Here is a 109,146-nt window from a genome sequence, read left to right as displayed (position 1 = left end):
GACAGCTGACCCTTCCCGCCCACCGCCCGCACCCACCCAGCCCGACGGAGGCCTCGATGCAGCAGCTCAACGACCGCGTGTTCACCGAGACGAAAGTGCGCGGGTGCAACCCCAGCTTCGTGGTCACCTCGGCCGGCCCCGTCGTCATCGACACGCCCCAGCTCCCGACCCGGGCGGTCGAGATGCGCCGGTTCGTGGAGACGTTCGGCGAGGTCCAGTACCTGATCAACACCGAACACCACGTCGACCACATCTTCGGCAACTACTACTTCCGCGGCGCCGGCGCGGTGGTCAACCACAAGGGCCTCTACGACAACTTCATGACCGTGTACCCGGAGCTCGACCCCTTCGAGTACGCGCGCGAGGCCCTGGCCACCGACGACCCCGATGGCGTCGCGCTGTTCCCCGACCGCGACGAGTACTACGAGGACCCGAACAAGGGGCAGATCGTCTTCACCGGTGACCTGTCGCTACGCGTCGGGCAGCACGACTTCCACCTGCTGCACACGCCCGGGCACACGCCCGGCCAGCTCGCGGTGTACGTGCCGCAGGAGCGGATGGTCTTCACCGGCGACAGCGTCTTCTGCGAGTGTCAGACCTGGCTGATGACCAGCGACGTCGACCAGTGGCTGGCGTCGCTGGAGATCATCCGCTCGCTCGACGTCGACACCGTCGTGCCTGGCCATGGGCCGGTCACCGACCTGTCCTACGTGGACAAGCAGCGCGCGGCCTTGCTCAGCTGGAAGGCCGCCGTCGCCGAGGCGGTCGCTGCCGGCTGGACCAAGGAGGAGACCCAAGCGCGGGTCAAGTTCCCCACGCTCGGCCCGGTCGACATCGGCCAGGAGTACATGCTCGAGTACGTCGAGACGTTGAACGCCGGCTCACTGTTCGACAAGTTCGCGGCGCGCCGAGCGGCACCGGTTCCTCCCCGCAGCAGCTGAGCGCCGACACCATGTGGAGGCCGCGCCGCGGCGAGAAGACGAGCGCCGCAGGCGTGATGGGCACGTTCACCGCCTCCGAGGCGCCCTCCGAGGCTCGGGTGTTCGTGGCCTGGGGAGGCGAGGCGGTCTTCGTGTGGCCGGTTCGGCCGGTTGGTGACGTGCAGAGCAGCCGTCGTCCTCGGTGATGGGCGCTGGCCTGGCTGCCGCCGAGGCAGTGGTCCGAGGATGGGGCAGCTCGGCGCGGTGGGCGTCGGGCCGATCCCGAGTCGAGCAGGCCCCCGGGTCAGCCGTTCACCCGGGCGTCGGCCACGACGGCGAACCACCGGGTCACGTTGGGCGCGGACTCCAGACCCTCCAGCACTGTGCGCTTGTCGAGGAACGCAGGATCGTCATGCCAGGCCATCCAGTCCTCGCGGCTGTTCCAGGTGCCGACGATCACCCGCGACAGGGGGTCGTCCTCGGGAGTCAGCAACTGGCCGGAGACCCAGCCCGGCATGCGTTGTGCGGACTCGAAGCGTTCGCGCATCGCTGCGTCCCACTCCTCCTGACCCCCAGGCCGCAGCTTGCTGGTGGTGAGCACGGTCATCATCGCCTGCTCCCTCGCCGAAGGACCCGCTCCTACCGACTCTTCCGTGTCCGTGGGCCAGTCAGTGGAAACCCGGACACCACGGATCACCCACCGTCCCCGGGTAGCTGCGGGCCTCCGCCGAGGATCGTCGCCGCGCTGAGTTCGGAGGACCACGTCGCAGGCGTGGCTCCCCCCATCACGGGTTGGCCCTACCCGCGCTCTGGCGACAGGTGGTCAACGGCCGGAGCGATACGCATCCCGGCGGTGCGCGACATCGACGACGGTCACCGTGTGACTGTCGTCGTCGATGCGATAGACGACCCGGTAGGTGCCGCGGCGCGCGCTGTGCCGGTCCTCCAGCGGGGGACGGAGCTGCTTGCCGACCCGCTGCGGGCTGTCCAGCAGTGGGCCGGTGATGAACTCGTACGCGGCCGCGGCGACCGCCTCCGGCAGGTACTCGGCGAGCTGGCGGCGGGCGGTCGGCGTGATCGCCAGGACGTAGGGCGCCGGCTGCCCAGTCACCTGCCGGAGCCGAGGCGGCGGCGCATGGCCGCGTCCAGCTCCTCACGCGTCTCGACCTCGCCGCGGGCCAGCTCGGCATCCGAGGTGTGCAGTCGCCGCATCGTGTCGGCATCGGCCAGGATCTCGATCGTCTCCTCCAGGGACTCGAGGTCCTCCGTCGCCACCAGGACGGCCGACGGCTTGCCGTGGACTGTCACGTAGACCCGCTCGTGCTGGCCACTGACCCGGGCCACCAGGGCAGACAGGTGCGCCTTGGCGTCTGCCAGCGACAGCGTCGTCATGGTCACAAGTATGACCAGATAGCCGTGCATCGTCCAGGTGAGCCCATCACGAGCCCCCGAGGCAAGGAGGCCGTCCGATCATCAGCGCTCAATGGTCGGTCAGGCGGCTGTCGTGTGGTGCCACCATGGTGGCCTGACAACGGTGTTCATGGTCGTCCGCAGGAGTCCGCCGACGACGATGTCGCCTCCTGACCTGCGCAAATGAACTCCGGCGTACCGCCCCGGACCCCCCTCAGCCGCCCTGGCAGTGTGGGGGTCAGGGGTTCGAGTCCCCTCAGCTCCACCCCGATGACCAGGCCGTTCTCCTTCGGGAGAGCGGCCTGAGTTGTCTCTGGTCGCAGTTGTGGTTGCAGTTTGCCCACCCTCACCTGGCAGCAGGAGGGTGCTCATCCGGTCCGCCGCCTCCCGAGCCAGGGCCGGCATGACGTGGCTGTAGATGTCCATCGTCGTGCGCATCTGGCTGTGGCCGAGCAGCTCCATGACCACCCGCGGGTGGACGTTCTCGCTCAGCAGCAGGGTGGCGGCGGTGTGCCGGCCGTCGTGCAGGCGGACGTGCCGGACGCCGGCGGACTGGAGCAGACGGCTCCACTCGTCGTAGTCGCTCTTCTTGTCGATCGGCCGGCCGTTGGGCTGGGCGAAGACGAGGTCCTCGTCGTGCCACTCGGAGCCGACCGGCATCCGCTCGCCGAGCTGCGCGGCCCTGTGCCGGTGCAGCTCGGCGACCAGGGGCAGCGGCAGCGCCAGGGTGCGGTGGCTGCGCTTGCTCTCGGGCCCTCTCAGATCAGTCCACCGCCCCGGACGCGGTGGAGGCTGCGCCGCACCGTCAGCGTGTTGTTCAGCAGGTCGACGTCCTCCCACTGCAGCGCAAGGGCCTCGGACTGGCGCAGGCGAGGGCGAGGGCGATTGTCCAACGGGCGGAGTTGCGGACGTGCGCCGCTGCCTCCAGGACTGCGCGGGCCTACTCCAGCTCGAGGGCGGTGGCGATGTCGCTCGCACGCTGCGGAGGAGGGTCGACGAACGCGGCGACGTTGCGGGGGACGTGGCCGCGCTGGACCGCGACGGTGAGGGCCCGGGACAGGATCCGGTGGTGGCGCAGCACGGAGGCGGGGGAGTGGCCGGCGTCGAGCAGGGCCGTGTAGAGCTGGTCGAGGTGCTCGGGGCGTAACCGGTCCATCCGGTGACGTCCGATGCCGGGCATGAGGTGCTGGCGGACGGCGGACTCGTGGCTCTTCAGGGTCCGCTGGCGTACACGGCGGGCCGCGATGGTGGTGAGCCAGTGCTCGAGCCACCTGCCCCGTGATCTTGCTGTTCTGCAGTCGGAGCGCCAAGCAGGTGGTGGCTCGGGTACAGGCGGTCGCGGGCGCGAGCGCAGGCCCGGGGGCGCTGCGCATGTCTTCCGAGGCGGCCTCAGGGCGACCGCTGGGCGGCAGGGCTTCATCCGCTCGGGGACGGAACCTCGCTGGGCGAGTACGTTGCTAGCTGCGCCGCACCAGCGGCCTCTGACAGGTCATGCAGTTGGCCTAGTGGATCACGAGCCACCCGCCACGGGCGACTCACTCCGGGGTCGAGGGCCTTCGTCGACCAGCCGGACCTGACAGAGCGGACCGCGATGAGCCCCGACGATCAGCGGCCGCCCGAGCCCCTGGACGTCCATGACGCCTTCGCTCAACTCGGCTGGCTGTCCTTCAGCGACACCTCCCTGGAGGGGATGCTGGAGAAGATCGCCGCCCTGGCCAAGCTGGTCATCCCCGGCGTCGCGGAGGCCTCGGTCAGCCTGGTGGTCAACGACAAGGCCACCACCGCCGCCTTCACCGGCAAGCTGGCGCTCGACCTCGAGGAGTCCCAGTACGGTCGTGGCTACGGCCCGTGCCTGGAAGCGGCGGTCGGTGAGGAGATCCGAGAGATCACCGACGCCCGCGAGGAGAGGCGCTGGCCCGACTACGCCCAGGTGTGCGTCGAGCACGGCTCGCTGAGCTCCATGTCGGTCCCCGTACCGGTACGGCAGGCCGTCCACGGTGCACTGAACCTCTACGCGGTCGAGGCCGACGCCTTCGACGACGAGGCCAGAGACGTCGCCCGAGCGTTCGCCTCCTACGTCGCCGTGGCGGTGCACAACATGCACCTCTACGAGAGCACCCGTGAGCTCGCCCAGAACCTGGACCGGGCCATGCAGACGCGGGCCGTCATCGAACAGGCCAAGGGCATCCTGATGAGCCAGCGGCGCTGCAACGCGGCAGAGGCCTTCCAGTTGCTCGCGGCCGCCTCGCAGCGGTCCAACCGCAAGCTCCGCGACATCGCCCAAGCCGTTGTCGACGGTGTGAGTCACACCCCGGGCAGCGAGGCCTAGTCAGCGGCGACGACGTCCTGGGTCCGTCCCCGAACAGGGCGGCTCCCAGGCGCCGCCCGCGATGGCGACGTGCCCGTCGTCCTCCGGCTCATGGGTCCGCGGAGCCGGCATGGCTCCCTCGTTCTCCGGCTGGTCCTGTCGCTCGCGTCGGAGGCAGCGCGCCGCGTCGGCGCCGACCGCCCCGGGTGTTCGAAAGGCGGCCCCGCCACCCCCCGGTCTGGAGTGGCGGGGCCTGACCGCGGCACGCCCCCCGGGTGGCCGCCGCGGCTGTCTGGGGTGCGAGCAGACGTCATTGGGCTCGCTGGTGGACCGCCTGGTCAGCGGATCGCGGGGACCGGGATCGGACGAGCGGCAGTTCGCCGGTGAGGACCAGGTGCTCGGCGATCTGGCGGACCTTGACGTTCCTGCTCATGGACACCGTAGCGAGGGCTTGGAAGGCCTGCTCGGGGGTCAGCTTGTGGCGCTCGATCAGGATGCCCTTGGCCTGCTCGATGACCGCTCGGGACTCGAGCGCGATCTGGAGGTTGTCGGCCGTCTCCCGGGCCTTGCGGTACGCCTGGACGGTGCCGGCGGCGACCGCCGCGTAGGGGGCGAACCCGGTGGCCACCGCTCGGCTGGCCTCGTCGAAGGCGTCCGGCCTCCGGGCGTAGACGTTCAGCGATCCCGCGACCTGCTCCTCCCCGGCGAGGACCAACGGCACGGCCAGCAGACTGAGGACGCCGTGTTCGGCGACGTACCGGGCGTAGTCCGGCCACCGGCTGTCCACGCGGGTGTCGCCGATCTCGACCAGGACGCCGTCGCGGGCGGTGTGCAGGCACGGCCCGTCCCCGCGGCGGTACTGGGCCTCGTCGAGGCCGAGGGCCAGCGGCCCGGTGTCGACGACTGTTCTCGGCTCGTCCTTGATCAGCAGCGTGACCGATGCCTCCGGGTCACCGGGCATGACCCTCTTGGTGAGGTCGGCCATCGATTGCAGCAGGCTCTCCATGGAGAGTTCCCGCAAGGACCGCTGGCCCAGGTGCTCCAGCGCCTCGGCCGCTTCGATGGATCGTTGCTTCTCGCTGCGGGCCACCGCGGGCCTCCGGTCCGATCGATACCGGGGCGCGACCTCGGCGGCGAACCCCACGGTGGGCTCCGCATCTGCGCTACGCCGCTGCCTGACGCAACATCGGCGCCCGACACCGGGCGCCGATGGAGAGCCTATCCGACTGCCTGGTCCGCCGGTCCTCGTAGGTGGCGGAGACGTGTTCCACACCGGCGAACTGCCCAGCAGTTCCGCCTGGCACGAGGACCCGGGGTGACCGGTCTCGCAGGACACCCGGGAGCGTCCACGCCGGCGGATCACGCCGACCTCGGCGATCACGGCGGGGACGAACAGCACGATGGACCGGGCGACCGGCATGGACGGCAGCCTGCCAAGTGATCGATATCATCGGCCTATGACGATGACAGCGCCCGCTCGCGAGCCCTCGTCCGCGGTCAGCGAGACGGCGGCACTGTCGGCTGCCGCGTGCGTGTTCCGCAGCCTGGGTGACGCGACGCGGCTGGCGATCCTGCGGCACCTGTCGCTGGGCGAGCACAAGGTCGTCGACCTGACCGCTCACCTGGGTCTGGCGCAGTCCACCGTGTCGGCCCACCTCGCCTGCCTACGGGACTGCGGCCTGGTGTCCTCGCGGCCGCAGGGGAGGGCGTCCATCTGGTCGCTGGCCCATCCCGCCGAGCTGCTCGACGTCCTGGCCGCCGCCGAGCGGCTGCTCGCGGCCACCGGCGACGCGGTCGAGCTGTGCCCCACCTACGGAGAGGCGGCGAACCGGTGACCACCGTGCACGCGCGCCCGGAGCCCACCGCGGCCGCCCGGGCACGGCTGGGCCGCCGCGCCCAGTGGCTGGCCGGCGCCAGCGTCGCCTACAACGTGGTCGAGGCCGCGGTCGCCGTCACCGCGGGTCTGGTCGCCGGGTCGGTCGCGCTGGTCGGGTTCGGGCTGGACTCCGTCGTCGAGGTCTCCAGTGGGCTGATCATCCTGTGGCAGTTCCGGCACCGGATGCCCGAGTCGCGCGAGCGGCAGGCGCTACGGCTGATGGCCCTGGCCTTCTTCGCCCTGGCCGCCTACGTGACAGCCGAGTCGGTGCGCGCGCTGTTCTCCGCCGGCGAGCCGGAGTCCTCGCCGGTCGGCATCGGACTGGCGGTCGCCTCACTGGTGATCATGCCGTTCCTGTCCTGGGCGCAGCGCCGCACCGGCCGGGCGCTGGGCTCGGCGACGGTCGTTGCCGATTCCACCCAGACGCTGTTGTGCACCTACCTGTCGGCGGTGCTGCTCGTCGGGCTCGTGCTCAACGCCACCCTCGGCTGGGGCTGGGCCGACCCGGTCGCCGGCCTGGTCATCGCCGGGATCGCGTTCCGCGAGGGTGTCGAGGCCTGGCGCGGCGACGGCTGCTGCGTCCCGGCCCAACCCGGCGAGGATGCCGTCCACCACCGCTGTGGCTGCGAAGAGGGCTGCACCGACGACTGCTGCGGACCCAAGCCGGCGACGGTCATCAGCGTGCAGCCGACCCGCCGGGAACCGGACCGCTGAGCAGCCGCGGGTTCGCCGGGTCGCACGCGAACCACATGGCCGTCCATGGCCCCGCGTGAGCGGGCTGCTGTCGCGCCGACGGAGCCCCGGCCGAGGATCCGGCGGGTGTGCATTCCGATCGCCCACCGGTCGTGCCAGTGTGCGGGGATGGGCCGCCACACGAGTCCTGACGCGCCCGGACCTTCCGGTGACGAGCGTTCACGGACGGACGCCGAGGCCGCACCCGCCGACCGGCGGGGGCAGCCCTCGGCGCACGCGACCGGTGACGCCGTCCGTCAGGACCTGTCTCAGCGGCTGTCCGACCTCGCGCGGGAGATGCAGCACCAGACCGACGCCACGGCGGTCATGGAGCTGATCGTCTCGGCGGTTGCGGGCACGATCCCGGGAGCCGAGGAGGCCAGCATCAGCCTGGTGCAGGGACGCCGGCGGGTGATGTCGGCCGCGGCCACCGGCGAGTGGGCGCGGCGGTTCGACGACCTGCAGCAGGAGGTCGGGCAGGGTCCGTGCCTGGACGCCATGTACGAGCAGGTCACCGTGCGCGTCGACGACCTGGCCACCGATCCGCGCTGGCCGGAGCTGGCCCGCCGGGCGACGGCGGAGCTCGACGTGGCCAGCATGCTGTGCTTCCAGCTGTTCGTGCACGAGAGCGACCTCGGGGCGCTGAACCTGATGGCTCGCCAGCCGGCGGCGTTCACCGACGAGTCCGAGCGGATCGGGCTGCTGTTCGCCAGCCACGCCGCGATCGCGGTCGCCGATGCCCAGGATCTCAACCACATCACCACCGCCCTGGCCAGCCGCGACGTCATCGGTCAGGCCAAGGGCATCCTGATGGAGCGCTACAAGATCACAGCGGACATGGCATTCGCCCTGCTGGCGAAGACCAGCCAGGACACCAACCGCAAGCTCGCCGAGGTCGCCGAACAGCTCACGGAGACCGGCGCCCTCGGGAAATGACGCCCGAGCACTGCGGCTGTGTGCGGGAACGCGAGCCGCGCCGTCGCGCCGGGCTGATGCCGTTGGAGCGCGCTGCGGCGCCTGTCGGCTGGATCGCATCCCGCGCGCGAGAGGACCTGCGCCGGCTATCGGCTCTGCGCCCGGGCCCGTGGTCGCGGAACGTCCGTCGGCCCTCGTCCGGGGCGGTTCTCCGCCGTTCGCTGCCGTTCCGCATGCCTTCCTGCGTATGGCGTGTGGTCTGAGGCCGCCTCCTGGGACACCTGGCCATCCCCTACCACGTGGGGACTCCTCAGGTTCCTCGCCATGTGGGGACAGCCCCAGCCGACGTCGGTCACCCCCTCCGCGGCCAGCCGGGCGCGCATGCCCGCGGCCCGTGCGACGCCGGCGAGGTCCAGCTCGGCCGTGGCGTGCTCCCGCAGCGCGTCGGCGTGGATGAGGTCGACCGTGGTCAGCGCGGCCTTGTTCAGCCGGGCCGCCGTGGCCTCGTGCAGGACGGCAGCGCGCCAACGCAGGCGCGGCAGGTTCCGCGCATCACCTGTCCTGGCCGACGGGCGGTGCGGTGTCCCGCAGCGGCCCGCTCACGGCCTGTGCGGCTCAGGGTCCGTGGGGTCGCTGTCACGAGAACGGTCGCGGTCCGCTGCGGCCGCCGCTCGGTCCCGGCTGTCCTGCTCGCGGTCGGCGCGGGCGGCCTCACGGTCCTCCCGCGCCGCGATCCGGTCCCGCTCCGCCGCGAGACGGTCGGCTACGTCGGCCGCTCGGTCGGCCGCGGCCCGCGCCCGGTCGTCCTCGGCCCATCCTCGGTAGCTCGCCTCGACCTCGACGTCGATGGCCCGCTGCTGCTCGGCCTCCTCGGGCGAACCCCCGCCGGCCGAGGTGGCCACCCGCCGCGCCTGTGCGGCACCGCGCTCGGCGGCGGCGGCCTCCCGGTGCTCGGCGGCCACGGCCCGCTCTCCGGCCCGCTGGTCACGCTCGGCGGCCACCTCGTCGCGCTGCTGCGCAGCCTGCTCGCGTTCCAGAGCCGCCTCGTCCCGCCGGCGAGCGGCCCGCTCGCGACGCCGGGCCGCATCGTCCAGCGCCCGGCCGGCGGCGATCCGCCGCTGCTCGACACTCGCCACGTCCGTGGGATCGGGCGTGGTGCCCACCGGCCAGCGATCGGCTCGCAGACGCTCGTGCTCGACGGCCTGCAACGCCGCCGCGGCCTCGCTCAGCAGCCCCCGCGCATCCTCGAGGCGGCCCTCCTGCAGCGCCCGTTCGGCCAGGGCGAGGTGCGTGGCGGCGACGCCGCTCTCGGTTGCGGCCACCGCCTCGGCGCCCCGGCTCAGTCCCTCCTGGAGCCGCCGGATGCTCTGCCGAAGGCGCTCGGCGGCCTGCGCGGCGCGACGGCGCTGCTGCTCCCGGCGTGCCTGCTCGCCGTCCACGCGCTCGTCGGCGGCCCGTTCCTCGGACCCGTCCATCCGCCGAGCGTTCTCCCGACGGAGGCCGCGGACAAGAGCCGGTGCCGACGCTCGAACCGGTCGATTTGCTGCCCACATCACGACGCGCCACGGAACACAGGTGTCCTGGAGCCGCCCTCTGGGACGCGTTCGGGCTCCCGCCGACGGCGGTGCGCGTTCGGGGCGGGAACGGAGGGGACGGATGGGCACCCCCTCCGCGTTACTCGGTGCAGTGGCGCTGAGCCGGCTCCCCGTCGGCGGGGTCGGGCCGAGCATCCACGGCGAGCCGGGCCCGCGGGTTGTCCGTGGTCCGCAGTGCTTCGCGGACCACGGTGACCCCGGCAGGTCCGCTGCCTCGACGTCACCCATCAGGAAGGGCCCGCCCAGGTCGGTGGGGGTCGACTCGGGCAGGTCCGGGGACAGCTCGTCGTCGGGCGGGGCGCCCTTCCACTCGAGGAGCAGCAGCGACGCGTCGTCGCTGGTCCGTCCGTGCCGGGCAGCCATCAGCGCGTGCGGGCCGACATCCATCGCCTCGTAGGCGAGACGTAGCACACGGTCGAGGACACGATGCGCCGCACGGCCGACAAGCTGCCCCACCCCGAGGGAGGCCGCGAGCGGGCAGCGGAACTGTCCGAGAGCTGCGACCGGCATCTGCGCCGGGCCGAGCTGGTGGGGTCGGGTGGCGGTCGGCCCGCGGGCTGACGTCATCTCCACGGGGTCTGTACTCGGGGCCGTGGCTCACCCGCCGGCAGCACCGGTGCCGGCGACGCCAGCTGCTCGTGCTCGCGCTGCGGAGCGCCTCGCGGGAGAACGAGGATCGCGACCGGGTCGAGGTCGTCCTCTGCTCATGCGGGGACGTCCGCGACGGCACGGGACCGTGGCGCGGCGGGTACGCCGCGGTGCGGACGGAACTCTGACAACACGGGTCCGGCCGGTCCGACGGGATGGGGGACACGAGCCCACCCGGGGGTCGAGCAGGGACTCGACGCTCATCCGGATGAGGCACATGGGCCATTCGACGTGGGCACAGCGACCGCCGCCGGCGCCGGGGCCCGGGGTGGTCGCGGTGTGGCACGGCCAACCGGGCACCGCCGCCGAGCTGACCGGCATGCGGCGTCGGCTGCGCGCGGCGCTGGCCGACGGCGGGCTGCCCGCCGGGGCCGATGACGGCGAGCGGCTGCTGCTCGCGGTCGAGGAACTGGCCTCCAACGGCCTGCGGCACGGCCGGCCACCGGTGCGGGTCACCATCACCGCGGCCGGTTCCGGCTGGCTGCTGGAGGTCAGGGACACCGCGACCGCGCGGCCGCCGACCCCGGCGATCGGCCGCGACGCCGCCCTCGGTGGCATGGGACTGCACCTGGTGGCCCGGTTCAGCCGCGCGCACGGCTGGGCCGTCGACGGGGACCGGAAGATCGTGTGGGCCCACATCGCCTACCGGCCGCCCGTCCCACCGCCGCCGCAGCAGCGCATCCAGGCGGCCACCGCGCGGGCCCGCGACCTGGTCGTCGGCCTGGCCGTGACCGAGGCCCGGATCGGGGCGACCCTGCAGCGGCTGGCGGCGGACGCCGCCGTCCAGGGCAGGCACGGGCGTGCCCACGTCTACCGCGCCGTCGCGGAGCGCGCGCACAGGGACGCCGAGCAGGCGCGCCGGATGAGCCTCACCGCGCCCCCGACGTCCGGGGGAGGGCGCCGGCCCGGCTCATCCCCGGGCCCGGTGCTGGGTCCGGTCGACCGGGTCGGGAGCAGTGAGCCCCTCCATCGAACGCCCCGCTGATGCGGACCGTTCGGCTCTGACCGCTGCGCGCCGCTGGTCGGGCACGTCGAGGTCGGCGCCGACCCGGTCGAGGTGGGTGCCGTCGACGTCGACCTGTGGCGCGGTGTGGGTCTCGAACCGGCGCCGGCCACCGTCGTGGTGTCGGCCGACTGCGGTCAGCGGTGGTCGTCGGTCGTGGCGAAGACCCGGGCCCACGGCGCGGATGCGCACGGGGTGGGTGTCGGCAGGCCGGCGGCGACTCCGGACGCGGTGGACGCTGCGCCGCACCGTCAGGGTGCCGCTGAGCAGGTCGATGTCGTTCCACTGGTCCGATGGCGCGGAGGTCGTCGCACTCGTCTGGTCGTGTCCCGTTCAGGACCGGCCTCTCTCGCGAGGCGGCACGCGCCCTCGGCCGGGTGGCCGAGGGCGCGTCGAGCACTCAGCCGAGGGTCGGGACCACGGTGGAGGGGTCGCCGTCGGCGGCGGCGGCCAGGGCCGGCACGGCCTCGTCCAGCAGGTAGGGCAGCGACAGCGGGCTGCCGAAGCCGAGTGCGGCGGACACATCGCCGGAGTAGCTGCCGAGCAGGACCGTGCGGCCCTGGGTCACCACGTCGAGGCTGGAGAACAGCGTGTCCGCATCGGCGTCTGCTTGGTCGTACCCGTTCACCGCCAGCACGTCTGCGTTCAGCAGGTCCAGCCGCTCCTGGCTGAGGTCGGTGCTGGCGTCGGGGACGGTGAAGCCGAGATCGGTGAAGAACTGGGTGCGCAGGTCGTCCTTGCCGAGCAGGTAGTGGCCTGAGCCGACGCCGGTCAGGTCCACGGCGATCGAGCGGCCGGCGAGATCGGGGTTCTCGTCGACCGCCTGCCGGAACCGGCCTTCGACGTCGTCGACGAGCTGCTGCGCCTCCTCCTCACGGCCGAGCGCCTGACCGATGAGGAGGGTCTGCTCCTGCCACGGGGTGGCACCGTCGGCGTACTCGTCGGTCTGCGCGAGCGTCGGCGCGATGCCGGACAGCTGGTCGTAGACGGTCTGGTCCATGAAGGAGTACACGCCCACGATCAGGTCGGGCTCCAAGGCGGCGACCGCCTCGAGGTTGATCTCCTGGCCTCCCACGGTCGGGATGTCCTCCGCCGGGAGCAGCTCCTGCGCCCAGGGACGGGTCGTGGCGTCGTACTCACCCAGGTTCTCCCGCTCGCCGACCGGGGTCACGCCCAGGGCCAGCACGAAATCCTGGTCGTTGAAGCCGACGGTGACCACGCGCTGTGGCTCCGTGGGGATCTCGGTGGTGCCGTACTTGTTCTCGATGGTGACCGGGAAGGCGTCCGACGAGGAGGACGGTTCCGCGACGGGGGCGGAGCCGTCGTCCTCCGAGCCGCAGGCGGTCAGCGCTCCGGACAGGGCCAGGACGGCGAGGGGAGCGGCGAGACGGGACGGGCGCAGCGGGCCCGATCTCTTCGGCATCAGGCGAGGTTAGCCTGCCCTAACCACATGCCGGCCTGGTACCTCTCGATCGCTCGAGCGCGAGGCGCGGGATCGCGCCAACCGACCTGGAGAGCGACGGCTGCTGACGGCGCCGGGACCAGGGCGTCGTCGCGGCGGTCCGTCGTGCGCGGGCAGCTACGTCGGCGCCGGCTGGCTGCGAGCAAGCCTTCCTGCTGCGAGACGGGGGGAGGCGACCCGGTGTCGCGGCACGGAGGCGGTGATCAACTCGGCGTCGTCAGACTGAGCCGATGACGCGGACGACCTCGCGGGTCCAGACGCTGGGTGGACCGGCGCTGTTCGTCCTGCTGTGGAGCACCGGTTTCGTCGGCGCCAAGTACGGGCTGCCCTACGCCGAGCCCTTCACCTTCCTGAGCCTGCGCCTCGGCGTCGCCGCCGCCCTGCTCGGCGTCCTCGCCGTCGCACTGCGCTCGGCCGGCATGGCCTCCCGCTCGCAGTACGGCCGCGCCTCGGTCGCCGGGCTGCTGCTGCACGGCGGATACCTGGGCGGCGTCTTCTACGGCATCTCGCTGGGTGTGCCCGCGGGGGTGTCGGCGGTGGTCGTCAGCCTGCAACCGGTGCTCACCGCCGTCCTCGCCGCGCGGGTGCTCGGCGAGCGGCCCACGGCGCGCCAGTGGCTCGGACTGGCGCTCGGCGTCGCGGGCGTCGTGCTGGTCGTCGGCCCGGGCACCGCCGACGCCGGCTCGGCCGAGCCGTTCCCGGTGGCCGGTCTCGTCGCGTGCCTCGTGGCACTCGCCTCGGGAACGCTGGGCACCGTCTACCAGAAGCGGCACGGTGATCGCATCCCGCTGGTCTGGGGGACGGCGGTGCAGTACGCGGCGGCCGCGGCCGTGCTGCTGACGGTTGCGGTGGCGACCGAGGACATGTCGATCCGGTGGACCGGGGACTTCGTCGCGGCGTTCGTCTGGCTGGTGCTGGTCCTGTCGATCGGCGCCGTCCTGCTGCTGCTCCTGCTCCTCCGCCGAGGCACGGCCGCGGGCGTCTCCAGCCTCTACTACCTCGTGCCGGTGGCCACCGCCGTCGAGGCGTACCTGCTCTTCGGCGAGCGGGTCGGCGGGCTGTCGCTGGTGGGGATCGGGGTCACCGCTCTGGGCGTCGCGCTGGTGGTGGCACCGCCACGGGGTCGTGACGCGTGACCCACCGGATCAGCACGTCACCACCGGGTGGCGCGTCGAGCGCCGCGAGCACTGCGGCGTGCCGTGACCGCGTCCTCGCGACCGGAGGGGGCTGGTCCGACATCCGGCAGGGGCAGGCCGAGACACGCCGGAGCTGTCTTGACGGCCCGCTGTGGCCCGCATCACTGTCATGCGGGGAGGGTGGAGCCGACGCGAGCGGCCACCCGGAGCCGGGTGAACCGATCAACGCGGCGGGACGACCGGGATCGGCCCGCCGCCGGACGGCATGAGCGGGACCGGCAGACCGCAGACCTCTCGTTCGGCTGAGCCGCTCCCCGCGTCGATGAGGAGGGGGTCTTGCAGTGGCAGTCAACGCAGCACCCGACGCCGGTACGAAGACCGCACGGGAGGGCGACGAGTTCCTCGCCGACCTGAGTGACCCGACCGCCGGGCGGGTGGCCATGGCGAGGGAGCTCGCCTCGGAGAACGTGCGGATGATCGCCGATCCCGCGCCGCTCGGTCTCGGCTGCTTCGCGCTGACGACGTTCCTGCTGAGCCTGTTCAACGCAGGTCTGCTGCCGGCGGCCGGCGAGCCGATCGTCTTCGGCGTCGCACTCGCCTACGGGGGCGCGATCCAGGTGCTCGCCGGCATGTGGGAGTTCCGGAAGGGCAATGTCTTCGGCGCGACCGCGTTCACCTCCTACGGCGCCTTCTGGCTGTCGTTCTGGGCGTTCGTCACCTTCTACGCGGCCGACATCCCCGATGCCGCTGACCGGGCGACCGTGGTGGGCTGGTACCTCATCGGCTGGGGCATCTTCACGGTGATCATGTGGGTCGCCTCCCTGCGCACCACCGCGGTGCTGGCCCTGCTCTTCACGCTCCTCGCCGCGACGTTCTTCGTGCTGGGTGTCGGGGACGTGGCGCAGAACGAGGCCCTGGTCACGCTGGGCGGCTATCTGGGCCTCGTGACCGCTGCCGTCGCCTGGTACGCCTGCCTCGCGGGGGTCAGCGCGTCCACCTTCGGACGCACGGTGCTGCCCAACCCGCCGCTGTACAAGCTGTGACCCGGTCCGTCGGTCGTCCGACCGACGGACCGCCGGTGGTGCGGTCCTGGCCTGGTGCAGTCGACCCGGTCCCACGTCCCGCGTGGCGGCGCACGGCCGTGCCCTCGGCTCCACCCCGTCGGCCAGGACGTCCTGCGGCGGGGAAGCGCCCCGAGTCGTCTCCGGTGCGGCGCGCGGGTCAGCCCGCGTGCGCGCGGCCCTGGTCGCGACGGTGCGGCGCGCGGGTCAGCCCGCGTGCGCGCGGCCCTGGTCGCGACGGTGCTCCTGGTGGTGCACCCACAGCACCAGGCAGCGCAGCGCGGCGTAGCCCTCGGGGGAGGCGTAGCCCTGCTCGAAGCGAGCGGCCTCGACCAGCTCGTCGCTGTCGACGCTCCCGCCGGCGGCGAAGCGGTCGAGCACCTCGCCGGACAGCGACGTGCTGCGGAACAGCCGCGCGATGCCCATCGCCACGGAGTCGGACACGGTGAGGCTGAACGGCGGGTGCTTCATCGCCGCGCGTCGGTCGAGCAGCTGGGCGACCTCGCTGTGGACCTGCGCTTCCGTGGCGGGCACCCCGCGGGCGGTGATCTTCACGGTCGTCTCCTCGCTGGGTCGGTGTTCCGATCAGGAGATCGGCCGTGGACCGCCGGTGGTCAACCCGAGCCGGCGCGGCCCCTCCCCCCGAGGGGGAGGGGTCGTTGCGGTCAGGGCAGCCGCATCGGCACCACGGGGCCGGGGGCGTGCGCCTGCGGCGGGACGCCGGAGCCGCCGACGCCCCGCGGGTCGGCGTCCTCACCGCGGTCGAGCACGTAGCAGGCGGCGATGTCACCGGCGCGGTGCTCGATGATGCGCGTGATGACCTCGTCGATCGTCTCGCGGATGCAGTAGCAGCTGCCGTCGGTCGTGATCACGACGGTGTCCGACCCGGCCTCGACCCGCTCGATGTGGTCGGGGTCCAGGCGGCACTTCTCGCCGGTGCGGCGGGTGAGGCCGATCATCGCGGTCCTCCGGCTGGGCGGGGCATCGGGCCCCGGCGGCTCCCTCGGGAATGAGGTGCCGGTTCCTTCGACCGCTCGGCCCCCCCGGTTGAGCCCGCGCCGCACGGTCCGCCCCGTCGGGGTGAGCGCCCCCCGGCGTCCTCGTGACCTGTCGGCCGACGCCGAGGCCGTGGCTCCTCCCCCCGGGTGAGGCCCGGACACCGTGCTCAAGCCGGCCCGGGCCTGCGCCGATCACCCGGTCAGGTGACGCCCGGCCCCGCGGCCCGGCGTCGGTCGAGCGGGAACAGGAGGAGACGTCGTGTCCGAGCAGTCCGTGCTCGTCGTCGAGGACACCGAGGAGATCAGGGAGCTGGTCTGCACGGTCCTGCGCCGGGCGGGGATGGACGTCCGCGCGGTGGGGTCCGGCGCCGAGGCACTGGCCGAGGTGCGGCGCGCGGCCCCCGACGTCGTCGTCCTGGACCTGGGCCTCCCGGACGCCGACGGGACCGAGGTGTGCCGGCAGATCCGCGCCGAGAGCGAGTGCTACGTCCTCATGCTGACCGCGCGCGCCGAGGAGGTCGACCTGCTCATCGGGCTGGCCGTCGGTGCCGACGGGTACATGGCCAAGCCCTTCTCGCCGCGCGAGCTGGTCGCCCGCGTGCAGGCGATGCTCCGCCGTCCGCGCGTCCCCGCCCAGCGTCCCGCGCCGGTCGCGGAGTCCGTCCTCCGCCTCGCCGAGCTCGAGGTCGACGAGGACAGCCGCGAGGTACGGGTGGACGGCGTGGTCGTCGACCTGACCCGCACCGAGTTCGACCTGCTCGCCGCGCTGGCCTCGCGCCCGGGCCGGGTGCTGCAGCGCGAGACGCTGCTGCGCGAGGTCTGGCAGACCGACTGGGAGGGCAGCGTGCGCCTGGTCGAGGCGCACATGTCCAACCTGCGCCGCAAGCTGCAGGCCGCGGGGCTCTCGTCGCCGTTGATCCGCACCGTGCGCGGCATCGGCTACCGCCTCGTCGCCTGAGGAGGGGCCCGTCCTCCCCGCCCCTGGACGGGGCCGCGGACGTGCGGTCAGCCGCGCGCGACGCTGTGCAGCTCGTCGACGAGCTCGTGGGCGAGGACCCCGCGGCGGGCGCCCCTCGCGATGGCCCGGCAGACCGCGGCGACCTCCGGGCGGCCCAGCTGGGCGCTGGTGCCGGCGAGCGCGGTCGAGGCCCGGGCGAGCGCCGCGGCGTCCCCGGCCCGGGCGCCGTCGGCGATGGCGCTCAGCCGGCCGGGCAGCGCGCGGGCGTACACCTGCCGCAGCCGGTCCACGAGCTCGGCGTCGACGTCCGCACCGGAGGCGTCCCCGGCGGCAGGGGCCTGCGGTCCGGGCGCCCGGCGGGCGAGCAGGCCGACCAGCAGACGGGCGTCCACCGGCCGGGGCAGGCAGGCCAGGGCGCCGGCCTCGAGTGCGGCGACCCGGTCCGGGGCCCCGGCAGCGGCGGTCACGGCGAGCAGGTGGGCCCGGCAGCCGACCAGCCGGAGCCGGCGCAGCAGGGCCGGCGCCTCGCCCGGCGGATCGTCCAGGTCGACGACGACCAGGTCCAGGTCCAGGCGCCGGGCCAGGCCGAGCGCCTCCGGGGTGCCGGACGACTCCTGCACGTCCCACCCGGCCAGGTGGAGCAGTGCGGCGAGCGGAGCGCGCCCGGCTGCGTGGGCGCCGACGACGAGGGCGGTCGGGACGGCGCTCACGACTCGTCCTCCTCGTCGTCCGTCGGGATCGGAGTGACCCGCGACGGGACCGATCCTGACCGCCCGACCGCAGGGCACCCGCCCGCCGACCGCAAGAACTGCGCAATGTGGAGGACCCCCTCGCCCCCACCGCTCGCGAGCTCGCGGCGGGACCCTGCAGGGGGGCCGCGGACCTCAGCGAGGGAGCGTGAGGGTGAACGTGGTGCCCTGGCCCTCGGCGCTGGCGACCTCGAGGGTGCCGTCGTGCGCGGCGGCGATGGCCCGCGTGATGGCCAGCCCCAGTCCGACACCCGGCACCGCGTGCCGACGGGCGGTCGAGGCGCGGAAGAAGCGCGCGAACAGCCGGCCCTGCTCGCCGACGGGGATCCCGATGCCGGTGTCGCTGACCGCCAGCCGGGCGACCGGCACCGCGTCGCCCTGCGGGGCGTCGGCGACCGCGCCGTCCATCGTCCGCCAGGCCGGCCGCAGCGCCAGGGTGACCCGGCCGCCGGCCGGGGTGAACTTGACCGCGTTGGAGACCAGGTTGTCGCAGGCCTGTCCCAGCCGGACGGCGTCGCCGTGCACCACCAGGCCGCCGTCGGGCACGTCGACGGCGACCTCGACACCGGTCGCCGCGGCGGTCACCCGTACGGTCTCCTCCGCCGCCCGGACCACACCCGCCAGGTCGACGTCCTCCGGCTGCAGGCTGAACCGGCCGGCGTCCACCTGCGCGGTGAACAGCAGGTCGCCGACCAGGCGCAGCAGCCGCTGGGCGTTGCGCTCGACGGTGCCCAGGTGCGCCCGCGACTCCTCGCCGAGCTCCGGGTCGTCGAGGACGAGCTCCAGGTAGCCGAGGATCGAGGTCAGCGGCGTGCGCAGCTCGTGGCTGACCAGGCTCACGAACTGGTCCTTCATGCGCTCGGTCGCCCGGGCCTCGGTCATGTCGGTGCCGACGAAGTTCCACCCGGCGTGCACGCCGCGGTCGTCGGTGCGCGGGGTGACCGCCACCGAGACGGTGAGCTCGGTGCCGTCGGCGGCGACGTAGGTCCAGTCCCGGACGTCGCTGCCCCGCTCCTGCGCGGTGCGCACCAGGGCGGCCAGGCCGCCGCCGGCGTCCTCGAGCTCCTCGGGCAGGTGGAACTCGGTGATCGACCGGCGGCGGACGACGTCGGCGCGGGGGAGGCCCAGCATCCGCTCGGCGCCGGGGTTCCACACCCGGATCACGCCGTCCACGTCGGTGCCGATGATCGACTGCTCGGTGACCGCGTCGATGACGCTGGTCATCGTCTCCGCGCGCGCCTGCAGCATCCGGGTGGCGACCTCCAGCTCCTCGTGGCGGTGCTGCATCTGCGCCCGCAGCACGGCGTTCTCCGCGCGCAGCCGGGCCAGCTCCTCGGCCGGCGCGGGCTCGAGGACGGTCACGCGGTCCCCCCGGAGGTCAGCGCACGCACCCGCGCGACCAGCCCGGTCGCGCCCGGCACGGGGACGTCGAGGACGGCGAGGCCGCGGGTCGGCACGGGTCGGGCTCCCTCGCTCGGGCGGTGTCGTCCCGGTGGACGTCGGCGCCCCCGAGGGCGGACTGCAGCGCACCCGCCGGGCCTCACCCCAACGGGGGACCCCGCCGCGAACGGTAGCGCGCCCCGCCGGGGAGGACCCGGCGGGGCGCGCTACAGGGTGGAACGGCCTCCCTGCGGCGGCAGGGAGGCCCGTGTTCAGCTGCGCGTCTGGCTCTGCACCGTCTGGCGGGACTCCTGGGCCTGGCCCTGGACGTCCTGCGCGGCGGACTGGCCCTCCTGCTTGACGGTCTGGGCGGCGTCCTGCGCGGTGGACCTGACCTCCTGGACCGCCTGCTGGGCGGCGGGCTGGAGCTCCTCGCGGATCTCCTGCGCGGCCTCCTTCGCCGGCTGCAGCAGCGTGTCCTTGTGCTCGCGCACCGCGGACTCGGCCTGCTGGGCCAGCTCGCGCTCCCGCTCCGAGGCCGGCAGGAGGCTGGAGACCAGCCAGCCGACGCCGAAGGCGATGAGGCCCGCGGCCAGCGGGTTGCCCTGGGCCTGGCGGACGATGGTGTCCGGGGCCTGCTGCACCGCGTGCGCGGCCTGCTGTGCGGCACCCTGCACGGACTCGGCGGCGCCCTGCGCCCGGTCCTGCACCGTGCCCGCGGCGTTCTGCGTGCGGTGCTGGGCCGCGGCGCGGGTGTCGTGGGCGCTGCCCATGACCCGCTCCCTGGCGCGGGTGAACCGCCCCTTGGCCGCGCTGACCCGGCGGTCCATCACGCGGGAGGGGTTCACCTTCTCGTTGAGCGCGTCGACGTCGTAGCTCAGCTCGCGCTGGGTCTGCTCGATCTGCCGGCGGATGGCTTCGGGGTCGTTGCTCGTGGTCATGTTCCGTACTCCGATGTCTGAGAGGGCCGGGGGCCGCGGGTCAGTTGGGCTTCAGAGCGTTGGGGACGTCGGACAGCGTGTCCACCGTGCGCTCGGGCTTGGGGTTCACCTGCTGCAGCTTCTTCTTGCCCGCGGAGAAGGCGACCGCGCCGATGACGCCCCACAGGATCGCGACGATGAGCGCGGCCAGGCCGGCGTCCATCACGTTCTCCAGCGCCCACCACAGGGCGTTGGAGAGGAAGAGCAGGGTCAGGAACCCGGCGACCGCGGCGGCGGCCATCATGCCCGCGCCCTTGCCCGCCTTCTTGGCCTCGGCCTGGACCTCGGCCTTGGCGAGGGCCACCTCCTGCCGCATCAGCGTGGAGAGGTCCTTGGCCAGCTCGCCGAACAGCTGCCCGACCGAGGTGCCCTCGACGTCGGGCCGGCCCTCGGCCGTCGTCGGCGTCCCCACGGCGCCGCTGTGCGCGCCGTACGCCTCGTCGGGCGAGACGGCGTAGTTGCCCTGGGCGTACGGGTCCTGGCCCGGCGTGGAACCGACCGGCGTCGCGCCGGAGTAGGGAGAGCTCATGTGGGTCAGACCCCCTGATCGGGACGGCGGGTCGGGTCGTCCCAGCCGGCCGGGGTGGTCGGCGGGACGGCGGCGCCCGCGGGCGGGACGGTGCCGTACGGCGGCGGCGGGACGGGCGTGCCGGTGGTCCCGGCGCCGGTGGTGGTCTCGTAGGACGTCGTCTCGGCGTAGCCGGAGTAGGCCGGCGCCGGGTCGACGTAGTTCGTCTGCGTGTAGCTGGTGCGGTACTGCTGCGTGCCGCTCGCGGACGAGTCGTCGCTGTGCGCGGCCTTCACGCCACTGGTGAGACGGCCGGCCAGCACACCGGCGAGCGCGGCGCCGACCAGGAAGGCGCCGGGCCTGCGGCGGGCGAAGGCGCGGACGTCCTCGAGCAGGTCGGCCGGCTCGCGGTTCTGCAGCCGGTCGGCGAACTGCTCGACGTAGCCCGAGGCCTGCTGGAGCAGGTCGCGCGCCGGGCCGGGGGCACCCTGGCTGCTGCCGTCGGCCAGGCCGCGCAGCTCCTGGGCGAGCGAGGACAGCCCGGAGGCGGCCTTCTGCTGCTGGGCCACGGTCTGCTGGCGCAGCTGCTGGCGGCCCTGGTGCAGCAGGTCCTGCGCCTGCCGCTGGGTCTCGTGGGCGACCTCCCTGGCCTGGTCGGCAGCGGTCGAGGCGACCTGGCTGCCGGCCTGGGCGGCGGTCTGGCCCACGTTGCGGGCCTCGTCCTTCGCCACGTCACTCGTCGACGGGGAGCCCGTCGAGGTGGTCGTGGTCGTCGTGGTCGTGCTGGCCGTGGTGGCCCCGCTGGTCGCACCCGAACCGGTGGAGGGCGGGGGCGGGAACGGGGCATCGATCGAGTGAGTCATCGTTCCTCCTCGGCGAACGTCATGGTCAGCCGAGCCGATACCCGTCAAACGATCACCCACACATGGCCTGACGACGGCCGCCACGATCCGTGCGGGGGTCGCGGACTAAGGTGAGCCTCACCTATCCGTGCTCGACCCGAGGGAGCTCCGCCATGGCCGACAAGGCCCCGCGCCGCCCGCGCACGCCCCGGCTGGCCACCGTGCTCCGGACCTCGCGACCGACCCCCCACCTCGTCCGCGTGGTGCTCGGCGGGGAGGGCCTCGCCGGGTTCGCGCCCGAGTACTCCGACGCCTACGTCAAGCTGGTGCTCCCGCCGGCCGGCGCGCCCTACGCCGCGCCGTTCGACATGGACGCCGTCCAGCGCGAGCACCCGCGCGAGCTGTGGCCGTGCCTGCGCACCTACACCGTGCGGGCCTGGGACCAGACCGCCGGCGAGCTCGTCCTCGACGTCGTCGTCCACGGGGACGAGGGGCTGGCCGGCCCCTGGGCCGTCGCCGCCCGGCCGGGCGACCGGGTGCAGCTGCTCGGCCCCGGCGGCGCCTACGCGCCCAGCGGGGACGTCGACTGGCACCTGCTGGCCGGCGACGAGACCGCCCTGCCGGCGATCGCCGCCTCGCTCGAACGGCTGCCCGCGGGCGCGACGGCCCGGGTGTTCGTCGAGGTGGCCGAGGCCGCCGAGGAGCAGCCGTTGCCGCTGCCGGCCGGTGCGGAGCTGACCTGGGTGCACCGCACCGGGCTGCCGGGGGAGGCGCTGGTCGCCGCCGTCCGCGGGGCCGCGCTGCCCGCCGGCTCGGTGCACGCCTTCGTGCACGGCGAGGCCGGGTTCGTGCGCGAGCTGCGCCGCTACCTGCGGGTGGAGCGCGCGGTGCCCCGTGAGCAGCTCTCGGCGTCGGGCTACTGGCGCCTGGGCCGCACCGACGAGGGCTGGCGGGCCGAGAAGGCGGAGTGGAACGCCGCGGTGGAGGCCGACGAGCAGTCGGTCGGCCAGGTCGCCTGAGGCTCCCGCCGACGATCAGGTGAGCTGGTCGTCCGGGGTCCTGGCTCGGCCACCGGTGGTCAGGCGGGACCCGCGACGGTGATCCCGGCTGGTCACCGGAGCGGCCCGCCTGCGGGGTCCCGCCGCGAGCCTGGGAACGGCGGAGGGCAGGCGGGTCCTCCTACAGGTCGTCGGTGGCGAAGGTGTCGCACTGCGCGGGGTCGCCGGTCTCGTAGCCGGTGCGGAACCAGCGCTGCCGCTGCTCGGAGGTGCCGTGGCTGAAGGCGTCCTGGTCGACCGTGCCGCTGCCCAGGTTCTGCTGGATGAAGTCGTCGCCGATGCGGGCCGCGGCGTCCAGCGCCCGGTCCACGTCGTCCTGGGTGATCTCCGCGATCAACGGCTCGCCCGACTCGTCCGGCACGGTCTCCGCGTGGTTGGCCCACGTGCCCGCGTAGCAGTCGGCCTGCAGCTCCAGGCGCACGGTCCCGCTGGTCGGGCCGGTCTCGCCCGGGGTGACCTGCTGGTTGGTCCCGAGCAGGTTCTGCACGTGGTGGGCGTACTCGTGGGCGATCACGTAGGCGTTGACGAACAGCCCACCCTGGGCGCCGAACTGCTGCTGCAGCGTGTCGAAGAACGACAGGTCGATGTAGACGAGCTGGTCGGCCGGGCAGTAGAAGGGGCCGGAGCCGCTGGTCGCCCCGCCGCAGGAGGTCTGCACCGAGCCGTTGAAGAAGACGGTGTCGGTCGGCCGGTAGTCCGGGCCGAGCACGCCGGACCAGTAGTCCTGGATCGACTCGATGTCGGCCACGACGGCGCAGTCCACCGACTCGTTGGCGTCGGCGCCGGTCCGGCACTGCTGCTCGAGCTGGGTGTTGTCCGCGGTCTGCCCCTCACCGAGGCCGCCGAGCTGGCCACCGAGCTGGCTCAGCGCCGCGCCGGTCCCGCCGCCACCGCCACCGCCGAGGACCTGGAACAGCACGAGCACGAGGACGCCGACCAGGCCCAGCCCGCCACCGCCGACCGCGAGGCCGCGCCCGCCGCCGAAGCCGCCGCCCCGGCGGTCCTGCACGCCCGACGGATCGAGGTCCGCTCCCTCGCTGTACCTCATGGCTGGGCACCCTCCCGGTCGTGTGGCACGCCGAGCCGGTGCCATCCGGAGCGGCGGTGCCCCCGACGGGGTCGGGTCATGCGCGCTCGGCGGCCTCCCCGCCGACCGGCGTGCGGCTGGGCTGCTCGGCCGGCTGGTCGCGCAGGAACAGGTACCAGTAGGACGTCGCGACGAAGACCACCGCGCCGACCAGGTTGCCCGCGCCCGCCAGCAGCCAGTTGAGCAGCACGTCGCCCCAGCCGATGTCCGGGATGCCGGCCCAGATCGCCGCCGGCAGGAAGAACATGTTGGCCACCACGTGGTCGAAGCCCATGGCGACGAACGCCATGATCGGCAGGAAGACGGCGAGCACCTTGCCCGAGACCGAGGACGCCGCCAGGGACATCCACACCCCCAGGCAGACCAGCCAGTTGCAGCCGAGGCCGCGCAGGAACACCTGCCACGGGGACTCGTGCAGCGCCTTGGCCTCGGCGATCGAGGCCAGCCGGTCGTGCGTGAGAGCTGCGCTGCCCGAGGCCCCCGGCGTCCCGATCACCCCGGTCTGGACGGCGAGGAAGTAGGCCACGAACAGCGCGCCGAGCAGGTTGCCGACCAGCACCAGCGTGAGGTTCTTCCCGACGTCGCCCAGGGTCAGTCGTCCGTGCATGGCGCCCAGCGGGACCAGCATCATGTTGCCGGTGGCCAGGTCGGAGCCGGCGATGAGCACGAGGATCAGGCCGAGGGTGAAGGCCGCGCCCATGAAGAGCGTGGGCAGGGTGCCCCACGTGGCCGGGTCCAGGCCCGAGGAGACGGTGATGGCCACCAGCGCGCCGAAGGCGATGTAGGCACCACCGAGGAAGGCGCTCACGAGCACGCGGTCCCAGGTGCGGTGGATCTTCTTCGCCCCGGTCTCACTGGCGACCTGGGCCATCTCGGGGGGTTGGCGGTCGGACATCAGCGCCTCCGCACGGCTTCGGACCTCAGGGGCCGAACCGTACGACTCCGGCCCGGATCCGGCACCCGGATGCGGGCCGGGCCACCGTCCGACCGGGACGATCTAGGGTCGGCCGACACACCTCCGACACCGGGAGAGCACATGGCGGTCTCCAACCGCGTCCGCGCCGCACTGACGACGACGGTGCTGGCGACCGCGGCCACCGGCTTCCTCGCCGCCTGCGGCACGGACGAGGAGGAGCAGGAGCAGGTCGCCTACTGCACGAACGAGGACGGCGAGATCGTCGACGACGACTACTGCGACGACGACTACCGCGGCCCCGGCGCGGGGCTGTTCTTCCTCTACCTCGGCGGCTTCCGCCCGGGCCTGCCGGTCGGCACCGTGCTGCCCCGCGGCGGCACCCGGATCGACCCGCGCGACACCGCGGCCCGGCAGCGCGCCGGCCTGCCCTCGACCGGCCGGGTCGCCGCGGGCACGCGGGTCACCGGCGGCATCGGCTCGGGGGTGGGCGGCAGCGACTCCGGCAGCCGGGCCGGCACCGGCGCGGGCAGCTGAGCATCGGCGGGAGTCCGAGGGGAGCGAGGGCGTGAGGCGCGTCGAGGCGGGGGTGGTGCGTCCCGGCTGGGAGGCCGAGGTCGAGGCCCAGGGACTGGTCTACAACCGCACCGAGCTGCCCGGCGGCGAGGTGCGCAGCTACTGGCGCGAGGGGCCGTTCTACGACTTCACGATGGCGGAGGTCGAGCGGCTCGAGGGCTGGGTCGCCCAGCTGTTCGAGATGTGCGTGGCCGCCGGCGACCACGTCATCGAGCACGACCTGTTCGACCGGATGGGCATCCCGCCGATCGCGCGCCCGGAGATCCGGCGCACCTGGGAGGCCGAGCCGCCGAGCGTCTACGGGCGCTTCGACCTGCGCTACGACGGGCAGGGCCCACCCAGGCTGCTGGAGTTCAACGCCGACACCCCGACCGGCCTGGTCGAGTCCGCCGTCACCCAGTGGAACTGGCACCTGTTCACCGGGCAGGGCCGCGACCAGTGGAACGCCCTGCACGACAAGCTCGTCGCCGCGTGGCAGCGCAACCTGCTGCGCTGGGAGCGGCGGACCGGCGTCCGCCCGCGGGTGCACCTGGCCTGGACGTCGGAGGAGCGCTCCGGCGAGGACCGGATGACCGTCGCCTACCTGATGGACACCGTCGTGCAGGCCGGTTACGAGGCGATCGAGCTCGTCGTCGAGGACATCGCGCTCGACGACGGGGACGGTCGGTTCTACGACCCGCAGGGCCGCCATCTCGACGTCGTCTTCAAGCTCTACCCCTGGGAGTGGCTGATCGAGGACGAGTTCGGCCCCGCCGTGCTCGCCGACGCCGCCCGCCCGGGCGGCACGACCTGGGTGGAACCGGCCTACAAGATGCTGTGGAGCACCAAGGCGCTGCTGCCCGTGCTGTGGCAGCTGTTCGGCAGCGACCCGGCGCTGTCGCCGCTGCTGCTGCCGGCCTACTTCGCCGACGAGGTGCCGTCCTCCTGGCGGACGTACGTGCGCAAGCCGCTGTGGGGCCGGGAGGGTGCCAACGTGCAGATCGTGCGCGACGGGCAGGTGGCCGTGGAGCTGCCCGGCCGGTACGGCACCGAGGGCTGGGTCGTGCAGGAGTTCGCGCCGCTGCCGGACTTCGCCGGCGTCGACGGTCCGCACCACCCGGTGCTCGGCGCCTGGGTGGTCGACGGCGAGCCGGCCGGGCTGGGCATCCGCGAGAGCGACGGGCTGGTCACCGACAACCTGAGCTTCTTCGTGCCGCACACCATCGACTTCAGCGCTCCCTAGGGCGTGTCCGGCCATCAGGTTGGTGCCAGGCGACTGATGGGTGGGTGGCCGCCGAGTGCGCTGTGGCGGCGCTGAGTGTTGTAGTGCTCGATCCACGGAGCAAGGGCGGCGGCGCGCTGGTCGTTGCTGGTGAAGGCCTGCCGGTAGGCCCACTCGGTGGCCAGGGTGCGGTTGAGGCGTTCGACCTTGCCGTTCTGCCACGGGCAGTGCGGCTTGATGAACTTCTGCCGAGCTCCCAGCTGGGCACAGGCGGCCTTGATCGAGTGCTGGTAGGCCCAGGCGTTGTCGGTCATCACCCGGTCGATGTGGGGAATGCCGTGGGTCGCGAAGTAGGCCGCGGCGCGGGTGAGGAACGCCGCGCAGGTGGCGCCCTTCTCGTCGGTGAGGATCTCGGAGTAGGCCAGCCGGGAGTGGTCGTCGACGAGGGAGTGCACGTAGTCGTAGCCGACCTTGACCGTGCGGTCCCGAGTCTGTTCGCGGGCGGGGCGGCCGTGGGCGCGCCAGCCGCCGCCGTGGGGGATGCGGGCCAGCTTCTTGACGTCCATGTGCACCAGCTCCCCGGGCCGGGACCGCTCGTAGCGGACTGCGGTGGTCTTCGAGGCCCGGATGACCTGGCCGGTCATCGGGTCCAGCGCGGCCAGCCGTGGCAGCCCCCGGCGGGCCAGGACGCGGGAGACGGTGCGGGCCGGCACGCCGAGCTCGGCGCCGATCCACGCCGGGCCCCGGCGCTGCCGGCCACGGAGCTCGACGATGCGGTCCTCCACCTCGACCGGAGTGCGCCGCGGGCTGGTGTGGGGGCGGCTGGACCGGTCGGCCAACCCGGCCTCTCCCTCGGCTTGGAAGCGGGTGACCCAGGTCCGCACACACTTGCGGGAGATCCCCATCGCCGCGGCGATGTGCGCCGGACGCCAACCGGCCCGGTGCCGGGCAACGATCAACAGCCGGCCATGCACAGTCGTGCGGGCATTAGCGTGGGACACGAGAACCTCCGAGCAGGGAGTGGGCCTTCGACAAGCCACACCCCACTCGGAGGTTCTCCTTCGTTCAAGCCCGGTCCGCCGTCACCAACGTCCTGGCCGGGTACACCTAGGGCGTGTCCGACGAACCCGCAGCGGAGCATCCACCTGGCCGCCGCTCCCATCGGCACGGGTCCGTCGGACTCGCCCTGCCGGGCGCCGGTGGCCGCCCTACGGTCGGCGCATGCCGTTGCAGGGTGAGTACGAACCGAGTACCGAGGCCTGGGTGCGCGAGCAGGTCGAGCGCTACGAGGCCACCGGGGGCCGGGAGGCCAACACGCTGCGGGACACCGGGATCCCGATCGCCATCTTCTGGACCCGCGGTGCGAAGACCGGGAAGGTCCGCAAGAACGGCCTGATGCGGGTCGAGCACGAGGGCGCCTACGCGATGGTCGGCTCGCAGGGTGGCGCACCGAAGGACCCGGCGTGGGTGGCCAACCTGCGCGCCCACCCCGACCAGGTCACCGTGCAGGACGGGCCCGAGCCGTGGGACGGCGTGGCCCGCGAGGTGACCGGCGAGGAGAAGCGGCAGTGGTGGGAGCGGGCCGTCGCGGTCTACCCCGAGTACGAGCGGTACCAGCAGCGCACCGACCGGGAGATCCCGGTGTTCGTCGTCGAGCGGGCCGACCCCGTCAATCCGGCATAGGCAAGGCTGCCCTAAGTTGATCCCGGCGTCGGAGGGACCGGCGCCGGGAGGAGGGCGGCTGTGCGCACGACGGTGTGGGGCGCGGTCCCGTTGGTCACAGGGCTGGTGCTCGCCGGCTGCGGCTCGGCGGACGAGGGGACGACGGCGTCGGCGCCGTCCACCGCGGCCCGGGAGGTGCGCACGGTCGAGCACGCTGCGGGCACCACGGAGATCACCGGCATCCCGGAGCGGGTCGTCGTCCTCGACACCGGTGAGCTCGACGCGGTGCTGGCGCTGGGCGTCACCCCGGTCGGCGCCGTGCGCACCGGGGTCAGCGACGAGCTGCCGGGCTACATCGAGGACGCCGGGGTCGATCCGGCCGCCATAGCGAACGTCGGCACGATCGCCGAGCCGGCCCTCGAGCAGATCGCCGCGCTGGAGCCCGACCTCATCCTGTCCAACGCCGTCCGGCACGCCGACGTCTACGACCAGCTCTCGGCGATCGCGCCGACCGTCTACGCCGAGGCGATCGGTGAGACGTGGGAGGACAACCTGCGGCTGGCCGGGGAGGCGCTCGGCCGGTCGGAGCAGGCGGAGGAGCTGCTCGCCGGGTACGCGGAGCGCGCCGCCGAGGTGGGCGCCCTCTACGGCGACCCGGGGACGACCGAGGTGAGCGTGGTGCGCTTCCTCGACGGGTCGGCGGTCCGCCTCTACGGGAAGGGCTCGTTCATCGGCGACGTCCTCGGCGACGTGGGCTTCGCCCGGCCGGAGGTGCAGCGCACGGCCGAGACCTTCGTCGAGGTCAGCCCGGAGCAGATCGACCAGGCCGACGGGGACCTCCTCTTCCACGCCTCCTACGGCGACGAGGGTCGGACCGCGGCGGGGGAGACCACCTCCGGCGGGCTGTGGCAGGGGCTGACCGCGGTCCAGCAGCGCCGGGCGTTCGAGGTCAGCGACGACCGCTGGTTCCTGGCGATCGGCCCGCTCGGCGCCGGGCTGGTGCTCGACGACCTGGAGCGGTTCGCGCAGCAGCTGGAGAGCTGAGCCGCGGTCAGCTGGGGAGCCGCCGCGCCAGCGACGCCGCCAGGTCGTCGTCGCCCCGGGCACGGGCGCCCAGCAGCCCCCAGCCGAGGTCGGCGACCGCCCGGGCGCGGGTCGTCCAGGCCGTCGCGGCCGGGCCGGGGAACAGCTCGGCACGGGCGGCGGCGGCCACCTCGCCCTGCTGCACCAGCGCCTCGCGCAGCCGGTCGTCGGCGGGGCCGCCCGGCGCGGCCGCGACCGCGGCGCGGGCGGCCTCGGTGGTGGCGCGGACGGCGCCGGGCAGCCGCCGGCTGGCCGCCCGGGGCAGCAGCGAGAGCCCGACGACGAGGGCGAGGACGACGCCGACCCCGGTCTCGGCCAGCCGCTCGACCACCAGGGCGGCGCCGGAGCGGCCGGGTGCGCCGATGTGCACCAGCAGCAGCACCAGCGGCGTGATGCAGGTGACCGCCAGCACGTACTGGTGGGCGATGAGCAGCTCGACGGCCAGCTGCAGCACCGCGACGAGCAGCACCTCCACGCCCACCGGGAGGTCCGCCCACACCAGCGCCCCGGCGACCAGCACGCCCAGCGCGGTGCCGACCGCGCGCTGCAGCGCTCGCACCCGGGTCGCCCGCGCGTCGGTGCCCAGTTGGACGCTCACCGCGGTGCTCGCCGCCCAGTAGGGGCTCGACAGGCCCAGCGCCGCGGCGGAGAGGCCGGCCGCCGCCGTCCCGGTGCCGGTCCGCAGCGCGGTCGCCGTCCGGGGGGCGTGCCACCAGCGGGTCCCGGGGGCGCCGGTGACCGGAGGCAGGGCGACGTCCGGTCCGACGACCGGCAGTGCCCGCAGGAACCGCTGCTCGACGCCGTCCAGGCGGTCCCGCAGGCTGCCGTCGCCCCGCCGGCTGCCGGTGCGGACGGCGACGTCGGCCACCCGCACCGTGTGCGCGACCGCAGCGGGCAGCGGCGCCCTCTGCCCGCCGCGCTCGACGGCCGTGACCGCGGCGTCGGCGGCGTCCAGCGCCCGCCGCTCGGGGCCGGTCGGGTCCCACAGCCACGGCAGCAGGCAGCCGGCCCAGGCCAGCGTCGCCCCGGCCGCGGCGGCCAGCGCGTGGGCGCCCAGGTCGGCTGGGCCGGTGCCCAGCGCGCTCGACCCGCCGGCGACCAGCACGAGGCCCAGCGGGCCGGGCGGGCCGATCCGCCAGTGCAGCGTGGCCGCGGCGGCCGCGGCGGCCAGCGCGCCGCACAGCAGCGCGAGGACGACCGGGTGCCCGCCGGCCAGCGCCCCGAGCGTGCTCGCCACGGTCAGCGCGACGCCGACGCCCGCCACGACGACGGCCCGGCGCCGGTACGGCAGCGCGTGCCCGTAGACGGAGGTGAAGGCCGCCAGCGCCGCCGCCGAGCCGAGGTCGGCCCGGCCCAGTGCGACGCCGCAGGCCAGCGGCAGGGCCGTGCACACCGCCGCGGTGACCCCGCGCCGGCCGCCGGTCCGCCACAGCGCCGAGAGCGCGGGCAGCGGTGGGCCGAGCAGCGGGGTCAACCGGGGGGCCGCGGGCACGACCCCCATCCTCTCCGCCGTCGAGAGCGCGACCTCGCGGGCCTGGACGCCGCGGGTCGTCGGCGAGGAGCATGCCCGGCACGACCACCGACCGGCTGCTGCACGCCGCCCTGCTCCTCAAGGGACTCGACGGCGCGGTGGAGCTGCTCGCGGGCGTCGCCCTCGCGCTGGTGGGCCCCCGGGAGCTCGGGGAGCTGACCCAAAGGGTGGTCGCGCACCACCTGCTGGGCAGCCCCCGCGGCGCCCTCGCCGAGCGGTTCACGGCGGGGGAGGCGGCGCTGAGCGGGGGCGACCGCACGTTCGCCGTCGTCTACCTGACCCTCCACGGCCTGGTGAAGCTGGGCCTGGTCGTGGCCCTGCTGCGCGAGCTGCGGCCCGCGTACCCGGTGGCGATCGGCGTCCTCGCGGTCTTCGTCGGCTACGAGGCGTACCGGGCGGTCCGGACCGGGTCCTCGGCGCTCTGGGCCGCCGCGGCGCTCGACCTCGCGATCACCGTGCTCGTGGTGCGCGAGTACCGCCGGCTCACGGCAGGGCGGCGGCCGCCTGCGGGATCGCGGCGGCGACCTCGTCGGGGAACGTCGTGAACGGGGTGGCGGTCACCGTCCGCTTCCCGCCGCGGCCCGTCCAGGCCCACGTGCCGACCACCTGCCCGCGGTGGACGACGGTCGGCCGGAAGACGCCGTTGCCACCGGGCACGATCCGGTCGGCGAACTCGGGCGGGACGGCGCAGCTGCGGTCGGCGTAGCCGAGGACGAACTCGTCGAAGCCGGGCAGCAGGAACAGCCCGGCGGCCTCGGCCCGGTGCGCGGCCAGCAGGTCGGCCGTCTCCGGCGCCAGCAGGTGCTCGCGGCCGTCGACCTCCACGGCGGCCAGCTCGTCGCGGACGGCGGCCACCCCGGCGCGCACGTCGCCGAGCGGCAGCCCGGCCCAGCGCGCCAGGTCGGCGACCGTGGCCGGGCCGTGGCCGCGGAAGTAGCGCAGCGCGAGCTCGGCCAGGCCGGCGTCCCGGTCCAGCCGCCGCGGCGCGGTCACCCACTCGTCGAGCAGCACGAACGCCTGGTCGCCGCCCGCCATCGGCCCCAGGCAGAGCGTGCCGGTCTGCGCGAGGTACCAGAGCAGGTGGTAACCGCGCTGCCCGGTGACGTCGACCCCGCCGTCGGTCAGGACGGCCAGCAGCTCCTTGCGGCCGCAGCGCCGGCCGCCGGCCAGCGCCGCGGTCACCCGCTCGCGGGCCCGCTCGGTGTCGGCCTCGGTGAGGCCGAGCACGGCCCGGCGCCTGGCCGCTCCCGCCAGCACCCGCGGACCGCACAGCTCCAGCAGCCAGTGCAGGTCCTCGGCCGGCACGAGGTGCAGGGTGCTGCGCATCGGCCAGGAGCGGACCACCTCCCCGGCGTCCAGCGCCGCCTCCACCCCGGCCCGCGTGCGCGCCGCCGTCCGCAGGGCCACCGAGGTCAGCGCTCCCGGCAGGTCCTGTCCCTGCACGCAGGTGAGCAGCCGGACCGCCTCGGTCGCCGTGGCCGGGGGCGGCCCGGCGACCCGCTGGGCCACCAGCCGGAGCAGCGCCAGGTCGCGGGACGGCGTCATGTCCGGGGAGCCTGGCAGGGCGGTGTGACATCCAGCAGCTCATCCGCTGCGTCGCGGGACGAGTGGCCCGCAGCGCCCGTTCCGGGACCGGCGCCGTCCACCCGCAGGCTGCACCCTGCCGCCAGCGAAACGGTACAGATCCGGCCGCCGGCCGGGGGTGGGTGCGGGCCCGGAATGGGTACGGCGCGCCGCGACCCGAACCCGGACGAGGACGATCCATGCTCCAGCTCCTGCACCACCCTGGCCGCGCACCCATCGGGACGGTGCCCGCGTGAGCCGGCTCTCCGGACGCCGCGTCGTCGTCACCGGCGGCGCGCGGGACATCGGCGCCGCGATCGTCCGCGGCTTCGTCAGCGAGGGCGCCACCGTGGCCGTGCTGGACCCGCGCGTCGAGGAGGCGGTGCAGCTGGCCGACGAGGTCGGCGGGCGTGCCTACCGGGTCGACCTGTCCGACGTCACCGACACGAGGGAGGCGATCGAGAAGGCGATCGCCGGGCTCGGCGGGATCGACGTCCTGGTGAACTACGCCGGCGAGCAGCGCTTCGCGCCGTTGCTCGAGATGGACCCCGCGGAGCTGGGCGACCCCTTCGCCATGCCGGCCCAGTCGATGCTCATCGCCATCCAGGCCGCGGCCTGCGCCATGATCGCCTTCCGGGCACCCGGCGAGGACTGCCCCGGCAAGGTGATCAACGTGGCCAGCGCCGGGGGCACCGCTGCAGGCGGGCAGGCCCACTACGCGGCGTCCAAGGCGGCGGTGATGGGGCTCACCCGGGCCGCTGCGCACGAACTGGGCCCGCACGGCATCACCGTCAACTGCCTGTGCCCGGGCTACGTGGTCCAGCACAGCGATCCGGGTGCGCACAGCCGCCCCGAGGTCGCGACCTGGTCCGCGCTCTCCCCACTCGGCCGGCTCGGCGAGCCCAGCGACGTCGCCCGCGCCGCGGTGTTCCTGGCCTCCAGCGATGCGGACTACCTGACCGGTGACGCGCTGAACGTCGCCGGTGGCATGGTCCTGCACTGACACACTCCGCGCGTGCAGGCAGGGGACTGGGACGCGCGCTACGCCGCGCAGCAGCAGTGGTCGGCCGAGCCCAACGCGCTGGTGGCCGAGCTGGTCGGGGACCTGCCGCCCGGCGCGGCGGTCGACCTGGCGGCGGGGGAGGGGCGGCACGCGGTGTGGCTGGCCGGGCTCGGCTGGCGGGTGACCGCGGTCGACTTCTCCGCCACCGGGCTGGCCCGGGGTCGCGGCCGGCCCGGTGCCGACCGCGTCACCTGGGTGACCGCCGACGTGCTGGAGTGGGACGCGCCACCGGAGTCGCTGGACCTCGTGCTCGTCGCCTACCTGCACCTGCCGGAGGCGCAGACCACCACCCTGCTGCGCCGCGCGGTCGGCTGGCTGCGGCCGGGCGGGCGACTGCTCGTCCTCGGCCACGACGTCGACAACGTCGCCCACGGCGTCGGCGGACCGCAGGACCCGGCGATCCTCCACAGCGTCCGGCGGCTCGCGCCGGTGGCCGAGCTGCTCGACGTCGACCGGCTGGAGCAGGTGCGCCGGCAGACACCGGCGGGCACCGCGCTGGACACCCTGCTGCTGGGCCGTCGCCCCCGTGCCGGCACCGGGTCGGCCCCGTCCGGAGGCTCGCCGCGAGCGCGCGAGCGGTGAGGAGGACGGGGTCCTCCCACCGGCGGTAGCGTCCGGCCGGTGATGGGGATGGGTGGGGCCGGCGGCCCGGACGCGCAGCGGCGCCGGCGGCTCGTCGCCGCGGTCGTGGTGCTCGCGCTGCTGCTCACCGCCGCGGCCACGGTGCTGTCGATCGTGCTGGGCTGAGGAGGCGGGTCGTGGACGCCGGGATCGAGGACTGGTTCGCCGCGGCGGGCCCGCGCGAGGCCGAGCTGCGCGCCACCGATGCGCTCGTCGTGGCCGCCGCGCCGGGCATCGACCGGCAGCTGGTGCCGGCGGGGTCGGGGCAGGTGCTCGGCTACGGGCTGATGCCCTACCGGCCGCGCTCGGCGCGGGAGACGACGACGTGGCCGCTGATCGCCCTCGCGGCGCAGAAGCGGCACCTGTCGCTCTACGTCTGCGCCGTCGTCGACGGGGCCTACCTGGCCGAGGCCCGCGCCGACCGGCTGGGCCGGGTCTCCTGCGGGAGGAGCTGCATCCGCTTCTCCTCGCTCGACCGGGTGGACCGGGACGAGCTGACCGCGCTGCTGCAGGACGCCGTCGCCGCGACGGAGGCCGGCGCCAACGCCTACTCCTCGGGCTGATCGGCCCGCCGCCGGGCCGGGGGACCGGCGCGTGCCGCGCCGGTGAGGTGCGTGGCGAACCAGTCACGGGCGAGCTCGGCGGCCGCGCGCAGCGTGCCGGGCTCCTCGAACAGGTGCGAGGCACCAGGGACGACGGCCAGCCGGTTGGTGCACCGCAGCCGGGCCTGCGCCTCCCGGTTGAGCTCGAGCACCTGCGTGTCGTGGCCGCCCACGATGAGCAGCGTCGGCGCCCGCACCTCGGCCAGCGCCGGGCCGGCCAGGTCGGGGCGCCCGCCGCGGCTGACCACGGCCCGCACGGCGTCGTCCCGCGCCGCCGCCACCAGGGCCGCCGCGGCGCCGGTGCTCGCGCCGAAGAAGCCCAGCGGCAGGCCGGCGCAGGACGGTTCGGCCGTCGCCCAGCGGGACACCGCGGCCAGCCGCCCGGCCAGCAGCTCGACGTCGAAGACCGGGCCGCGGGCGGTCTCCTCGGCCGGGGTGAGCAGGTCGACCAGCAGCGTGGCCATCCCCGCGCAGTGCAGCACCTCGGCGACGGCGCGGTTGCGGGGGCTGTGCCGGCCGCTGCCGCTGCCGTGGGCGAAGACGACCAGCCCGACGGCGTGCTCGGGGACGGCCAGGTGCCCGGGCAGCCCGTCGGGGCCGGCGTCGGCGACCACGTCCTCGTCCCGCGGGGTGGGGACCCCCGCCGCGGGTGCTGGGGCCGGCCGGCGCAGCAGCGCGAGGACCTCCTCCTCGTCGGTCGCCCGGAAGTCGGCGTAGGCCTGCCCGACCGCGGCGAAGCGCTGGGGGCTCTCCAGGCACACCACCTCGTCCACGGTCGGCGCGATGTCGGCCAGGGCGCGCGGCGAGCCGACCGGGACGGCCAGCACCACGCGCGCCGCACCGTGCGCCCGGACCACCTCGCAGGCGGCCCGGGCGGTCGCGCCGGTCGCGATGCCGTCGTCCACCACCACCGCCGTCCGGCCCTCGAGGGACAGCCGTGCCCGGTCGCCGCGCAGCTGCCGGGCCCGCCGCTCGAGTTCGGCGCGCTCGCGCCGCTCGACGTCGGCGAGGGTCGCCTCGTCGACGCGGGCGGCGTCCAGGACGTCCTCGTTGAGGACGACCACGCCGTCCTCACCGACGGCGCCCATCGCCAGTTCCGGGCGCCGCGGCAGGCCGAGCTTGCGGACGAGGACGACGTCCAGCGGGGCGCCCAGCGCGCGGGCGACCTCGGCGGCCACCGGCACCCCGCCCCGGGGCAGCCCGAGCACGACGACGTCCCGCCCGGCGAGGGGCGCCATCCGGCGCCCCAGCTGCCGACCCGCGTCCCTGCGGTCCTGGAACGGCACCCGAGCCTCCTCGCGTCGGACCCCATGCTCACCCTCGTCCCGTCCGATCGCGATCCGCAACCCTGGGTTGCGGGGTGACCTTGGTCCCTGGTGTGGGCCCCGTCCACCGTTCACCGTTGACGCCGGTGCCGATGGCGCCCACTGGACCTGATCCCCCGCGCACGGAGGCGCCCCCGCATGACGCTGACCGACGACCCCGCCGTCGAGCAGGCCGTGGCCCGACTCGCCGACGAGTTCCGGACGCGGTTGCGTCCGCAGGTCATCGGCACCGTGGTCCGCACCTGCCGTCAGGACCTCAGCGGGGTGCCCGCCACGGCGCTGCCCGAGCTCGTCGAACGGCTGGCCCGGGAGCGTCTGCAGTCCGTCGCCTGACGGAGGACCCCCTGCTCGCAGGCCTGGGGCGGCGCCCTGCAGGCGGCCGGCGAAACCGGTTGCCAGCGCCCGGACGATGACCGGGTGGGCTCAGTCGACGTGATAGGGGTGCGGCACACCCTCCCTGATGGCCGGGTGCTGCTCGACGGCGTCTCCTTCCGGATCGGTGACGGAGCCCGTGCCGCGCTGGTCGGCGAGAACGGGGCCGGCAAGACGACGCTGCTGCGGATCGTCGCCGGCGACCTGGTCCCCGAGGCCGGGACGGTGGCCCGCAGCGGCGGCCTCGGCGTGATGCGCCAGTTCATCGGCTCGGTCCGCGACGACACGACGGTCCAGCGGTTCCTCGTCGACCTCGCGCCGCCGGCCGTGCGTGCTGCGTGGGACGCGGTCGAGGCCGCCGAGCTCACCCTGATGGAGACCGACGACGACGCGGCGCAGCTGACCTACGCCGACGCGCTCGCGCAGTGGGGCGACGCCGGCGGCTACGACGCCGAGGTCACCTGGGACACCGTCACCGTCGCCGCGCTCGGCGTCCCGTACGACCGGTGCAAGTACCGCGAGCTCTCGACCCTCTCCGGCGGGGAGCAGAAGCGGCTGGCGCTGGAGGTGCTGCTGCGCGGTCCGGACCAGGTGCTGCTGCTCGACGAGCCGGACAACTACCTCGACGTCCCCGGCAAGCGCTGGCTCGAGGAGCGGCTGCGGGAGACCCGCAAGACGGTGCTGTTCGTCAGCCACGACCGGGAGCTGCTGGCGCGCGTCGCCGACCGGGTGGTCACCGTCGAGGGCGGGACGGCGTGGGTGCACGGGGGTGGGTTCGGCGACTACGCGCAGGCGCGGACCGCCCGGCACGAGCGGATGGCCGAGCTGCGCCGGCGCTGGGACGAGGAGCACGCGCGGTTGGTCGAGCTGGTGCGCACGCTGCAGCAGCAGGCGGCCAACTCGCCGGACATGGCCTCCCGGTACCGGGCCGCGCAGACCCGCCTGGCCAGGTTCGAGGCGGAGGGGCCACCCCCGGAGCGGCCGCCGGAGCAGCAGGTCGCGATGCGGCTGCGCGGCGGGCGCACCGGCGTGCGCGCGGTCATGGCCGAGCAGCTGGAGCTCACCGGCCTGATGCGGCCGTTCGACCTCGAGGTCTGGTACGGCGACCGGGTCGCCGTCCTGGGGGCCAACGGCGCGGGCAAGTCGCACTTCCTGCGGCTGCTGGCCGGCCAGGACGTCGCGCACACCGGCGCGTGGCGGCTCGGCGCCCGCGTCGTCCCCGGGGTCTTCGCGCAGACCCACGCGCACCCGGACTGGCTCGACCGGACCCTGGTCGACCTGCTGTGGCACGGGGAGCCGGGCCGGCCGGGTGTCGACCGCGGCCGGGCGATGGCCGCGCTGCGCCGCTACGGGCTGGCGGCGTCGGGCGACCAGACGTTCGGCACCCTCTCCGGCGGGCAGCAGGCGCGCTTCCAGGTGCTGCTGCTGGAGCTGTCCGGCGCCACGCTGCTGCTGCTCGACGAGCCGACCGACAACCTCGACGTGCTGTCGGCCGAGTCGCTGGAGGAGGCGCTCGCCGCGTTCGAGGGCACGGTGCTCGCCGTCACCCACGACCGCTGGTTCGCCCGCTCCTTCGACCGCTTCCTGGTCTTCGGCGCCGACGGCCGGGTGTACGAGTCGGCCGAGCCGGTGTTCGACGAGACGCGGGTGCGGCGCGCCCGGTGAGGAGGCCCACCGGTCGCCCGTGTGTGAGGGTGCTCACGCGGTCGACCTCGGCGGAGGGCTGGGGCCGCAACACGCCGTCGAGGCCAGGAGGTGTCCCGTGGAGGCTGACGAGATCCGTGCGGTGATGGAGGACCCCGTCGCGCGCCGGCTGCTGGCGTCGGCGAACCCCGCCCGGCTCGCCTACGTCGCGCGGGACGGGACGCCGCGCGTCGTCCCGGTCGGCTTCTCCTGGAACGGCGTGGCGATCGTCATCGGCACGGTGCCCGGGTCCGCGAAGGTCGCCGCCCTGCAGGCCCGTCCCGCCGTGGCGCTGACGATCGACACCAGCCCACCGACCTGGCCACCCAACGTGCTGCTGGTGCGCGGCACGGCCGAGGTCTCGCTGGTGGACGGCGTCTTCCCCGAGTACGTCGAGGGCGCCCGGAAGGTGACGCCGGCGGAGGAGTTCCCGCGGTGGGAGGCGGGCGTGCACGCGCTGTACGACCAGATGGTCCGGATCGACGTCACGCCGACGTGGGCGAGGGTCCACGACTTCGAGACCCGGATCCCCCAGGCGGTCGAGGAACTCGCGAGGAGCAAGTTCGGCGGGTCCTGACCGCCCTCCGTCGACGGCCGGGACACCACCGATGGTCCGTCAGGCCACCTTGACAGTCAGGCTGGCCTGACGGACGCTGGGGCATGGCCGACATCGACGCCCTCGACCGTGAGCACACGCTCGCCACCGCCGTCCGGCGCTTCGACGAGCTGCGCGGGCGGGACTCGCTGGCCGACCCCGACGACCCGGGGGGTCCCCGTCCGCTGAGCCGGGCCGAGGCGCTGGAGCTGCTGGCCCTCGGCGAGGTGATCGCCCGGAAGGCCGGCCAGGGGCGGCAGCTGACGGTCCGGACGGCGCGGGGCACCGGTGCCTCGTGGGCGGAGATCGGTCGGTCCCTGGGGACCACCCGCCAGTCGGCGTGGGAGGCGCACCGTCGCTGGATCGACGGGCAGGCCGCCCAGCACGGCGCCGTCGGCGAGATCGGCTTCGACGAGGAGGACGCCGCGGTCGCCCGGGCCCTGGCCGGCGACCGGCCGCGCTGACCTCCGGTCCGGCCGACCCGTCCGGCGCCGAGTCGATCACGGGGTGGGGGTGCCGCCGATGTCGTCGAGCTCCTCGAGCTCCCGCGGGCCGAGCACGAGCATCCCGGCGGCCAGGTTCTCCTCGAGGTGGGCCACCGACGAGGTGCCCGGGATGAGCAGCAGGTTGGGGCTGCGGGCCAGCAGCCAGGCCAGCGCGACCTGCATCGGGGAGGCCTCCAGCCGCCGGGCCACCGTCTCCAGCGCCGCGGACTGCAGCGGCGTGAAGCCGCCCAGCGGGAAGAACGGCACGTAGGGGATGCCCTCGCGGGCCAGCGCGTCGACCATCGGGTCGTCGTGCCGGTGCACCAGGTTGTAGTGGTTCTGCACGCACACGACCGGAGCGATCGACCGGGCCTCGGCCAGCTGCTGCGACGTCACGTTGCTGACCCCGAGGTGCCGGACCAGCCCCTCCTCCCGCAGCGCGGCGAGCGCCTCGAACGGCTCGGCCAGCGACCGCTCGACCGGCTCGGAGAAGCCGGGCATGCGCAGGTTCACGACGTCCAGCACCTCCACGCCCAGGTTGCGCAGGTTGTCCTCGACCGCCCGGCGCAGCTGCTCGGGGGCCAGCGCCTCGGGCCACTCGCCGGCCGGCGTCCGCTCGGCGCCGACCTTCGTGACCATGGTCAGGTCCTCGGGGTAGGGGTGCAGCGCCTCGCGGATGATCTCGTTGGTCACGTGCGGGCCGTAGTAGTCGCTGGTGTCGATGTGGTCGACACCGAGCTCCACCGCCCGGCGCAGGACGGCGACGGCGGCGGCGCGGTCGGCCGGCGGACCCATGACGTGCGGGCCGGCCAACTGCATCGCGCCGTAGCCGATCCGGTTGACCGACCGGTCGCCGAGGGAGAACCGGCCGGAGCGTTCCGCGGTGGGGGTCGGGGTCGTCATGACCGGGCCCTACCCCGGTCGTCGGACGGTCAGGCGGCGGCGCGGCACTCCGCGGGGACGGCGTCCGCCCCGGCCGTCGTCGGCACCCGGTCGCGCCGGTCGGCCGCCCGCACGACGACGGCGATCCCGGCGCCGGCCAGCGCCAGGGCCGCGCCCACCCAGATCGGGGCGGTGTAGCCCAGGCCCCCCGACAGCACCGCCGCGCCGAGCGCGGCGCCCAGGGCGTTGGCCACGTTGAACGCGCCCTGGTTGGCCGCGGAGACCAGGCTGCCGCCGCGCACCCGCGCGGCCTCGATGACGCCGTTCAGCACCACCGGCCCCAGCCCGAACGCGAGCGCGCCGAACAGCACCAGCAGCACGACGGCGGCGATGGGGGTGCGGGCCACGAGGGCGAACACGGCCAGGACGACGGCGGTGGCCAGCAGGCCGACCGTGACGAGGGAGAAGCCGTAGCGGTCGCCCAGCCGGCCGCCGACGAGCGTGCCCACGGTGGTGCCGACGCCGAAGAGCGCCAGCACCGGCGTCACCCACCCCACGGGCAGGCCGCCCAGCTCCGTGAGGATCGGGCTGACGTAGCTGTAGACGGCGAACAGCGCGGAGAAGCCGACCATCGTCAGGCCCAGCACCAGCCACACCTGACCGCGGCGGAAGGCGGCCAGCTCGGTGCGCAGGTCGCCGGGCTCGCCCAGCTCGGCCGGCATCCAGGCCAGCAGCCCGGCGATGGTGACCAGGCCGATGACGGCGATGGCGGCGAACACCAGCCGCCAGCTGGTCTGCTGCGCGACGAACGTGCCCAGCGGGACGCCGACGACGTTGGCCACGGTCAGCCCGCTGATCATCAGCGAGATCGCGCTGGTGGCCCGCTCGGGCGCGACCACCCGGCGGGCGGCGACCGCGCCGACGCCGAAGAAGGAGCCGTGCGCCAGGGCGGTGAGCACCCGGGCGGCGGCGAGCGTCTCGTAGGTGGGCGCCACCGCCGACAGCGCGTTGCCGACGACGAACAGCACCATGAGGCCGACGAGGGTCTGCCGCGGCGGGAAGCGCACGCCGAGCGCGGTCAGGGTGGGCGCACCCACCACGACGCCGATGGCGTAGGCGGAGATCAGCAGGCCGACCGACGGGACCGAGACCCCGAGTCCCTCGGCCATCTCGGGCAGCATGCCCATCACGACGAACTCGGTGGTGCCGATGCCGAAGGCGCCGATGGCGAGGGTGAGCAGGGCGCGGGGCACGGGGCGGCTCCAGGACGGTGCGGTATCCGGTGGGGCTCGGACTGCGTCGTCCTGCCGAGGTGTTCCCTCCCGACCCTGCCAGGGTCCTTGGTCCCGCGTCCTGCTGTGGCGGGGTGCGACCGGTCACAGGCCGGTCAGGTGGCCTCCCGATGCGCGACGGGGGCCGGCCGCGGGAGGCCGGTCCCCGTCGCGTCGGGTCAGGGCCTGAGCAGCACCTTGACCGCGCCGTCCCGCTTCTCGCGGAAGTCCGCATAGGCCTGCGGCGCCTGCTCCAGCGGCACGTGGTGGGTGGCGAAGTCGTCGACGCCCAGCGGGTCGCCCTCGGTGAGGATCGGCAGGATGTCGGGCACCCACCGCCAGACGTTGGCCTGGCCCATGCGCAGCTGGATCTGCTTGTCGAACATCCGCATGAGGGGCACGGGGTCGGTCGCCCCGCCGTAGACCCCCGACAGCGAGATCGTCCCGCCGCGGCGGACCGCGTCGATGGCGGTGTTGAAGGCGGCCAGCCGGTCGATGCCGACCACCTGCATGACCTTCTCCATGACCGCGTCCGGCACGACCGCGGTCGCCTTCTGGGCGATGCTCGCCAGCGGGGAGCCGTGCGCCTCCATGCCGACGGCGTCGATCACCGCGTCAGCGCCGCGGCCGGCGGTCGCGTCCTGGATCTGCTGCACGACGTCGTCCTTGTCCGTCGAGCGGATGACGTGCGTGCCGCGGGCGGTGGCCCGCGCGAGCCGCTCCGGGACGACGTCGGAGGCGTAGACGTCCTCGATGCCCAGGTGGTGGGCGATGCGGGTGCACATGTCACCGATCGGGCCGAGGCCCAGGACCAGCAGCGTGCCGCCGGGCGGCGTCGCCGCGTACTGCACCGCCTGCCAGGCGGTCGGCAGCACGTCGGAGAGGTAGACGAACCGGTCGTCGGGCAGCCCCTCGGGGACCTTGATCGGCAGCGTGTTGCCGAAGGGCACCCGCAGGTACTCCGCCTGGCCGCCGGGCACCTGGCCGTAGAGCTTGGTGTAGCCGAACAGCGAGGCGCCGAAGCCCTGCTCGCGGTTCTGCGTCGTCTCGCACTGGGACTGCAGGCCCTGCGAGCACATCCAGCAGGTGCCGCAGGAGATGTTGAAAGGGACGACGACCCGGTCGCCGGGCTTGACCGCGGTGACCTCGGGGCCGACCTCGCGGACGACGCCCATGGGCTCGTGGCCCATCACGTCGCCGACCGTCATGAACGGCGCCATGACCTCGATCAGGTGGAGGTCGGACCCGCAGATGCCGCTCGAGGTGACCTCGACGACGACGTCGGTGGGGTCCTTGATCGTGGGGTCCGGGACGGTGTCCACCCGGACGTCGGCTCGGCCGTGCCAGGTCACTGCGCGCATGGGAGTGGGCTCCTCAGGGAGGCGTCGACGGGTCTCGGACAAGGGCCTTCTGCCCCGACGTGATGTCGATCGCGCCCCCGCGTGCCACGCCGCGGCGTGTCGCTCACATGTCGTCAGAGGGACTCGACGCAACGTCGACGGTCAACCGTGCACGTCCGTGATCCCGCCCACCGATCCGGGCCCTATTCCCCGCCGCGAAAGTCACGATTTGGTCACGACGTGTTTACATGGCTTCCGTCCGCTTCCCCCGGACCCCGCACGACGACCCTGTCCCCTCCGGAAGCCAGGTGCATGAGCCAGCTCCACCACGACCGTCCCGTCGACCAGGGCGAGACGGCCCCACACCACGTCCCGACGCGCCGCATGGGGGATGCGCGACCGTCGGACACCACCCCCGAGGAGCTCCGGCTCACCGAGGTCCCCGACCTCGCCGACCTCACCCAGCAGGCCGAGGCCGTCGCCCGCGCCGGCATCGAGGACGTCCGCCCGGCCTCCGCCGCTCCGGTCGTGACCGGCGGACGACGGGGCCGCCTCCGCACCCGCGGGATCCCGTCGCCGGCCCGCCGCCCGGCCGCCTACCTGGCCGCCGCGCTCGTCGGGGTCAGCGGCCTGGGCCTGTTCGCCGCCGGCGACCGCGCCGCGGAGAGGACCGACGTGGCCGAGAGCTCCTCGGTCAGCGTCGCCGAGGAGCTGGGGCTGGACGGAGGGTCGCAGCCCGCGGTCCCCGAGGCCGACGCCGCCGCCCGGCTCGGTGAGCTCACCGCCAGCCGCACCGCGCGGCAGGCCGAGCAGGCCGCCGCCGCCCAGGCGCAGGCGGAGGCCGACCGGCTCGCCGCCGCGGCGATCGCGGAGGCCGCCCGCCCCGAGGCGGTGCTGCCCGTCGACGGCGGTCGGCTGACCAGCGGCTTCGGGTCCCGGTGGGGCAGGGCGCACGCCGGCATCGACCTCGCCGCGCCCATGCGCACGCCGGAGAAGGCCGCGATGGACGGCGTCGTGCTCGAGGCCGGCCCGGCCAGCGGCTACGGCCTGGCGGTCTTCGTCCAGCACGCCAACGGCGACGTCACCGCCTACGGCCACATGGACGAGATCCTCGTCTCGGCCGGCCAGGTCGTCCGCGCGGGCGACACCATCGCGCTGCTCGGCAACCGCGGCCAGTCCACCGGCCCGCACCTGCACTTCGAGGTGCGCCGCGGCGGCCTCAACGGCGAGAAGGTCGACCCGGTGCCCTACCTGCGGGAGCGCGGCGTCCAGCTCTGAGGAAGGACCCCCTGCCCTCCGCCACTCGCAGGAGGACCCCGTCCTCCCGACCCTCGCAACCCCGGGACGGGGCCAGGGTCCCTGCAGGGAGCCGTTCCCGTCCGTCACCGAGGCCGTGCGGGACACTCGACCGTGCGGGACGCGACGGCGGGGGAGGCCGGTTGATGGGGCACGGGCACGGGCACGGGCAGGGCGCCCCCACGGGCACCGCCTCGGCCGCGTACCGCCGCCGGCTGACCGTCGTCCTCGGCCTCACCGTCGCGATGGTCGCCGCGGAGATCGTCGGCGCGGTGGTCTCCGGGTCGCTGGCCCTGCTCGCCGACGCCGGACACATGGCCACCGACGCCCTGGGCCTCGGCCTGGCGCTCGGGGCGGTCTCGCTGGCCCAGCGTCCCGCCCGCGGACGGCGCACCTTCGGCTGGCAGCGCGCGGAGATCCTCGGCGCCGTCGCCAACGGCCTGCTGCTGGTGGCCGTCGCCGGCTACGTCGTCGTGGAGGCGGTCCGCCGGATCGAGGACCCGCCCGAGATCGACTCCGGCGTGGTGCTCGCCGTCGCCGCGGTGGGCCTGGCCGTCAACCTCGCCGGCCTGGCGCTGCTGCATTCGGGCCGCTCGGCGTCCCTCGCCGTCCGCGGTGCCCACCTCGAGGTGCTCGGCGACGCGCTGGGCTCGGTCGCCGTCCTCGTCGCCGCCGTCGTCGTCGCGACCGCCGGGTGGACGCCGGCCGACACGGTCGCCTCCCTGCTCATCGCCGCTCTGGTGCTGCCGCGGGCGTGGTCGCTGCTGCGCGAGGCCGTCGACGTGCTGCTGGAAGCGGCGCCGCGCGGGGTGGACCTCGACGACGTGCGGGCACACGTCCTCAGGGTGGACGGCGTCGTCGGCGTCCACGACCTGCACGCCTGGACGATCACCTCGGGCCTGCCGGTGCTCTCCGCGCACGTCGTCGTGAGCGACGAGGCGCTGGCCGACGGCCACGGCGGGCGGGTGCTCGACGCGCTCTGCGCCTGCCTGGGGGACCACTTCGACGTCGAGCACTGCACCTTCCAGCTGGAGGCCGAGGCGCACGCCGGCCACGAGGCGCCGGTCCACGAGTGAAGCTGGAGGACCCCCTGTCCCCCGCCACTCGCAGGCTCGCGGCGGGACCCCGCAGGGGGCCGCGGCGGTGCCCTGGACGGGGCCGTTCCACCACGTCGCCTGGTGGGACAGTGGGGTGGCAAGTGGACGGCACGGCAGGAGGCAGCGGTGGACCACGGTCATCACCCGGGCATGTGGGTGCCCGCGGAGCCGCCGACGTGGGGGCGGATGTTCCTGCCGCACCTCGACGGCTGGTCGTGGTTGGCGGTGCTGAGCCTGCTCGGGCTCGTCGGCTACCTGGTCGCGGTCGTGCTGCTGCGCCGCACGGGCGTGACCTGGCCGTGGTGGCGGACGGCGTCCTGGGTGGCCGGCTGTGCCGCGCTGTTCGCGGTGACCGGCACCTGGCTCAACGGTTACGGCATGGTGCTGTTCAGCGTGCACATGGCCCAGCACATGGTGCTGTCGATGGTGGTGCCGATCCTGCTGCTGGTCGGTGCCCCGGTGACCCTCGCGCTGCGGACCCTGCCGCGCGGCAAGCGGCTGGCCGGCGTCCCGCGGGCGCTGCTGCTCGACGCGCTGCACAGCCGGGTCGCCCGCGTGCTGTCGCACCCGGCGTTCACGCTGCCGCTGTTCCTGGCCAGCCTCTACGCGGTCTACTTCACGCCGCTGTTCGACGCGCTCATGGCCAACCCGGTGGGCCACCAGTTCATGCTGGCCCACTTCACGGTGACCGGGCTGCTGTTCTTCGGCCCGATCCTGGCCCAGGACCCCTGGCCCCGGACGGCGGGCCACGGCGGCCGGATCGTCGAGCTGCTGCTCCCGATGCCGTTCCACGCCTTCTTCGGCGTCGCGATCCTGATGGCCGGCTCGCTGGTGGTGGAGACCTTCGCCGACCCGCCGGCCGGCTGGGGCGTCGACCCGCTGGCGGACCAGCAGACCGCCGGGAGCATCGCCTGGTCCTTCGGCGAGATCCCGACGGTCTTCGTCCTGGCGGTCGTGCTGTTCGCCTGGATGGGCTCCGAGCAGCGGAAGGCCCGCCGCCTCGACCGGGTCGCCGAGCGCACCCAGGACGCCGAGCTCGCCGCCTACAACGAGCGCCTCAAGGCCCTCGCCGCGCGCGGACGCTGAGGTCGACCCCGGCGTCCACCGCAGCGGCGCCCGGGGCGGTGGGTGCCTGCGACCATGTCCGCGTGCCGGTATCCCTGGTGTTCACCGCGGACACGCACGTCCCGAAGCGGGCGCGTGACCTCCCTCCTGCGCTGTGGGCCGCGATCGACGCGGCGGACGTCGTCGTGCACGCCGGCGACTGGGTGGACGTCGCGCTGCTCGACCGGTTCGAGGAGCGCGCCTCCCGGCTGGTCGCCGTCCACGGCAACAACGACCACGGCCCGCTGCGCGAGCGGCTGCCCGAGGTGGCCCGCGCCGAGGTCGGCGGCATCCGGCTGGCCGTCGTCCACGAGACCGGCGACAGACGAGGCCGCGAGGCCCGCTGTGCCGCCCGCTTCCCCGATGCCGACCTGCTGGTGTTCGGGCACAGCCACATCCCCTGGGACACCACCGCCGGCACCGGTCTGCGGCTGGTGAACCCCGGCTCGCCCACCGACCGGCGCCGGCAGCCGCACGGCACCTTCGTCACCGCGGTGGCCGACGACGGCGTGCTGCGCGACGTGACCTTCCACCCGGTCGTGAGGTGACGGCGGCCACCGGCGGCAGCACGGGAGGCACGGCGCGCTGGCGCCACCTCGGGGTCAGCCTGGTCGGGCTGGTCGCCGCGTGCGCGGTCCAGAACGGGCTGCCGTTCCTCACCGTCGCCCTCCGCGCGGAGGGGCTCTCCCTCGCCGCGATCGGCCTGCTGGTCAGCGCGCCCGCGGCGGGCCTGGTGCTGAGCCTGCTCGCCTGGGGCGCGGCGGCCGACCGGTACGGCGAGCGGGTGGTGCTCAGCGCCGGGCTCGGCGTCGCCGCGGCCGCCATGACCGGCGCCGCCCTGGCCGACACCGCGGTCGCCACGGGGCTGTGGCTGCTGCTCGCCGGTGCCGGCAGCGCCTCGGTGCACGCGGCCAGCGGGCGGCTGGTGCTCGGCTGGTTCCCCGCCTCGCAGCGCGGTCTGGCCATGGGGGTGCGCCAGGCCGGCCAGCCGATCGGCGTGGGGCTGGCGGCCTTCGCGTTGCCGCGGCTGGCCGAGGACGGCCCGGGGACGGCGTTCGCCGCGCTCGCCGCCGGCTGCGCGGTCACCGCCGTCCCCGTCGGGGTGCTGGTGCGCGACCCGGCGCGGCCCGTGCCGGCCCCGGGTGCGCCGCGGGCGGCCTCGCCCTACCGCTCGCCGGTGCTGTGGCGGGTGCACGCGGCCAGCACGCTGCTGGTCGTCCCGCAGTTCGTGGTGGCGGCCTTCAGCTTCGACTTCCTGGTGCGCGAGGCCGGCTGGTCGACCGCCGGGGCCGGCACGCTGCTCGCGGTCACCCAGCTCGGCGGGGCGGCCGCGCGGCTCGGTGCGGGCGCGTGGTCGGACCGCGCGGGCAGCCGGGTGCGACCGCTGCGCCTGGTCTCGGTCGCGGTGGCCGCCGTCGTCGGGGTGCTGGCCGTCGTCGCCGTCCTCACCCCGGACGTCCTGGCCCCGGTTGCCGTCGCCGTGGCCGTCGTCTGCGCCGCCGTCGTCACGGTGAGCCCGAACGGGATCGCGTTCACCTCCGTCGCCGAGCAGGCCGGCAGCACCTGGGCCGGGCGCGCGCTGGGCGCGCACAACACCGCGCAGAACCTCTCCGCCTCCCTGACCGTGCCGCTGGCCGCGCTGCTCGTCGACAGCGGGCCCGGCTACCCGGCGGCGTTCGCGGCCGGCGCCGTCGCGGCGGCCCTGGCGGTCGGTGTGGTGCCGGGCCGGGCGGCCGAGGCGTCTTCCGGCGGCGCCCCGCGGGCGGCCGACCCGGCTCCGAGCCGGTGAGCCCTCGCCGGCCGTGGCCCCCGGGAGCGGTCGAGCTGCTCGCCTGCCCGGTCTGCGGGGGGCCGCTGGCCGTGCGGGCCGACGACGCCGGGCTGGTCTGCCCGGCCGGGCACTCCTTCGACCGGGCGCGGCAGGGGCACGTCACGCTGCTGCCGCCCGGGCACGTCCCGCCGTCCGGCGACTCCGCGGCGATGGTCGCCGACCGGGTGGCCTTCCTCGCCGCCGGTCACTACGCCGGTGTGACCCGCGCGCTGGCGGACGCCGTCACCGTGGGGGAGGACGGCCCGCCCGGTGCGCTGCTCGACCTCGGCGGGGGCACGGGGCACCACCTGGCCGGCGTCCTCGACCGGCTGCCCGGCGCGGTCGGGGTGGTCCTGGACTCCTCGCGGTACGCCGCCCGCCGCGCGGCCGGAGCGCACCCGCGGGCCCTAGCGGTGGTGGGCGACGCCTGGGCCCGGCTGCCGGTGCGCGACGCCGCCGTCGACCGGGTGCTGGTCGTGTTCGCCCCGCGCAACGGCCCCCAGATCGCGCGGGTGCTGCGGCCGGGTGGGCGGCTGGTCGTCGTCACCCCGGCCGCCGACCACCTCGCCGAGCTGGTCGAGTCGCTGGGGCTGCTGCGGGTCGACCCCGACAAGGCCCGCCGGCTGTCGGCGACCCTCGAGCCGCACCTGCGCCCGGTCGCCGCGGCCGGGCACCGGGAGCGGCTGGAGCTGGACCGCGCGGCGGTCACGACGCTGGTCGGCATGGGCCCGCACGCGCGGCACCTGACGCCTGAGGGGCTGGCAGAGGCCGTGGCCGGGCTGCCCGAGCGGACGCCGGTCACCGTGTCGGTCGACGTGACGACCTGGACGCGGGGCGGCTGACCGGGAGGCCCGCCAGGTCACGGTTCGGCAACGGTCCCGGCGCGAGGGGGCCGCGGGGACGGCGTGCCTCTGGCCTCGGCAGGAGGCGCGTCGCGGGAACCGTCTAAGCTGCGGCCGTGACGATCGCACCGGCGCCGATCGTGAGCCGGCCGAGCCCGGTTCACCAGGCGGAGAAGGGCTCGCGGCTCTCGAACCTGCTGCGGACCACCGACCACAAGACCATCGGCCTGATGTACCTGGCCACCTCCTTCGCCTGGTTCGTCATCGGCGGCCTGATGGCGATGCTCATGCGCGGAGAACTGGCCCGGCCGGGTCTGCAGTTCCTGTCGCCCGAGCAGTACAACCAGCTGGTCACCATGCACGGCACGGTGATGCTGCTGTTCTTCGCGACGCCGCTGTTCTTCGCGTTCTCGAACCTGATCATGCCGCTGCAGATCGGCGCGCCCGACGTGGCGTTCCCGCGGCTGAACTCGTTCTCCTACTGGCTGTTCCTCTTCGGCAGCACGATCGCGGTCTCGGGCTTCTTCACCCCGGGCGGTGCCGCCGACTTCGGCTGGTACGCCTACACGCCGCTGTCCCTGGGGACCCACAGCCCCGGAGCCGGTGCCGACCTGTGGATCGCCGGCCTGGCGGTGTCCGGTCTGGGCACCATCCTCGGCGCGGTCAACTTCATCACCACGATCGCCTGCCTGCGGGCACCGGGGATGACGCTGTTCCGGATGCCGATCTTCACCTGGAACACGCTGGTCACCAGCCTGCTGGTGCTCTTCGCCTTCCCGATCCTCACCGCCGCCCTGTTCGGTCTCCTGGCCGACCGGCAGCTGGGTTCCCTGATCTACTCGGAGGAGAACGGGGGGCCGATGCTGTGGCAGCACCTGTTCTGGTTCTTCGGGCACCCCGAGGTCTACATCATCGCGCTGCCGTTCTTCGGGATCATCACCGAGGTCATCCCGGTGTTCAGCCGCAAGCCGCTGTTCGGCTACAAGGGCATGGTCTTCGCCACCATCGCCATCGGCGCCCTGTCGCTGACGGTGTGGGCGCACCACATGTACGCCACCGGTGCGGTGCTGCTGCCGTTCTTCGCGTTCCTGACCTACCTGATCGCCGTGCCGACCGGGATCAAGTTCTTCAACTGGATCGGCAGCATGTGGCGCGGGCAGCTGACCTTCGAGACGCCGATGCTGTTCGCGATCGGCTTCATGGTCACCTTCCTGCTCGGTGGCCTGACCGGTGTGTTGCTGGCCTCCCCGCCGCTGGACTGGCACGTCAACGACAGCTACTTCGTCGTGGCGCACTTCCACTACGTGGTCTTCGGGACCGTGGTGTTCGCCGCCTACGCCGGCGTCTACTTCTGGTTCCCCAAGATGTGCGGCCGGATGATGGACGAGCGCCTGGGCAAGCTGCACTTCTGGCTGACGTTCATCGGCTTCCACGGCACGTTCCTGGTGCAGCACTGGCTCGGCGGTGAGGGCATGCCGCGTCGCTACGCCAACTACCTGGCCAGCGACGGGTTCACCACGCTGAACACGGTGTCGACGGTCTTCTCGTTCATCCTCGGCGCCTCGACGATCCCGTTCTTCTACAACGTGTACAAGTCGTGGAACTACGGTCGGCTGGCGCTGCGGGACGACCCGTGGGGCCACGGGAACTCGCTGGAGTGGGCGACGTCGTCGCCGCCGCCGCGGCACAACTTCGTGGAGATCCCGAAGATCCGCTCCGAGCGGCCGGCCTTCGAGGCGCACTACCCGCACCTGCTCGACCGTCTCCAGCGCGAGGCGCACGCCGGCAAGCGGCACGAGCCCTACGCCGGCGTCAGCGAGCTGGGTGCCACCGGCGGTCGCCGGCAGGGGCCGAACGACCCCGACCCCACCTGAGGAAGGACCCCGGCCTCCCCACCCTTCGCAGGCTCGCGGCGGGACCCTGCAGGAGGGCCGCCGGGACGGGGCCGCTCTGGAGGGTCACCTGCGACGCCCCGTCGGCTCCGGCCGGCGGGGCGTCGCCGCGTCCAGGGCGGGCCCGGTGCCCGGCCCGGGCCGGTGGCAGGACGCCCCAGCGCGGTGCGGGAGGATGGCTGTCGTGCCGCTCGACCCCACCCCCCGCACGTCACCGACCGCCGTCTCCACCCCGCGGGCGCTGCTGACCGTCTCCGGAGGCGACCGGCGAGGGGTCACCGCACGGCTGTTCGCGGCCCTCGCCGCACCCGGGGGAGAGCTCCCGCCGGTCGAGGTGGTCGACATCGAGCAGGTCGTCGTCCACGGGCAGCTGGTGCTCGGCGTCGTCGTCGGGGCACTGCCCGCCGAGGGCGGGCCGGTGGAGGAGTGCCGGTTCCTCGCCGCACTCGAACGGCTCGCCGCCGAGGTCGCGGAGGCGACCGGGGTGCGGGTCCAGGTGGAGTCGGCCGCCGACGCCGGCCTCGACGCCGCCCCGGAGGGCCGCCCCCACCACGTCATCCTGCTCGGCCGCCCGGTGCCCCCGGAGGCCGTGGCCGGCGCCGCGGCGGCCATCGCCGGCATCGGCGGCAACATCGAGGCGATCCGCCGGCTGTCGGACTACCCGGTGACCAGCTTCGAGCTGACCGTCTCCGGGACGGAGGCCACCGAGCTCCGCACCGCCCTGGCCTCGGTCGCCTCGACCACCGGCGCCGACATCGCCGTCGAGCAGGTCGGCCTGGCCCGCCGCAGCAAGCGGCTGATCGTCCTGGACGTCGACTCCACGCTGGTCCGCGGCGAGGTGATCGACGAGCTCGCCGCGCGCGCCGGGCGGGCGGCCGAGGTCGCCAAGATCACCGCCGCCGCCATGAACGGGGAGCTGGACTTCGCCCAGTCGTTGCGGGCCCGCGTGGCCGCGCTCGAGGGGCTGCCCGTCGAGGTGCTCGACGAGGTCCGCGAGACGCTGGTGCTCACGCCCGGCGCGCGCACGCTCATCCGCACCCTCAAGCGGCTCGGGTTCCGCTGCGGCATCGTCAGCGGTGGCTTCACCCAGATCACCGACCCGCTGGCCGAGCAGCTCGGCCTGGACTTCGCCGCCGCCAACACCCTTGAGGTGGCCGACGGGCGGCTCACCGGCGGCCTGGTGGGGGAGATCGTCGACCGTGCCGGCAAGGCCCGCGCGCTGGTCCGCTTCGCCGACCGGTACGGCATCCCCCTGGACCAGACCGTGGCCGTCGGCGATGGCGCCAACGACCTCGACATGCTCAACGCCGCCGGGCTCGGCATCGCCTTCAACGCCAAGCCCTACGTGCGCGAGCAGGCGCACACGGCGCTCAACCAGCCCTACCTCGACGCCGTCCTGCAGGTGCTCGGGTTCACGCGGGACGAGGTCCTCGACGCGGTGTGATCCGTCGGCCTACCGGCCGACACCGCGACCACGTGCCGTCCCCGACCTGCGTCGAGCCCGGCCCGTCCCTCCTCGGGGAGGCCTCCGGCCCCACTCGTCGGAACGCCTCGCCACGGCGACACGGCGACCACGTGCCGTGGCGGGTCGCCGAGGCGTCAGGCCCGGTGGACCTGGCCCTCGAGTTCGACGCCGGCGGTGCGCAGCTGGTCGAGGGCGGCGTCCGTGGTCGCCTCGCTGACGCCCGCGGTGAGCGGCAGCAGCACCCGGGTCGCGAAGCCCTCGCCGACGGCGTCCAGCGCGGTCGCCCGCACGCAGTGGTCGGTGGCGATGCCGACGACGTCCACGGCGTCCACCCCGTGCGCGCGCAGCCAGTCGGCCAGCGGGACGCCGTCCGAGCGCCCCTCGAAGCCGGAGTAGGCCGCGGCGTACTCGCCCTTGTCGAACACCGCCTCGATGGGTCGGCGCTCCAGCCGAGGGTGCAGCTCGACGCCGTCCGTACCGACCACGCAGTGCGCCGGCCAGGTCTCCAGGTAGTCCGGCTCCTCGGCGAAGTGGCCGCCGGGGTCGACGTGGTGGTCGCGGGTGGCCACCACGTGCGCGTAGTCGGCGGCGTGCGCGCGGACGTGCTCGCTGATCGCGGCGGCGACGTCCGCACCGCCGGCGACGGCGAGGCTGCCGCCCTCGCAGAAGTCGTTCTGCACGTCCACGACGAGCAGAGCGCGGGTCATCTCGTCCTCCTCAGGCCGTCAGGGTGTCGATGGCGCAGTCCCCGCGGGACAGCGCGAACGCCTCCGCGGGCATCGCCTCGCGCGCCCGCTGGTGGTGCGCGCGGGCGGCGGCCAGCGCCTCGCGCGGCGTGGCCGGGGTGCAGAGCTCGCCGCCCCGGACCAGCTCCACGATCAGCTGCCGGTCGCCGTCCCGAGGCAGGACCGCCTCGCTGGTCACCACCTCGGCGGTCGCCGTCCCGGAGGCGTCGTGCCGGCGGACGGCGGACTTGCGGCCGCCCACCGACGGCTTGCCCAGGGACCGCTTGGCCACCGCGACGCCGTCGCGCTCCACCAGCTTGTAGACCATGCCCATCGTCGGTGCGCCGGAGCCCGTGACCAGGGCCGTCCCGACGCCGTAGCCGTCGACCGGCGCGGCCATCAGTCCGGCGATCGCGTACTCGTCGAGGTCGCTGGTGACGATGATCCGCGTGCGGGTGGCACCGAGCTCGTCGAGCAGTTCGCGGGCGTGGGCGGCGAGGGTGGGCAGGTCACCGGAGTCCAGCCGGATGGCGCCGAGCTCCGGGCCGGCGACCTCCACCGCGGTGCGGATGCCCTGGTCGACGTCGAAGGTGTCCACCAGCAGCGTCGTGCCGACGCCGAGCGTGGCGACCTGGGCGCGGAAGGCCGACTCCTCGTCGTCGTGCAGCAGGGTGAAGGCGTGGGCGCTGGTGCCGGTCGTCGGCACCCCGTACCGGCGGCCGGCCTCCAGGTTCGACGTCGAGGCGAAGCCGACCAGGTGAGCGGCGCGGGCGGCGGCGACCGCGGCCTCCTCGTGGGTGCGCCGCGAGCCCATCTCGATGCACGGCCGCTCGCAGGCGGCGGTGACCATCCGGGCCGCGGCGGAGGCGATCGCGCTGTCGTGGTTGAGCACCGAGAGCACCAGGGTCTCCAGCAGCACCCCTTCGGCGAACGGTGCGCGGACGGTGAGCACGGGGGAGCCGGGGAAGAACAGCTCGCCCTCGGCGTAGCCGTCGACGTCCCCGCTGAACCGGAACCCGGCCAGCCAGTCCAGCAGCCGGGAGTCGGTGAGCCCCTGCTCGCGGAGCGCGGCGAGGTCCTCGTCGGTGAACCGGAAGCCGGGCAGCGCCTCGAGCAACCGGCCGGTGCCGGCGAGCACCCCGTAGCGACGGCCGTGCGGCAGTCGCCGGGCGAAGACCTCGAAGACGCAGTCGCGGTCGGCGGTGCCGTCGGCGAGGGCCGCGGCGACCATGGTCAGCTCGTACCGGTCGGTGAGCAGGGCGGGACCCGTCGGCATGGCTCCGGAGCCTAGGCGGGGTCGAGCGGGGCCACCGCCCGGGCGGGTCTCCTAGAGTGGGGTCGTGGCCGGACCACTCGCGCCGACACGGACGCCGGAGGAGACCGTCGAGGAGCACGGCGACCTCGACCGACCCTGGGTCACCATCGTCTGGAACGACCCGGTGAACCTCATGACCTACGTGACCTACGTGCTGCAGGAGCTGTTCGGCTACGACGAGCCGACGGCGACCACGCTGATGCTCCAGGTGCACGAGGAGGGCCGGGCGATCGTGAGCTCCGGCCCGCGGGAGAAGATGGAGCACGACACCAGCCGGCTGCACGCCTACGGCCTGTGGGCCAGCTACCAGCAGGACTCGTGAGCGAGCTCGCGAGCTCACGCAGGGCACAGCAGGCCGGGCGCATGCGGGCGACGAGCGCCAGCGAGGAGACCGCATGAGGCCCTTCCGCCGCAAGGGCGACGAGCTGGTGGCCCGGCTCGAGCCCGCCGAGGCCCGCATCCTCGCCCTGCTCCTCGACCAGCTCGAGCAACTGCTCACCGCCGACGCCGAGGACGTCACCGGCGACCCGGTGCTCGACCGGCTGCTGCCCGCCGGCCACCGCAGCGACCCCGAGCTGGCCGCCGACTACCGCGAGCTGACCGAGTCCTCGCTGCGTGCGGGCAAGGCCGACGACCTGGCCACGGTCCGCGCCGGCCTGCCGCCGGACGGCGGGACCGTCCGCCTGGACCCCGACCAGGCGACCGCCTGGCTGCGCACCAGCAACGACCTGCGCCTGGCGCTGGGCACCCGCCTCGGCGTCCAGGAGGACACCGAGCCGCCGGAGGACCTCGGCAGCGAGGAGGGGCAGCAGCTGGCCGTCTACTACTGGCTCACCGGGCTGCAGGGGTCGCTCGTCGACGCACTCGCCGCCGGTCGCGCCGGCCGAAGGTGAGCACGACCAGCACCGCGACCAGCAGGTCGAGCACGAAGAACACCGACACCAGGCCCGGCATCCGCAGGTCCCGCGCGATCGCCCCGACGGCGCTGACGAGGACGACGAGCGAGAGCGCCCCGACCAGCAGCAGCGTCAGCAGCCGGCCGGTGACCAGCAGCACCAGGGAGATCCGGTCGGCGGTGACGTCGCTGCTGTAGTGGCCGCTGCGACGGCGCAGCCCGACCGCCCCGCGTACCAGTGCGGGCACCGCCACGACCAGCACCCCGGTGATCATCAGCAGCTCCAGGACCACGGACGGGCACCGTATCGGGCGGCCCCTGCAGGGGCCCGCCGCGAGCCCGCGAGGGGTGAGGAGGACGGGGTCCTCCTCGGTGGGGGACGGGGGGTCCTTCTAGACTGGAGGCGTGCTGCGCATCGACCGCGCGACCTACGACGCCATCGTGGCCCACGCCCGGGAGGACCACCCGGACGAGGCCTGTGGTGTCGTCGCCGGCCCCGAGGGCAGCGACCGCCCCGAGCGCTACATCCCGATGCTCAACGCCGCCCGGTCGCCCACGTTCTACGAGTTCGACTCCGGCGACCTGCTGCGGCTGTACCGCGAGATGGACGACCGGGACGAGGAGCCGGTGGTGATCTACCACTCGCACACCGCCACCGAGGCGTACCCATCGCGGACCGACATCAGCTACGCCTCGGAGCCGAACGCGCACTACGTCCTGGTGTCCACCCGCCACCACGGGGACCAGACCGGCCTGGCCGGCGACGAGGTCGAGTTCCGCAGCTTCCGCATCGTCGACGGCGTCGTCACCGAGGAGGACGTCGAGGTCGTCGAGTCCTACCTGTTCGGCCACTCGCCGACCACCGTCGTCTACGACTGACGGAGGACCCCCCTGCCACCCGCGAGCTCGCGGCGGGACCCTGCAGGAGGGCCACTCGGACCGACGCCCCCGGAATGCCCCACGTCGAGCGGGCGTTCCCCGACCAGACGCACGTCCCGCTGCGCACTCGCGCAGCAGCAACCCGAGTCCTGAGGAGAACAGCACGCCATGGCCATCGAGGTCCGGATCCCGACCATCCTGCGCACCCACACCGGCGGCAGCAAGACCGTCGAGGGCAACGGGGACACCCTGGCCGCGCTCGTCGACGACCTCGACGCCAAGCACCCGGGCCTGAAGAACCGCCTCGTCACCGAGGAGGGCAAGCTGCACCGCTTCGTGAACGTCTACGTCAACGACGAGGACGTGCGCTTCACCGGTGCGCTCGACACCCAGGTCAAGGACGGCGACTCGGTCACCATCCTCCCGGCGGTCGCCGGCGGCTGCTGAGCGCCCCTCGCTCGCAGCACCCCCGCCCGTCTCCCGGAAGAGCACCCTCCATGGCCCGCTTCGCCTCCCTCGTCGACTCGCTCGGCAACACCCCGCTCGTGGGGTTGCCGAGCCTGTCGCCGTCCCCTGACGTCCGGCTGTGGGCCAAGCTCGAGGACCACAACCCCACCGGCTCGATCAAGGACCGGGCCGCCATCTCGATGATCGAGGCGGCGGAGAAGGAGGGGAAGCTCAAGCCGGGCGACACCATCCTCGAGCCGACCAGCGGGAACACCGGCATCTCGCTGGCGATGGTGGCCCGGCAGCGGGGCTACCGGCTGATCTGCGTGATGCCGGAGAACACCTCGGTCGAGCGGCGCCAGCTGCTGGAGATGTACGGCGCGCAGATCATCAGCTCGCCGGCCGCCGGCGGCTCCAACCAGGCCGTCGCCGTCGCCAAGGGCCTGGCCGCCGAGCACGACGACTGGGTGATGCTCTACCAGTACGGCAACCCGGCCAACGCCGAGGCGCACTACACCGGCACCGGCCCGGAGATCCTCGCCGACCTGCCCTCCATCACCCACTTCGTCGCGGGGCTCGGCACGACCGGCACGCTCATGGGCGTCTCCCGCTACCTGCGCGAGAAGAAGCCCCAGGTGCGGGTCGTCGCGGCCGAACCCCGCTACGGCGAGCTGGTCTACGGGCTGCGCAACATCGACGAGGGGTTCGTCCCCGAGCTCTACGACCCGGCGCTGCTGGACTCCCGGTTCAGCGTCGGACCGCAGGACGCCGTCCGCCGCACCCGGCAGCTGGTCGAGCAGGAGGGCATCTTCGCCGGCATCTCGACCGGCGCGATCCTGCACGCCGCGCTGGGCATCGCCGACAAGGAGGTCGCGGCCGGCCGCAAGGCCGACATCGTCTTCATCGTCTGCGACGGCGGCTGGAAGTACCTGTCCACCGGTGCCTACGCGGGCACGCTGGAGGAGGCGACCTCCGCGCTCGAGGGCCAGCTGTGGGCCTGAGCGTGAGGCCGGTCTCCCGGCCCCTGCAGCTAGCCTGACCTGCGTCGTTGGCATCGCAGCAGAGGGCGGTCGAGTGAGGCTCACGGTGGTCGGCTGCTCGGGCAGTGGTCCGGGGCCGACGTCGCCCGCGTCGAGCTACCTGGTGGAGCACGACGGCTTCCGCGTGCTGCTGGACCTCGGCAACGGCGCCTTCGGCACGCTGCAGGCCCTCGCCGACCCGGCCACGGTCGATGCGCTGTACCTGTCGCACCTGCACGCCGACCACTGCCTCGACGTCGCCCCGTTCATCGTCTGGCACCGCTACTCGGGGCGCTCCCGGCGGCGGCCGGTGCCCCTCTACGCCCCGGCCGGCGCGGACCGGCGCCTGGCGGCGGCCTACTACGGGGACGGCGCTCCGCTGGAGGACGTCTTCGACTTCGCCGTCCTCACCGGCGCGCCGTTCGACCTCGGTCCCTTCCGGGTGCAGACCGTCCGCACCGCCCACCCGGTCGAGTGCCACGCCGTCCGGCTGACCGCCGGGGGCCGGTCGCTGGTCTACACCGGGGACACCGGCGCCAGCACCGCCGTCGTCGAGCTGGCCCGCAGCGCCGACGTCCTGCTGGCCGAGGCCGCGCACCCCGACGTCCCCGGCCTGCCGCCGGACCTGCACCTCACCGGCCGGGAGGCCGGCGAGCACGCCGCCGCGGCCGGCGTCGGCCGCCTGCTGCTCACCCACGTCCCGGCGTGGGTCGACCGGGCGGCGCAGCTGGCGTCGGCGCGCGCGGTCTTCCCCACGGTCGAGCTGGTCGAGCCCGGCGCCACCTACGACGTCTAGCTCGCGGCGGGACGGCGACGGACCCAGCGCCGGAACTCCAGCCGGTCCAGCCGGGGGCGCGGGTGTCACCCGCGCGACGGTGACCGCGCCCGCCGCTGTTGCCGCCCCGACCTCCGGGCGGCAGCGTGGACCGCGTGGTCGACGACGAACGGGACGGCGTCCGGCTGAGCAGCCTCGACGCCCCGCTGGGTGACGGGCTGGAGGTCACCAAGGGTGAGCTGGTCGACCACCTGGACGCGAACGCCTTCCGGCTGGTGCCCCAGCTGGCCGGCCGGCCGCTGTCGGTGAAGCGCGTGCGGCCCGGCCAGGAGCCGTTCATGCAGCGCAACGTCCCCAAGGGCGCCCCGGACTGGGTGCGCACCGTCCCCGTCTGGTCGTTCGGCGCGCACCGCGAGGTGCACCAGGTGCTCTGCGACGACCGCCGCACGCTGCTCTGGCTGGCCAACCAGCGGGCGGTCGAGTTCCACGTCCCCTTCTTCCTGGCAGGCGCCGAGGCGGAGCCGACCGGCATCGTGCTCGACCTCGACCCGCCGGAGGGGGCCGACTTCGGCGTGGTGGTGCAGGCCGCGGAGCTGGTGCGGCGCGCGCTCGCCGACGCGGGGCTCGCCGGGGCGGTGAAGACGAGCGGGTCCAAGGGCGTGCACGTCGTCGTCCCGGTGCGGGGCGTGTCGCCCGAGGACGCCGCCGCCGCGACCCGTGCCCTGGCCGCTCGCGCCGCCGCGCTCGACCCGGACCTGGCCACGACCGCCTACATCCGCGAGGACCGGCACGGCCGGGTGTTCCTCGACTCGACCCGCTCGGGCTCCTCGACGATCGTGGCCGCCTACAGCCCGCGGATCCGCCCGGGCCTGCCGGTGTCGGCGCCGGTGGCGTGGGAGGACCTGCCGTCGGTGCGGCCCGGGGACGTGACCGTCCGGACGGCGGGGGAGCGGCTGGGGGACGGCGACCCGTGGCGGGCGCTGCTGCCCGGCCCCCAGGAGCTGCCCGCCGACCTGGTCGCCGAGGGCCACACCATCCCGGTCGCCCGCGTGCAGGCCATGCACGAGGGCCGGCGCCGCGCCCGCGCCCGGCGCGCGGAGGCGGGGGACTGACGGTCCGCGGTTCCCTCCACAGCGGACGGCGCCGTCCACAGTCCGCCGGCAGCGCAGCGCACCGCCCGGGCAGGCTCCGCGCATGCCCCTCGACCCGCAGACGACGGCCTGGCTCGACCAGGAGGACGCGCACCTCGCCCGGGTGATCCGGCAGCACCGCTGGGCGGTGCAGTACGTCGGCTCCGGTGAGGAGGACGACGAGCCCTCCTTCGGCTGCACGATCGGGCTCTTCGGGCTCGGCCACCCCGGACTCATGCTGGTCGGGCCGGGCGTCGCCACCATGCACGGCGGGCTGCAGCGGGTGGCCGAGGAGGTCGCCGCCGGTCGCGACCTGGTGCCCGGCGAGCTGGTCGTGGGGGAGGACTGGGCCGGGCGGCTCTACGTCGAGGCCTCACCGAACCCGGGCGAGGTGGTGCTGGGCGCCAACCGCTCCTACCAGCGGCACCCGAGTGCTCGGTGCCGGCGTTATAGCTGGCCTGGAGCCACGCGGACGGGCAGTTCCCCTGGGAGGAGGGCTACCCGTGCGGGCCGGAGTGCCAGCCGCGCCCCGGCACCTGGCGGGCCTGAGCTCAGCCCAGGCCGAGGTCGCGACGCAGCTTGGCGACGTGCCCGGTCGCCTTGACGTTGTAGGCGGCCTTCTCGATGCGGCCCTCGGCGTCGACGACGAAGGTCGACCGGATCACGCCCACGACCTCCTTGCCGTACAGCTTCTTGGTCCCGTACGCGCCGTAGGCGGCCAGCACCTGCTTGTCCGGGTCGGAGAGCAGCGTGATCCGCAGCCCCTCCTTCTCGCGGAAGCGCAGCAGCTTCTCGGGCGGGTCGGGGGAGATGCCGATGATGTCCAGGCCCGCCTCGGCCAGGTCGCCGGCGGAGGCGGTGAAGTCGACGGCCTGCGTGGTGCAGCCCGGCGTCATGGCCGCGGGGTAGCAGTAGACGATCACCCGGCGGCCGCGGTGGCTCGCGAGCGACACCGGGTTGCCGTCGGCGTCGGGCAGCGTGAACTCCGGCGCAGGGTCACCAGGGGCCAGGCGGACGGGGGCGACGTCGGTGTCGGTCACACCCGTCATCCTGCCGCGCCCGGCCGACCACGGTGCAGAGGGTGGACGCGCGGACCCCTGCACGTGGGAGGACCCCGTCCTCCTGACCCCTCGCACGCTCGCGGCGAGCCTCTCGACCGGCCGGCCCGGGACGGGGCCGGGTGCGGTGGGAGTCAGGGGGTCCTCCCTCAGCCGGCGAGGAACGACAGCCGGACGTGCCGCTGCGGGTTGTCGGTGTTCGTGTCGACCAGGCAGATCCGCTGCCAGGTGCCCAGCTGCATCCGTCCCTCGAGCACCGGGACGCTCGCGTGCGGCGGCACGAACGCCGGCAGCACGTGGTCGCGGCCGTGTCCCGCGCTGCCGTGCCGGTGTCGCCAGCGCTCGTCCCGGGGGAGGAGGACGTCGAGCTGGGCCAGCAGGTCGTCGTCGCTGCCCGAGCCGGTCTCGATGATCGCCAGGCCCGCGGTCGCGTGCGGCACGAAGACGTGCAGGAGGCCGTCGCTCTCGGTGCGCACGAACTCGGCGCACTCGTCGGTGAGGTCGACCACCGTGGGCACGCCTCCGGTCCGGACCGTCCGCAGCTCAGATCGCATGCGGGGATCCTGCCCAGCCGGACCAGGGGACACGCAGACGCCCGCACTACTGTCGGCGGACGTGACCACGACCTCGGCGAAGCCTCGTCCCGACGGCCGGGCGGCCGACCAGCTCCGTCCCGTGACGATCACCCGCAACTGGCTCGACCACGCCGAGGGCTCGGCGCTGGTCGAGTTCGGTCGCACCCGCGTGCTCTGCGCGGCCAGCGTCACCGAGGGGGTGCCGCGCTGGCGCAAGGGCTCGGGCCTGGGGTGGGTGACCGCCGAGTACGCGATGCTGCCCCGCGCCACGCACACCCGCGGCGACCGCGAGTCGGTCAAGGGCCGCATCGGCGGGCGCACCCATGAGATCAGCCGGCTCATCGGCCGGTCGCTGCGTGCCGCGATCGACCTCGGCGCTCTCGGCGAGAACAGCATCGCCATCGACTGCGACGTCCTGCAGGCCGACGGCGGCACCCGGACCGCAGCCATCACCGGCGCCTACGTCGCCCTGGCCGACGCCGTCTCCTGGCTCGGCGAGCGGAAGAAGCTGGCGAGGAAGAACGCGATCGTGCAGTCGGTCGCGGCGGTGAGCGTCGGCGTCGTCGACGGGCAGCCGCGGCTGGACCTGGCCTACGAGGAGGACGTCCGCGCCGGCACCGACATGAACGTCGTCTGCACCGGTGACGGCAGCTTCGTCGAGGTCCAGGGCACCGCGGAGAACGGCGTCTTCGACCGCGGCACGCTCGACGCGCTGCTCGACCTGGCGGTCGGCGGGTGCGCCGAGCTGACCCGCGTCCAGACCGAGGCGCTGCAGCAGGCCCACCTCCGATGAGCGACCGCCTGCTGCTGGCCACCCGCAACCCCGGCAAGCTCGCCGAGCTGCAGCGGCTGCTGGAGAGCGCTGTCCCCGGGGTCGCCGTGGTCGGTCTGCGCGACGTCCCGGACTACCCGGAGGCCCCCGAGACCGGCGCGACGTTCGCGGAGAACGCGCTGCTCAAGGCCCGGGAGGCGGTCCGGTACACCGGGCTGCCGGCGGTCGCCGACGACTCCGGCCTGACCGTCGACGCGCTCAACGGGATGCCCGGCGTCCTCTCGGCGCGCTGGTCGGGCCGGCACGGCGACGACGCCGCGAACACCGCGCTGCTGCTCGGGCAGCTGGCCGACGTCCCCGACGAGCGGCGCGGTGGGGCGTTCGTGTGCGCGGCCGCGGTCGTCACGCCGGACGGTGCCGAGCGGGTGCTCGAGCGGTCGTGGCGCGGCCAGGTGGTCCGGGAGCCGCGGGGTACCAACGGCTTCGGCTACGACCCGGTGTTCCTGCCCGACGGGCTGGACCGCACCGCCGCCGAGCTCACGGCGGCGGAGAAGGACGCGCGCAGCCACCGCGGCCAGGCCTTCGCCGCGCTGGTGCCCCTGGTCGCTGAGCTGCTCGGCCGGTCCTGACCCGCGCCCACCCTTCGGGGGGACGAGCGCGGCGATCGGCTCCACCCGGCCGGACGGGCACCCGATCCCTGTCCTGTCACCCGCACCGAGCGGGTGCAGTCCACGAGGGGACCATGCACCGCAACCGCTGGCCCTGGCGCACCCGTGCCCGGCGCCCGTCCGCGACCGGGACGTGGCGCGGCCCGCGGTCGTCGACCCACACGGCGACCGCCGGTCTGGTCGCCGTCCTGCTGGTGCTCACCGTCTTCTCGGTGACCGCCGCCGTGACGAACGCCCGGGCCTCGGCGGACGTCGAGGAGAGCGCCGCGGTCTCCAGGTGGTCACAGCGGGCCGAGCGCTCGCTGGAGCTGCAGGAGGAGCTGGTCGACCGGCTCGCGGTCGCGCCGGACGCCGAGCTGCGCGCCGAGTACGAGGAAGCCAGCGCGGCCACCCGCAGGGCCATCGAGGCGATGGGCTCCGTTGGAGGCGATGACCACGACGACCCGGTCGAGGAGTGGCTGCGGCTGCACGCCCGGTACGAGTCCGCGGTCCGGGTGCTCCTGGCCACCGCAGCGGGGAACCGCGGCAGGGCCGAGGAGTTCGAGGACACCTACGTCGACCCGCACTTCGACGCGATCGAGGACCAGATCCAGGCGGAGGCGGAGCGGCACTGGGCCGCGGCCGACGAGGCGCTGGCGTTCGTCGGCGACGTCCAGCGGGTGCTGGTGGTCACCACACCGGTCCTGTTCGGCGTCGGGCTGGCCCTCGTCACCTGGTTCACGCTGGTCCTCACCCGCAGCCGGCGGGAGACCGTCGCGCAGGCCGAGCGCAACCGTCAGCAGGCGCTGCACGACGCGCTGACCGGCCTGCCCAACCGCACCCTGCTGCGCCAGCGTGCGGATGACGCGCTGACCGGACCCGGCGCCGACGCGGTGGGGCTCGTGCTCATCGACCTGGACCGGTTCAAGGAGATCAACGACACCCTCGGCCACGCCTACGGTGACGTCGTCCTGCAGGCGGTCGCCGACCGGCTGCGGGCCACGGTCCGCGGCAGCGACACGGTGGCCCGGCTCGGCGGCGACGAGTTCGCCATCCTGCTGCCCAGCGTCGACGACGAGGAGTCGGCACGGCAGCTGGCCGACCAGGCGCTGGTGGCGATGGAGGCGCCGATCGAGGTGGACGGCGTCTCGCTGGACGTCGACGCCAGCATCGGCATCGCGCTGTCCGGCGTGCACGGGGACGACGTCGAGTCGCTGCTGCAGAACGCCGACATCGCGATGTACTCGGCCAAGGACCGCGGTCTGGGCGTCTGCGTCTACGACGTCTCGCTCAACGACCACAGCCCCGAGCGGTTGGGCCTGCTGGGCCAGCTGCGCCGGGCGATCGACACCGGGGAGCTGGTCCTGCACTTCCAGCCGAAGGTCGCGCTGCCCGGTGCCGACGTGTGCGGTGTCGAGGCGCTGGTGCGCTGGGAGCACCCGCAGCGCGGTCTGGTGCCGCCCGGCGACTTCATCCCGCTCGCGGAGCGCACGCCGCTGATCCGGCCGCTGACCCGGTACGTGCTCGACGCCGCGCTCGAGCAGTGCGCCCGGTGGCGGGACGCCGGCCGGGTGCTGACCGTGGCGGTCAACGTCTCGGCGCGCAACCTCCTCGACGAGCACTTCGTCGAGGAGGTGCAGGAGCTGCTGGCGCGCCGGCGGGTACCGGCGTCCAGCCTGGAGCTCGAGGTCACCGAGAGCGCGATCACCGCCGACCCCGACCGGGCCCGGCGGATCCTCACCCGGCTGGCCGACTGCGGCGTCACGCTGTCCATCGACGACTTCGGCGCGGGCTACACGTCCCTGGCGCAGCTGAAGGACCTCCCGGTCCACCAGCTGAAGATCGACCGCTCGTTCGTCGCGCGGATGGCGGCCGACCCGAGCAACGCGCTCATCGTGCGGTCGGTGGTCGAGCTCGGGCACAACCTCGGTCTGACCACCGTCGCCGAGGGTGTCGAGGACGAGGCGACCTGCGACAACCTGGGCGCGATGGGCTGCGACGTGGCCCAGGGCCACTACGTGTGCCGGCCGATGGCGGCCGAGCCGCTGGAGGCCTGGTTCGACGCGACGGTCGCCGTCCGCGCCTGAACGCGGAGACGCCCGCGGCCCCGGTGCACACCGGGGCCGCGGGCGTCTCCGTGCCGGGTCAGGAGGTCGGCTCGGCCTCGGCCGCCGGCGAGGTGTCGTCCTCCGAGGACGAGTCCTGGGAGGAGTCCTGCTCGGACGAGCCCCGCGACGAGCCCGTCGGCTCGCTGCTGGTGGTGGGCTGCGCCTCCGAGGTCCGCGTCGGCGTGGCCGACCTGGTCTCGTCGCTGTCGGACGTCTCGTCCTCGTCCGACGACGTCGACTCCTCGTCGGAGCCGGTGGTCGGCGCGCTCGTCCCGGTCGCCGGCGCGGTGGTGGGGGAGGACGGCGACGACGGCTCCTCCTCCTGCTGCACGTCGGAGGACGACGACGCGTTGGTGATCGCGCCGATCGTCGTCTCCTGCGACGTCTGCGTGCCGCCGACGAGCGCGGACACCGGCTTCTGCCCGATCAGCTCGATGCCGGTGATGACGCCCATGGCCATGACGAAGACGGCGGCGGCGTAGACGGCCACCCTCGTCCACCGGGGCCGGGGACGCCGGGCCGGGGCGCGGCGCGGGTCGAGGTGCGCGGGCAGCACCTGGGTCGCGGGAGTCGCAGGGGCGGCCGGGGCCACCTTGGTGTCCGCGACCGGCGACTGGCGCCCGGTGAGCTGGCTGCGGGCGCGCCGCAGCTTCTCGTTCGTCTTCTGCAGGGAGCTGCTGTAGAGGGCGGCGCTGACGGTGCTGATCACGCTGGCCAGCGCGGCGCCGATCAGGGTGCCGGCGAGACCGAAGAAGGAGGCCACCACGGCCGAGGACACCGCGGCCAGGGCGCCGGCGGCCACCTGGGTGGCGCTCAGCTGGGCGCCCTGCGGCTTGTCCTTGTCTGTGTCCTTGTCCTCGATCTGCTCGGTTCGGTCGGTCGTCTCGGGGCGCGGGGAGGTCATGAGCTCCGACGGGGTCGATGGACGTACAGGGGGAGGGCGGCCGGGCCGGGCAGCGGTGCGCGACGGGCCTGCCTCACCAGGCTACGGGTTCCTGTCGCTGCCCGTCCGGGACCGCTCACGCTCAGCAAGCCGCTGAGCTGCGGTGATGCGATCCTGTGATCCTGCTCTCGGAACGACGCGCCCTCACCCCTCGTGCAGGCGCTGGAACGGTGGTGTGCCGGCGGCCGGACACGGTCCGCCCGCCGGTCGTCCCGAGCGGGTCGCCACGTCCCCGGGCAGGGTGGTGCCGTGCTCATCTCGGTGGACGACGGCCGTGCGCTGTACTTCGACGACGGGACACCGGTCACCGCGGCCTCCGCCATCGCGCCGCTCGGTGACGGCTGGCTGATCGCCCAGGACGACTCGACCTCCGCCGCGTGGTGGCGCGCAGGATCGGTCATCCCGGTGCGTCTCCTGCCGCCCGTGGAGGGGCACGACCGGTTCAGCGAGGCGGCCGGGACCAAGCGCCTCAAGCCCGACCTCGAGGTGGCCTGCCCCGCGGAGGTGGACGGTGAGCCGGCGGTCCTGCTGCTGGGCTCCGGGTCCACGGACCGGCGCACGCGCGGCGTGCTGGTGCGCCTGGACGACGGGCAGCCGGTCGCCGAGGCAGCGGAGCTCGCCCCGCTCTACGCCGCCGTCGTGCAGTGCCTCGGGGGCACGGCGGACCAGCTCAACCTCGAGGGCGCCGCACGACGCGGGAACACGGTGCGGTGGTTCAACCGCGGCAACCTGGCTGCCGGCGTCCGCCCGGGCAGCGTCGACGTCCCGCTGGCCGGTCTGGTCGACGCCGTCCTCGGCCGGCTGGACGCCGCGAGGGTCCCGGTCGAACGGCCGCAGGTGTACGAGCTCGGGGAGGTGGCCGGCGTCGGGCTCGCGGTCACCGATGCGATCACCCTGCCCGACGGGCGGCTGGTCCTCGGTGCCGCCGCGGAGGACACGCCCGACGCCGTCGACGACGGGCCCGTGGTGGCCTCGGCGCTGGTGCTGGTCGACGGCGACACCGTGCTGGACGTCAGCAGCATCCCGGAGGTGGACGGGCGCGTGGCCAAGGTCGAGGGGCTGGCCCTGCGCGCCGTCCGCGACGGTGCGGCGCACCTGCTGGCCGTGGTGGACGACGACGACCCCACCCGTGCGTCCACGGCACTCGAGCTCCGGGTCGCGCTCGGCCGAGGGGCCGCGACCGGTGCGGGAGGGGGGAGTCGAACCCCCACGCCCGAAGGCACCAGATCCTAAGTCTGGCGTGGCTGCCGTTACACCACTCCCGCGTGACTCCCGAGCATAGGGAGCGGGGCCAGCGGGTTCCCCGAGCCGCCCGTGCGGGTGGCCTCCGTCCGACGAGCGCGCCCCGAGCGGCGCGGTCTGGCAGGCTGTCGGCCGTGCCTCGCGACCCTCGACAGATCCAGCTGGAGATCGACGCCGCCCGTGAGTCGCTCGCGGCGACCCTGGACCAGCTGGTCTTCCGGAGCAGCCCGCAGCGACTGAAGGCGCAGGGGCAGGCCGCCGTCCAGCAGTTCCTGCAGACACCGGTGGGCATGGCAGCGGTCGGCGCGGTCGGCCTGCTCATGACCCTCGTCGTGGTCCAGAGGGTCCGTCACCGCAACGACTGACGTGCGCCACCCGCACCCCGACCCCGTGGGTCCGGGGCAGGAGTCGGTCTGGGACTACCCGCGCCCGCCCTCGGCCGAGGTGACCGGGCGGCGGGTCGTCGTCGAGCTCGGCGGCCGGGTGGTGGCGAGCACCGACCGCGCGGTGCGCGTCTGCGAGACCAGCCACCCGCCGTTCTACTACGTCCCGCGCGCGGACGTCGCCGAGGGGGTCCTGCAGCGCGCTGCCGGCAGCTCGTGGTGCGAGTGGAAGGGCGCGGCCACCTACTGGGACGCCGTCGTCGACGGACGGCGGTACCCGGGCGTGGCCTGGTCCTACGAGGACCCGGTCGAGCGCTACGGCGCCCTGCGCGGAGCGGTCGCCTTCTACCCGAGCCGGGTCGACCGCGCGGTGGTCGACGGTGAGACCGTGCGGGCGCAGGCCGGCGACTTCTACGGCGGCTGGATCACCGACGAGGTCGTCGGCCCGTTCAAGGGGGAGCCGAGGACGCTCGGCTGGTGAGTCAGCCGGCCGGCCGGGCGTTGCGCAGCAGCGGCAGGACGACGGTCTCGAACACCTCGTCGACGTAGGCCGGGTCCAGGGGCTCGCCGGTCAGCAGCCAGCGCTGGACGATCAGCGCGCTCATGGCCTCGGCCGTCACCGTCCCGCTCATGCCGGCGCGGACCTCACCGCGCGCCTCGGCCCGGGCCCACATCGCGGCGAACGCGTTGCGCCACACGGCCAGCGGGCCCTTGCGGAAGGCCTCGACCAGGGTGGGCTGGTACTGCATCGCCGGGAGCAGCGAGCGGATCGCCGCACCCGCGGGGCTCTGCACGGTCGCGACGACCAGGTCCATGAGGGCTCGCGCGTCGCTCTCCACCGAGCCGGTGTCCGGCGGGACCGCGATCGCCCGGTTGATGTCCGAGAGCGTGTCCACCACCAGGTCGTGCTTGGTGCGCCAGCGCCGGTAGATGGTCGCCTTGCCCACGCCCGCCTCCGCGGCCACGGCGTCCATCGTCAGCGCGCTGTACCCGACCTCTGCCAGGAGACGCAGGATGGCCGCCCGGATGACGCCGTCCCGGCTCGGGTCCCGGGGGCGCCCGCCCCGCGAGGAGCGCACCGGCCCGGCCTCGTGCAGAACAACCATGAGCTGACCTTAGACATTCAAGTGAGCGACGACGACGGTTCTCGGGCTGCATGTCGCCGCGTTTAGTGCCCTTGCACTAGGATGACCGACCGCGCGCCTCTCGGGTCCGGTTGCCTGCCTCGGTCATCCTCGTTCGGTGGCGAGCACCGACGGACGACTCCGGCGCCGGGAGTACTGGCACCTCCCCGGGCGGGCCACCCGGGTCCTGCTGGCGACCTCCGATGCGCACCTGCTCTCCGAGGTGGCCCGGACGGCGCGCACGCTGGGGTTGGCGGTGTCGTCGTCCCCGGACCTGCTCGACCTCGACGACGAGGACGGCGGCCGCGGCGTCGACCGGCTGTTCCGCCGGCTGGCCCGCCAGCTGACGACGGCGGAGGCCGAGGACCTGCGGGTGGCCACCGACCCGCCGGACGGCGGAGCGGCCCTGGCCGCGCGGCTGCTCACCGCCCCCACGCTCGCCGTCGAGCTGGCCCGCCGCGGGGTCACCGCGGAGATCGGCCTGCTGGCCGAGGCCGAGCTGTGGTCGGTCTACCAGCCGATCGTCCGGCTGGCCGACCGCGCCGTGGTCGCGCAGGAGGCGCTGCTGCGCGGGACGGTCGACGGCCAGGAGGTCGGCGGCGAGGACCTCTTCTTCGTCGCCGAGTCCGCCGGCTGGCTGCCCCGGCTGGACCGGATCGGCCGCGAGTCGGCGATCACCGGGGCGGCGCCCTGGCTCGGGGACGCCGACCTCTTCGTCAACTCGGACCCGGCGTCGGTGCACCGGCCGCAGGTCGACCTGGCCGGGACCGCGCAGGCGCTGGAGGACGCCGGCATCGACCCGTCCCGGCTGGTGGTCGAGGTCGGCGAGGTCTCCGCCGTCCGGGACCGCGGGCACCTGCTGTCGGTGCTCGAGCACCACCGGTCGCGGGGCTGGCGGGTCGCGCTGGACGACGTCGCGGCGGGCTGGTCGAGCCGCTCGCTGATGGCCACCGTCCGGCCGGACGTCGTCAAGCTGGGCCGGCCGCTGGTGCAGGCGCTGCCCGACGACGGCGCGCGCACCATGGTCCGCTCGGTGGTCGAGCTCGCGCACACCCTGGGCGCCCAGGTCGTGGCCGAGGGCGTGGAGACGGAGCGGATCGCCGACGAGGTGACCCGGCTCGGCGCCGACCTGGGTCAGGGCTGGCTGTTCGGCCGCCCCGTCCCCCCGCCGATGGCGCGGGTCAGTGCAGGCCCCAGCCGGTGAGCACCTGCCGGGCGTGCTCGTGCCCGAGGACCCCGTAGGACCCGGCCGGTAGCGCGAGCAGTGCGCCCGCCCGGGGGTCCAGCCCCAGCCAGCGGGCGGAGAGGATGCGCAGCACGTGCCCGTGCGCGACGAGCATGACGTCGCCGTCCTCGAGCAGCGGCCGGGCGCGGTCGAGCACCCGGTCCACCCGCACGCCGACGTCCTGCAAGGTCTCGCCGGGCGTGTCCCCGGGGATGGTGCCGTCGACCCACACCGACCAGGTGCGGCCCATCTCCTCGCTGATCTCCGCCGTCGTCCGGCCCTCGTAGCCGCCGTAGTCGAGCTCCACGAGGTCCTCGTCGGTGGCGGTGGGCGTGAGTCCGGCCAGCTCGGCGGTCCGTCGCGCCCGCAGCCGGGGGCTCACCCACACGGCGGCGAACCTGCGGTCCCCGAACTCGCCGCGCAGCCGGCGGGCCTGCTCCTCGCCCTCGGGCAGCAACGGCAGGTCGGTGACGCTGGTGTGCTGGCCGCTGAGGCTCCACTCGGTCTGCCCGTGCCGCAGCACCACGATCTCGCCCATGAGCCCTCCTAGCTGTGTGCCGGCGGTCACATCCTGGAAGAGCAACGCCCGGTGCGGGTGCTGCCGCGCTCAGAGATCCCGTGGCACCCGGCCGCGGGCCGACCCCCTGGAGCAGCATGACCACCGTCGCGCCCACCGGCACCTTCTCGATCGGCGGGGACCTGCCCGTCCACCGCCTCGGCTACGGCGCCATGCAGCTGCCCGGCCCCGGCGTGTGGGGCGAGCCGGCCGACCCGGAGAACGCCCGCCGCGTCCTGCGCGCCGCCGTCGAGCAGGGCGTGGACCTCATCGACACCGCCGACTCCTACGGCCCGGTGGTCAGCGAGCGGCTCATCGCCGAGGCGCTGCACCCGTACCCGGAGGGCCTGGTCATCGCGACCAAGGCCGGCCTGACCCGGCAGGGCCCGGGCATCTGGACCCCGGTCGGCCGTCCGGCCTACCTCAAGCAGCAGGTGGAGCTGTCGCTGCGCACGCTGAGGCTGGAGCGCATCGACCTCATCCAGCTGCACCGCATCGACGCCGAGGTGCCGCTGGCCGACCAGCTCGGTGCCTTCAAGGAGCTGCAGGACGAGGGCAAGGTCCGCCACATCGGTGTCTCCGAGGTCTCCGTGGCCGAGCTCGAGCAGGCCCGCCAGATCGTCGACGTCGTCAGCGTGCAGAACCTCTACAACCTGACCAACCGGCAGTCGCAGGACGTCCTCGACCACGCCACCGAGCACGGCATCGCCTTCATCCCGTGGTTCCCGATCGCGACCGGTGACCTGGCCGCGCCGGACAGCCCGGTCGCCGACATCGCCCGGGAGCTCGACGCCACGCCGTCCCAGGTGGCGCTGGCCTGGCTGCTGCACACGTCGCCGGTCGTCCTGCCGATCCCCGGCACCAAGTCCCTCGAGCACCTGACGGAGAACCTGGGCGCGGCCCGGTTGCGCCTCTCGGACGAGGACATGGCCCGCCTCGACGCGCTGGCCTGAGGACTTCCGCCGATCCCCGGCAGTATCCCCGCCGGCCCCGTCCAGAGGCTCGCCACGAGCTTGCGAGTGGTGAGGAGGACGGGGTCCTTCATCAGCGCCAGCGGCGCAGCGTCCCCGGGCGGACCTGCCGTCGCAGCGGCCGGTCCTCGGCGCGCCGCGCGGGTCGTGCCTGGTACGGCAGACCTGTGCGGCGCGCCGGGGACGGCGTGCGCGGTGCGGGCAGGGGGACGGCGGGACGCGGGGCGACCTCGTCCACGGGCCCGTCGAGCTCGATCCGGTCGCCGAACCCCGAGGAGCGGACCAGGTGGCGGGTGGCCGCGGGCGCGCCCACCACACGGCAGGAGCGCCCGGCGGGCACGAGCGTGTCGGAGAAGACGGCCAGCACCCGCAGTCCGGAGCAGTCGCGGAAGCAGGCCCCGGCGACGTCCACGACGACCGGCCCGCGCCCGCCGACGGCGGCGTCCTGCAGGGCCTGCGTGAGCCGCCCGGCGGCCGGGACGTCCACGTCGCCGGTCAGCCGGACGACGACCTGGTCCGGAGCGCGGACCACGGCGATCTGCAGGTGCGGCACGGGGACTCCGACCAGGGGTGCTGCACCGCCGACGGTTTCGGGCGGTCCTTCCGAACGGTAGTGCCGTGCACCCTCGGCCACAACCCAACGTGCCTGGGCGACTGCGCAGCGCGCTGGCGTGTCCCCGGCAGCCCCGCTGCGCCAGCCGGCCGGGACGCGGCACCATGGCGGCGTGGACGCCGAGGACTTCCGCCAGGTCAGGGACGCCGTCCGGCAGCTCGTGCGGGAGGTCGTCATCCCGCTCGAGGAACGCATCGAGGACGAGGACCGCATCCCCGACGAGCTGCGCGCGCAGGCCGCCGAGATGGGGCTGTTCGGCTACGCGCTCCCCGAGGAGCACGGCGGCCTGGGCGTGACCATGGCCGAGGACGTCGAGCTGGCCTTCGAGTTCGGCTACACCACCCCGGCGTTCCGCTCGCTGTTCGGCACGAACAACGGCATCGCCGGTCAGGTGATCGCGAAGTTCGGCAGCGACGAGCAGAAGAAGACGTACCTGCCGCGGCTGGCCTCGGGCGAGCTGATCGGCGCGTTCGCGCTGACCGAGGCCGAGGCCGGCTCGGACCCCGCGGGGCTGCGCACCACCGCCCGGCGGGACGGCGACGGCTGGGTGCTCAACGGGGCCAAGCGCTACATCACGAACGCACCGATCGCCGACCTGTTCGTCGTCTTCGCCCGCAGCGACCCGGCCGAGAGGGGCGGGCGGGGCATCTCCAGCTTCGTCGTCGACGCCAGGACGCCCGGGGTCACCGTCGGCCCGAAGGACCGCAAGATGGGCCAGGCCGGCGCCTGGACGGCCGAGGTCTTCCTCGACGACGCCCGCGTGCCCGCCGATGCGCTGATCGGCGAGGAGGGCCGCGGCTACGCCAAGGCGCTCACCGTGCTCTCCCGCGGCCGGCTGCACATCGCCGCGCTCTGCGTCGGGATGGCGCAGCGGGTGCTGGACGAGTCGGTGGCCTACGCCGCGACCGCGAAGCAGGGCGGCGCCCCGGTCGGCCGGTTCCAGCTGGTGCAGGCGCTCATCGCCGACACGCACGCCGAGCTGCTGGCCGGCCGGGCGATGGTCCGCGACGTCGCCGCCCGGTACGACACCGGCGAGGACACCTCGATCGGCCCGTCGTCGGCGAAGCTCTTCTGTACCGAGATGGTCGGCCGGGCCGTCGACCGCGCGGTGCAGGTGCACGGCGGCCTGGGCTACCTGCGGACGACGCCGGTCGAGCGCTTCTACCGCGACGCCCGGCTCTACCGGCTCTACGAGGGCACCAGCGAGGTGCAGCGGGTGATCATCGGCGGCGGGCTGCTGCGCGACGCCGGTATGCCACGAACCTGAGGGAGGCCCCCGCCCCGACCGCGGCCCCGTCCCGGGGCCCGCCCCGAGCGTGCGAGGGGTGGGGAGGACGGGGTCCTTCTTCAGTCGGTCCGCGGCACGTTGGCCGGGTCGTCGGCGGGGTCGCGCTCGGGGCCGCCGGCCGGGCGCAGCAGCGCGCCCGGCGCGCCCTCGCCGCGGCCGAGCGCGGCGACGAACTGCCGCAGCACCTCGTCCCCGGGGTGCTGCGGGGACCACTCCAGCAGCCGGCGGGCGCGGGAGCTGTCCAGCGCCGGCGCCTGCAGGGCGATGTCGAGCCAGCCGGGCTCGGTGGGCACCAGGTGGGCGTGGAAGGCGGCCGACAGCGCCGTCCGCAGCGCGACCGCCGGCACCGGCACCCGCACCGCGCCCAGTGCGCGGGCGAGCGAGTCGGCGTCGAAGGTCGGCTCGGCGGCGAGGTTGAACGGCCCGGGGGCGCGGCGGTCCAGCATCGCGACCAGCGCGTCGGCGACGTCGTCGGCGTGCACCACCTGCACCCGCAGCGACGGCAGGGGCAGCGGCAGCAGCCTGGCCACCGAGCCGGGCAGCAGGCGGGCGGCGCCGAACAGCAGCGGGCCGAGGAAGTAGCGGCCGATCTCGCTGCTCGCCTCCGGCTGCAGCACCAGCGTCGGGCGCACCACGGTCAGCGTCGTCCCCCCACGGGAGCCGAGCTGCTCGCGGACGACCAGTTCGGCCTGCGACTTGTCGCGGCTGTACTGGGCGCTGGGGATGCCGGTGACCGGCCAGTCCTCGGCGACCTCCCGGTCGCCGCCGCCCGGGGCGTAGGCGCCCAGCGAGGACAGGTGCACGAAGTGCTGCACGCCCGCGCCGGCCGCGGCGCGGGCCAGCCGTCGGGTGCCGTCGACGTTGACCCGGTGCAGCCGCTCGGGCTGCCGGCCCGGCTGCAGCGCCCACGCCAGGTGGACGACGGCGTCGACGCCGTCGAGGAAGCGGGTGAGCTCGTGCTCGCTGCGGGTCTCGCCGAGGTCGGCCAGGTGCCACCGGACGCCGTCGTAGGGCGCGATCGAGGGCGGCTGCCGCCGGACCAGCCCCCGCACCTCGGCCACGCCGCTGCCCGCTGCGGTGAGCCGGCGCAGCAGCGCCGTCCCCACGTTCCCGCTGGCGCCGGTGACGGCGACCCTCAGGCCCTGCAGGTGGTTGCTGGTCGGTTCAGCCATGCCCCGGCGCTACCCCCGCCGCGGCCGGTGTACCCGGGCCCGGCGCCGCGGAGTGGCGCGGGCGCAGCCCGACGGACACCAGCCCCACCGCCAGCAGCGCCCCAGCGGCGGCGAGGAAGCCGGCGCCGGTGCCCGCGACCTCCGCCAGCCGGGGCACCAGCAGGCTGCCGCCGAGGGCGCCGACCTGCAGGGCCAGCGACGACGCCGACAGCGTGGTGGCGCGCTGGCCGGCGGCCACCTGCCCGTGCAGCACCTGCTTCCACAGCGGCCAGGCCGCCGCGTTCGCCACGTGGAAGACGGCGAACAGCCCGCCCAGGGCGAGCGGTCCCGCGACCGCCACCGTCGCGACGGCGAGCGCGCCGAGCACCGCCAGCCCGGTGGTGGCGCCCGCCACCGAGCCGCGGGCCAGCCGTCGGACGGCCGGCGCCAGCAGGGCACCGAGCCCCGCCGCGGCGTAGGAGACGGCCATGACCACGCCGAAGACGGCGGCCCCCTCGGTGCGGCTGCCGGTGAGGTCGGCGACGTGCAGCGGGCCGAGCAGCTCGAGCGTGGTCAGCACGGCCCCGACGAGCAGCGAGACGGCGAGCACCCGCCGCAGCAGGCGGTCCCGCGACACCAGCCGCGCGGTGTCGCGGACGACGGCGGGCACGGCGCGGACGCCGGCGCCCAGCGCGGGAACACCCGAGCCGCGAGGCGCGCCGACGGGGACGACGAGGACGGCGACGGCCGCGACCGAGACCAGTGACAGCGCCGCGGCCAGCAGCACCGGGAGGACCAGCACCGCGTCGCCGGCGCCGTCGGCGAGCAACGGCAGCACCCCGCCGAGCACCGCACCCAGGCACAGGCCCGCCCCGTCCGCGGCGCCCGCCCGCGACAGGCCCGGGGTCACGTCGGCGTCGGCGTCCGCGGCGTGGACGGCGTCGACGTACCAGGCCTCCAGCGGTCCGGAGTCCAGCGCCCGCCCGACGCCCTTGAGCGCCCAGGCCAGGGCGAAGAGCGCAGTGCTGTCGGCGACGGCCAGGAGCAGCAGCCCGGCGGTGGTCATCAGCCCGGCGAGCACCAGGACCGGCCGGTGGCCGAGGGCGTCGGCCAGCCCGCCCGTGGGCAGCTCGAGGAGCAGGACGACGACCGAGTAGACGGCGACGACGACCCCGATGTCGGCGGGGGACAGGCCCCGGGCCGAGGCCAGCAGCACGGTCACCGGCGCGCCGAGCCCGACCGGCAGCCAGTGCAGCGCGGTCAGCCCGACGTAGCGGCGGGTGACGGAGCGGACGCCGGTCACGACGGGTGCTCCACGAGCCGGAAGACGTCGACCAGCACCTGCACCAGCGGCTGGTCGGGCTCCTCCCGCTCGGCACGCCACCGCTCCAGGACGTCGTTGAGCTCGTCGACCAGCGCCCGGGCCCCGGCCGGCGAGAGGTGCAGCGCCCAGTCGTTGAGCGAGGTCGCGTCCCGCCAGGCCTCGTCGAGCTGCTCCCGCTGCGCCGCGTGCGCGCTCAGCAGGCGGCGCTGCGTCGCCAGGTTCTGGTGGGTCAGCTCCTCGACCACCTCGCGCCCGCCGGGCCGGCCGACGACGTCCTCGGTGTTCCACCGGGTGCTGCGGTGCAGGGCGCGCCACCACCGCTCGCGGCCGGTGCCCTCGCCGGGCACCTCCTCGACCAGACCGAACCCGGCCAGCTGGCGCAGGTGGTAGCTGGTGCTGCCGCTGCTCTCGCCGAGCCGCTGCCCCAGCCTCGAGGCGGTCGAGGGCCCCTCGGCGCGCAGCAGGCCCAGCAGGGCCGCGCGCAGCGGGTGGGCGACGGCGCGCAGGACCCGCGGGTCGCGGACGTCGACGGCCGGGGTTGGCGGGGTCTGCTCGATCACCCTCCCGAGGCTAGGGATGCAGAGGTCTGTTTGCAAAGACTTCTTTGCACTCCTGGCGCGTCATCGCCGGCGACCGGGTGTCGCGATCACCGCGGAGAGTCAGTCGACGGGGGTCTCCAGCGACTCGCCGCGGCGCTCGGGCAGCGCCCAGCCGGCCAGCGCGGCGAGCACGAAGAAGGCGGCGAAGGTCGCGAACACCAGGCCGTTGCCGCCGGCGGTGAGCAGCGGCGGCACGCACAGCGGCGCGACGATCGAGGCGATCCGGCCGAAGCCGGCAGCCGCGCCGGCACCGGTCGCGCGCAGCGCGGTGGGGTAGACCTCCGGCGTCACGGCGTAGACCGCGCCCCAGGCCCCGAGGTTGAAGAAGGACAGCACCATGCCGGTGACCAGGACGGCGGTGTCGCCGGCAGCCAGCGCGAACAGCCCCGCGCCGACGGCGGAGCCCAGGAGGAACACCACCAGCGTCGGCCGGCGGCCCCACCGCTCGACGAGGACCGCCGCGGCGGCGTAGCCGGGCAGCTGGGCCAGCGTGATGAGCAGCGTGAAGCCGAACGAGCGGACCAGCGAGAAGCCCGAGGCGACCAGCAGCGTGGGCAGCCAGATGAACGCCCCGTAGTAGGCGAAGTTGATGCCGAACCAGACCGTCCACAGCGCCGCCGTCCGCCGCCGGGAGCCCGGGGCCCACAGCTCACCCGGTCGCGCGGCCGGCACCGGCCGCGCCGGGGCCGACGGCACCGGCGCCACGCCGGCCGCCGACTCGAAGCGGCGCACCGCGGCCTCGGCCTCGTCGGTCCGGCCGCGCAGCTCGAGGAAGCGCACCGACTCGGGCAGCCCGCGGCGCACCACCACCGCGTACAGGGCGGGGACGGCGCCCAGCGCCAGCGCCCACCGCCAGCCGGCGTCACTGCCCGGGACGACGAGGTAGCCGATCAGCGCCGCCAGCAGCCAGCCGACCGCCCAGAACGCCTCGAGCACCACGACGACCCGGCCGCGCACCCGGGCGGGTGCGTACTCGCTGACCAGGGTGGAGGCGACCGGCAGCTCGGCACCGAGCCCCAGGCCGATGAGGAACCGGAAGACCAGCAGCGAGGCCACCGACCAGGCGAGTGCGGCGGCGCCGGTGGCCACGCCGAAGACCAGCAGGGTGAGCGCGAAGACCTGCCGTCGGCCGATCCGGTCGGCCAGCAGCCCGCCGAGCGTGGCGCCCAGCGCCATCCCGACGAAGCCGATCGAGCCGATCCAGGACAGCTCGGTGGGGGTGAGCGACCACTGGACGGCGAGCGCGGCCATCACGAAGGAGATGAGGCCGACGTCCATCGCGTCCAGCGCCCAGCCCAGCCCGGAGCCCACGACGAGCCGGCCGTGCTCGCGGGTGAAGGGCAGCCGGTCGAGCCGCTGCGCGCGGCTGGCCGAGGTGGTGGTCGCGTCGGTGCTCACGGGCGGCCGCGTACCCCGTGCACCGCACGGTCACGCGGCGGGCGGGTCAGCCGTCGCCGTCCTGGTCGCCGCCCTCGACCTCCTCCTCGACCTCGTTGCCGGCGTCCTCGACCTCGCGCTCGACGCCGTCGTCCACGGTGTCCGAGCCGCACGCGGCGGTGGTGAACGAGGTCGCGGCGATCGCGATGCCGGCGGCGGCCAGGCGCCAGCGGCGGGTGCGGGTGGTCGTCACGGGGTCCTCCCGGGGTCGGCTGCGGTCGGGGTCCGGATGTGCCCTCGCGGGGGGCACTCCATGCGCTCGGCGGCTACGGTCGCGGTCGTGACCGGACAGCTCGCGGTCGTCGAGGCCTGGCTGCACGCGGTGGACCGCGCCGACGCCGCGGCCGCCATGGCGCGGTGCGCGCCGGACCTCGAGGTGGTCGGGCCGCGGGGCAGCGTGCGCGGTCGCGAGGTGCTGGGCCCGTGGATGGCCCGGGCGGGGTTCACCGCCCGCCCGCTGCGCTGGTTCTGCGGTGCCGGGGGTGCGGTCGTCGTCGAGCAGGAGGCCACCTGGGCCGACCCCGCGACGGGCGCCGAGCGGGGCCGGGCCGTCGTCGCGTCGGAGTTCCTCGTGGCCGACGGCGTCATCACCCGCTTCCGGCGCCACGACGACGGGCTGCCCGCCGCGCTCGCCGCCACCGGGCTGCGGGGGTCCGACGAGGTGGCCGCGCGGGGCTGACCGGGCCGGGCGGCGGGCGTCAGGTCCGGCGGCCCAGCTCGTCCGCCGCCTCGGGGTGCTCGCGCAGGTACTGGTCGTGGGCCTCGGCGACCCGGAGGTCGTTCCCCCTGGTCTCGCCGGCGACGGTCACCGCCGCGAAGGAGACGAGGCAGAGGGCCATGATGTAGAGGCCGACCGACCCCGACCACCCGGTCGACTCCAGGAGGAGCTGAGCGATCATCGGGGCGAAGGCACCGCCCAGGATCGCGCCGAGCGCGTAGCCGATGGACACGCCGGAGTAGCGGACCGCGACGGGGAACATCTCCGCGTACATGGCCGACATCGGCCCGTAGGAGAGACCCAGCCCGATGGTCAGCAGGAACAGCGCGAACCCGTACAGCCAGATGTTGCGGGAGTCGATCAGCAGGAACAGCGGGATCATCCAGACGAACACCAGGGCATAGCCGATCTGGAAGGTGCGCACCCGGCCGATCCGGTCGGAGAGGGCGCCGCCGTACATGGTGAAGACCAGCCAGCCGAACGAGGCCAGCGTGGTGGCCAGGAGCACCGACTCGCGCGGCATCCCCAGGGCGCCGGTGGCGTAGGCGATGAAGAACGCGATGAGCAGGTAACCCGCGGCGTTGTTCGCCACGAAGATCAGCGCGGTGAGGACGACCTCCTTGGTGTTGCTCCGGAAGAGGTCGCGCAGCGGTGCCGAGGACTCCTTCCTCCGCAGCCGCATCTCCTTGAAGACGGGGCTCTCCTCGACGGCGCGCCGGATGAGGTAGCCGATGACGATCAGGACGACCGAGAGGAGGAACGGGATCCGCCAGCCCCACGACTGGAACTGCTCCGGCGTCGTCACGGTGCTCAGGACCCACAGCACGCCCGTCGCGAGGATCATCCCGATCGGCACGCCGATCTGCGGGTACGCGCCGAAGAACCCACGGCGGCCGACCGGTGCGTGCTCGACGGACATCAGCGCCGCACCGCCCCACTCCCCGCCCGCCGAGAAGCCCTGCAGGACCCGCAGGAGGACGAGCAGGGCCGGCGCGGCGACGCCGATCTGCTCGTAGGTCGGGAGCAGGCCGATCAGGGCGGTCGCCGCCCCCATCAGCACGAGGGTGAAGACGAGCATCTTCTTGCGGCCCAGCCGGTCACCGAAGCGCCCTGCGACGATGGCGCCCAGGGGGCGGAACAGGAAGCTGATCCCGATGGTCGCGAGCGAGATGACCGTGGCGAGCCCGGGTGAGTCCTCGCTCACCGGTGCGAGGAACAGCGGCGCCAGCACCAGGCCGGCCGCCTGGGCGTAGATGAAGAAGTCGTACCACTCGATGGTGGTGCCGGCGAGGGTGCCTGCGAGGACCTTGCGTTCCTCGGAGCTCATCCGCTGACGGGTGTGCGGTGCGGTGTCCGTTCGAGCCGGCATCGGGACCCCAGAGGTGCGACCGGGCTGTTACTGACCGAAAGGTCAGTAATCTGACGGCGCCAAGGTATCGGAGTGTGGCGGTGGGCACAACGGTCTGCGGGTGCCCGGCCGCGGAGCGGCCTGCACCCGAGCGCGGCAGCTGCCGAACGCGTACCCGGGCACCGACGCGCACGCCCGCCTCGCCACCTTCCTCGGCGCAGCCCCCCGCTGGCAGCTGAGCACCGCAGCACCCCGGCTGTGTGGTCGACGAGGCGGTCAGTCCGTGCCGCGCCGGGCGTCACCTGGTCCGGCTCGACGGGCGCGCTCACGCGCGCCCTCACCGATCCGGGCCTCCAGCACCTCCTGCGGGAGGACGGCCTGGACGGTCGTCCCCCGCCCCAGCTCGCGGCCGTCGGCGTCGACGGCGCTGCACTCGCAGGTGAGCCGGTTCCCCCGCACCTCCACGCAGCGGGCCGTCACCCGGATGGCGTCGCCGACCCAGCTCGGACCGAGGTGCTCGACCGACACCGACCGCCCGATGCCGCCCTCGCCCGGCTGGAGGTGGCGGAGCAGCAGCTTCCGGCCGGCCTCCTCGAAGTGCTTGGCCATCGAGTAGGTCGCGTACACGGGGTGCACCGGTCCGAGCTCGTCGAACCGGACGGTCATCTCCGGCGTCACCACCACGTCCAGCTCGGCGACCTCCCCGACGGGGACGGGGATCACGCGGGCGTCCAGCGGGCCGGCCGCTCCTCCGGGGAGGCGGCGGTGCCCTCCGGTCCCCCCTCGGTGGCGAAGGGGCGCGCGGACGCAGCCAGGAGGTCCGGGAACCGCTCGGCCGGCGGCCCGGTTCGCGCTGCCCGCGGCAGCCGCTCGGTCTCGGCCAGGGCCATCGGGTCAGGCGTCGAAGTCCACGGTGACGGCGTCGGACACGGGCACCGACTGGCAGGTCAGCACGTAACCGGCCTCGACCTCCTTCGGCTCGAGGGCGTAGTTCCGCCGCATCTCCACCTCCCCGTCGGTGACCCGCGCCCGGCACGTGCCGCAGACCCCGCCCTTGCAGGCGAACGGCAGGTCCGAGCGGACCCGTTGGGCGGAGTCCAGCACGGTCTCGTCCTTGGGCAGGGCCAGCGTGGTCGACCGGCCGTCGAGGACGACGGTGACCTGGCTGCTCGGGCCCTCGACGGTCTGGTCGTCGCCGCGGACGGGCTGCGGCGGGACGTCGTCGACGTAGAAGAGCTCCTGGTGCACCCTGTCGGTCGGCACGCCCAGTGCGGCCAGGAGGTCGCGGGCGTCGCTGACCATCCCGTGCGGGCCGCACAGCCACCAGTGGTCGACGTGCTCGGCGTCGACGAACGCCTCGATCAGCGCGTGCAACCGGTCGCGGTCGAGCCGGCCGCTGGTCAGCTCGGCGTCCCGCGGCTCGCGGGACAGCACGTGCACCAGCTGCAGCCGGGTGCCGTAGCGGTCCTTCAGGTCGGCGAGCTCGTCGGCGAACATCACCGTGTTGGTGCGCCGGTTGCCGTAGAAGACGGTGACGGTCGACTGCCCGTCGCGCAGCACGCTGGCGGCCAGCGAGAGCGCGGGGGTGATGCCGGAGCCGGCGACGACGAAGACGTGGTCGGCCGGGACGGAGAGGTCGGCGGTGAAGGTGCCCGACGGCGGGAGCACCTCGATCTCGTCGCCCGGCCGCACCTCGTGCACGAGGTAGGAGGAGAAGAAGCCGCCGGGCACCTCCCGGACACCGACCCGCGGCGGCGCGCCCACCGGGGCGCAGATGGAGTAGGACCGCCGCTCGTCGCGGTCGCCGTCCACCCGGCGCAGGGTGAGGGCCTGACCGGGCCGGAACGCGTAGTCCTCCGCCAGCTCCGGGGGGACGTCGAAGGTGACGGCGACCGCGTCGTCGGTCAGCTGCTCGACGCGGGCGACCTTCAACGGGTGGAACTGCGGCCGTCGTCGCGCGGGGACTGCCGGGGCCTCGGCGGTGGTCACGGGTCAGATCTCCTTGACGTGCTCGAACGGCTCGCGGCAGCTGCGGCAGCGGCGGAGGGCCTTGCAGGCGGTCGCGCTGAACTCGCTCAGCTCCTCGGTGTCGAGCGAGCCGCACTGCGGGCAGGTGGCCGTGCGGCGGGTGGGGCCGAGCTGCAGCGGCACCGGGCCCGCGGGGCGGACGGGCGCCCTGCCCGGAGGGGCGATGCCGCCGGCGGCGAGCTTCCGCCGGCCCTCCTCGCTGATCCAGTCGGTGCTCCACGCCGGGGAGAGCACCGTGCGGACGTCGACCTGGGGGAAGCCCGCGCGGTGGAGGGCGTGCAGGAGGTCGGCGCGCATGACGCCCATCGCCGGGCAGCCGGAGTAGGTGGGCGTGATGTCGACGACCACCGTGCCGTCGTCCTCGGTCCGCACGTCCCGCAGCACGCCGAGGTCGGCGAGCGTGAGCATCGGCAGTTCGGGGTCGGTGACGGTCTCGGCGATCGCCCGGGGGCCGGTCGCGGTGGCCGGCTGGAGGGTCACGGCGCTCACCACGTCGCCGCCGGGTGCTGCCGGGCCAGCCCCTGCAGCGTGCCGAGCAGCTCGGCCAGCTCCGGGCCGTGCTCGCCGACGCGCCCGCGCGGAGCCGTGTCGGCCGGCCACCCGGGCACCCGCAGCGTCGCCCGGTCGAGCACCTGCGTCAGCACCGACGAGACCTCCTCGCGGACGTCGGCCGGGTCGACGGCGACGCCGGCCTCCGTGAGCCGCCGCTCGACGTCGGTGGCGGTGAAGACGTCGGCCAGCAGCGGCCACACGGTGTCGGCCGCCGCCTGGGCGCGGCGGTGCGACTCCGCGGTGCCGTCGCCGAGGCGGAGCACCCAGCGGGCGGCGTGGTCGCGGTGGTAGGCCAGCTCGTTGACGCCCTTGGCAGCGATCGCGGCGAGCACGGGGTCGCGGGAACCGCGGAGGCGGGTGAAGACGGCCAGCCGGACGGTGGCGGCCACGAGGAGCCGGACCATCGTCCGGGCGAAGTCGCCGTTGGGGGCCTCGACCAGACCGGAGTTGCGGAACTCGTCGGGGTCCCGGAAGTAGGCGAGCGCGTCCTCGTCGGGGATGCTCTCCGTGGCCTTCCCCCGGGACCGGCCGAGCACGCCCACCGAGCCGGCACGAGCGAGCAGCAGCCGGGCCTGGCCGAGCAGGTCCAGCGCCACGTTGGCGATCGCCACCTCCTCCTCGAGCTCCGGCGCGGCGGTGATCCACTGGGTCAGCCGCTGGGCGAGCACCAGCGCGTCGTCGCCGAGCACCAGGCAGTACTCGCCGAGGTCGGCGGGGTCGATGCCGTCGGGGACGGTGGTGTCGACACCGGCGAGGGGCTCGTCGAACCCGGTGCCGAACGCCCAGTGACCCTCGCCGCCGTGCGCGTGGTCCAGGGCCTCGTACACGGTCTCCTCGTGCGCCATGCCAACCGTTCCTTTCGCGGGTGAGCGCCCAGCCGTCGGCCCGCCTCCAGGGCCCCGCCGCGAGGAACGAGCGGTGGGGAGGAGGCGGGTCCTTCACATGTGGGGGACGTCCTCGGGGATCTCGTAGAACGTGGGGTGGCGGTAGACCTTGTCGCCGCTCGGGGCGAACAGCGGGTCCTTCTCGTCGGGGCTCGAGGCGGTGATGTCGGCGGCCTTGACCACCCAGATGCTCACGCCCTCGTTGCGCCGGGTGTAGACGTCGCGGGCGGCGTGCACCGCCATCTCGTCGTCCGGCGCGTGCAGCGACCCGACGTGCACGTGGTTGAGCCCGCGCTTCCCGCGCACGAACACCTCGTACAGGGGCCAGTCGCGCCGGCTGGCGGCGGGCCGGGGCTCGACGGGGATCTCGGCGCCGGTGGGGACCGCGCCGTGCCCGCCTTCGCTGGTGAGGCTCATGCCGCGCTCCCGGCGTGCTCCTCGGCCGGTCGGCCGCCGTCGTGCTTGCGTGCGTAGGCCGTCGCCGCCTCGGTGACCCAGGCGTTGTCGTCGCGCGCGGCGCGGCGGCGGGCGATCCGCTCGTCGTTGGCCGGGCCGTGGCCGCTGATGACGCGCTTGAACTCGTCCCAGTCGATCGCGCCGAAGCGCCAGTGGCCGCTCTGCTCGTCCCAGGTCAGGTCCGGGTCGGGCAGCGTGACCCCGAGGAACTCCGCCTGCGGGACGCTCATGTCCACGAAGCGCTGGCGGAGCTCGTCGTTGCTGTGCCGCTTGATCCCCCAGGCCATCGACTGCGCCGAGTTCGGGCTGTCGTCGTCCGGCGGGCCGAACATCATCAGCGAGGGCCACCACCAGCGGTCGACGGCGTCCTGCACCATCGCCCGCTGCTCGTCGGTGCCGCGCATCATCGTCATCAGCAGCTCGTAGCCCTGCCGCTGGTGGAAGGACTCCTCCTTGCAGATGCGGATCATCGCCCGGGCGTAGGGCCCGTAGGAGGAGCGGCACAGCGGCACCTGGTTGCAGATCGCCGCGCCGTCGACCAGCCAGCCGATGACGCCGACGTCGGCGTAGCTGAGCGTCGGGTAGTTGAAGATCGAGCTGTACTTCTGCTTGCGCTCGATGAGCTTGTCGGTGAGGTCGGCCCGGTCGGCACCGAGCGTCTCGGCGGCGGAGTACAGGTACAGGCCGTGGCCGGCCTCGTCCTGCACCTTGGCCAGCAGGATCGCCTTGCGCCGCAGGCTCGGCGCGGACAGCAGCCAGTCGCCCTCCGGCTGCATCCCGATGATCTCGGAGTGCGCGTGCTGGGCGACCTGCCGGATGAGCGTCTTGCGGTAGCCCTCGGGCATCCAGTCGCGCGGCTCGATGCGGTGGTCGGCGGCGATCGTGGCGTCGAACTGCCGCTGCAGCGCGGCCTCGTCAGGAGCGGGCCGTTCCAAGGTGGGTGCCGACATCTCGTTCCCTCGGGTGCGACGGCGAACGGTCATTTACTGACCGCTTGGTCGGTAATGAGTCTGCACGACGTGCTCCCGCCGCACAAGCCCGCCGGGCGAGTTCTTCCGGGGGGCTTGACAGGGCCTCCGGGGGGGAGTTGATTACCTGACCATCCGGTCGGTATTTGGCGCCTCGCGCTCCGCCGACCGTCCGGCGACGACGCTGCACGACGGAGGCACCGGCCATGACGGCTACGACGAGCGAGAGCAGCCGGCACCTCGGGGCGCCCCCCGACGAGACGCTCCTCGACCCGGCGGAGCGCCTGTCCGTCGACGAGCTCCGTGCCCTCCAGCTGGATCGTCTGCGGTGGACGCTGCGGCACGCCTACGACGACGTGCCGCACTACCGGCAGGCCTTCGACGCCGCGGGCGTGCACCCCGACGACTGCAGGGAGCTCGCCGACCTGGCGAGGTTCCCCACGACCAGCAAGGCCGACCTGCGGGACAACTACCCGTTCGGGATGTTCGCCGTCCCGCAGGACCAGGTCCGGCGGGTGCACGCGTCCTCCGGCACCACGGGCCGGCCCACGGTCGTCGGCTACACCGAGCGCGACCTCGGCACCTGGGCCACCGTCATGGCGCGCTCCATCCGCGCGGCCGGCGGACGGCCCGGTGACAAGGTGCACAACGCCTACGGCTACGGCCTGTTCACCGGCGGGCTCGGCGCCCACTACGGCGCGGAGCAGCTCGGGTGCACGGTCATCCCGGTCTCCGGCGGCATGACCCCTCGTCAGGTCCAGCTGATCACCGACTTCGAGCCGAGGGTGATCATGGTGACGCCGTCCTACATGCTCACCGTCATCGACGAGTTCGAGAAGCAGGGCCTCGACCCCAGGGCCAGCTCGCTGGAGATCGGCATCTTCGGGGCCGAGCCGTGGACCGAGCAGATGCGCCGGGAGATGGAGGAGCGCGCCGGCATCCACGCCGTCGACATCTACGGCCTGTCCGAGGTGATGGGCCCCGGCGTCGCCCAGGAGTGCGTGGAGACCAAGGACGGCCTCCACGTCTGGGAGGACCACTTCTACCCGGAGGTCATCGACCCGCTCACCGGCGAGGTGCTCCCCGAGGGCGAGCAGGGCGAGCTGGTCTTCACCTCGCTCACCAAGGAGGCCATGCCGGTCATCCGCTACCGCACCCGCGACCTCACCCGCCTGCTGCCCGGCACCGCCCGGCCCGGCATGCGCCGGATGGAGAAGATCACCGGCCGCACCGACGACATGATCATCCTGCGCGGGGTCAACCTCTTCCCGACCCAGATCGAGGAGATCGTCCTCCGTACGGCCGGACTGTCGCCGCACTTCGCCCTGGAGCTGACCACCCGCGGCCGGATGGACCACCTCACCTGCCGGGTCGAGGCGCGCCCGGACTGCCCGGCCGAGCGCCGGCCGAGCGCCGCGGCCGAGGTCGCGAAGGCGGTGAAGGACACCATCGGCACCAGCATCGAGGTGCTCGTCGTGGACCCGGAGACCCTGGCCCGGTCCATGGGCAAGCTCAAGCGGCTCTACGACAACCGGGACCGCACGTGACGTCCACGGCCGATCCGGCCCGGACCCGGCGCGGCCGCCCCGGCCACTCGCTGGACTCCCTGCTGGACATCGCGGTCGCGGTCTTCAACGAGCGCGGCTACGACGCCACGAGCATGGACGAGCTCGCCACCCGGCTCGGCGTCACCAAGTCGGCGATCTACCACCACGTGTCGAGCAAGGTCGAGCTGCTGCGGCTGGCGCTGGACCGCGCGCTGGACGCGTTGTTCGCCGTCACCGAGGAGCCGGGCGCCACCAGCGGTCCGGCCATCGACCGGCTGGAGCACGTCGTCCGGGGTTCGGTCCGCGTGCTCACCGAGCGGTTGCCGTTCGTCACCCTGCTGCTCCGGGTGCGCGGCAACTCCCCGGTCGAGGAGGCGGCGCTGGCGCGCCGCCGCGAGTTCGACCGGATCGTCACCGACCTCGTGCGCGCCGCCGAGGAGGAGGGCGACGTCCGTCCCGACGTCGACCCCGCGGTCACCAGCCGGCTGCTGTTCGGCACCGTCAACTCGCTCACCGAGTGGTACCGCCCCGACGGCGGCCTGTCCGCCGACGACCTCGCCGACGCGCTCGTCGCCACGACCTTCCAGGGCCTGCGCGCCAGGTCCTGACACCCGCCCCGACCCCTGCCGGCCCGGGCCACCGGGCCCCTGAGGAGACCACCATGACCGACTCAGCCCCGCTCCTGGAGAGCTACGTCGCCGGGCGGTGGTACGTGGCACCGGACGACGGGACGCCGATCGCGGACGCCGTCACCGGCGAGACGGTCGTCCGGATCAGCAGCACCGGCCTGGACGTGGCGGCCATGCTCGACCACGCCCGGACCGTCGGCGGTCCGGCGCTGCGCGAGCTGACCTTCCACCAGCGGGCCGGCCTGCTCAAACAGCTGGGCCTGCGCCTGATGGCCGACAAGGACGCGTTGTACGCGCTGTCCCGCCGCACCGGCGCCACCGACCGCGACAGCGCGGTCGACATCGACGGCGGCTTCGGGACGGTCCTGTCCTACGCGAGCAAGGGCCGCCGCGAGCTGCCCGACGACACCGTCGTCCTCGACGGTGCGGTCGAGCCGCTCGGCAGGGGCGGCACCTTCGTCGGCCAGCACCTCTGCACGCCGCTGCGCGGGGTGGCCGTGCAGATCAACGCGTTCAACTTCCCCGTCTGGGGCTTCCTGGAGAAGCTGGCCCCGGCCTTCCTCGCCGGCGTGCCGACGATCGTGAAACCGGCCAGCCAGACCGCGTACCTCACCGAGGCGGTCGTCCGGGCGATCGTCGAGTCGGGCCTGCTGCCCGAGGGCTCGGTGCAGCTGCTGGCCGGCAGCGCGACCGGCCTGCTCGACGGGTTGGCCGGCCAGGACCTGGTGTCCTTCACCGGCTCGGCCGCGACCGCCCGCAAGCTGCGCAGCCACCCGGCGGTGGTCGCCAACTCGGTGCGGTTCAACGCCGAGGCCGACTCGCTCAACTGCTCCGTGCTCGGGCCCGACGCCACCCGGGACACCCCCGAGTTCGACCTGTTCGTCGAGCAGCTGGTCACCGAGATGACGGTCAAGGCCGGCCAGAAGTGCACGGCGATCCGCCGCGCGCTCGTGCCGCGCGACCTGGTGGACGACGTCGTCGAGGCGACCCGGGAGCGGCTGGCCGAGGTCGTCGTCGGTGCCCCCGACGCCGAGGGGGTCCGGATGGGTGCCCTGGCCAGCCTCGACCAGCGCGAGGAGGTGCTGCGCTCGCTCAAGGCCCTGCGCGGCGTCGCCGAGCTGGTCGTCGGGGACCCCGACCACTTCGAGGTGGTGGGGGCCGACCGCGACCGCGGCGCGTTCCTGCCGCCGATGCTGCTGCGCTGCGACGACCTGACCGCCGCCGAGCCGCACGACGTCGAGGCCTTCGGGCCGGTCGCCACGGTGCTGCCCTACGACGGCGTGGCGCAGGCCGTGGAGCTCGCCGCGCGCGGCCAGGGCAGCCTGGTCGGTTCCGTGGTGACCCACGACGAGGAGTTCGCGCGTCGGTTCGTGCTCGGGGCCGCGCACTCCCACGGCCGGATCCTGGTGCTCGACCGCGACGACGCGGGGGAGAACACCGGCCACGGCTCCCCGCTGCCGGTGCTGGTCCACGGTGGCCCGGGCCGCGCCGGCGGGGGCGAGGAGCTCGGCGGCATCCGCGGCGTGCTGCACCACATGCAGCGCACCGCGGTGCAGGCCTCGCCCGACATGCTCACCGCCATCGGGGGCCGCTGGGTCGCCGGGGCCCGCCGCACCGACGACGGCGTCCACCCGTTCCGCAAGTCGCTGGCCGAGCTGCGCATCGGTGACTCGGTGACCGCCGGCCCGCGCCGGGTGACGCTGGAGGACATCGAGCACTTCGCCGAGTTCACCGGCGACACCTTCTACGCCCACATGGACGAGGAGGCCGCCCGGGCCAACCCGCTCTTCGGCGGCCGGGTCGCCCACGGCTACCTGGTCGTCTCGTGGGCGGCGGGGCTGTTCGTCGACCCGGACCCGGGTCCGGTGCTGGCCAACTACGGCGTGGACGACCTGCGCTTCCTCACCCCGGTCAAGCCGGGGGAGGAGCTGACGGTCACGCTCACCTGCAAGCAGATCACCCCGCGCGGCGGCGCCGACCACGGCGAGGTCCGCTGGGACGCCGTCGTGGTGAACGGCGAGGGCGAGCCCGTGGCCACCTACGACGTCCTCACGATGGTCGCCAGGACCTGGCCCCCCGCCGCGTGAGCGGAGCAGCTCGGGAGCGGGCCCTGCTCCCGAGCCCCGCCACTCAGAAGACCTCGGCGATGTCGCGGGCCGCCATCGCCGCCTGGCGCGACTCCTCGGCGTCGCCGCGCGCCGACGTCCTGCTGGCCGTCCTCCCCGCCGAGCAGGTCCGCCACTGGCGGGAGGACGAGGAGCGGGACGCCGAGGGGCTGGCCGGGTCCCTGGCCGCGGTGGTCAGCGCGCTGGCGTGGTCCCGACCCACCGGATGGGCAGGTGCTTGACCCCGCGCTGGAAGTTCGAGCGCAGGAGCACCGGCGGCCCGTCCAGCTCCAGCGCACCGGTGCGACGCAGCAGCTCGGCGAACAGCGCACGCATCTGGACCCGCGCCAGCTGTGCGCCGAGGCAGAAGTGCGGCCCGTGCCCGAAGGCCAGGTGCGGGTTGGGGGAGCGGCGGACGTCGAAGCGGTCCGGATCGGCGAACACCGCCTCGTCCCGGTTGGCCGACGTGAACGAGACGACGACCTTGTCCCCGGCGCGGATGCGGACCCCGGCGAGCTCGACGTCGGTCGTGGCGGTGCGGCGGAAGACCATCACCGGCGTCCACCAGCGCAGCATCTCCTCGACCGCGCCGGGCAGCAGGGCCGGGTCGGCACGCACCGCGGCCAGCTGGTCGGGGTGCTGCAGGAGCGCGATCAGCCCACCGGGCAGGCCGTTGCGCAGGGTCTCGTTCCCGGCCACGGCGAAGAGCCAGAACATGTTCTCGAACTCCTCGTCGCTCACCTGGCCGCCGTCCTCGTCCACCTGGGCCAGCAGGATCGACATCACGTCGCCGCCGGGGGAGCGGCGCTTCTCCTCGGCCAGCAGCCGGGCGTAGGCGTAGAGGTCGGGAATGCCGGCGCGGGTGCGCGGGTCCGGCATCCGGCCGTCCGGGCCGGGGGCCGGGCGCAGCGCGACGGCCGCGCGGGCCATCGTCGTCCCGCCCGTGCCGTCGAACGTCGCGGAGGTGGCGTAGTCGGGGTCCTGCCAGCCGATCACCCGGTTCGACCAGTCGAACATCAACCAGCGGTCCTCGGCCGGCACGCCCAGGACGTCGGCGAGGGTGAGCAGCGGCAGGTCCGCGGCCACGTCCTCGGCGAAGTCGCACCGGCCCTCGTCGGCGCCGCCCACCATCTGGTCCACCAGCCGGGCCGCCGTCGCCTCGATCGCCCCCGTCAGCGTGGCCACGGCCCGCGGGGTGAACGACCGGGTGAGCAGCCGCCGGAGCCGGGAGTGGTCCGGCGGGTCCGTGTTGAGCATCATCCGGCGGACCCAGGCGAGGTCGGCGGCGTCGCGGACCTGCGTCGCGCCCAGCCACGAGGAGAACGTCGCCGGGTCCCGGAGCACCCGTTCCACGTCGGCGTGCCGCAGCACCAGCCAGAACCCCGGGCCGGCCGGCTGGCCGTGCAGGGCGGGCTCCTCCACCCGGAGGACCGGCGTCTCGGCCCGCAGTCGGTCCAGCAACCGGAACGGCGGGCCGGCCTCGTACGTGGCCGGGTCGACGAGGGCAGCGGTGTCCACCGGCTCGGGTCCTCTCAGCTCTCGTAGGTGTGGAACCCGCGCCCGGTCTTGCGGCCCAGCTCGCCCGCCGCCACCTTGTCGCGGAGCAGCTGCGGTGGGGCGAACCGCTCGCCGAGGGTCCGGTGCAGGTACTCGGCGATCGCCAGCCGCACGTCCAGGCCGACCAGGTCGGTAGACCGCAGCGGGCCCATCGGGTGGCGGTAGCCCAGTTCCATCGCGGTGTCGATGGCCTCGGCGTCGGCGACGCCCTCCTCGAGCATCCGGATGGCCTCCAGACCCAGCAGCACGCCCAGCCGCGAGGAGGCGAAGCCGGGGGAGTCCCGCACGACGATGCCGGTCTTGCCGAGGGCGCGCACCCAGCCGCGGGCGGCGTCGACCACCACCGGATCGGTCTCCGGCGCGACGACGAGCTCGACGAGCTCGGACGCCGGCACCGGGTTGAAGAAGTGCATCCCGAGGAAGCGCGAGGGGCGCTCCAGCGCCGCGGCGAGCTCCGTCACCGACAGGGAGCTGGTGTTCGTGGCCAGCACGGCGGCGGGAGCAGCGGCGGCCGCCGCCGCGCCCAGCACCTCGGCCTTCAGGTCGGCCCGCTCGGGGACGGCCTCGATCACCAGGTCGGTGTCCCGACCGAGGCCGGCGGGGGTCTCGAGCAGGGTCAGCCGGCCGAGGACGGTCTCGACGTCCCCGTCCAGCTTGCCGCGGCGGGCGGACTCCTCCAGCCCCTCGGCCACGCGCCCACGGGCGGCCTCCGCGGCCTGCCCACCGGCCTCCACGACGGCGACGTGCGCGCCGGCGGCGAGGAAGACCTGCGCGATGCCGGCGCCCATGCGGCCGCCGCCGATGACGGCCACCCGGGTCGGGACGGAGGTGCTCATGCCCCCTCCACGGGCATCACGACGCCCTGGCCGTCGCCGTTCACGATCTCCTCGTCGATCTCCAGCCGCCGCAGCACGCCGATCGACCGGGCGGCGAAGGCCTCGTCGAGCTCCACGGCGGCCAGGTCGCCCCCGCACCGGCCCGGTGGGGTGCGGACCCCGTCGACCAGGAGGACCTCGGTGGACCCGTGGGACATCGGCGCTCCTCGAACGTGTCGGTGCGGGTCGGCGACGCGATTTCCCGACCAAGCGTTCAGTAAATACGTGGCCAGTCTGACGGACGCGCGACGGCCGGTGCAAGCCCCGCCCCAGGAGTGCGGGCGCGCGACGCCGCCACGTGGGTCCCGACCGCAGGTCACGGTCGGGGCCTGTCGTCGTCTCCGGAACCCGTGGGATCGCTGCCGTGCCGGGGGACCGCCGTCCGCCGCATGCCGGAGCGGCCGGCACCCGGTGCGGCGCCGGACTCCAGCAGCGGCCGGGTCCGCCACCGGACGAGCTCGGAGAGCGCCACGATGCTGGTCGAGCGCACGACCGCCGAGGACCGGTCCAGGTCGACGAGGACCTGCTGCAGGGCCTCGTGCGAGACGGCGGCGACCCGGCACAGCACGTCGCCACGGCCGGTCGTGGAGTGCGCCTCGAGGACGCCGGGGATCTCCTCGAGGTCGCGCCGGACGGCGTCGATCGCTCCCTGGGCGATCTCCAGCGTCACGAAGGCCTGCACGCCGAAGCCCGCCGCGCGCACGTCGACGTCGGGCCCGTAGCCGCGGACCACGCCCGTCTCCTCCAGCCGCCGCAGCCGAGCCGTCACGGTGCCGCGGGCGACCCCGGTGAGCCGGGACAGCTCCAGGTCCCCTGCCCGAGGGGAGTCCTGCAGCGCGCTCAGCAGCGCCACGTCGAGCGCGTCGAGTCCCCGGCCGTCGGTCATCCTGCCCGCCTCCCGGCATCCTGAGCTGTGCAGTCTGCGCAGCTTAGGACCGGTTCCGCTGGCCCGGGTGGACAGCGCGGGCAGGGGTGCCGGTCCTGGTTGCGCAGTACCGACCCGCGGTGTGTGGTGCAGGCGACACCGACGGACGTCCGGAGGAGGAGCCCGGCATGAGCCTCGAGCAGACCCTCAACGACGACGAGCGCCTCGCGCAGCTCGACCTCGACCAGCTCCGGCAGCTGGTCGGGCTCGTCGAGTACGACGCCTCCGGCGACCCGTTCCCCGTCTCCGGCTGGGACGCGCTGGTGTGGGTGGTCGGCAATGCCACGCAGGCCGCGCACTTCTACCAGTCGGCCCTCGGCATGGAGCTGGTCGCCTACTCCGGTCCGGAGACCGGCAACCGCGACCACCTCGCCTACGTGCTGCGGTCGGGTGCGGCCCGCTTCGTCGTCACCGGCGCCTACGACCCGGCCAGCCCGCTGGCCGACCACCACCGCCGGCACGGCGACGGCATCCGCGACATCGCGCTCGCGGTGCCCGACGTCGACCGGTGCATCGCGCACGCGCGGGCGCAGGGCGCGACGGTCCTCGAGGAACCGCACGACCTCGGCGACGAGCACGGCACCGTCCGTCTGGCCGCCATAGCCACCTACGGCGACACCCGGCACACGCTGGTCGACCGCTCCCGGTACACCGGCCCGTACCTGCCGGGGTTCGTGGCCCGGACCTCGTCCCACCAGCCGCGACCCGGCCGGCCGGAGCGGCTGTTCCAGGCGGTCGACCACGTGGTGGGCAACGTCGAGCTCGGCGCCATGGACCGCTGGGTCGACTTCTACAACCGGGTCATGGGCTTCACCAACATGGCCGAGTTCGTCGGCGAGGACATCGCCACCGACTACTCGGCGCTGATGAGCAAGGTCGTCAGCAACGGCAACCACCGGGTCAAGTTCCCGTTGAACGAGCCCGCCCTGGGCAGGAAGAAGTCGCAGATCGACGAGTACCTCGAGTTCTACGGCGGCCCCGGCGCCCAGCACGTGGCGCTGGCGACCAACGACGTCCTCGCGACCGTCGACGCGATGACCGCCGAGGGGATCGAGTTCCTCCCCACCCCGGACTCCTACTACGAGGACCCCGAGCTGCGGGCCCGCATCGGCACCGTGCGGGTACCGGTCGAGGAGTTGCAGCGGCGCGGCATCCTGGTCGACCGGGACGAGGACGGCTACCTGCTGCAGATCTTCACCCGGCCGATCGGCGACCGGCCCACGGTCTTCTTCGAGCTGATCGAGCGACACGGCTCGCTCGGCTTCGGGAAGGGCAACTTCAAGGCGCTGTTCGAGGCGATCGAGCGGGAGCAGGAGCGGCGCGGCAACTTCTGAGGAAGGACCGCCCTCCTCGCAGGCTCGGCGCGGGACCTTGAGGGCGGCCGTTCCAGCCGGGCACCAGGCCGGCGTGTCAGCGCAGCGCGGCGCCGACCTGCTGCGCGGAGCGGACGACGGCCCGGCCGATCCGCTCGGTGTCCGCGCCCTCGTCGACGAAGACGACCGCCAGCGCGGCGCGGGCACCCCCGTCGGGCCCGAGCACGGGTGCGGCGATCGACCGGACCCCGGGGATGACCTCGCCGTGCGAGCTGGCCCACCCGACCCGGCGGGCCTCGCGGAGCGCCTCGCGGTCGTCGGGCGAGGCGGCCTCGGGCATGAGCAGGGCGAGGCCGGGTGCGCCCCGGCCCACCGGGTGCCGGATGCCGGGCCGGTACACCACGTGCGCGGGGGAGTCGTGCGGTTCGACGCTCGAGACGGTGACCGCCTCGTCACCGGCCCGGACGACCAGGAACGCCGTCATGCGCAGCTCCGCGACCAGGGCGTCGAGCCGGGGCAGCGCGGCGGACTGCAGATCGGTCCGCACGCCCCGGGCGAGGCCGAGCATCCCCAGACCGAGCCGGTAGTGACCGGCCGGGTCCCGCTCGACGAGCTGGTGGTCCTCCAGCGTGCGCAGCAGGCGGTAGGTGATCGACCGGTGCAGCCCCAGCGCCGAGCCGATCTCGGCGATCGGCTGCGGGCTGCCGACGGCGGCCAGGTGCTCGAGGATGCGCAGGCCCCGGTCCAGCGTCTGCGACTGGGGCGTGCCCCCGCCGTTGCCTTCGACCATCGCCGTCCTCTCGGTGCACCGTGCCCTCCCACCCTACGGTCGCCGTCAGCGGGCGCCGGGCCGGCCGGGGGACGGGACAAGGCGGCGGCACCGCCCGGCGCCCTGTCCGGGCGGTGCCGCAGGTGCTCAGCCGTTGACCACCTGCGGCACGGCTACCGCCTTCAGGCCCTCGACGCCGAACTCCAGGCCGTACCCGGACCTCTTGACCCCGCCGAAGGGGATCATCGGGTGCACCCCGCCGTGGGAGTTGATCCACACGGTGCCGGCGTCGAGCCGGGCGGCGACGGCGCGCGCCGCCTCCCGGTCGCTGCTCCAGACCGAGGCGCCGAGGCCGACGTCGAGCCGGTTGGCCATCGCCACCGCCTGGTCGACGTCCTCGTAGCGCACGATGGGCAGCGCCGGGCCGAACTGCTCCTCGGCCACGAGCGGGTTGTCGTCGTCCACGTCGGCCACGAGCGTGGCCGGGTAGAAGTACCCGGGGGCGTCGGGGTCGGGGTCGCCCCCGACCAGGACCTTCGCGCCGGAGTCGCGCGCGGCGTCGACCAGGCGGGCGACGATCTCGTACTGCGCGCGGTTCTGCAGCGGGCCGAGCAGGTTCTGCTCGTCGAGCCCGCGGCCCATGGGCACGGCGCGCGCGACGTCGGCCAGCGCCGCGCAGACCTCGTCGTACACGTCGCTGTGGACGTACAGGCGCTTGAGCGCCGCGCACGTCTGGCCGGTGTTGATGAACGCGCCCCAGAACAGGCCCTCGGCGATGGCGCGGGGGTCGACGTCGGGCAGCACGATGCCGGCGTCGTTGCCGCCGAGCTCGAGGGTCAGCCGCTTCACGGTGTCGGCCGAGCTGCGGATGATGGCCTGCCCGGTCGCGGTCGAGCCGGTGAACATGAGCTTGTCGACGTCCGGGTGGCCGGACAGCCGCGCGCCCACCTCCCGGCCGCCGGCCACCGCGGTGAGCACGTCGTCCGGCAGCACGCCGTTCAGGACCTCGACCAGCGCCAGCACGCTCAGCGGGGTGTGCTCCGAGGGCTTGACCACCACGGTGTTGCCCATGCGCAGGGCGGGGGCGACCTGCCAGACGGTGATCATCATCGGCCAGTTCCACGGCCCGATCGCGCCCACCACGCCGACCGGCCGGTAGTGCAGCTCCGCATGGGTCTCGCCGTCGTCGAGCACGGTGCCGCCTGGGAGCTCGGTGGCGGCGGTGGCGCGCAGCCAGGCCGCGCAGGCGCCGACCTCGAAGCGGGCGTTGGGGCCGTTGAGCGGCTTGCCCTGCTCGCGGGAGAGCAGCTCGGCGAGGGGCTCGGCCGCCGCCTCGACCGCGTCCGCCGCCCGCAGCAGCAGGTCGACGCGGTCGGCGTCGCTGCGGGCGGCCCAGGCGCGCTGCGCGGCGCGGGCGCTCGCGACGGCGCGGTCGAGGTCCTCGGCGGACCGGTCCGCGACCCGGCCCACGACCTCGCCCGTGGCCGGGTCGAGGACCTCGCGGCCGTCGGGGTCGGTGACGGCGGCCAGCAGGCTCTCGTACGTGGGCGTCCCCGGCGTGGGGGTCACGGGCTCGGTCACGGTGGGGGTGGTCATCGGGGTCCTTCGTGGGCTTCGGAGGTGGTCGATGGGGCGGTGCCGTTCGGGACGGCGGTCGTGGAGGGCGCGCTCACGGGGTCGGCTCGACCCGGCCGGTGACCTCGCCGAAGGCGATGCGCGTCCCGTCCGGCCCGGGTGCGGTGGCGGTGATCGTCACGACGTCGCCGTCCTCGAGGAACGTGCGCGTCGACCCGTCCGACAGCGCCAGGGGTTCCGTGCCGCCCCAGGACAGCTCGATGAACGAGCCGCGCTGGTCGCGCTGCGGGCCGGAGACGGTCCCCGAGGCGTAGAGGTCGCCGGTGCGCAGACTGGCGCCGTTGACGGTCATGTGCGCCAGCTGCTGGGCCGGGGTCCAGTACAGCGAGCCGAAGGGCGGGCAGCTGACGAGCTCGCCGTTGAGCCGCACCTCCAGCGTGAGGTCCAGGCCCCAGGGCTCGCCGGTGTCGTCGAGGTAGGGCAGCGGCTGCGGCTGCCGGGCCGGCGGCGCCACGCGCGCGGCCTCGAGCGCCGCCAGCGGCACGACCCAGGGCGACACCGAGGTGAGGAAGGACTTGCCGAGGAAGGGGCCCAGGGGCACGTACTCCCAGGCCTGCAGGTCCCGGGCCGACCAGTCGTTGACCAGGCACACCCCGAAGACGTGGTCCGGGAACGCCGACAGCGGCACCGGGCGGCCGAGCTCGGAGGGCGTGCCGACGACGAAGCCGACCTCGGCCTCGATGTCCAGCCGCTGGGAGGGGCCGAAGGTGGGCGCGTCGTCGGTCGGCGCCTTGCGCTGCCCGCTCGGCCGGACCACAGGCGTCCCGGAGACCTGCACCGTGCCGGCGCGGCCGTGGTAGCCGATCGGCAGGTGCTTCCAGTTCGGCGTCAGCGGCTCCGAGTCCGGGCGGAACATCCGCCCGAGGTTCTCCGCGTGGTGCTGGGAGCTGTAGAAGTCGACGTAGTCGGCGACCTCGACCGGCAGGTGCAGCGTCACGGCCTCGCGCGGCAGCAGGTGCGGCTCGACGGCGGCGCGGTGCGCCGGGTCGGCCAGCAGCTCCTGCAGCCGGGCACGCAGGGCGTCCCACGTCGTCCGCCCACGGGACATCAGCGCGTTGAGCGAGCCGGTGGCCAGCGCGTCTGCGGCCGGGAGGTCCAGCCGCGAGACGTCGAGGACGTGCCCGCCGATGGCGACGCCGACCCGTCGGGGGCCGTCGGGCTCGGTCGAGAAGACGCCGTAGGGCAGGTTGTCCGGACCGAAGCCGGTGCCGGCGGGGAGGTCCAGCCAGGTGGAGGTCACGCTGAGATCCGATCCGGGGAGGGCAGCAGGCCGAGGGTGACGAGGTCGTCGACCGGCTCGAGGACGCTGCAGGTGCCGAAGGAGGTGAAGGCCGCCCGGGCCCGGGCGGCGCGCTCGGGGGTCCAGGTGTGCAGCGCCGCGACGACGTGCGCGGCGTCGGTGTCCCGGAGGTGCTCGACGGCGGTGCCGGTGGGCGCACCGGCGGTGAGCGCGGCGGCGGCCACGAGCACGTTGAGGAACCCGTGGTGCGTGAACCCGGTGGCCGGGTCGGTGTGCCGCACGGCGGAGTGCAGGCCGGCGGTGCACTTGAGTGCCACCCCGCGCGTGACGCAGGCGGCCAGCGTCGCGGCGAGCTCCTCCGGGGAGGGGAACAGCGCGGCGCGCAGCCCGCCGGTGCGCAGCTTGGCGCGGTGGCGGGTGCCGGCGAGGACGTCGAGCACCTCGTCCCGGGCGGGGCTGCGGGGCAGCTCGACCGCCGCCGGCACACCGGCGGGCCAGACGTCGTCCAGGACGCGGACCACGTCCCGGGCGGCCGCGGCGTCGGCCACGACCGGCACCTCGACGGCGGACAGCCGCAGCCGCGGGTCGGCGTCCACCCGGGCCGCGGCGGCCGGCAGGTCGCCGGCCGCCGCGATCAGCGAGATCCCGAACGGCGCTGCATCGTCCCCCGAGGTGTCCCCGAGGTGCTCTCCCAGCTCGCCGAGGCGGGCGGCCGGGACGACGAACGGCCCGACCAGTTCGCCCAGCCGCGCCCGCAGCTCCCGGTGCGCCGGGACGGCGGCGGCCATCGGCGCGTCCCCGGGCGGGAACAGCGCCGCGTCGTCGAACAGCCCGGCGAACAGTGCGCTGGACGACGCGGTGGGCAGCGCCGTCACGCCGACGGCCCCCGCCCCGACCAGGTCCAGGCGTACTTCCCGTCGTCGACGGCGAGGCCCGCCTCGCCGAGGTCGAGCGGCCGGAAGGTGTCGACCATGACGGCGAGCTCGTCGAAGTACTCCACGCCGAGGGAGCGCTCCACGGCACCGGGCTGCGGGCCGTGGCTGTGCCCGCCGGGGTGCACCGAGATCGAGCCCTTGCCGATGCCCGAGCCCTTGCGGGCCTCGTAGTCGCCGTCGACGTAGAACATGATCTCGTCGCTGTCGACGTTGGAGTGGTAATAGGGCACCGGCACCGCCAGCGGGTGGTAGTCGACCTTCCGCGGCACGAAGTTGCAGATCACGAAGTTGTGGCCCTCGAAGACCTGGTGGACGGGCGGCGGCTGGTGCACCCGGCCGGTGATCGGCTCGTAGTCGGCGATGTTGAAGGCGTAGGGGTAGAGGTGCCCGTCCCAGCCGACCACGTCGAACGGGTGCTCCGGGACGACGTGGACGGTGCCGGCCAGCCCGCCGGGGCCGTTGCCGCGGTGCTTGACGTAGACCTCGACGTCGGTGCCCTCGGCCAGCAGCGGCTCGGCCGGCCCGCGCAGGTCCCGCTCGCAGTACGGCGCGTGCTCCAGGAACTGCCCGTACCTCGACAGGTAGCGCTTGGGCGGGGCGATGTGCGAGTTCGCCTCGATCGCGTAGGTGCGCAGTGGCTCGTCCCCGGTCGGGATCCAGCGGTGCGTGGTGGTCCGCGGGATCACCACGTAGTCGCCCTGCCCGACCGGCAGCGCGCCGAAGACGGTCTCCACCGTGGCGCTGCCGCGCTCGACGTAGACGCACTCGTCGCCGGTGGCGTTGCGGTAGTACGGGCTCGGCAGCGAGGAGACGGCGTAGGAGATGCGCACGTCGCCGTTGCCCAGCACCAGCCGGCGGCCGGTCACCGCGTCGACGGCCTTGTGCTCCTCACCCGGGAAGAGGTCGTGCAGCTTCAGGTGCCGGGGCACCAGCGGCGCGTTCGGGGTCAGGCTCTGGTCGGGCAGCTCCCACGGCCGGGCGTCGACGATCGCCGACGGGACGCCGCGGTGGTAGAGCAGGGACGAGTCCGAGGAGAAGCCCTCCTCGCCGACCAGCTCCTCGAAGTACAGGCCGCCGTCGGGACGGCGGAACTGGGTGTGCCGCTTGGGCGGGACCTCGCCCACCTGCCGGTAGAACGCCATGGGATGTGCCTCCGCAGGAAGGGGTCAGGCCGGGACGGGGGTGGGGACGGGACGGGTGAGGAGCCGGGCCACCGCGGGGGCGACGTCGGCGGAGCGGGTCAGGACGGCGGCGACGTGGGCGTCCGGGCGCAGCACCCAGACCTCGTCGGGACGCGCGCCCAGGGCCTCGCGGAGCAGGCCGCTGGGGTCCAGGTCGCGCATGCGGTGGACCGACACCGGCAGGTCGCCGAGGCCGGGCAGGTCGGGCGTCGGGGCGTCGTCCCCGAGCAGGACGGTGACGCCCTCGCGGGCGAGCTGGCGCAGCCGGACGACCTCGGGCCGGCCGGGCACGGTCACCGGGCAGTCCGGCACCAGCACGCCCGGGGCGGGCACCGGGACGTCGCCGCGCGCCGGGCGGCCCGGGAACGGGCGCGTCGGGTCGGGGGTGGTCAGCGGGGAGTCGACGTACCAGAACGGCTCGGCCAGCCGGCCCGAGTCGACCTGGGCCCGGGCGGCCGGGTCGGTGGCCGCCCGCTCCAGGACGTCGAGCCGGTGGCGGGCCTCCTCCTCGCTGCGCGGCACGAGGAAGCGCATGGTCGCGGTGGTGACGTCGATGTTCTCCTGCGCCGCGGCGTGCCGCTCGGCGTGGTAGCTCTCCAGCAGCTCCTCGGGTGCCCAGCCGCGCCGGACGAAGGCGATCTTCCACGCGGCGTTCTCGGCGTCGAGGACGCCGGAGTTCAGGCCGCGGGCGCCGAAGGGGCTGACCAGGTGCGCCGCGTCGCCGGCGACCAGGACCCTCCCGACCCGCATCCGGTCCACGAGCCGGGAGTGGAAGCGGTAGACCGACTTCCACACGATCTCGTAGGGGCGGTCGCCGATCACCTGGCGGATCCGCCGGTCCAGCGAACCTGCGGCCTCCTCGGCGGCGAGGTCGAAGTGCGGCGGCACCTGCCAGTCGATGCGGAAGGTGGAGTCCGGGCAGGGGTGGATGAGCACCTGGCGGCCGGGGTTCCACTCCGGGTCGAAGTAGAAGCGCCGCTCGGTCTCCCACCCGGGCAGGTCGGTGCGGATGTCGCAGATGAGGAAGTAGTCCTCGAACGACTCGCCGGGGAAGGTCAGCCCCAGCATCGACCGGAGGGCGTCGCTGCGGGGGCCGGGGCAGGCCACGGCGTGCGAGCCGCGCACCTGCACCTCGCCGTCCGGGGTCTCGCAGGTGACGGTGACCCCGTCGTCGTCCTGGTCGATCCCGGTGACCCGGTGCGACCAGCGCACGTCGACCAGCGGTGAGGCGGCGATCCGCTCGTCGAGGAGGGCCTCGGTCTCGCACTGCGACACGTTGACGAACGGCGGGAAGGGGGAGCGGCCGCGGTCGGCGAAGGTGAAGCTGAACAGCTCGGCGTCGCGGTGGAAGGTGCGCGCGGTGGTCCAGGTGACCCCGCGGCGGGCGATCTCGGCACCGACGCCGACGGCGTCCCACACGTCGAGCACGTCGCGCTGCTGGCAGATCGCCTTGCTGCCGACGGGGTCGCGCTCGGGGCGGGCGTCGAGGACGACGACCGGCAGGCCCCAGCGGGCCAGCAGGAGGGCGGCGGTCTGGCCGACCGGGCCGGCGCCCAGGACGAGCACCGGCGGCCCGGGGAGGGGAGTGGTCATCGGAGGGGCTCCTGTCGGGTCAGCCCTGCAGCTGGTCCCACACGGCGCGGTCGCGCTCGGCGGTCCAGATGACGGGGCGCTCGGTGCCGGAGAACTCGTCCCACAGCCGGGAGACGTCGAAGGGCAGGCAGTGCTCGAAGATGGGCCACCGGCCGTACTTGGGGGCCAGCGCGGTGTGGGTGGCCTCGAAGGCCTGCTTGAGGGTGCCGCCGGCGCGGTGCACCTCGCCGACGGTGCGCTGCATGGTGAGCAGGAAGTCGCGGGTCTGCTCGATGGCGGCGTCGACCTCGTCGCGGCCGCGGGCGATCCTCCCGCGGCCACCGACCAGCTGCCGCGCCCCGAGGGCCTTGACCCGGTCGAGGGTGCCGGCGGCCCAGTCGAAGTGGAACGCGTCGCCGGTGTAGAGCGCGGCCTGGGACTCGACGAGGTCGCCGGCGAAGAGGACCTCCTGCTTGGGCAGCCAGGCGACGATGTCGCCCTCGGTGTGGCCGCGGCCGAGGAACTCCAGGACCAGCTCGCCGCGGTCGCCGCCGAGCTCGATGGTCAGCTTGTCGCGGAAGGTCATGGTGGGCCAGGTCAGGCCGGGGATGGACTCGGGCTCCTCGAACAGCCGCGGCATCCGGCCGTACTCGCTCTCCCAGTCCTGCTGGCCGCGCTCCTCGATGAGGTGCTTGGTCTGCTCGGAGCTGACGATCACCTCGGCGTCGAAGGCGCTCGCGCCCAGCACGCGGACGGCGTGGTAGTGGGACAGGACCAGGTAGCGGACCGGCTTGTCGGTGTGCTCGCGCAGCTTGGCCAGCCACCGGCGGGCCGCCACCGGGGTGGCCAGCGCCTCGAAGCAGACGAGGAAGTCCTCGCCCTCGATGGCACCGAGGTTCGGGTCCCCCTCCGCGGTCAGGGCGTACACGCCGTCGGCGAGCACCTCGAGGGTCTGCTCCTTGACGCCCAGGTCGGCGGAGGAGGCGAAGGGCTTGGCTGCCATGGTGAGGTCTCCAGCTGTTCGATAGCCGAATGGGCTGTTCGCTTACGGGTCTCACGGTACGGGTCTGTGAGGGCCGGCACAAGGGCTCCGGAGCCTCGGGTGCGGGGGCGGTGAGCGGTCCGTGCGTCCGGCTCGGGACGCGCCGGCGCCCGGGCGTCCGAGGGGTACGCCGGACGCCGGGCGCCGGTGGCGCCGAGCAGCTCAGGTGACGGGCATCCACGCCATGTCGATCGAGACGACCTCGCTGACGGCCGCCATCCGGCCGAACTCGGGCATGTCGGCGGCCTCGGCGTTGGCCGCCTCGGCCTGCTCGACGCTGTCGTAGACCCAGACGTCGGTCCAGGTGCCGTCCTCGCGCTTCGCGATGACGGGTGCCGCGACGAAGCCGGGGATCGCGGCGGCGACGGCGGCGACGGCGCCGGGGCGGCTGGCCAGGAACTCCTCCTCCTGGCCCTCGTGGACGCGGACGTGGACGAACTCGACGAGGTGCTGCTTCACGGGGTCCTCACTTCTCTGGGTGGTCGGCGGATCAGGACGGGACGAGGGCGCTGGTGCCGGTCGTCGGGAGCTCCTCGAGGGCGGTCAGCAGCGCGTGCACCTCGCGGCCGGCGCGCATGCCGCTCTCGATGGCGCCGTCGATGAACCCGGCCCAGCCGTCGGCGTAGTCCGAGCCGGCGAGGAACACGCGGCCCTCCGGCCGCTGCAGCTCGGCGAGCGATCCGGTGAGCTGACCGGCGCGCTGCATCGGCCAGGTCTCGCCCGAGAGGTCGTCGGCGACCCAGTCGTGGCTGGCGACCTCCAGCACCTCGGCGTCGGGCAGCCAGGTGCGCAGCGCCTCCTGGACGGCGGCGGGGTCGGTGCCGTCCAGCCGCTCGCTGACCGAGCCGAAGGCGACCACGAGCGTCTCGCCGTCGGCGACGTGCTCGACCTGGCACAGCGTCAGCGGCGCGGAGCCGGGCGCGAGGGCGACGAACGGCTCGTGCTCACCACGCAGCCGGGCCCACACCTTGACGCCCTGGGACGCCTGACCCCGGTGGGCGGCCCGCCGCTTGCCCTCCGACAGCGGCGGGTCGAAGGAGACCGAGTCCAGCACGTTCAGCGGCAGGGTCACGACCACCGCCGCGGCCGTCAGCGTCGAACCGTCCGCCAGCGTGACGCCGGCCCCGCTGTCGTCCCGGGTCACCGACGCGACCCGGGTGCCCGTGCGGATCTCCACCCCGGCGTCGGCGGCGATCGCCTCGATCAGGCCGCGGGTGCCACCGACGATCTTGTAGGTGGCGCAGGCCTCGAACATCAGCTGCCAGCTGCCGCCGGCCAGGGCGCACCAGCGCAGGCCCTGCGCGTAGCCGCCGTCCTCCGTGCGGCCGCTGAAGTTGGTCGCCCACATGCCCTCGACGGCGTCGAACTCCTCGGGGGTCAGGTCCAGCTCCTCCAGCTTCTGCCGGATGGTCAGGCCGTCGACCTCGGCGAGCCGGTCGCCGGCGAGCAGCGGTCGGTACGGCTGCGGGAAGTGGGTGAGGCACTCCTCCGTGCTGCCGGCCATGCCCCGGTCGATCAGCCCGAGCAGGTCGTCGGCGGTGCCGCTGCGCACCGTGCCGCCGCTGAGCCAGTAGCCCGTGACCGGCGGAGGGGAGGGGGTCACGCCGATGCCGTAGCGGCTCAGCTCGGCCCAGGTGTGGGGCTGGATCCAGTGGACCCAGGTGCCGCCCATCTCCAGGTCGCGGCCGAGCCGCTGGTCGGTCCAGGTGCGCCCGCCGATGCGGTCGCGGGCCTCCAGCACCAGCACCCGGTGCCCCTGCCGGCGCAGCTCGCGGGCGGCGGTGATCCCGGCGAAGCCGGCGCCGACCACGATGACGTCGGTGTCGTGCGAGGTGGACATGTCGCTCCTTGCTGTTCCAGGTGTGGTCAGACGGTGGGGGTGGTCGGCGCGAGACCCGCGGTCGGCGGAGGCGGGACCGTGAGCCCCTCGCCGTCCGGGCGCCGGCGGAGCGACTCCAGGGCGACGCCGATGAGCAGCGCCAGGGGGACGGAGAGGACCAGCGGCACCGCGGTGCCCGGGGAGCCCCCGATCAGCAGGGTGAAGTTGGTCAGCACCAGTGCGGCCAGCGCGGCGATCAGCACCGCGGCGAGGACCGGTGCGACGAGCGTCTGCCACGGTCGGGTGTCCAGCCGGGTGCGCCGGAAGAAGACCACCACCGAGATCGACGTGAGGAAGTACAGGACCACGAGGCCGAGGACGGCGACGCCGCTGAACCAGGCGAACAGCGTGAGCACCGGGTCCAGACCGAGCACCGCGAACGGCATGACCAGCACCAGGGCGAGCACCGTCTGCAGCCCGCTGGCGACGAACGGCGCGCCCTGCCGGGTGGTCCGGGAGACCGTCGCCGGCAGCGCCCCGCCCTCGCCCAGCGAGTGCACGTACCGGTTGGAGGCGTTGTGGAAGGCGAGGATCCCGGCCAGCAGCGAGGTCGCCAGCAGGACGCCGCCGACCTCGGCCGCCCACGGGCCCAGGGCCCCCGAGATGGCCGCGAACAGCAGCACGGTGCTGTCGCCGGACTCCAGGGCGCTCCCGGCGGCGGCGACGACCTGGTCGGCGCCGTAGGAGCTGACCACCATCCAGGAGACGAAGGCGAAGAACAGCGCGATGGTGGCGACGGCCAGGTAGGTGGCCCGCGGGACCGTGCGGGCGGGGTCCTTCGCCTCGGCCGAGTAGATCGCGGTCGACTCGAAGCCGAACATCGACGCGATGCCGAAGGTCAGCGCGATGCCGGGCGCGCCGGCCAGCAGCGCGGACGGCGCGAAGCTGGCGCCGGGGTCCAGCCCCTGCGGACCGCCGCCGCTGAACAGGGTGACCAGGGCGAAGGCGAGCAGGATCCCCATCTCCCCGGCGACGAGCAGGCCGAGGAAGCGGGCGCCGAGCTCGATGTTCAACGATCCGAGCACCTGGACCAGGACCATCGTGGCCAGCGCGCACGCCCACCACGGCGGGGCGACGCCCAGGTACGTGCCGGCGAGGGAGGACACGATCACGCCGTACAGGCCGTACATGCAGGCCTGCACCGTGTTGTAGGACCACAGCGCCAGCAGCGCCGACCCGGTGCCGAGGCGCCGGCCCAGCCCGCGGCCGATGTAGGCGTAGAAGGCCCCCTCGGCGGTGACGTGCCGGCTCATCGCGATGAAGCCCACCGCGAAGAGCGCGATGACCAGGCCGACGACCAGGTACGCGGCCGGCGCCCCCGCGCCGTTGCCCAGTGCCACGGCCAGTGGCAGGGCGCCGCCGATGCCGGTCAGCGGCGCCTGGGCGGACAGGACGAAGAACAGGATGCCGACGACGCCGATGGCGCCACGCTTGAGCTGACGGTGGTCGTTCCGCTCACGCGCAGGCGCGGCGGTCTGGGTCGGGTGGGACATGGTCGCTCCGGAGGAAGGCGGCGGGATCCGGGCGCCGTGGTCGGGGACCGCGGCGACGGGGAACGGGCGTCGTCCTCCATCGGGACGACGTGGTGCGGAGTGCCCGGCACCCAGAACTGGTCAGATGGACAGTTGTGAGCGCCGACACAGAGGATGCACATGCGGGTAAAACTGGTCAAGTGGTCAGTTCGGGTCTTCTCGGAGTCGTGCGGCCCGCGCGCAGGGCGTCGCGCCGTGGCGATCGGGTCGCGCGAGGGGGGCCGGAGGGGCCGGCCTCCGGCTCGCCGGCGGTGCGTACCGTCGGCCCATCGAGGATCGGGGGGGCATGACGGGGACCGATACCGCCGCGGTGGCCGCGCGCCCGGCACCGGGCTACGGGGAGGGGCGGCGCGCTCTGCTGGCCGCCGCCGTCCACGTGGTCGCCACCCGGGGGCTGCGCCACCTGACCTACCGGTCGGTGGCCCAGGAGGCCGGGGTCGCGCACGGACTCGTGGCGCACCACTTCGGCACCCGGGACGCCCTGCTGGAGGCGGCGCTGGAGTTCTCGCTGGGCAACAGCGTGGGCTCGATCAGCTCCGAGCCGGGGAGCGGCGACCTGGACGCGCTGTTCGCCGGGGTGGCTGAGATGGTCCGGGCGCACCCTGACGACCAGGCGTTCCAGTACGAGCTGATCCTGGAGGCGCGGCGCCGGCCGGAGCTCCGCCCGCAGGTGGAGCAGGTCTACGCCACCTACCGCGAGGCGCTGCGGACCGAGCTGGCGGCTGCGGGCATCGTTGCCGACGACGCCCTCGTGCACCTGGTGTTCGCCGCCGTGGACGGACTGGTCTTCCAGCAGGTGTGCCTCGAGGAGCCGGCGAGGACCCCCGCGGCGCTGGAGTGCCTGCGCGCCCTCCTCCGCCCCCTCGCCGAGCGGCCCGTCAGCGCGGACTGAGCGCGGCGAGGGCCGCGTCCAGCATCGCCAGCTGGGTCGCCGCAGGTGTGGGCGAGTCGGGCAGGAGGGCGAGCACCTGGAGACCCAGGGCGAGGGCGAGCAGCTGGTCGGCCAGGACGTCGTCCGCCGTGGCCACCGTGACGTCGCCGTCCTCGCGTCCCTGGCGCAGCAGCTCCCGGATGTCACGGCGCCACCGCTGCATGGCCGCGTCGTTGAGCCGGGCCAGCCGCTCGTCGGTCACCGTGCGGTTCCAGAAGGGCAGCACGATGCGCGCCTCCAGCCGGGTCACCTCGGTGGTCGGCACGACCTCCACCAGGAAGGCGCGCAGCGCCGCGACCCCTCGTTCCCCGGCCACAGCAGCCCGGATCCGGTCGTTGGTCCGCTCGAAGACGTGCACGTAGGCCGCCTCGACCAGCTCGTCCTTGTTGGCGAAGTAGTAGGCCAGTGCACCGTTGGCGTAGCCGGCCTCGCGGGCGATCTCCCGCATCGTCGCGGCGTCCGCTCCCCGCGTGGCCATGAGGCGCCAGGTCACCTCCAGGATCTCCTGGCGTCGTCGCTCGCGGTCCACCAGCTTCGGCACGGGGCTCCCGTCGGTCGTCGGTACCCCCAGTCTGCCGATCGCGGTGCTCAGCCATGGCAGCAGCCGTCCTCGGCGTCGCGTTCACCGCCGGCCGCGCGGGAGCGGCAGTGGGCGCTGGCGTTCGGGGGGACGTCCAGGGTGGGGTTGCGGTCGAAGAAGCCGACCGGCTTGAGCCGGAAGCCGGTGTGGTCGACCGGCATGACCGGCCAGTCCTCGGGCCGGGGGACGTGGGTGAGTCCGAAGGTGTGCCACACCACCAGGTCGCTCGCCTCCAGCTCCCGGTCGGCGGCGACGTACTCGGGCAGTCCGGCGCCGCCGGGGTGCTGGTTGACGAAGTCTCCGGCCGCGTAGCGCTCCGCCGGGTCGTGGCGGGTGACCCACAGGTGCTTGGCGGCGAAGGTGGCCCGGCGGTGGATGGGGCTGTCCGGGTCGGCCAGCAGGGTCGGCTGCCCCTCCGGCAGCAGCGCGTAGGCGACCGGGTCGCCTAGGCGGTTGCGGCTGTTCGGGTTGCTGATGTGCCAGACGCGGCCCACCGACTGGTCGGCCATCCGCTGCGCCTCGGACTCGCGGCGCAGCGTCGTCCGCCGCTGGGCGAAGGCGTTGCCGCGCGGGTTGTCCGGCCCCATCGGGACGCGGACGAAGTCCAGCTCCTCGACGGTGTTGGTCGGGCCGTCGACGGCCATGTCCAGCCGGGCGCTGAACAGGTGCTGGTGGAACGGGGCGCCCAGGCCGGGGGCGATCTCGGAGGCGTAGGGGTAGCCGTCGCCCGGGTGGGCGGAGGTGAAGACGATCCCGGTCGCCTTGACCTCGAACCCGATGGTGCCGTCGAGGTAGAGGTACCAGTAGAAGCCGTAGTCGTAGTTGCCGATCGTGGTGAAGAAGCTGATCACCATCCGGCGCTGGCGCCGGGTCTCCGACGAGCCGGCCCACAGGTCGGTGTGCTTCCAGAGGACGCCGACGTCCTCCTCGTGCATGCAGATGGCGTTGCGCAGGACCTGGGGGTTGCCGCGCTCGTCGGCGATGACGGCGTCCATGTAGGTGATGTCGCCGAGGCAGTCGCAGCCCAGCTCGAGGGCGTTGGCGTAGCGGCCGACCAGGTACTCGCCGGTGTCGAAGTAGTTCTGCCACGACCGGACGGGGGAGGGGTCGGCGTAGGGGACGACCATCTCGGCGATCGAGGCCCGGTGGACGACCGGCCGCAGCCGTCCGCCGTCGTGGAAGCCGATCTGGTGCAGGGTCAGCCCCTCCCGGGCGTCGAACCCGACCCGCAGCTGCCAGCCCTCCCAGGTCAGCAGGTTGCCGTCGAGGGTGAAGCTCGGGCCCTCGGGCTGGGTGATCTCGATCGGCTTCTGGGTGGTGCGCAGGGGACCGGTGACCGCCGGGTCGTGGAAGTTGCCCGACTCCTCGGGCACCGGGACGGGCCCGAGGTCGATGACCCGGTCGACGGTCCTGGTCATCACGTCGACGTAGGCGACCAGCCCGTCGACCGGGTGGGCCCAGGCGTGGTCGTCCGGGTGGTCCTGGCGGAAGGCCAGGCCGCGCAGGATCCGCCGCCCCTCCTCCTCCGGGTACTCGAAGACGCCGGCGGACAGGGGCGCCACCCGGACGTCGGCGACGTCGAGCCCGCGGGCGGCCAGTGCGGCCAGCCAGCGCTCGTCGGTCGCCAGCACCTCCTCCACGAGGGCGAACTCCTCGTCGAGCACCGGCAGCTGTCCGTCGGTGGCGGCGTCCAGCGCCCGGTCGGAGACGATCGCCCGCTCGGTCACGGAGACGACGACGTCGTGGGCGTTCGGTCGCTCGACGTCGTGCAGGAGCACCCGCACCCGTCGCTCGGGGACGACGTCGGCGTACAGCGCTGCCTTGTCCGGTTCCTCGAGGCCGACGTAGACGAAGCGGGTCGACCCGACGACCAGGCCGGCCGTCGCGAGCACCTCGCGGACGGTGGAGACCTCGTCCGCGGTCAGCTGCTCGAGGGGGTGGGTGGCTGTCGACGCCGTGGCGAGTGCGGCCATGGGGGCTCCCTGTTTTGGTTCTACGGGTGTAGAAAGACGGCGTGAGCCACGTTACAGCCGACGTCTCCATACGTGAAGAGGTCGTGCCAAAGTCGAACAGCACGCCCGTGACGGGAGCTCTCCGGTGGGGCGCGGTCCTGGTCGCCGTGGCCTCGGCCGCGTGCCACGTGCTGGCCCTCGCCTCGGGTCCGACGCCGTCGTCCGTGCACGTCGTCGTCCTGCTGGCGATGGGGATGGGGTGTCTGCCCTGCGCCATGCACCTGGCGCTGCTGCCCCGGCGACGGGCATGGGCGCAGATGGCCGTCGTCTCGGCCGCCATGCTGGCGGTACACCCGGTGCTGTCCGCGGCCTCGGGCGCGGCTCACCACGCCCCGGCGGTGTCGGCCGGTGGCCGGGCGCTCGACGCGGCGCTCCTCGTCGGCCCCGTCGCGGGACTGGTCCTGGCCGTCGCGGGCCTGGTCCTGGGGCGGACCCCGGCGACGGCTCCTCCCCGCCTGCGGTCGCCCGGTCAGCCGTGGGCGCGGACGTGCTCGGTGACCAGCTCGGCGACCCGTCCGGGCGCCAGCTCGGGGATGAAGTGGGGAACGCCCTCGAGCACCTCGAGCCGGTAGGGGGCGTCGACGAAGCGCCGGCTCCGCTCGGTCGCGGTGCGGCCGAGGGCGGCGTCGCGGGTGCTCCACAGGTGCAGCGTCGGCACGCGGACCGTGCCCACCGGGTCACGGGCGCCCAGGGGCAGCGCGCGGTACCAGGCCAGGGCCGCGGTGAGTGCACCCGGTTCCTGCATCCGTCGCGCGTAGTGCGCGGACGGCTCGGGCGGCAGGCCGCTGATCTGCAGCATCCGGCGCAGCGCCGCGGCGTCCCCGGCCAGCAG

At 74.4% G+C, this 109,146-nt stretch carries 119 protein-coding genes and 1 tRNA gene (2 of these 120 running past the window's edge); 56 read left to right on the top strand and 64 right to left on the bottom strand.

The window, feature by feature from the left end:
- Together ACI79G_RS07860 and ACI79G_RS07855 are read left to right on the top strand one after the other, a co-directional pair.
- A protein-coding gene (locus tag ACI79G_RS07860; RefSeq protein WP_456880576.1) for a GntR family transcriptional regulator crosses the window boundary here: on the top strand, positions 1-9 show its 3' end. Its footprint begins 657 nt before the window's first position; 9 of the gene's 666 nt are visible here — the last part of the coding sequence; its start codon lies off the left edge, out of view; it ends in the stop codon at positions 7-9.
- Positions 10-56: 47 nt separating this feature from the next.
- The gene (locus ACI79G_RS07855) at positions 57-941 is read left to right on the top strand and encodes an MBL fold metallo-hydrolase (protein ID WP_456880575.1); all 885 of its coding nucleotides are present in this window, start codon (positions 57-59) and stop codon (positions 939-941) included.
- Between the two features lie 283 nt (positions 942-1,224).
- On the opposite strand, the gene ACI79G_RS07850 is transcribed toward ACI79G_RS07855, so the two are convergent.
- The 5 genes from ACI79G_RS07850 to ACI79G_RS07830 form a co-directional block, all read right to left on the bottom strand.
- The gene (locus ACI79G_RS07850; protein WP_456880574.1) at positions 1,225-1,530 is read right to left on the bottom strand and encodes an antibiotic biosynthesis monooxygenase family protein; all 306 of its coding nucleotides are present in this window, start codon (positions 1,528-1,530) and stop codon (positions 1,225-1,227) included.
- Between the two features lie 213 nt (positions 1,531-1,743).
- On the bottom strand, positions 1,744-2,031 hold the full coding sequence (locus ACI79G_RS07845) for a type II toxin-antitoxin system RelE family toxin (protein ID WP_456880573.1): 288 nt from the start codon (positions 2,029-2,031) through the stop codon (positions 1,744-1,746).
- Positions 2,028-2,312: a type II toxin-antitoxin system Phd/YefM family antitoxin gene (locus tag ACI79G_RS07840; RefSeq protein ID WP_106277604.1), complete on the bottom strand. Its 285-nt coding sequence runs from the start codon at positions 2,310-2,312 to the stop codon at positions 2,028-2,030. The genes ACI79G_RS07845 and ACI79G_RS07840 overlap by 4 nt, the downstream gene beginning before the upstream one ends.
- Before the next feature lie 99 nt (positions 2,313-2,411).
- Entirely contained in the window at positions 2,412-2,990 is a 579-nt protein-coding gene (locus ACI79G_RS07835) for a tyrosine-type recombinase/integrase (RefSeq protein ID WP_456880572.1), read from the bottom strand.
- Positions 2,991-3,270: 280 nt separating this feature from the next.
- On the bottom strand, positions 3,271-3,750 hold the full coding sequence (locus ACI79G_RS07830) for a tyrosine-type recombinase/integrase (protein ID WP_456880571.1): 480 nt from the start codon (positions 3,748-3,750) through the stop codon (positions 3,271-3,273).
- Positions 3,751-3,921: 171 nt separating this feature from the next.
- Here ACI79G_RS07830 and ACI79G_RS07825 point away from each other — a divergent pair, with 171 nt between their 5' ends.
- The gene (locus ACI79G_RS07825; RefSeq protein ID WP_456880570.1) at positions 3,922-4,659 is read left to right on the top strand and encodes an ANTAR domain-containing protein; all 738 of its coding nucleotides are present in this window, start codon (positions 3,922-3,924) and stop codon (positions 4,657-4,659) included.
- 289 nt (positions 4,660-4,948) lie between these two features.
- On the opposite strand, the gene ACI79G_RS07820 is transcribed toward ACI79G_RS07825, so the two are convergent.
- Positions 4,949-5,728 carry an ANTAR domain-containing protein gene (locus ACI79G_RS07820; RefSeq protein WP_456880569.1) on the bottom strand — a complete coding sequence of 260 codons (780 nt, stop codon included), beginning with the start codon at positions 5,726-5,728 and terminating at the stop codon, positions 4,949-4,951.
- Positions 5,729-6,095: 367 nt separating this feature from the next.
- Here ACI79G_RS07820 and ACI79G_RS07815 point away from each other — a divergent pair, with 367 nt between their 5' ends.
- The 3 genes from ACI79G_RS07815 (at position 6,096) to ACI79G_RS07805 (ending at position 8,182) form a co-directional block, all read left to right on the top strand.
- The gene (locus ACI79G_RS07815) at positions 6,096-6,473 is read left to right on the top strand and encodes an ArsR/SmtB family transcription factor (RefSeq protein WP_456880568.1); all 378 of its coding nucleotides are present in this window, start codon (positions 6,096-6,098) and stop codon (positions 6,471-6,473) included.
- Positions 6,470-7,228, top strand: a complete 759-nt coding sequence (locus ACI79G_RS07810) for a cation diffusion facilitator family transporter (RefSeq protein WP_456880567.1) — start codon at positions 6,470-6,472, stop codon at positions 7,226-7,228. The genes ACI79G_RS07815 and ACI79G_RS07810 overlap by 4 nt, the downstream gene beginning before the upstream one ends.
- A 315-nt stretch (positions 7,229-7,543) precedes the next feature.
- Positions 7,544-8,182 carry a GAF and ANTAR domain-containing protein gene (locus ACI79G_RS07805; protein ID WP_456880566.1) on the top strand — a complete coding sequence of 213 codons (639 nt, stop codon included), beginning with the start codon at positions 7,544-7,546 and terminating at the stop codon, positions 8,180-8,182.
- Positions 8,183-8,760: 578 nt separating this feature from the next.
- Here the strand turns inward: ACI79G_RS07805 and ACI79G_RS07800 are convergent.
- A complete protein-coding gene (locus ACI79G_RS07800) occupies positions 8,761-9,636 on the bottom strand; it encodes a hypothetical protein (RefSeq protein ID WP_456880565.1) in 876 nt (291 codons plus the stop codon).
- A gap of 1,045 nt (positions 9,637-10,681) precedes the next feature.
- Here ACI79G_RS07800 and ACI79G_RS07795 point away from each other — a divergent pair.
- Complete coding sequence (locus tag ACI79G_RS07795) at positions 10,682-11,389, top strand: ATP-binding protein (protein WP_456880564.1); 708 nt, start codon at positions 10,682-10,684, stop codon at positions 11,387-11,389.
- Positions 11,390-11,807: 418 nt separating this feature from the next.
- On the opposite strand, the gene ACI79G_RS07790 is transcribed toward ACI79G_RS07795, so the two are convergent.
- A complete protein-coding gene (locus ACI79G_RS07790; RefSeq protein WP_456880563.1) occupies positions 11,808-12,830 on the bottom strand; it encodes an ABC transporter substrate-binding protein in 1,023 nt (340 codons plus the stop codon).
- A gap of 269 nt (positions 12,831-13,099) precedes the next feature.
- Here ACI79G_RS07790 and ACI79G_RS07785 point away from each other — a divergent pair, with 269 nt between their 5' ends.
- Positions 13,100-14,005: a DMT family transporter gene (locus tag ACI79G_RS07785; RefSeq protein WP_456880562.1), complete on the top strand. Its 906-nt coding sequence runs from the start codon at positions 13,100-13,102 to the stop codon at positions 14,003-14,005.
- Positions 14,006-14,346: 341 nt separating this feature from the next.
- Positions 14,347-15,048, top strand: a complete 702-nt coding sequence (locus ACI79G_RS07780) for an acetate uptake transporter (protein ID WP_456880561.1) — start codon at positions 14,347-14,349, stop codon at positions 15,046-15,048.
- Positions 15,049-15,273: 225 nt separating this feature from the next.
- Here the strand turns inward: ACI79G_RS07780 and ACI79G_RS07775 are convergent, their stop codons facing one another.
- Together ACI79G_RS07775 and ACI79G_RS07770 are read right to left on the bottom strand one after the other, a co-directional pair.
- A complete protein-coding gene (locus ACI79G_RS07775) occupies positions 15,274-15,621 on the bottom strand; it encodes a hypothetical protein (protein WP_456880560.1) in 348 nt (115 codons plus the stop codon).
- A 110-nt stretch (positions 15,622-15,731) separates the two neighbouring features.
- The gene (locus tag ACI79G_RS07770; RefSeq protein ID WP_456880559.1) at positions 15,732-16,025 is read right to left on the bottom strand and encodes a flagellar FlbD family protein; all 294 of its coding nucleotides are present in this window, start codon (positions 16,023-16,025) and stop codon (positions 15,732-15,734) included.
- A gap of 298 nt (positions 16,026-16,323) precedes the next feature.
- On the opposite strand from ACI79G_RS07770, the gene ACI79G_RS07765 reads away from it, so the two are divergent.
- On the top strand, positions 16,324-17,022 hold the full coding sequence (locus tag ACI79G_RS07765; protein ID WP_456880558.1) for a response regulator: 699 nt from the start codon (positions 16,324-16,326) through the stop codon (positions 17,020-17,022).
- A 47-nt stretch (positions 17,023-17,069) separates the two neighbouring features.
- On the opposite strand, the gene ACI79G_RS07760 is transcribed toward ACI79G_RS07765, so the two are convergent.
- From ACI79G_RS07760 to ACI79G_RS07740, 5 genes are all read right to left on the bottom strand, one after another.
- Complete coding sequence (locus tag ACI79G_RS07760; RefSeq protein ID WP_456880557.1) at positions 17,070-17,732, bottom strand: response regulator; 663 nt, start codon at positions 17,730-17,732, stop codon at positions 17,070-17,072.
- A 174-nt stretch (positions 17,733-17,906) separates the two neighbouring features.
- Positions 17,907-19,133, bottom strand: coding sequence for a sensor histidine kinase (locus tag ACI79G_RS07755; protein ID WP_456880556.1), 1,227 nt, complete (start codon positions 19,131-19,133; stop codon positions 17,907-17,909).
- Positions 19,134-19,423: 290 nt separating this feature from the next.
- Positions 19,424-20,092, bottom strand: coding sequence for a DUF3618 domain-containing protein (locus ACI79G_RS07750; RefSeq protein WP_456880555.1), 669 nt, complete (start codon positions 20,090-20,092; stop codon positions 19,424-19,426).
- Between the two features lie 40 nt (positions 20,093-20,132).
- On the bottom strand, positions 20,133-20,660 hold the full coding sequence (locus tag ACI79G_RS07745) for a phage holin family protein (protein ID WP_456880554.1): 528 nt from the start codon (positions 20,658-20,660) through the stop codon (positions 20,133-20,135).
- A gap of 5 nt (positions 20,661-20,665) precedes the next feature.
- The gene (locus ACI79G_RS07740; protein ID WP_456880553.1) at positions 20,666-21,370 is read right to left on the bottom strand and encodes a hypothetical protein; all 705 of its coding nucleotides are present in this window, start codon (positions 21,368-21,370) and stop codon (positions 20,666-20,668) included.
- A gap of 284 nt (positions 21,371-21,654) precedes the next feature.
- On the opposite strand from ACI79G_RS07740, the gene ACI79G_RS07735 reads away from it, so the two are divergent.
- Positions 21,655-22,500, top strand: coding sequence for a siderophore-interacting protein (locus tag ACI79G_RS07735; protein ID WP_456880552.1), 846 nt, complete (start codon positions 21,655-21,657; stop codon positions 22,498-22,500).
- A gap of 160 nt (positions 22,501-22,660) precedes the next feature.
- Here the strand turns inward: ACI79G_RS07735 and ypfJ are convergent, their stop codons facing one another.
- A complete protein-coding gene (gene ypfJ / locus ACI79G_RS07730; protein WP_456880551.1) occupies positions 22,661-23,587 on the bottom strand; it encodes a KPN_02809 family neutral zinc metallopeptidase in 927 nt (308 codons plus the stop codon).
- Between the two features lie 76 nt (positions 23,588-23,663).
- Positions 23,664-24,521 carry a formate/nitrite transporter family protein gene (locus tag ACI79G_RS07725; protein WP_456880550.1) on the bottom strand — a complete coding sequence of 286 codons (858 nt, stop codon included), beginning with the start codon at positions 24,519-24,521 and terminating at the stop codon, positions 23,664-23,666.
- A gap of 141 nt (positions 24,522-24,662) precedes the next feature.
- Between ACI79G_RS07725 and ACI79G_RS07720 the strand changes: the two genes are divergently transcribed.
- Both ACI79G_RS07720 and ACI79G_RS07715 read left to right on the top strand, forming a co-directional pair.
- The gene (locus tag ACI79G_RS07720) at positions 24,663-25,076 is read left to right on the top strand and encodes a hypothetical protein (RefSeq protein ID WP_456880549.1); all 414 of its coding nucleotides are present in this window, start codon (positions 24,663-24,665) and stop codon (positions 25,074-25,076) included.
- A gap of 31 nt (positions 25,077-25,107) precedes the next feature.
- Complete coding sequence (locus ACI79G_RS07715; protein ID WP_456880548.1) at positions 25,108-26,337, top strand: glutathionylspermidine synthase family protein; 1,230 nt, start codon at positions 25,108-25,110, stop codon at positions 26,335-26,337.
- Between the two features lie 14 nt (positions 26,338-26,351).
- On the opposite strand, the gene ACI79G_RS07710 is transcribed toward ACI79G_RS07715, so the two are convergent.
- Positions 26,352-27,317 (bottom strand): IS481 family transposase, encoded by a 966-nt coding sequence (locus ACI79G_RS07710; RefSeq protein WP_456880547.1) that lies wholly within the window; start codon positions 27,315-27,317, stop codon positions 26,352-26,354.
- A gap of 220 nt (positions 27,318-27,537) precedes the next feature.
- Between ACI79G_RS07710 and ACI79G_RS07705 the strand changes: the two genes are divergently transcribed.
- Both ACI79G_RS07705 and ACI79G_RS07700 read left to right on the top strand, forming a co-directional pair.
- Complete coding sequence (locus ACI79G_RS07705) at positions 27,538-27,999, top strand: nitroreductase family deazaflavin-dependent oxidoreductase (RefSeq protein WP_456880546.1); 462 nt, start codon at positions 27,538-27,540, stop codon at positions 27,997-27,999.
- A gap of 60 nt (positions 28,000-28,059) precedes the next feature.
- Positions 28,060-29,022 carry an ABC transporter substrate-binding protein gene (locus tag ACI79G_RS07700; protein ID WP_456880545.1) on the top strand — a complete coding sequence of 321 codons (963 nt, stop codon included), beginning with the start codon at positions 28,060-28,062 and terminating at the stop codon, positions 29,020-29,022.
- A gap of 7 nt (positions 29,023-29,029) precedes the next feature.
- Here ACI79G_RS07700 and ACI79G_RS07695 read toward each other — a convergent pair whose 3' ends face one another.
- Positions 29,030-30,553, bottom strand: coding sequence for an FUSC family protein (locus ACI79G_RS07695; protein WP_456880544.1), 1,524 nt, complete (start codon positions 30,551-30,553; stop codon positions 29,030-29,032).
- Between the two features lie 71 nt (positions 30,554-30,624).
- Between ACI79G_RS07695 and ACI79G_RS07690 the strand changes: the two genes are divergently transcribed.
- On the top strand, positions 30,625-31,137 hold the full coding sequence (locus tag ACI79G_RS07690; RefSeq protein WP_456880543.1) for a DUF2127 domain-containing protein: 513 nt from the start codon (positions 30,625-30,627) through the stop codon (positions 31,135-31,137).
- Here ACI79G_RS07690 and ACI79G_RS07685 read toward each other — a convergent pair.
- On the bottom strand, positions 31,076-32,137 hold the full coding sequence (locus tag ACI79G_RS07685; RefSeq protein ID WP_456880542.1) for a winged helix DNA-binding domain-containing protein: 1,062 nt from the start codon (positions 32,135-32,137) through the stop codon (positions 31,076-31,078). The two genes, ACI79G_RS07690 and ACI79G_RS07685, sit on opposite strands and share 62 nt — an antisense overlap.
- 271 nt (positions 32,138-32,408) lie before the next feature.
- Here ACI79G_RS07685 and ACI79G_RS07680 point away from each other — a divergent pair, with 271 nt between their 5' ends.
- Genes ACI79G_RS07680 through ACI79G_RS07665 form a run of 4 tightly spaced genes read left to right on the top strand, consistent with a single transcriptional unit; the run spans position 32,409 to position 34,402 of the window.
- Positions 32,409-33,158: an SDR family NAD(P)-dependent oxidoreductase gene (locus tag ACI79G_RS07680; protein ID WP_456880541.1), complete on the top strand. Its 750-nt coding sequence runs from the start codon at positions 32,409-32,411 to the stop codon at positions 33,156-33,158.
- Positions 33,159-33,170: 12 nt separating this feature from the next.
- Positions 33,171-33,800, top strand: coding sequence for a class I SAM-dependent methyltransferase (locus tag ACI79G_RS07675; protein ID WP_456880540.1), 630 nt, complete (start codon positions 33,171-33,173; stop codon positions 33,798-33,800).
- A gap of 42 nt (positions 33,801-33,842) precedes the next feature.
- Entirely contained in the window at positions 33,843-33,965 is a 123-nt protein-coding gene (locus tag ACI79G_RS07670; protein WP_456880539.1) for a hypothetical protein, read from the top strand.
- Positions 33,966-33,976: 11 nt separating this feature from the next.
- Positions 33,977-34,402: a DUF1801 domain-containing protein gene (locus tag ACI79G_RS07665; protein WP_456880538.1), complete on the top strand. Its 426-nt coding sequence runs from the start codon at positions 33,977-33,979 to the stop codon at positions 34,400-34,402.
- On the opposite strand, the gene ACI79G_RS07660 is transcribed toward ACI79G_RS07665, so the two are convergent.
- Positions 34,387-35,727 carry a phosphoribosyltransferase family protein gene (locus ACI79G_RS07660; RefSeq protein ID WP_456880537.1) on the bottom strand — a complete coding sequence of 447 codons (1,341 nt, stop codon included), beginning with the start codon at positions 35,725-35,727 and terminating at the stop codon, positions 34,387-34,389. The genes ACI79G_RS07665 and ACI79G_RS07660 overlap by 16 nt on opposite strands.
- 177 nt (positions 35,728-35,904) lie before the next feature.
- Between ACI79G_RS07660 and ACI79G_RS07655 the strand changes: the two genes are divergently transcribed.
- The 4 genes from ACI79G_RS07655 (at position 35,905) to ACI79G_RS07640 (ending at position 38,880) form a co-directional block, all read left to right on the top strand.
- Complete coding sequence (locus tag ACI79G_RS07655) at positions 35,905-36,099, top strand: three-helix bundle dimerization domain-containing protein (RefSeq protein WP_456880536.1); 195 nt, start codon at positions 35,905-35,907, stop codon at positions 36,097-36,099.
- An 84-nt stretch (positions 36,100-36,183) separates the two neighbouring features.
- On the top strand, positions 36,184-37,803 hold the full coding sequence (locus ACI79G_RS07650; protein WP_456880535.1) for an ABC-F family ATP-binding cassette domain-containing protein: 1,620 nt from the start codon (positions 36,184-36,186) through the stop codon (positions 37,801-37,803).
- Between the two features lie 97 nt (positions 37,804-37,900).
- Complete coding sequence (locus tag ACI79G_RS07645; protein WP_456880534.1) at positions 37,901-38,398, top strand: pyridoxamine 5'-phosphate oxidase family protein; 498 nt, start codon at positions 37,901-37,903, stop codon at positions 38,396-38,398.
- A gap of 83 nt (positions 38,399-38,481) precedes the next feature.
- A complete protein-coding gene (locus tag ACI79G_RS07640) occupies positions 38,482-38,880 on the top strand; it encodes a hypothetical protein (RefSeq protein WP_456880533.1) in 399 nt (132 codons plus the stop codon).
- 36 nt (positions 38,881-38,916) lie between these two features.
- On the opposite strand, the gene ACI79G_RS07635 is transcribed toward ACI79G_RS07640, so the two are convergent.
- From ACI79G_RS07635 to ACI79G_RS07625, 3 genes are all read right to left on the bottom strand, one after another.
- Positions 38,917-39,804, bottom strand: coding sequence for an oxidoreductase (locus ACI79G_RS07635; protein ID WP_456880532.1), 888 nt, complete (start codon positions 39,802-39,804; stop codon positions 38,917-38,919).
- Between the two features lie 29 nt (positions 39,805-39,833).
- Positions 39,834-41,036, bottom strand: coding sequence for an MFS transporter (locus ACI79G_RS07630; RefSeq protein ID WP_456880531.1), 1,203 nt, complete (start codon positions 41,034-41,036; stop codon positions 39,834-39,836).
- 197 nt (positions 41,037-41,233) lie between these two features.
- The gene (locus tag ACI79G_RS07625) at positions 41,234-42,415 is read right to left on the bottom strand and encodes an alcohol dehydrogenase catalytic domain-containing protein (RefSeq protein ID WP_456880530.1); all 1,182 of its coding nucleotides are present in this window, start codon (positions 42,413-42,415) and stop codon (positions 41,234-41,236) included.
- 291 nt (positions 42,416-42,706) lie between these two features.
- On the opposite strand from ACI79G_RS07625, the gene ACI79G_RS07620 reads away from it, so the two are divergent.
- From ACI79G_RS07620 to serB, 8 genes are all read left to right on the top strand, one after another.
- The gene (locus ACI79G_RS07620) at positions 42,707-43,672 is read left to right on the top strand and encodes a M23 family metallopeptidase (protein ID WP_456880529.1); all 966 of its coding nucleotides are present in this window, start codon (positions 42,707-42,709) and stop codon (positions 43,670-43,672) included.
- Positions 43,673-43,836: 164 nt separating this feature from the next.
- Positions 43,837-44,766 (top strand): cation diffusion facilitator family transporter, encoded by a 930-nt coding sequence (locus tag ACI79G_RS07615; RefSeq protein WP_456880528.1) that lies wholly within the window; start codon positions 43,837-43,839, stop codon positions 44,764-44,766.
- Positions 44,767-44,913: 147 nt separating this feature from the next.
- On the top strand, positions 44,914-45,873 hold the full coding sequence (locus ACI79G_RS07610; protein WP_456880527.1) for a cytochrome c oxidase assembly protein: 960 nt from the start codon (positions 44,914-44,916) through the stop codon (positions 45,871-45,873).
- 62 nt (positions 45,874-45,935) lie between these two features.
- Positions 45,936-46,439 carry a metallophosphoesterase family protein gene (locus tag ACI79G_RS07605; RefSeq protein WP_456880526.1) on the top strand — a complete coding sequence of 168 codons (504 nt, stop codon included), beginning with the start codon at positions 45,936-45,938 and terminating at the stop codon, positions 46,437-46,439.
- The gene (locus ACI79G_RS07600; RefSeq protein WP_456880525.1) at positions 46,436-47,680 is read left to right on the top strand and encodes an MFS transporter; all 1,245 of its coding nucleotides are present in this window, start codon (positions 46,436-46,438) and stop codon (positions 47,678-47,680) included. Before ACI79G_RS07605 ends, ACI79G_RS07600 begins: the two co-directional genes overlap by 4 nt.
- Entirely contained in the window at positions 47,677-48,543 is an 867-nt protein-coding gene (locus ACI79G_RS07595; RefSeq protein ID WP_456880524.1) for a putative RNA methyltransferase, read from the top strand. Before ACI79G_RS07600 ends, ACI79G_RS07595 begins: the two co-directional genes overlap by 4 nt.
- A gap of 116 nt (positions 48,544-48,659) precedes the next feature.
- Positions 48,660-50,417 (top strand): aa3-type cytochrome oxidase subunit I, encoded by a 1,758-nt coding sequence (gene ctaD / locus ACI79G_RS07590; RefSeq protein ID WP_456880523.1) that lies wholly within the window; start codon positions 48,660-48,662, stop codon positions 50,415-50,417.
- 202 nt (positions 50,418-50,619) lie between these two features.
- A complete protein-coding gene (gene serB / locus ACI79G_RS07585; RefSeq protein WP_456880522.1) occupies positions 50,620-51,879 on the top strand; it encodes a phosphoserine phosphatase SerB in 1,260 nt (419 codons plus the stop codon).
- A gap of 155 nt (positions 51,880-52,034) precedes the next feature.
- On the opposite strand, the gene ACI79G_RS07580 is transcribed toward serB, so the two are convergent.
- Together ACI79G_RS07580 and ACI79G_RS07575 are read right to left on the bottom strand one after the other, a co-directional pair.
- Positions 52,035-52,607 (bottom strand): isochorismatase family protein, encoded by a 573-nt coding sequence (locus ACI79G_RS07580; RefSeq protein ID WP_456880521.1) that lies wholly within the window; start codon positions 52,605-52,607, stop codon positions 52,035-52,037.
- Positions 52,608-52,617: 10 nt separating this feature from the next.
- Positions 52,618-53,901 carry a nicotinate phosphoribosyltransferase gene (locus ACI79G_RS07575; RefSeq protein ID WP_456880520.1) on the bottom strand — a complete coding sequence of 428 codons (1,284 nt, stop codon included), beginning with the start codon at positions 53,899-53,901 and terminating at the stop codon, positions 52,618-52,620.
- Between the two features lie 64 nt (positions 53,902-53,965).
- Here ACI79G_RS07575 and clpS point away from each other — a divergent pair, with 64 nt between their 5' ends.
- A complete protein-coding gene (gene clpS, locus ACI79G_RS07570) occupies positions 53,966-54,262 on the top strand; it encodes an ATP-dependent Clp protease adapter ClpS (RefSeq protein ID WP_091215792.1) in 297 nt (98 codons plus the stop codon).
- Between the two features lie 73 nt (positions 54,263-54,335).
- Positions 54,336-54,833 (top strand): DUF2017 family protein, encoded by a 498-nt coding sequence (locus ACI79G_RS07565; protein WP_456880519.1) that lies wholly within the window; start codon positions 54,336-54,338, stop codon positions 54,831-54,833.
- Here ACI79G_RS07565 and ACI79G_RS07560 read toward each other — a convergent pair.
- Positions 54,772-55,128, bottom strand: a complete 357-nt coding sequence (locus ACI79G_RS07560) for a hypothetical protein (RefSeq protein WP_456880518.1) — start codon at positions 55,126-55,128, stop codon at positions 54,772-54,774. The two genes, ACI79G_RS07565 and ACI79G_RS07560, sit on opposite strands and share 62 nt — an antisense overlap.
- Positions 55,129-55,240: 112 nt before the next feature.
- Here ACI79G_RS07560 and ACI79G_RS07555 point away from each other — a divergent pair, with 112 nt between their 5' ends.
- The 6 genes from ACI79G_RS07555 (at position 55,241) to ACI79G_RS07530 (ending at position 59,689) form a co-directional block, all read left to right on the top strand.
- On the top strand, positions 55,241-55,714 hold the full coding sequence (locus ACI79G_RS07555) for a Mov34/MPN/PAD-1 family protein (protein ID WP_456880517.1): 474 nt from the start codon (positions 55,241-55,243) through the stop codon (positions 55,712-55,714).
- A gap of 168 nt (positions 55,715-55,882) precedes the next feature.
- Entirely contained in the window at positions 55,883-56,161 is a 279-nt protein-coding gene (locus ACI79G_RS07550) for a ubiquitin-like small modifier protein 1 (protein ID WP_091215802.1), read from the top strand.
- 50 nt (positions 56,162-56,211) lie between these two features.
- Entirely contained in the window at positions 56,212-57,162 is a 951-nt protein-coding gene (locus tag ACI79G_RS07545; RefSeq protein WP_456880516.1) for a PLP-dependent cysteine synthase family protein, read from the top strand.
- Between the two features lie 73 nt (positions 57,163-57,235).
- Positions 57,236-57,976, top strand: coding sequence for an MBL fold metallo-hydrolase (locus tag ACI79G_RS07540; RefSeq protein ID WP_456880515.1), 741 nt, complete (start codon positions 57,236-57,238; stop codon positions 57,974-57,976).
- Positions 57,977-58,110: 134 nt separating this feature from the next.
- Positions 58,111-59,067 (top strand): DNA polymerase domain-containing protein, encoded by a 957-nt coding sequence (locus ACI79G_RS07535; RefSeq protein ID WP_456880514.1) that lies wholly within the window; start codon positions 58,111-58,113, stop codon positions 59,065-59,067.
- An 82-nt stretch (positions 59,068-59,149) separates the two neighbouring features.
- On the top strand, positions 59,150-59,689 hold the full coding sequence (locus ACI79G_RS07530; RefSeq protein ID WP_456880513.1) for a DUF4262 domain-containing protein: 540 nt from the start codon (positions 59,150-59,152) through the stop codon (positions 59,687-59,689).
- On the opposite strand, the gene bcp is transcribed toward ACI79G_RS07530, so the two are convergent.
- Positions 59,637-60,134, bottom strand: a complete 498-nt coding sequence (bcp, locus tag ACI79G_RS07525) for a thioredoxin-dependent thiol peroxidase (protein ID WP_456880512.1) — start codon at positions 60,132-60,134, stop codon at positions 59,637-59,639. The genes ACI79G_RS07530 and bcp overlap by 53 nt on opposite strands.
- 158 nt (positions 60,135-60,292) lie before the next feature.
- Positions 60,293-60,697 carry a YjbQ family protein gene (locus ACI79G_RS07520; RefSeq protein WP_175479474.1) on the bottom strand — a complete coding sequence of 135 codons (405 nt, stop codon included), beginning with the start codon at positions 60,695-60,697 and terminating at the stop codon, positions 60,293-60,295.
- Between the two features lie 61 nt (positions 60,698-60,758).
- On the opposite strand from ACI79G_RS07520, the gene rph reads away from it, so the two are divergent.
- From rph to ACI79G_RS07505, 3 genes are all read left to right on the top strand, one after another.
- Positions 60,759-61,511, top strand: coding sequence for a ribonuclease PH (rph, locus tag ACI79G_RS07515; RefSeq protein ID WP_456880511.1), 753 nt, complete (start codon positions 60,759-60,761; stop codon positions 61,509-61,511).
- Positions 61,508-62,119 (top strand): RdgB/HAM1 family non-canonical purine NTP pyrophosphatase, encoded by a 612-nt coding sequence (rdgB, locus tag ACI79G_RS07510; protein ID WP_456880510.1) that lies wholly within the window; start codon positions 61,508-61,510, stop codon positions 62,117-62,119. The genes rph and rdgB overlap by 4 nt, the downstream gene beginning before the upstream one ends.
- A 113-nt stretch (positions 62,120-62,232) precedes the next feature.
- Positions 62,233-64,224, top strand: a complete 1,992-nt coding sequence (locus ACI79G_RS07505; protein WP_456880509.1) for a putative bifunctional diguanylate cyclase/phosphodiesterase — start codon at positions 62,233-62,235, stop codon at positions 64,222-64,224.
- Positions 64,225-64,282: 58 nt separating this feature from the next.
- On the opposite strand, the gene ACI79G_RS07500 is transcribed toward ACI79G_RS07505, so the two are convergent.
- The gene (locus ACI79G_RS07500) at positions 64,283-65,149 is read right to left on the bottom strand and encodes a hypothetical protein (RefSeq protein ID WP_456880508.1); all 867 of its coding nucleotides are present in this window, start codon (positions 65,147-65,149) and stop codon (positions 64,283-64,285) included.
- Between the two features lie 192 nt (positions 65,150-65,341).
- Here ACI79G_RS07500 and ACI79G_RS07495 point away from each other — a divergent pair, with 192 nt between their 5' ends.
- Positions 65,342-66,421 carry a DUF6910 family protein gene (locus tag ACI79G_RS07495; protein ID WP_456880600.1) on the top strand — a complete coding sequence of 360 codons (1,080 nt, stop codon included), beginning with the start codon at positions 65,342-65,344 and terminating at the stop codon, positions 66,419-66,421.
- Here the strand turns inward: ACI79G_RS07495 and ACI79G_RS07490 are convergent.
- Positions 66,373-66,453: transfer RNA gene (locus tag ACI79G_RS07490), tRNA-Leu, on the bottom strand. The two genes, ACI79G_RS07495 and ACI79G_RS07490, sit on opposite strands and share 49 nt — an antisense overlap.
- A gap of 111 nt (positions 66,454-66,564) precedes the next feature.
- On the opposite strand from ACI79G_RS07490, the gene ACI79G_RS07485 reads away from it, so the two are divergent.
- The gene (locus ACI79G_RS07485; RefSeq protein ID WP_456880507.1) at positions 66,565-66,795 is read left to right on the top strand and encodes a DUF3618 domain-containing protein; all 231 of its coding nucleotides are present in this window, start codon (positions 66,565-66,567) and stop codon (positions 66,793-66,795) included.
- 25 nt (positions 66,796-66,820) lie between these two features.
- Positions 66,821-67,294 carry a DUF427 domain-containing protein gene (locus tag ACI79G_RS07480; protein ID WP_456880506.1) on the top strand — a complete coding sequence of 158 codons (474 nt, stop codon included), beginning with the start codon at positions 66,821-66,823 and terminating at the stop codon, positions 67,292-67,294.
- Between the two features lies 1 nt (position 67,295).
- Here ACI79G_RS07480 and ACI79G_RS07475 read toward each other — a convergent pair whose 3' ends face one another.
- Positions 67,296-67,919 carry a TetR/AcrR family transcriptional regulator gene (locus ACI79G_RS07475; protein ID WP_456880505.1) on the bottom strand — a complete coding sequence of 208 codons (624 nt, stop codon included), beginning with the start codon at positions 67,917-67,919 and terminating at the stop codon, positions 67,296-67,298.
- Between the two features lie 136 nt (positions 67,920-68,055).
- Here ACI79G_RS07475 and ACI79G_RS07470 point away from each other — a divergent pair, with 136 nt between their 5' ends.
- Complete coding sequence (locus tag ACI79G_RS07470; protein WP_456880504.1) at positions 68,056-69,141, top strand: EAL domain-containing protein; 1,086 nt, start codon at positions 68,056-68,058, stop codon at positions 69,139-69,141.
- Here ACI79G_RS07470 and ACI79G_RS07465 read toward each other — a convergent pair.
- Entirely contained in the window at positions 69,119-69,700 is a 582-nt protein-coding gene (locus tag ACI79G_RS07465; RefSeq protein WP_456880503.1) for a histidine phosphatase family protein, read from the bottom strand. The two genes, ACI79G_RS07470 and ACI79G_RS07465, sit on opposite strands and share 23 nt — an antisense overlap.
- Positions 69,701-69,816: 116 nt before the next feature.
- Here ACI79G_RS07465 and ACI79G_RS07460 point away from each other — a divergent pair, with 116 nt between their 5' ends.
- Positions 69,817-70,671, top strand: coding sequence for an aldo/keto reductase (locus ACI79G_RS07460; protein ID WP_456880502.1), 855 nt, complete (start codon positions 69,817-69,819; stop codon positions 70,669-70,671).
- A 91-nt stretch (positions 70,672-70,762) separates the two neighbouring features.
- Here the strand turns inward: ACI79G_RS07460 and ACI79G_RS07455 are convergent, their stop codons facing one another.
- Positions 70,763-71,242: an STAS domain-containing protein gene (locus ACI79G_RS07455; RefSeq protein WP_456880501.1), complete on the bottom strand. Its 480-nt coding sequence runs from the start codon at positions 71,240-71,242 to the stop codon at positions 70,763-70,765.
- A gap of 172 nt (positions 71,243-71,414) precedes the next feature.
- Between ACI79G_RS07455 and ACI79G_RS07450 the strand changes: the two genes are divergently transcribed.
- Positions 71,415-72,569, top strand: coding sequence for an acyl-CoA dehydrogenase family protein (locus ACI79G_RS07450; protein ID WP_456880500.1), 1,155 nt, complete (start codon positions 71,415-71,417; stop codon positions 72,567-72,569).
- Between the two features lie 80 nt (positions 72,570-72,649).
- Here ACI79G_RS07450 and ACI79G_RS07445 read toward each other — a convergent pair whose 3' ends face one another.
- The 5 genes from ACI79G_RS07445 to ACI79G_RS07425 all read right to left on the bottom strand — a co-directional run bounded on the left by ACI79G_RS07445 (position 72,650) and on the right by ACI79G_RS07425 (position 77,294).
- Entirely contained in the window at positions 72,650-73,762 is a 1,113-nt protein-coding gene (locus ACI79G_RS07445; protein ID WP_456880499.1) for an NAD-dependent epimerase/dehydratase family protein, read from the bottom strand.
- A complete protein-coding gene (locus ACI79G_RS07440; RefSeq protein WP_456880498.1) occupies positions 73,755-75,044 on the bottom strand; it encodes an MFS transporter in 1,290 nt (429 codons plus the stop codon). The genes ACI79G_RS07445 and ACI79G_RS07440 overlap by 8 nt, the downstream gene beginning before the upstream one ends.
- Positions 75,041-75,625 carry a helix-turn-helix domain-containing protein gene (locus ACI79G_RS07435; RefSeq protein WP_456880497.1) on the bottom strand — a complete coding sequence of 195 codons (585 nt, stop codon included), beginning with the start codon at positions 75,623-75,625 and terminating at the stop codon, positions 75,041-75,043. Before ACI79G_RS07435 ends, ACI79G_RS07440 begins: the two co-directional genes overlap by 4 nt.
- A gap of 99 nt (positions 75,626-75,724) precedes the next feature.
- Entirely contained in the window at positions 75,725-77,062 is a 1,338-nt protein-coding gene (locus ACI79G_RS07430) for an MFS transporter (RefSeq protein WP_456880496.1), read from the bottom strand.
- A gap of 46 nt (positions 77,063-77,108) precedes the next feature.
- Positions 77,109-77,294: a hypothetical protein gene (locus ACI79G_RS07425; protein WP_091215865.1), complete on the bottom strand. Its 186-nt coding sequence runs from the start codon at positions 77,292-77,294 to the stop codon at positions 77,109-77,111.
- 87 nt (positions 77,295-77,381) lie between these two features.
- On the opposite strand from ACI79G_RS07425, the gene ACI79G_RS07420 reads away from it, so the two are divergent.
- The gene (locus ACI79G_RS07420; RefSeq protein WP_456880495.1) at positions 77,382-77,780 is read left to right on the top strand and encodes a nuclear transport factor 2 family protein; all 399 of its coding nucleotides are present in this window, start codon (positions 77,382-77,384) and stop codon (positions 77,778-77,780) included.
- A 19-nt stretch (positions 77,781-77,799) separates the two neighbouring features.
- On the opposite strand, the gene ACI79G_RS07415 is transcribed toward ACI79G_RS07420, so the two are convergent.
- The 8 genes from ACI79G_RS07415 to paaA form a co-directional block, all read right to left on the bottom strand.
- Positions 77,800-79,146 carry an MFS transporter gene (locus tag ACI79G_RS07415; protein ID WP_456880494.1) on the bottom strand — a complete coding sequence of 449 codons (1,347 nt, stop codon included), beginning with the start codon at positions 79,144-79,146 and terminating at the stop codon, positions 77,800-77,802.
- A 297-nt stretch (positions 79,147-79,443) separates the two neighbouring features.
- Positions 79,444-79,890, bottom strand: a complete 447-nt coding sequence (locus tag ACI79G_RS07410) for a thioesterase family protein (protein WP_456880493.1) — start codon at positions 79,888-79,890, stop codon at positions 79,444-79,446.
- Positions 79,887-80,057 (bottom strand): hypothetical protein, encoded by a 171-nt coding sequence (locus ACI79G_RS07405; protein ID WP_456880492.1) that lies wholly within the window; start codon positions 80,055-80,057, stop codon positions 79,887-79,889. Before ACI79G_RS07405 ends, ACI79G_RS07410 begins: the two co-directional genes overlap by 4 nt.
- Before the next feature lie 4 nt (positions 80,058-80,061).
- Positions 80,062-81,156, bottom strand: a complete 1,095-nt coding sequence (gene paaE / locus ACI79G_RS07400; protein ID WP_456880491.1) for a 1,2-phenylacetyl-CoA epoxidase subunit PaaE — start codon at positions 81,154-81,156, stop codon at positions 80,062-80,064.
- 3 nt (positions 81,157-81,159) lie between these two features.
- A complete protein-coding gene (gene paaD, locus ACI79G_RS07395) occupies positions 81,160-81,675 on the bottom strand; it encodes a 1,2-phenylacetyl-CoA epoxidase subunit PaaD (protein ID WP_456880490.1) in 516 nt (171 codons plus the stop codon).
- A gap of 5 nt (positions 81,676-81,680) precedes the next feature.
- Positions 81,681-82,592: a 1,2-phenylacetyl-CoA epoxidase subunit PaaC gene (gene paaC, locus ACI79G_RS07390; protein WP_456880489.1), complete on the bottom strand. Its 912-nt coding sequence runs from the start codon at positions 82,590-82,592 to the stop codon at positions 81,681-81,683.
- Positions 82,593-82,685: 93 nt separating this feature from the next.
- Positions 82,686-83,048 carry a 1,2-phenylacetyl-CoA epoxidase subunit PaaB gene (gene paaB / locus ACI79G_RS07385; RefSeq protein ID WP_091215887.1) on the bottom strand — a complete coding sequence of 121 codons (363 nt, stop codon included), beginning with the start codon at positions 83,046-83,048 and terminating at the stop codon, positions 82,686-82,688.
- Positions 83,045-84,037 carry a 1,2-phenylacetyl-CoA epoxidase subunit PaaA gene (gene paaA, locus ACI79G_RS07380; protein WP_456880488.1) on the bottom strand — a complete coding sequence of 331 codons (993 nt, stop codon included), beginning with the start codon at positions 84,035-84,037 and terminating at the stop codon, positions 83,045-83,047. Before paaA ends, paaB begins: the two co-directional genes overlap by 4 nt.
- Before the next feature lie 224 nt (positions 84,038-84,261).
- Here paaA and paaK point away from each other — a divergent pair, with 224 nt between their 5' ends.
- The 4 genes from paaK to ACI79G_RS07360 are packed head-to-tail and all read left to right on the top strand — an operon-like array spanning position 84,262 to position 88,578.
- A complete protein-coding gene (paaK, locus tag ACI79G_RS07375; RefSeq protein WP_456880487.1) occupies positions 84,262-85,602 on the top strand; it encodes a phenylacetate--CoA ligase PaaK in 1,341 nt (446 codons plus the stop codon).
- Positions 85,599-86,210: a TetR/AcrR family transcriptional regulator gene (locus ACI79G_RS07370; protein WP_456880486.1), complete on the top strand. Its 612-nt coding sequence runs from the start codon at positions 85,599-85,601 to the stop codon at positions 86,208-86,210. Before paaK ends, ACI79G_RS07370 begins: the two co-directional genes overlap by 4 nt.
- Before the next feature lie 53 nt (positions 86,211-86,263).
- Entirely contained in the window at positions 86,264-88,318 is a 2,055-nt protein-coding gene (gene paaZ / locus ACI79G_RS07365) for a phenylacetic acid degradation bifunctional protein PaaZ (protein ID WP_456880485.1), read from the top strand.
- Positions 88,315-88,578 (top strand): hypothetical protein, encoded by a 264-nt coding sequence (locus ACI79G_RS07360; protein WP_456880484.1) that lies wholly within the window; start codon positions 88,315-88,317, stop codon positions 88,576-88,578. The genes paaZ and ACI79G_RS07360 overlap by 4 nt, the downstream gene beginning before the upstream one ends.
- On the opposite strand, the gene ACI79G_RS07355 is transcribed toward ACI79G_RS07360, so the two are convergent.
- The 4 genes from ACI79G_RS07355 to ACI79G_RS07340 form a co-directional block, all read right to left on the bottom strand.
- Positions 88,532-89,854: a cytochrome P450 gene (locus ACI79G_RS07355; RefSeq protein WP_456880483.1), complete on the bottom strand. Its 1,323-nt coding sequence runs from the start codon at positions 89,852-89,854 to the stop codon at positions 88,532-88,534. The genes ACI79G_RS07360 and ACI79G_RS07355 overlap by 47 nt on opposite strands.
- A gap of 14 nt (positions 89,855-89,868) precedes the next feature.
- Positions 89,869-90,729 carry a 3-hydroxyacyl-CoA dehydrogenase family protein gene (locus tag ACI79G_RS07350; RefSeq protein WP_456880482.1) on the bottom strand — a complete coding sequence of 287 codons (861 nt, stop codon included), beginning with the start codon at positions 90,727-90,729 and terminating at the stop codon, positions 89,869-89,871.
- Complete coding sequence (locus ACI79G_RS07345; RefSeq protein WP_456880481.1) at positions 90,726-90,926, bottom strand: hypothetical protein; 201 nt, start codon at positions 90,924-90,926, stop codon at positions 90,726-90,728. Before ACI79G_RS07345 ends, ACI79G_RS07350 begins: the two co-directional genes overlap by 4 nt.
- 158 nt (positions 90,927-91,084) lie before the next feature.
- Positions 91,085-91,654 (bottom strand): Lrp/AsnC family transcriptional regulator, encoded by a 570-nt coding sequence (locus tag ACI79G_RS07340; RefSeq protein WP_456880480.1) that lies wholly within the window; start codon positions 91,652-91,654, stop codon positions 91,085-91,087.
- A gap of 167 nt (positions 91,655-91,821) precedes the next feature.
- Between ACI79G_RS07340 and hppD the strand changes: the two genes are divergently transcribed.
- Positions 91,822-93,027: a 4-hydroxyphenylpyruvate dioxygenase gene (gene hppD / locus ACI79G_RS07335; RefSeq protein ID WP_456880479.1), complete on the top strand. Its 1,206-nt coding sequence runs from the start codon at positions 91,822-91,824 to the stop codon at positions 93,025-93,027.
- A gap of 76 nt (positions 93,028-93,103) precedes the next feature.
- Here the strand turns inward: hppD and ACI79G_RS07330 are convergent, their stop codons facing one another.
- The 10 genes from ACI79G_RS07330 to ACI79G_RS07285 form a co-directional block, all read right to left on the bottom strand.
- Positions 93,104-93,796, bottom strand: coding sequence for an IclR family transcriptional regulator (locus ACI79G_RS07330; protein WP_456880478.1), 693 nt, complete (start codon positions 93,794-93,796; stop codon positions 93,104-93,106).
- Between the two features lie 126 nt (positions 93,797-93,922).
- Complete coding sequence (locus ACI79G_RS07325) at positions 93,923-95,371, bottom strand: aldehyde dehydrogenase family protein (protein ID WP_456880477.1); 1,449 nt, start codon at positions 95,369-95,371, stop codon at positions 93,923-93,925.
- Between the two features lie 73 nt (positions 95,372-95,444).
- Positions 95,445-96,650 carry a fumarylacetoacetase gene (gene fahA / locus ACI79G_RS07320; RefSeq protein ID WP_456880476.1) on the bottom strand — a complete coding sequence of 402 codons (1,206 nt, stop codon included), beginning with the start codon at positions 96,648-96,650 and terminating at the stop codon, positions 95,445-95,447.
- On the bottom strand, positions 96,647-97,525 hold the full coding sequence (locus ACI79G_RS07315) for a hypothetical protein (protein WP_456880475.1): 879 nt from the start codon (positions 97,523-97,525) through the stop codon (positions 96,647-96,649). Before ACI79G_RS07315 ends, fahA begins: the two co-directional genes overlap by 4 nt.
- Positions 97,522-98,727: a cupin domain-containing protein gene (locus ACI79G_RS07310; RefSeq protein ID WP_456880474.1), complete on the bottom strand. Its 1,206-nt coding sequence runs from the start codon at positions 98,725-98,727 to the stop codon at positions 97,522-97,524. The genes ACI79G_RS07315 and ACI79G_RS07310 overlap by 4 nt, the downstream gene beginning before the upstream one ends.
- Positions 98,728-98,751: 24 nt before the next feature.
- Positions 98,752-100,359 carry an FAD-dependent monooxygenase gene (locus ACI79G_RS07305; protein ID WP_456880473.1) on the bottom strand — a complete coding sequence of 536 codons (1,608 nt, stop codon included), beginning with the start codon at positions 100,357-100,359 and terminating at the stop codon, positions 98,752-98,754.
- Between the two features lie 19 nt (positions 100,360-100,378).
- Positions 100,379-101,341, bottom strand: coding sequence for an MBL fold metallo-hydrolase (locus ACI79G_RS07300; RefSeq protein ID WP_456880472.1), 963 nt, complete (start codon positions 101,339-101,341; stop codon positions 100,379-100,381).
- Positions 101,342-101,542: 201 nt separating this feature from the next.
- Complete coding sequence (locus ACI79G_RS07295) at positions 101,543-101,839, bottom strand: hypothetical protein (protein WP_456880471.1); 297 nt, start codon at positions 101,837-101,839, stop codon at positions 101,543-101,545.
- 31 nt (positions 101,840-101,870) lie between these two features.
- A complete protein-coding gene (locus ACI79G_RS07290) occupies positions 101,871-103,220 on the bottom strand; it encodes a flavin monoamine oxidase family protein (RefSeq protein WP_456880470.1) in 1,350 nt (449 codons plus the stop codon).
- A gap of 26 nt (positions 103,221-103,246) precedes the next feature.
- Entirely contained in the window at positions 103,247-104,752 is a 1,506-nt protein-coding gene (locus tag ACI79G_RS07285; protein ID WP_456880469.1) for an APC family permease, read from the bottom strand.
- A gap of 325 nt (positions 104,753-105,077) precedes the next feature.
- Here ACI79G_RS07285 and ACI79G_RS07280 point away from each other — a divergent pair, with 325 nt between their 5' ends.
- Entirely contained in the window at positions 105,078-105,683 is a 606-nt protein-coding gene (locus tag ACI79G_RS07280; RefSeq protein ID WP_456880468.1) for a TetR/AcrR family transcriptional regulator, read from the top strand.
- On the opposite strand, the gene ACI79G_RS07275 is transcribed toward ACI79G_RS07280, so the two are convergent.
- The 3 genes from ACI79G_RS07275 to ACI79G_RS07265 form a co-directional block, all read right to left on the bottom strand.
- Complete coding sequence (locus ACI79G_RS07275; RefSeq protein ID WP_456880467.1) at positions 105,670-106,263, bottom strand: TetR/AcrR family transcriptional regulator; 594 nt, start codon at positions 106,261-106,263, stop codon at positions 105,670-105,672. The genes ACI79G_RS07280 and ACI79G_RS07275 overlap by 14 nt on opposite strands.
- 47 nt (positions 106,264-106,310) lie before the next feature.
- The gene (locus ACI79G_RS07270) at positions 106,311-108,275 is read right to left on the bottom strand and encodes a primary-amine oxidase (protein WP_456880466.1); all 1,965 of its coding nucleotides are present in this window, start codon (positions 108,273-108,275) and stop codon (positions 106,311-106,313) included.
- 508 nt (positions 108,276-108,783) lie between these two features.
- Positions 108,784-109,146, bottom strand: partial view of an alpha/beta fold hydrolase gene (locus tag ACI79G_RS07265; protein ID WP_456880465.1) — the end only. The gene runs 471 nt beyond the window's last position; the window shows 363 of its 834 coding nt (coding positions 472-834); the start codon falls outside the window, past its right edge; it ends in the stop codon at positions 108,784-108,786.

It is taken from the genome of Geodermatophilus sp. SYSU D00779 (genome assembly GCF_054050595.1).
Note: the sequence above shows the minus strand (reverse complement) of the source record. Positions and strands in the feature narration are given on the sequence as shown.

Excerpts from the sequence above, each read along its gene's own strand:
- ACI79G_RS07290 (WP_456880470.1), bottom strand. The coding sequence starts at position 103,220 with ATGTCCACCTCGCACGACACCGACGTCATCGTGGTCGGCGCCGGCTTC.
- ACI79G_RS07655 (WP_456880536.1), top strand. The coding sequence starts at position 35,905 with ATGACGCTGACCGACGACCCCGCCGTCGAGCAGGCCGTGGCCCGACTC.
- ACI79G_RS07300 (WP_456880472.1), bottom strand. The coding sequence starts at position 101,341 with ATGGCAGCCAAGCCCTTCGCCTCCTCCGCCGACCTGGGCGTCAAGGAG.
- ACI79G_RS07475 (WP_456880505.1), bottom strand. The coding sequence starts at position 67,919 with ATGGTTGTTCTGCACGAGGCCGGGCCGGTGCGCTCCTCGCGGGGCGGG.
- ACI79G_RS07635 (WP_456880532.1), bottom strand. The coding sequence starts at position 39,804 with ATGACGACCCCGACCCCCACCGCGGAACGCTCCGGCCGGTTCTCCCTC.
- ACI79G_RS07445 (WP_456880499.1), bottom strand. The coding sequence starts at position 73,762 with ATGGCTGAACCGACCAGCAACCACCTGCAGGGCCTGAGGGTCGCCGTC.
- ACI79G_RS07270 (WP_456880466.1), bottom strand. The coding sequence starts at position 108,275 with ATGGCCGCACTCGCCACGGCGTCGACAGCCACCCACCCCCTCGAGCAG.
- ACI79G_RS07500 (WP_456880508.1), bottom strand. The coding sequence starts at position 65,149 with ATGACCTCCCCGCGCCCCGAGACGACCGACCGAACCGAGCAGATCGAG.
- ACI79G_RS07505 (WP_456880509.1), top strand. The coding sequence starts at position 62,233 with ATGCACCGCAACCGCTGGCCCTGGCGCACCCGTGCCCGGCGCCCGTCC.
- paaZ (WP_456880485.1), top strand. The coding sequence starts at position 86,264 with ATGACCGACTCAGCCCCGCTCCTGGAGAGCTACGTCGCCGGGCGGTGG.
- ACI79G_RS07325 (WP_456880477.1), bottom strand. The coding sequence starts at position 95,371 with ATGACCACCCCCACCGTGACCGAGCCCGTGACCCCCACGCCGGGGACG.
- ACI79G_RS07345 (WP_456880481.1), bottom strand. The coding sequence starts at position 90,926 with ATGTCCCACGGGTCCACCGAGGTCCTCCTGGTCGACGGGGTCCGCACC.
- ACI79G_RS07790 (WP_456880563.1), bottom strand. The coding sequence starts at position 12,830 with ATGCCGAAGAGATCGGGCCCGCTGCGCCCGTCCCGTCTCGCCGCTCCC.
- ACI79G_RS07670 (WP_456880539.1), top strand. The coding sequence starts at position 33,843 with ATGGGGATGGGTGGGGCCGGCGGCCCGGACGCGCAGCGGCGCCGGCGG.
- ACI79G_RS07615 (WP_456880528.1), top strand. The coding sequence starts at position 43,837 with ATGGGGCACGGGCACGGGCACGGGCAGGGCGCCCCCACGGGCACCGCC.
- ACI79G_RS07640 (WP_456880533.1), top strand. The coding sequence starts at position 38,482 with ATGGCCGACATCGACGCCCTCGACCGTGAGCACACGCTCGCCACCGCC.
- ACI79G_RS07800 (WP_456880565.1), bottom strand. The coding sequence starts at position 9,636 with ATGGACGGGTCCGAGGAACGGGCCGCCGACGAGCGCGTGGACGGCGAG.
- ACI79G_RS07460 (WP_456880502.1), top strand. The coding sequence starts at position 69,817 with ATGACCACCGTCGCGCCCACCGGCACCTTCTCGATCGGCGGGGACCTG.
- ACI79G_RS07285 (WP_456880469.1), bottom strand. The coding sequence starts at position 104,752 with ATGTCCCACCCGACCCAGACCGCCGCGCCTGCGCGTGAGCGGAACGAC.
- ACI79G_RS07545 (WP_456880516.1), top strand. The coding sequence starts at position 56,212 with ATGGCCCGCTTCGCCTCCCTCGTCGACTCGCTCGGCAACACCCCGCTC.
- ACI79G_RS07750 (WP_456880555.1), bottom strand. The coding sequence starts at position 20,092 with ATGACCACGAGCAACGACCCCGAAGCCATCCGCCGGCAGATCGAGCAG.
- ACI79G_RS07625 (WP_456880530.1), bottom strand. The coding sequence starts at position 42,415 with ATGCGCGCAGTGACCTGGCACGGCCGAGCCGACGTCCGGGTGGACACC.
- ACI79G_RS07620 (WP_456880529.1), top strand. The coding sequence starts at position 42,707 with ATGAGCCAGCTCCACCACGACCGTCCCGTCGACCAGGGCGAGACGGCC.
- ACI79G_RS07580 (WP_456880521.1), bottom strand. The coding sequence starts at position 52,607 with ATGACCCGCGCTCTGCTCGTCGTGGACGTGCAGAACGACTTCTGCGAG.
- ACI79G_RS07690 (WP_456880543.1), top strand. The coding sequence starts at position 30,625 with ATGCCCGGCACGACCACCGACCGGCTGCTGCACGCCGCCCTGCTCCTC.
- rdgB (WP_456880510.1), top strand. The coding sequence starts at position 61,508 with ATGAGCGACCGCCTGCTGCTGGCCACCCGCAACCCCGGCAAGCTCGCC.
- hppD (WP_456880479.1), top strand. The coding sequence starts at position 91,822 with ATGAGCCTCGAGCAGACCCTCAACGACGACGAGCGCCTCGCGCAGCTC.
- ACI79G_RS07350 (WP_456880482.1), bottom strand. The coding sequence starts at position 90,729 with ATGAGCACCTCCGTCCCGACCCGGGTGGCCGTCATCGGCGGCGGCCGC.
- ACI79G_RS07770 (WP_456880559.1), bottom strand. The coding sequence starts at position 16,025 with ATGATCGGCCTCACCCGCCGCACCGGCGAGAAGTGCCGCCTGGACCCC.
- ACI79G_RS07850 (WP_456880574.1), bottom strand. The coding sequence starts at position 1,530 with ATGATGACCGTGCTCACCACCAGCAAGCTGCGGCCTGGGGGTCAGGAG.
- ACI79G_RS07530 (WP_456880513.1), top strand. The coding sequence starts at position 59,150 with ATGCCCCTCGACCCGCAGACGACGGCCTGGCTCGACCAGGAGGACGCG.
- ACI79G_RS07405 (WP_456880492.1), bottom strand. The coding sequence starts at position 80,057 with ATGGCCCTGGCCGAGACCGAGCGGCTGCCGCGGGCAGCGCGAACCGGG.
- bcp (WP_456880512.1), bottom strand. The coding sequence starts at position 60,134 with ATGACGGGTGTGACCGACACCGACGTCGCCCCCGTCCGCCTGGCCCCT.
- ACI79G_RS07705 (WP_456880546.1), top strand. The coding sequence starts at position 27,538 with ATGCCGTTGCAGGGTGAGTACGAACCGAGTACCGAGGCCTGGGTGCGC.
- ACI79G_RS07725 (WP_456880550.1), bottom strand. The coding sequence starts at position 24,521 with ATGTCCGACCGCCAACCCCCCGAGATGGCCCAGGTCGCCAGTGAGACC.
- ACI79G_RS07280 (WP_456880468.1), top strand. The coding sequence starts at position 105,078 with ATGACGGGGACCGATACCGCCGCGGTGGCCGCGCGCCCGGCACCGGGC.
- ACI79G_RS07745 (WP_456880554.1), bottom strand. The coding sequence starts at position 20,660 with ATGAGCTCTCCCTACTCCGGCGCGACGCCGGTCGGTTCCACGCCGGGC.
- ACI79G_RS07550 (WP_091215802.1), top strand. The coding sequence starts at position 55,883 with ATGGCCATCGAGGTCCGGATCCCGACCATCCTGCGCACCCACACCGGC.
- ACI79G_RS07330 (WP_456880478.1), bottom strand. The coding sequence starts at position 93,796 with ATGGTCGAAGGCAACGGCGGGGGCACGCCCCAGTCGCAGACGCTGGAC.
- paaK (WP_456880487.1), top strand. The coding sequence starts at position 84,262 with ATGACGGCTACGACGAGCGAGAGCAGCCGGCACCTCGGGGCGCCCCCC.
- paaB (WP_091215887.1), bottom strand. The coding sequence starts at position 83,048 with ATGAGCCTCACCAGCGAAGGCGGGCACGGCGCGGTCCCCACCGGCGCC.
- ACI79G_RS07310 (WP_456880474.1), bottom strand. The coding sequence starts at position 98,727 with ATGGCGTTCTACCGGCAGGTGGGCGAGGTCCCGCCCAAGCGGCACACC.
- ACI79G_RS07305 (WP_456880473.1), bottom strand. The coding sequence starts at position 100,359 with ATGACCACTCCCCTCCCCGGGCCGCCGGTGCTCGTCCTGGGCGCCGGC.
- ACI79G_RS07840 (WP_106277604.1), bottom strand. The coding sequence starts at position 2,312 with ATGACGACGCTGTCGCTGGCAGACGCCAAGGCGCACCTGTCTGCCCTG.
- ACI79G_RS07805 (WP_456880566.1), top strand. The coding sequence starts at position 7,544 with ATGCAGCACCAGACCGACGCCACGGCGGTCATGGAGCTGATCGTCTCG.
- ACI79G_RS07720 (WP_456880549.1), top strand. The coding sequence starts at position 24,663 with ATGGCGGTCTCCAACCGCGTCCGCGCCGCACTGACGACGACGGTGCTG.
- ypfJ (WP_456880551.1), bottom strand. The coding sequence starts at position 23,587 with ATGAGGTACAGCGAGGGAGCGGACCTCGATCCGTCGGGCGTGCAGGAC.
- ACI79G_RS07575 (WP_456880520.1), bottom strand. The coding sequence starts at position 53,901 with ATGCCGACGGGTCCCGCCCTGCTCACCGACCGGTACGAGCTGACCATG.
- ACI79G_RS07835 (WP_456880572.1), bottom strand. The coding sequence starts at position 2,990 with ATGCCGGTCGGCTCCGAGTGGCACGACGAGGACCTCGTCTTCGCCCAG.
- ACI79G_RS07520 (WP_175479474.1), bottom strand. The coding sequence starts at position 60,697 with ATGCGATCTGAGCTGCGGACGGTCCGGACCGGAGGCGTGCCCACGGTG.
- ACI79G_RS07565 (WP_456880519.1), top strand. The coding sequence starts at position 54,336 with ATGAGGCCCTTCCGCCGCAAGGGCGACGAGCTGGTGGCCCGGCTCGAG.
- ACI79G_RS07340 (WP_456880480.1), bottom strand. The coding sequence starts at position 91,654 with ATGACCGACGGCCGGGGACTCGACGCGCTCGACGTGGCGCTGCTGAGC.
- ACI79G_RS07685 (WP_456880542.1), bottom strand. The coding sequence starts at position 32,137 with ATGACGCCGTCCCGCGACCTGGCGCTGCTCCGGCTGGTGGCCCAGCGG.
- ACI79G_RS07415 (WP_456880494.1), bottom strand. The coding sequence starts at position 79,146 with ATGAGCTCCGAGGAACGCAAGGTCCTCGCAGGCACCCTCGCCGGCACC.
- ACI79G_RS07855 (WP_456880575.1), top strand. The coding sequence starts at position 57 with ATGCAGCAGCTCAACGACCGCGTGTTCACCGAGACGAAAGTGCGCGGG.
- ACI79G_RS07815 (WP_456880568.1), top strand. The coding sequence starts at position 6,096 with ATGACGATGACAGCGCCCGCTCGCGAGCCCTCGTCCGCGGTCAGCGAG.
- ACI79G_RS07465 (WP_456880503.1), bottom strand. The coding sequence starts at position 69,700 with ATGGGCGAGATCGTGGTGCTGCGGCACGGGCAGACCGAGTGGAGCCTC.
- ACI79G_RS07735 (WP_456880552.1), top strand. The coding sequence starts at position 21,655 with ATGGCCGACAAGGCCCCGCGCCGCCCGCGCACGCCCCGGCTGGCCACC.
- ACI79G_RS07785 (WP_456880562.1), top strand. The coding sequence starts at position 13,100 with ATGACGCGGACGACCTCGCGGGTCCAGACGCTGGGTGGACCGGCGCTG.
- ACI79G_RS07825 (WP_456880570.1), top strand. The coding sequence starts at position 3,922 with ATGAGCCCCGACGATCAGCGGCCGCCCGAGCCCCTGGACGTCCATGAC.
- ACI79G_RS07830 (WP_456880571.1), bottom strand. The coding sequence starts at position 3,750 with ATGAAGCCCTGCCGCCCAGCGGTCGCCCTGAGGCCGCCTCGGAAGACA.
- paaA (WP_456880488.1), bottom strand. The coding sequence starts at position 84,037 with ATGTCGGCACCCACCTTGGAACGGCCCGCTCCTGACGAGGCCGCGCTG.
- paaC (WP_456880489.1), bottom strand. The coding sequence starts at position 82,592 with ATGGCGCACGAGGAGACCGTGTACGAGGCCCTGGACCACGCGCACGGC.